We start from the raw sequence: 115,343 nt of genomic DNA, 5'->3' as shown, positions 1-115,343 counted from the left end.
GCGTACAGCGTGCAGAAGGCTGCCGCCAACAGCGAAGACGATGTGCGGAGCTGGCTGCCGCCAACGATCCGCGGCTTGAACGGATTCAGCGCTACCGGTGTTGCGCTTGGCGAGCTTACCCTGTCAGCGTTCCAGGAAGCCACAGAGGACGCAGCCGGAAGCTTCAGCTTCACGGTCCCGTTGAGTAAGGGAGATGCCAGGACGGACAGCATGGCCAGCGGAACGATTACGCTGCCGGAGCCGGACAGGGTTCCGCCGGTGATTACGCTGACCGGCGATGCGGCAGTTCATCTGCCGGCCGGCTCCGAATATACCGATGCCGGAGCCACAGCCTACGATGATCAGGACGGCGACATTACAGACCGCATCATCACAACGGTCAGCAGCGAAGTGTATGGTTCGGCTGCGCTCAATACAGCACAGGCGGACATTTACACCTTCCACTATAATGTCAGCGATGCGGCGGGCAACGCGGCTGCCGAAGTCACGCGGACCGTTACCGTAGGCGGAGATCAGCAACCGCCTGAACCGACGCCTACGCCAGCGCCTGAACCGACGCCTACGCCAGCGCCTGAACCGACGTCTACGCCAGCGCCTGAACCGACGCCGGAACCAACGCCTGAACCGACGCCAACAGCAACTCCGGCACCAACGGCGCCGCCGGTGCCTACAGCCGCTCCAACGGCATCGCCGGCACCGACACCGGCGCCGCAGACCACCCGGATGCTTGAGCGGGAAGATTTCGCCGCTCCGGTTGAAGGGACAATAACGGTTCAGCTTGACGAAGCAACGTATTCCGTATGGCTTCCGGAGGGAGCAGCAGCAATCGGCGGCGGGAACACACTGCGTCTCGCTTGGAGCACGGTTGCTGTAGACCTGACTCCAGAGGCGCTGAGGAGCATCCTGGAGTCAGCCGGAGGAGGACAGGCGGAGAAGGTGCGGATCAGGCTCACTGCTGTAAAGGCACCTAAAGCCGCTGTGGAACAGCTGATCAATAACCCGGCTGCCAACGGCTCCGTGCAGCTGTCTGCCGCAAGTGACGTGGTCAGCTTCAGCCTGGAGGCTGTTGCTGCGGACGGCACTGCCGTGCCGGTAACCACTTTGGATGAACCGCTGATGCTTGCCTTCTCTGTCGATCCCAATGCAGATCCCGGCCTGCTCGGCATCTACTATATTGCCGGGGATGGCATCCTTGAATTTGTCGGCGGAGCCTTGAAGGACGGCAAATGGACGGCCGGGATCAGGCATTTCAGCCAGTATGCGGTCCTGGAATATGACAGGGTGTTCGAAGATGTCAGTACAGACCTGTGGGCCAGCGGCGCAATTAAGACACTGGCTGCCAAGCATATTATAGAAGGCATTTCCGCTGCGGAGTTCAATCCGCACGGGGAAGTGACAAGAGCGCAATTCGCGGCGATGCTTGCCCGCACGCTGGGGCTGGAGGCGGACAGTCCTTCAACCTTTAGGGATGTGGACTCCGGAGCCTGGTATGCGGACGCCGTTGCAGCCGTGAGCGAAGCCGGCATCGTGCTCGGACGCAGCCCGGATACGTTCGTTCCGGACCGCAGCATCACCCGTGAGGAAATGGCGGTAATGGCCGTCCGGGCGTATGAATATTTGCAGGGCAGCAAGGCAGAGGCGGCTTCCGCCGCCCCGTTCAGCGATTATTCCCGAATCCATGGCTGGGCGCAGGACGCAGTAAGCACCGCCAAGCAGGCGGGTCTTCTTCAGGGACGCGGCAATCAGCAATTCGCGCCGCAGGAGCGGATGACACGCGCCGAAAGTGCGCAAGTTCTCTTCAATCTGCTGGCCTATTTGTAAGGCTGATTCACTGGACCTGGCAGGCTGCGTTGTCAGCGGACTGCCGGGATCACTACCGGGGCAGGGAGGTAAAGTGGAATGAAGTGAAGTGGAAAAAGTAAACCTAAATGGACTAAAAAGCTTGCGGCAGAGGGAATAGCGGGAAAAAGTAAACTTGATTTTGGCGTATTCCCCTGAAAGGGGGAGAATCGGATGATTCAGGTATCCTTTTTCCCACTAACGCTTGCGAAAAAGGAGATGTGGGGAGAAGGAAGTTCACTTTTTCCACTTGGGTGAATTTCCTTCCGGGTTTCAGCAGGCAGCCTTGCCCCTGAAATCCCAAACAGCTGCGCTGCCCAGTGAAGGACGGCATAGCCGGTTTGTTCAAAGATAATAATTTATATGTTGCACGCTATACATTAGCCTTATCTTTCTCGCTGAAACGGATACCGTCTTTATAAGGCCGGCGAAGCCGTTTCCACTTGAAAGATAAGAATTTATATATTTTGGGGGAATCGAAGCTTATCCGTTATTTCACGGCTGTGCTGTATATGAAAGAATGGATCGGGATTTCGGCCAAGCAAACTGCGCGATTGCGTTGTCCGCAGCGGGCAGGCAGAGAGTATCAAAGGCAGAAGTGCCTTTGATTTCGCGCGAAGCCGGCTGGACGGTGGAATCAGCGCGAAATGATTCTTCTCCTCCCCACTGAAATGGCAGCATTCTTATTATAGGGCGCAGATAGGCGTCTTTCTTGAAAGAATTTATATGTTTCACACTATCAATTATCCTTCTATTTTTGGAGAAACGGGTGCCGCCTCTTTCAGAGGCCGGCGAAGCCGTTTCTTCTCAAAAGATAGGAATTTATATGTTTTGGGGTCCCCGCAAAGTACCTGAGTCATCATCGAAGCCAAGGCCCCGCTTTGTGGGGTTATTTTACTAACAAGTTCAATGGATTCAGCCTTTTTTCTCCGTTTGCCTGCCGTATTTTCCGGGCGGGAGGCCCGTGATGTTCTTGAAGGTGCGGATGAAATTGGCGTAATCGTTGAAGCCGGACAGATAGCAGGTATCGGATACGGAGGTTCCGGCGGATAAGAGCTGCTTGGCGAGTGCGATTTTTTTCAGCAGGACGTACCGGTAGATTGTTCCGCCTGTCTGCTGCTTGAACATATGGCTGAGATAATATTTATCGACATTCAGCTCCCCGGCAATCTGCTCCAGCGGCAGACTCAGATGCAGATGGTTGTCGATGTAGCTCATGGCTGATTCGATGTGTGAGGAAATAATGCTGGGCACGGAGGAACGGGTACGGCTGTACAGCTCATTAACGAGCACCAGAATCTGGATCAGATACGTCAGGGCCAGAACCTCGCTGCCGTATTTCGGGTGCTTAAGCGCATCGATCAGGCGTGCGGACAGCTCCATATACGCTGTAAGCATCGGTTCCCCCATTTGCGCAAGGTTATGTTCTCCGGGCCGGCGGTTCTGGAAGCAGGCGAGCAGATTGGTGCCTGCGGTGCAGAAGGGGTACACCAGCGGGGCTCTGAAATGAATCGTTAACCGTTCGTAAGGCTCCGGGGACAGGTTGATGATTTTATGAATCTCATGGCTGTTGAACAGGAGTACATCGCCCCGTTGCAGAGGATAGCTGTACTGGTCCACGAATCCGTTCACCTTGCCGCCCAGGAACAGGAAGATTTCGTAGTGGTCATGGATATGAAAATCTCTGGTGGGGGAGATCGGCGAATTGCCGATACCCGCCAGAATATCGCCATCGAACACTTGATAATATTGGGCATGCTTGATACCCATCGCCACCCTTCAGATTCGTCGCAATAAACGCAATAAATCATCATTAATCGCAAAGACATTGCAATAATATAACAGTAAACTATAGAAGAGGATTGCGCAATCAAGCAAGTATACGGCAGTTCAGGGGAGTCAGGCCTGGTGCCGGACAGGCGTAAACGAAAGGACGAAATGAGAGATGAACGTTGCGGAACAGCGTAAGTATTGGCTGGATACCTTGCTGCTGATTGGACATCCGGTACTGGATGCACTCAGCCGGAGAAAATTGAAAGAACGGCTGCCTGTGGAGTTTCACCGCGACCGGAGCGGGTTTGCCCATCTGGAAGCCTTTGCCAGACTGGCCTGCGGAATGGCCCCGTGGCTGGAGCTGGAGGGGCTGGAAGGTGAAGAAGAGCAGCTTAGAGCCCGCTATGCCGGGCTGATGCGGGAAGCCATCGCTGCCGCTGCCGATCCGGCTTCGCCCGACTATATGGATTTCAAGACCGAAGGCCAGCCGCTGGTCGATGCGGCATTTCTGGCCCATGCGCTGGTGCGTGCGCCGAAGCAGCTTGCCGGGCGGCTGAGTGAGCGGGTCAAAGGCAATGTAATCACTGCGCTGAAGCAGACGCGCCGGACTGCGCCCGGCGGCAGCAACTGGCTGCTGTTCAGCGCAATGGTCGAAGCGGCTTTGTATATTCTCGGGGAACCCGAATATGACCGGATGCGCGTCGGGTACGCGGTCCATATGTTCATGGACTGGTACAAGGGAGACGGTGTTTACGGGGACGGCAAGGAGTTTCACTGGGATTATTACAACAGCTATGTCATCCAGCCGATGCTGGTTGATGTAATAACACTCTTTGCCCAGGAGTCGGAGCAATACGCAGCATGGAGGCCGGTGATTGTGGAGAGGGCCCGGAGGTACGCAACCGTGCTGGAACGGATGATTGCGCCGGACGGAACTTATCCGTTCACCGGACGCTCCATCGTGTACCGGTTTGGCGCTTTTCAGCTGCTGTCGCAGGCGGCGCTTCAGCATTTTCTGGAGGAATCGCTTCCTTCCGCACAGGTACGCTGCGCCCTGACAGCTGTAATCACACGGACTATGGGGTTTCCCGGCAATTTCGATAAGGACGGTTGGCTGCGGCCGGGGGTGTACGGCTGCCAGCCGGAGCTTGCGGAAGGCTATATCAATACGGGCAGCCTCTATTTGTGCAGCGCCGTATTTCTGCCGCTTGGGCTGCCTCCTTCCGATCCTTTTTGGGCCGGAGAAGACTTGAAATGGACTTCGCAAAGAATTGCGGCCGGTGACAATGTGATGAGGGATCATGCCTTAGGACATTAGGCTGGTCCCATGCTCCGGCTGGCCGATAGGAGAGGAATGCATGACGAAACAGGAGCTACTTGCAATAGTGAGGGAAATGAAGCCCGCTGGCTCATACCTGTATTACCCGGATGGAGATTCGGCGGCTTTTTGGACCAGGGCGTCATCGTCCGGGCATTTAAAACCGGACATCGGCGAAATCCGTGCAGAGGGGCAAAGACTGGACGGGCAGGCTGTACCGGAGCTGTCTGAAGGGCTGTTTTCCCTGTTTGCCCGCACGGGTTCGAGACTTGAGTATGAACGGGTCTATTTTGAGCGGAGAAGGCGGCTGAACACGTATGTGTTTCTGGCCTTGCTGGAGCCGGGGGATTGCCAGCCTCTGGAGAAGCTGGAGGAAATGCTATGGGCGGTCTGTGAAGAGTACACCTGGTGCCTGCCTGCCCATTTGCCTCCGGAGCATCAGGCCGCCGATATTGACCGTTATATTGATCTGTTCTCTTCCGAAACCGGGTTTGCGCTGAGCGAGATTTCACTGCTGCTGGGTGAACGTCTCCCGCCGCGGCTTCGCTCGCGGATACGGCAGGAGGCGGAGCGCAGGCTGTTCCGGCCTTTTTTGGAAAAGGGTCCTTACGAATGGGAGACTGCCCGGCATAACTGGGCGGCTGTCTGTGCAGGCTCAATCGGTGCAGCTGCCTTGCTGTCTGTGGACGATCCCGTGAGCCTGACGGAAATTCTATACAGGACAGAACGGAGTATGCGCTGTTATCTGGAGGGCTTCGGAGAAGACGGAGCCTGCCTGGAGGGTCTTGGCTACTGGAACTACGGCTTTGGCTATTTTACCTATTACAGTGACTTGCTCCGTTCCCGGAGCGGGGGGAAGCTGGATGCGTTCAGCAATGAGAAGGTGCGGCAGATTGCCCGGTTCCAGCAGAAATGCTTCATCGATGGCGGCCTTGCCGCCAATTTCTCGGATTCGCTGCCCCGGGGATATGTGCATATGGGCTTATCCCATTATCTGGCGGAGGTCTGCCCCGGGGAGGTTGAGCGGCCCCCGTCTGCACTCCGTGCCCCGTACACGGAGGATCACTGCAGCCGGTTTGCTCCTGCTGTGCGGAATCTGCTCTGGGCGAAGCCCGGCACAGAGCAGGCGGCTTGGCCCGCTGCCAGCAGCTATCTTCCCGATGCCGCCTGGCTTCTGTCGCGGCATGTGTCCGGGGCGGGCACGTTCGGGTTCGCCGCCAAAGGCGGCCACAATGCCGAGCCGCATAACCATAACGATCTGGGACAGTTCATATTGACCGGCCGGGGAGAGGTCTTCCTGGCCGATCTCGGCAGCGGAGAATACACGGCCGGTTATTTCGGCGCAGGCCGGTACCGGTATGACTGCAACGGCTCGCAGGGACATTCGGTGCCGGTCATTGACGGCCTGAATCAATCGGCGGGGCGGCAGTTCAGCTCCGCGGTGCTGCACGCCTCAGCGGGGGATACGGATGAACTGACCCTGGACCTTACGCTGGCCTACCGGACAGCGGGGCTCAAGTCGCTCATTCGCTCGTTCGTCTGGCGCAAAGAGCGGCACCCCCGCCTGGAACTATGGGATGAATACCGGTACGGGGGGATACCGGCGAGCTGGACCGAACGGTTTGTCACCTGGCGCAAGCCGGAGATTCTCCGTCCCGGTGCTGTGCTGCTGCCGGGAAGTGCAGGCGGCGGAGCCGAGGTGTCTTATGATTCCGGGGCGGTAGAGCCGGAGATCACTCCACATCTGTACCGGGATCATTTTGGCCGGGAGCAGGTCTGGCACAGTCTGGACTTTCATGCCCTTCAGCCCGGCAGCGGGGGCCGGTTCGCTTTTACTTTTCAATTTTTATAGAGGACAGACACAAATTCTTACAAAGGCGGAGTGCTGAGATGAATATGACAGCAAAACAAACGTGGGTAGATGAGGCCTGGAGCAAGGCGCTGGAGAAGACAAGAAGCAACAGCCGCAGAATCGGCGCCGGGTTCCCCCATGCCAGCCAGGGCGGCAGGTACGTGCTTGAGGCTCCGAACTGGTGGACGGCCGGCTTCTGGCCCGGCATGCTCTGGCAGTTCTACGCGGAGAGCGGGGACGAGAGCCTGAAGGCGGTTGCCGGGCAATGCGAGCAGCGGCTTGATGAGGTGCTCGACGGCTATGTGAAGCTGGATCATGACCTGGGCTTCATGTGGCTGCTCACGAGCGTAGCGAACTATAAGCTGACGGGGGCGGAAGCCTCGCGGATCAGGGCGCTTAAGGCGGCGAATTATCTGGCGGCCCGCTTCAATCTGAAAGGCCGCTATATCCGGGCCTGGAATCCCTGGAGTGAAGGCGAGAACAACAGCGGAATCGCGATTATCGATTGCTGCATGAATACGAGCCTGCTCTTCTGGGCTTCCGGGGCGACAGGCGATCCGCGCTACCGCCATATCGCGGAGGCGCATATGGACACGGTGCTGGAGCATTTCATCCGGCCGGATGGCTCGGTCTATCATATCGTCAATTTCGACCCGGAAACGGGCGGGGTATCGGAGAAGCTTGGCGGACAGGGCTATTCGCCGGAATCGGCCTGGTCGCGCGGCACAGCCTGGGCCGTTTACGGCTTGGCGCTGGCCTATCATCATACCGGCAAACGGGACTACCTGCATGCGGCCCAGCAAGTCGCGAATTTCTTCCTGACCCGCCTGCCTGAGGATCACGTCCCGCATTGGGATTTCCGTGCGCCCGGCGGAGCCGGAGACCTCCGGGATTCGTCCGCCGGTGCTTGTGCGGCGAGCGGGCTGCTGCTCCTGTCCGGCCAGGTGGGCATTTCGGAGTCCCATGTATACCGGAACAGCGCCATAAAAATGCTGGAGTCCCTTTACCGGAATTATGGAACCTGGGAGAATGCGGAGGAGGAAGGGCTGCTGCTGCACGGCACGAGCCACTACCCGGAGAAGCGGAATATGGATGTTCCGCTGATTTACGGAGATTTCTTCTACGTGGAGGGCTTGGCGCGATTGAAGGAAGCCGGCCCCTTCTACTGGGAATAGGGGAGGGCATAAGGATGTATAGCGGGAATGAAGCCGCAGCTTCACGGATTCAAGACAATCCGCTTGTGACCCGGCAGGATCTGGTGCTGGCCCTTGAGCAGCTTACGGCTCCGCTCCGTCCGCTGTATAGTCCGGGCGGAGCACGGCTGAAGACGGGGAAGACCGGGGCCGGCTATCCCGCTGCGGTTGCGGAAATGGAAGGCTTCTCACGGGTGCTGTGGGGATTGGTGCCGCTGCTCATGGGAGGCGGGAACAGCGGACTCTGGGACTTGGTGCTGGACGGCATCCGGCATGGAACCGATCCTTCCCATGCAGAATATTGGGGGGAAGCAGGGGATTACGACCAGCGTCTGGTGGAAATGGCGGTTTTCGGCTTCGCCCTGGCTGCCATCCCGGAACGCATCTGGACCCCGCTCGCTCCGGAGGAGCAGGAGCATCTGTACCGCTGGCTGGATCAGATCAACCTCCATCCCTGCTATGACTGCAACTGGCTGTTCTTCAACGTGCTGGTGAATGCCGGATTCCGCAGGCTGGGCCTTCCTTACGATGCAGAGCAGCTGGAGAATAATTTGCGGCGTATGGACGATTTCTATTTGGGGGATGGCTGGTACAGCGACGGCATCGACGGCCACAGCGATTATTACGTGCCCTTCGCCATCCACTATTACGGGCTGCTGTACGCGAAGCTGATGGAGCGGGAAGACCCGGAACGTTCCCACCTGTTCAAGGAAAGGGCCAGGCTGTTCGCTGCCGGATTTATCGCCTGGTTCGCCCCGGACGGCTCTGCGCTGCCCTATGGGCGCAGTCTCGCTTACCGCTTCGCCCAGTCGGCCTTCTGGAGCGCCTATGCCTACGCCGGGGTGGAGGGATTCCCTGCCGGAGTCATTAAAGGGCTGGTGCTGCGCAACCTGCGCTGGTGGTTCGGCCAGCCCATCTTTGACGAAGATGGCGTGCTGACCATCGGCTATGCCTATCCGAATCTGGTCATGGCAGAGAACTACAACGCTCCGGGATCTCCGTACTGGGCCTTGAAGACCTTCCTGCCGCTGGCCTTCGGCGGGGAGCATCCATTCTGGAAGGAAGCCGAGCTGCCGCTGCCGGATATCCCTGCCATTACGGTCCAGCAGCCGGCGCATCTGGTCATCGTCCGCGAACCCGGCTCCGGTCACGTGGCGGCTTTCAACAGCGGCCATTTGCACAGCAATGAACATACCCATACCTCGGCTAAGTACGAGAAGTTCGTGTATTCGACAGGCTTTGGGTTTAGTGTGCCCCGCGCCGAATGGGGCTTAGCCCAAGGAGCCTATGATTCGATGCTTGCCCTGAGCGAGGGCGGAGACAATCTGTACCGGGTCAGACGGCGGAACCTGGAGTCGGAAATCATGGACAATGTGCTCCGTGCGGTATGGAGGCCCTGGGCTGATGTCGAGGTCCGTTCATGGATAGTCGCCGGGCTGCCCTGGCATATCCGGATTCACCGGATCGGGACCGGCCGGGCATTGGACGCTGCGGAAGGCGGCTTCGCACTCGGCCGGGAAACGGAGCCGGATCAGCTGGCCGGCATGGCAGGCGCTGCGGTGACTACAGCTTGGGGAACCAGCGGAATTAAGGGGTTGCTGGGGTACGTGAAGGCAGAGCTGGTCCGGCCCAATGCCAACACGAACCTGCTTCGTCCCCGGACGGTATTGCCGACACTGACGGCGTCACTTGCGCCAGGAATACACTGGCTGGCATCGGCTGTATACGGTTATCCGTCAAATGCTGCCAAGTGCCGCCTGTCTGAACAAGCCGCCGGGATTCTCAAGCAATCGCCTGAGCATAATTTGCATGTTGCGTTCGGTGAGCAAACGGTAACCGTCCTCACGAATACCGGCAGGGAAATCGTCATAAGGCTGGCATAGATGGAACGATATTTCAGCCTCCATTCCAATTCTCAACAGAAGTCCGCCGGCCGCTAGGGTTTACGGATTTCTTTTTTTTTCTATAGTTGATGAAAAGTAAGATGAAACATGTAAAATAAACAGGATGTATACCGGCAGTTATCGGGAAGTATGACAGCAATTCGTGCAATGCAGTTAAAGGGCGGGGAGCGGGAAAATGAATACGGCAGAGTTTCAACAATATGTAAGTGAATTCAGTAAAATCAAAGGGTTTGATACGAGTACAATTGAGCAGAGAACGCTGTATCTGATGACCGAGGTTGGGGAATTGGCGAAAGAGGTGCTTTCGGTCTCCTTCCAGCCCGATGCGGAGAAGCAGGAAAACTTGGGGCACGAGATGTATGATGTGGTCTGGAATATCTTTGATCTGGCCAACAAGCTGGGCATTGATCTTGAGCAAGCGTTCAGGAGCAAGATGGAAATCAATGATAAGAGGACCTGGAGCTAGTACAAACTGTACCCGCTGCTGCTGCTGGAGACAAGCAGTGTTCAAATTTAACTGCGCATGCTTAAATCTGCATGCGCAGTTATAATTTCAGCATAGGATCTATAATTATTGGCTGCATTCTTTACTTTACCGTCCGCGGTCACAAAGATCGTTGAACGTTTTTTTTGAAAGATAAGAATTTCTATGTTTCACGCTGTACATTAGCCTTATCTTTCCCGCTGAAACATACCGTGGAGTACAATGAAGTGAAGTGGAATTAGTAAACCTAAAGGGACTGAAAAGCTTGAGGCAGAGGCAATAGTGGGAAAAAGAACACTTAATTTAGGCATATTTCCCTGAAAGAAAGAAAATTGGATGAATTAGTTATCCTTTTTCCCACTAACGCTGGTGAAAAAGGGGATGTGGGGAGATTTAGGTTTACTTTTTCCACTTAGGCTTACCTCCGTGTTGCAGCAAGAGGGTCTGAAGGGACAGTGGAAAGCATCGGTTCACCCGACCCGGTTGGGGGAATGGAAGGGACCCCGGCAGCCCCGAACCTGAATCCCCAAACGGCTGCGCTGTCCAGTGAAGGACGGCGCAGCCGTTTTGTTCAAATATTACGCCAGAATTTATATGCTCGGCACATCAAATTATCCTTCTATTTCTCGCTGAAACACGCCGTCCTTTTAAAGGACGGCGCAGCCGTTTCTGCTTGTGTGAGTTTGGAGTCTGGCAGATGCCCGGAATGAAAGGGCTGTTCAATATATACGGTAGTTGCCGCTTAATGCCAGCAAGCTGAAGAAATACAGGCAGTTATCGTAATACCTGCGGACACCGGTGCGAAGCGGCGTATGCCAGAGCTGCTTGACGAATGCTTCTGCATCCGGCCCGTCGGCAGCCAGCGAGGCCATGGCAAGGGTTGCCAGAAGTCCGACCGGATGCAAGGCCGGTTCCTCCAAAGGCCGGCCTTCAATGGTGTAGCGCCGGTAATCCGCAACTTCAATGTCCCGGAAGAATGCCTGGAGCCGGTTCGACTGCTCCACCTGCCAGGGATCGCTGCGGAACCATTCATAGTCAAGAACTATGTTGGCCGCAACACGGTAAGCATCACTGAAGAAGTGGCGGAAGTCTCCATGCGGCTGAGGGGCTGCCGGGGTTCCGTCATAGTTCGCATATTCCGGCGCCAGCCCGGTTTCCGGATGGCAAGCCTTGTGCAGATAAGCTCTGCTGGCTGCCGCAGCTTCTGTCCAGAAGGCCCGGTCCTGTTCATCCGCCTGCAGAGCGAACAAATGATAGAAATGAGGCAGATGGTAGGAAGGATCACTGAAGGAAGACTCGGGAATGAATTTGATCAGCCGGGTCGCCGGGTCCCACACCGGATTGCCTTCGCCTTCCTCCCCTTGATGCACGCAGGCACGGAGAATAATTCTGGCCTGCTCGGAATAATCGGACGGCTCCGGGCCGTCCCCCCAGCGGTTGGCGGCGAAGAACAGCGCCATCGCAAAGAATTCCTCTCCGTCCGGGGCCGGACCGGATGACAGGCGTGTGCCGTCCGGCTTGCAGTGCCAGGCAAAAAAATCCTTGTAACGGCCTTCCGTATGCTGCATATACATCTTGGCGAACCTCCACAGCCGGTCGAATTCCTCCTTTTTGTCCATCTGAACGGCCATCATCATCCCGTAGGACATGCCTTCTGTCCGCACATCCGAATTGCCGGTATCCACGATATAGCCCTTATCATCATCCAGGGGATGGTAGATCCGCACATCCGCTGTGCCGTAGAACAATTCATTCCAGGTATGATCAAGCTTTTGCCGGATCTCATCCTCCGGGTAGCCAAGCTCTCTGAACAAGTTGCTGTATTCCCGCGTATAAAAGGAACCCTCTTTGGAGATTTTCATCACATGCCTCCATTAAATGTGTAAATGTGGTTTTGTCCAAAGTATAGCATAGCGGGAGATATACAAATTAAAGCGTTTTCCCTGGAAAATACAGATATTGTTAGGACGGCGGGAAAAGGCATTGTCCAGTTCATGCTGTTAAAAACCGATAAATGAAATGGTTTAAAGTTGTATAGAAAGACTGCGCTGTAAGCCCGGGCCGCCGAATTTCGGCGGCTTTGTTGCGTATATCGGAGGGATTCGATAGAATAACACTGATTGATAATAATTCTCAATTGACATCGTATTTTCTAGTGAAGGAGTTGACACCCGTATGCGGCATTCAGGATTTCCTGTTCTCAAGAACATGTATAAATATTCGGCAGCCTCGCAGGCCGAGGACTGCAGATTTCACCAGAGCACTTACCGTTTATTATTTATAGCTGCGCAATCCGTTACCCTGACGATCAATGAAAACTCGCATACGCTGTGCGGCTTCGGCTGCATATCCCTGCCGCCAAATACAACACTTCTGCTGCACAGGAAGGTAAACGGAGGCCTTCAACCGATTGCTGAGCAGCTTCAAATGTATGTCTGTGACTATGAATGGACAGGCGAGGAATCCTCCCATGATTCTCCGCTCACGCCTGTGCTGGCTGAACAGAACCCGCCTATCCTGCTTGAGCAGGCCTCCGCACTGTTTGATTTATACGAAAACCGGCTGTATAACAGCCTATCGCAGCGGCTTCCGGTCCAGGCCCGATTTCTGACCCTGTTCGCTGATGCATGGTGGGCGCTCGAACAGCCCGCTTCCCTTTCCTTTACCAAACCGCTCGACGGTATCGACCGGGTGATTTCTTATCTGCACACTCACTATGACCGCAAAATCCAGAGAGAGGACGCTGTAGCTATGTCCGGTTTAAGCTTGCGGCAATTCACGTTAAGCTTCAAGCAACGCACAGGCTCTACATTTACCGGTTATCTAAATCGCATACGCGTCGACAAGGTTAAGGCTATTCTGCTGCAATCCCGAAAATCGCTGAACGAGGTTGCCCGCCAAGTCGGCTATACGGATGAATTTTACTTAAGCCGGAAATTCAAGCAGGTCACCGGTATGTCTCCGACTGTATATTTGCGCAAACCTTCAAAGATTGCGTCCCTGGATCATGCGTGTACCCTGGATTTGCTCTCGCTTGGTGTCACTCCCTGTACGGCAATCACGGATATCTGGGTGAACCGCAGGTTCCGATTGTCACAGGCCTCCAATTCGTTTCAACCGATCTATTGGCAGACCACACCTGCCGAGCGGCTTCAGATTCTCCGGCGCGTGAAGCCTGATATCATTCTGTATCCCCTTTTGGAAGACGATGAGTACAGCCAGCTTGAACAATTTCGCCAGCTGGGCTTGGTCATACAGATCCCATGGCGCGGGGTCAGTTGGAAGCAGCATTTTATGCATGTTGCCCAAATAACGGGTATGGAGCAGCAGGCACGCAGCTGGCTGGGTTACTTCGATCACAAAGCCGGACAGGCCCGGGAAATCCTGCATCGAACCCTCAATCCTCAAGCAACGATTGCAATGATCAACGTACGCAGTGACCGTCTACTCATTTATGCCAATGGCTACATGGGGGCTGATTTGCTCTATGACATTTTGCAGCTCACACCTCCTCAGGCTGTTAAGGCTATGCGGGTCCAAGGGTTAGAGCATCCGGAGTTTTCCATCCCGCAATTGTCTGCCTACGATGCCGATCATTATTTCGTATCCATTGAGAATAATCCGGCGGCAAGGCAGCGTGCAGCGGCCATGATGAACAGCCCGGAATGGCTGGCCCGGACAGCTGTGAAGCGGAAATGTGTGTACCCGGTGGACATGACCAAATGGTACGGCTACGGACCGGCTGCCCTGGACGCGCAGCTGGATGAAATCATGCATGATCTTTTGCCCAATTGTCCAAAGAAACATGAATCAATCTGACATGTACATGCTCTGCCGAACTTGCTATAGTTGTCAATGATAATGAGAATCATTACATATAGGGGGCGATATGCTTGGGCAGGAAGAGAATAACACCGGTTTGTTTCATGGCAGCCATCATGCTTACGGGTATGGTCGCATGCAGCAATAGCCCGTCAGCAAACAAGGATACGGAGGCTGATGCGAAGACGGCGGCAGCTACCCGCGTATACGAACATATGGCTGGCAGCTCGGAGATTCCGGTCAAGGCAGAGCGTGTAGTGACAGACTGGTATTATGGACAACTCGTTGCCCTTGGGCTCAAGCCTGTGGGGACGGATGACTATGTGCTGAAGAATCATCCCTTCATTGAGCAGGCCGGTACGGAGAGCATCGGCCAATCTATGGAGAAGATCATCGAGCTTCAGCCTGATCTGATCATTTCCTGGGGTTCGGCAAAATATGAGGACTTCTCCAAGATTGCGCCTACGGTTCCGTTGGAACTAAGCGGCGGCCCTAAAGAATCCGTACGCATTTTCGGGGATATTCTCGGACGGGAGACGGAAGCGGAACAATGGATCACTCAATTTGATGCCAAGGTCCGGAATGCCCGGCAGAAGGTTGCGGACAACATTAGTCCGGATGAAACCTTCACCATTTTCAATATATGGAAAAACACATTGCGCGTATATGGTTTTGTGAATATGGGGGGCTACGCCCTGTATGAAGCTCTGGAGGTAAAGCCAGCTCCCAAAGTCGACGAGCTGTTCCGCAATTCCGAGGAATGGTACCGTGAAATCTCGTTCGAGGTTATACCGGAATTCGCAGGCGATCATATCATCCTGACCAGCTATGATCCGGACGGCACTTCAACTGTCCTCAAGGATCTTGAAGCCAGTGCCGTATGGCAGAGCCTCGATGCAGTCAAGAACGGACGCGTACACACGATTGACTATAACTACTTATATAATGATGACCCTGTTGCCATTGAAAATCAGGTTGAAATACTGGCCGACGCTATTGTAGAAGGACGTTAGACCCGACAGATAACCGCCGCACTTATATGAACGAGTGCAGCCGAAAAAGCCGCCCAAGCCGTGCAGCATCATGCACGGTTTTTTGGCGCGGGAATAAGGGGCCGGGAACACCGCTCCAAAGGCAGTTGAAAAACCGTCCCTCACAATCGGATTTTGCCTTATGGGCCCAAGGCGCGCTCTTTATAATGAAGATATGAAAGCGGGCCGGACGGCCGGCCAAGGAAGGAAGAGAAGAGAGATGAAACTTCGGATTAAGGAGAGACAGGACGGGTTGCCGGAGCTGCAGGCAAAAACCGGCGGCCTGGGGAAGGCGCTGCGAAGGGATTGGTTTCTGTATGCTATCCTCGTGCCTTTTGTATTATGGTATTTGCTGTTTGCCTTCAAGCCAATGTACGGCCTGCAGATCGCCTTCAAGGACTACAGTGTCTTTCAGGGGATAGCGGGCAGTCCATGGGCCGGGTTCAGTCATTTTGAAACCTTCCTGCAGAGCGATTACTTCCTGCGGGTGCTGAAGAATACGCTGCTGATCAGCTTGTACAGCCTGTTATTCGCGTTTCCCGCGCCGATTATTCTGGCTCTTCTGCTCAATGAAGTGAAGAATGCCGTGTTTAAGAAAACGGTGCAAACCATTACGTACCTGCCCCATTTTATCTCAGTCGTCGTCGTGTGCGGCATCGTCACCAATTTGCTGGCGCCCGGCAATGGTATCGTCAACCTCCTGCTGGAGAAGATGGGCATGGAGAAAATCTATTTCCTCGCCGTGCCGGAGTACTTCCGTACCATCTTTGTCTCCATGGGCATCTGGCAGGAAATGGGCTTCTCGGCCATTATCTACATTGCGGCGCTGGCGGGCATCAACACGGATCTGTATGAGGCCGCTGTGGTCGACGGAGCCAACAAATGGAAGCGCATTCTATACGTGACCCTGCCGGGGATTCTGCCCACGATCATGATTATGCTGATTCTGAAAATCGGCAGTCTGCTGGAGGTTGGCTATGAAGCGATTATTCTGCTCTATCAGCCTGCGACCTACGAGACAGCGGACGTCATCAACAGCTATGTGTACCGGGAAGGGATCTTGAACGGCCGTTACGATATGGCGACGGCGATAGGCTTGTTCAACTCGGTTATTGGGCTGCTGCTCATTGTGATCTCCAATAGGCTTAGTAAAAAATACACCGGAAACGGTCTCTGGTAGGTGAAAAAGTCATGACGGAAAGTCGCGGCGAAAAGCTGTTTTACCGCTTCAATTATCTGTTCCTTGCGGTTCTGATGCTGGTTATCATATTCCCGGTGCTCTATGTGCTGTCCGCTTCCTTCAGTTCGCCGGACGCGGTCGTATCCGGCCGGGTGGTCCTGTTCCCCGTCGATCCGACGCTGGATGCCTACAAGGCGGTCTTCCGGGAGTCCACCATCTGGCTCGGATACGCCAATACGATATTCTACACCGTGGCAGGCACCGCCGTCAGCATGGCGCTGACCATCTGCGGCGCATACAGCCTGTCCAAACGCAGGCTCAAGGGCCGGAAGGCGATCAACCTGATGATTTCCTTTACGCTCGTCTTTAATGCAGGCATCATTCCGATGTATATGAACTTCCGCAGTCTGAATCTGCTGGATACGCGGACGGCCATTATCTTTGGCTTCGCCATTTCAACCTTCAATGTCATCATTCTGCGCACCTTCTTTCAATCCGTTCCCGAGGAGCTGGAGGAAGCGGCCCGCATCGACGGGGCGAGCGAAGCCACTATTCTGTTCAAAATCATGCTTCCCTTGTCCAAGGCCGCCTTGGCTACGGTAACGCTCTTCTATGCGGTAGGCCGCTGGAACGGATACTTCTGGGCGATGGTGCTGCTGCGCAGCGAAGACAAGGTGCCGCTGCAGGTGCTGCTGAACCGGCTGGTGGTACAGATGAAGCCGAGTGATTCCATGATGGTCACAGACAACTCCTATCTGATCGCAGAGACAGTCATCTACGCCACGATCGTGGTTGCTGTCCTGCCGATGATGCTCTTCTATCCGTTCATTCAAAAGTATTTTGTGCACGGGGTCATGATCGGCTCGATCAAGGGCTGAGTTCAGAAGCGGTGCCGCCAGGGAAGCCTTGAACGAGAGGCATACCTGTTTGCATAGAAAAGGGATACAATATAATAATACAAAAGGGAGGATTATTGTACATGAGAAACATGAAAAGCTTGCTTCTGGCACCGGCGCTTATTGCCGCTCTGCTGTCGGGCTGCGGCGGCAACAACGAGGGGGCTTCTCCATCCCCGTCAGCGAACGATCCGGGCACACCGTCTGCTTCCGCATTACCTGAGGCAACGTCGACAGCAAATGTGGAACCGCTTAACCTTAATTTCTACTATTATAGCCAGGCCGTTCAGATTAACGGAGATATGCCGATCTTCAAGGAAGCAGCCAAGACCACCGGCGTCACGCTGAAGAATGTCGCCCCGACCGGCGGCGACGACGCCCAGGCCTGGAACCTGCTGCTCGCATCGGGTGAACTGCCCGATATCGTATCTTACCAGCTGTCCGGACTCAACAATATCGCCGTCCAAGGCGCGCTTGCGCCGCTGGATGACCTGCTGGCCGAGAATGCGCCGAACTTCAAAGCGTTCCTGGATGAGAACAAAGCGATCAAGAGCGCCATTACCGCCTCGGACGGCAAAATTTACGTCGTGCCCTTCGTCTCCGACGGAGAAGCCCAGGAAGGCTGGTTTATCCGCCAGGATTGGCTCGACAAGCTGGGCCTGGAAGTTCCGACTACCGTTCAGGAATACTATGAAGTGCTGAAGGCCTTCCGTGAACAAGACCCTAACGGAAACGGCAAGAAGGACGAAGTGCCATTCTTCTCCCGCAATGCCACTTCCGGCTTCGCCTCCCTGTTTCCTCTGTGGGATGCATCGCTCACCTTCAAGCTGAAGGATGGCAAGATTGTATACGGACCGAACGAGCCGGAATACAAAACGGCCTTGATTGAAACTGCCAAGTGGTACAAGGAGGGGCTCATTGACCGGGAAATCTTCACCCGCGGAAATACGGCGCGCGATATTCTCTTTGCCAATGACACCGGCGGTTCCGTACATGACTGGTTCGCCAGCACAGCCAATTTCAACGACAAGATGAAGCCGACTATTCCGGATTTCTCTCTGCGCCCCATCGCGCCGCCGGCCAGCATTTCCGGCAAGGTGTTTGAAGTGACCAAGCGTAATCCTCTGGGCAACAATGCCGGCTGGGCGATTTCCGCGAATGCCAAGGACCCGGCTGCAGTACTGCGCTACATGGATTTCTGGTGGACAGAAGAAGGCCGCCGGCTGCATAATTTCGGTATCGAAGGCGAAACGTACACCATGGTGGACGGCAAGCCGATCTTTACCGAAACGGTATTGAATGAGCCGGCTGTAGTCGATTATCTGATCAAGACCACCGGAGCCCAGCTGACCATCGGCGGGCATCAGGACTTTGCCTATGAAGAGCAATGGACGAACAAGATCGCCCTGGAGGGCGTCAAGCTGTATGTGGACAATAATTATTTCGCCGAAGACTATCAGGTTCCGCAGCTGAGCTTCACTCTTGACGAAGACAAGCGGATCAAGGAGCTGTTCCCGCCAATCGAAACCTATGTGATGGAAAGCTCGCAGAAGTGGTTTATGGGCGGCGAGGCTGTGGAAGGCAACTATGAAAAATTTGTACAGCAATTGAAGCAGCTGAAGCTGGATGAAGTACTGGAAATCTACAATACGGCTTACGGGCGTTACCGGCAGCAACAATAATAATAACCACCAAGAACCCGTTTCTGCCTCCTCCATTCGGGGGAGGCTTTTGAAGGAGGAGGCACCTATGATCAAGCGGACGTTTACCATGGTCGTGATTGATGATATCCGCGCAGTTGTCAACGGGATTTCCAGGGATATGGACTGGAGCGAGCTGGGCATCGAGATAGTTGGCACTGCGTGCAGCGGTGAGGAAGGTCTGGCTCTGGTCAAGGAAAAGCTGCCCGACATCATCGTAACGGATATCCGCATGCCCAAGCTGAGCGGCATCGAGATGATGCGCGAGCTGCTGCCGCAGCTCCCGCAGACCAAATTTATTTTTATCAGCGGCTATTCCGATTTTGACCATGCGCAGGACGCGCTTCGTCTGGGCGCCTTCGATTATGTCCTCAAGCCCTTTACTCCCAGTCAGCTGGCCGGAGTGGTAAGGAAAGCTGCAGAGAAGCTGGACCTTGAGTGCCAGCACAATGAACGGCTGAGCGATATGCAGCAAAAGCTGAGGGAGAGCATGCCGCTGCTGCGGCAGGAGTACCTCAGCCTGCTGGTCCGCTTCCCGGCCCGGCAGGAGACGCTGCGAAAGCGCTGGGAATTTCTGAAGATCGACATGCAGCCCTCGCCGCTTGCCGCCGTCGTGCTTGAGATTGACCGTTTCGTGCAGAAGAGCGAGGAGATTCCCGTGAACGAGGCGGAGCTGCTGCGGTTTGCCGTGCAAAACATCGTGGAGGAGACGGTGCAGCGGGTGGCCAGGGGAATTGTGTTCCGCGACTCTGTTCACCGTTTTGTGCTCCTAGTCAATCCGGCCGGCGGGGCAAGCGCGCTCAGCATCGCCGAGGAATGCCGGGAGAACGCGGAGCGGTACTCCAAATGTACCGTATCGGCCGGCGTGAGCCGGACGGTCCAGGAGCTGGGCGAGCTTCCCGTTGCCTATCAGCAAGCGGTGGAGGCACTGACCTACACCTTCTACACCGGAGGCAACAGCGTGTTCTTCTGGGAGCATATCCGCCAGCGCCCGGAGGTGCTTCCGCGGCCTGACGCGGAGCTGGAGAAGGAGCTGGTCTATGCGCTCCGTTCCGGCAACGCCGAGCAGGCCGAGAAATCGCTGCTGGCGCTGCTGGAGAACGCCGAGATGATCGAGGGGCTGCCTTCGCCGGACAGCTCTAAGGCAATGTGCGTGGAACTGGCCGCGCTGATCCGCAACGCCGTGCCGGAGCTGACGGAGGGGCCGGAGCTGGCAGAGCTGATGAAGGCGCTGACCTCGCCCCTGGCGGTCCTGAGCGATCTGCGCGAATCTCTGAAGAAGCTGTGCCAGCTGAGCTGCTCACAGGTTCAGTCCCGCCTGCAGTCCAGCGCACAGGATGCCATTCAGGCGGCCATCCGCTACATCCGCGACAACCTGCACCTCAATCTGATGGTAGGCGATTATGCCGCCCGCGTCCATCTGAGCACCAGCTATTTCTCCAACCTGTTCAAGAAGGTGACGGGGTCGTCCGTCGCAGCCTTCGTCATCCAGGCGAAGATGGAACGGGCCAAGCTGCTGCTGGCGGGAGACCAGTCCATTGCAGAAATCGCTGAAAGTCTCGGCTATGAGGAGCGCTCCTATTTCAGCGATGTGTTCAAGAAGACGACCGGCCGGACGCCGACGGAATTCCGCGCAAGCCACGGCCACCGGCCGGAGAGCGGATGAGCAGGCCCGGCATGCGGACGCTGCTGCATAATTCCACCTTCAAAACGAGACTCTGGATCGGCATCGTGGCCATCGTGATTCTGGCCACATGGATCACGGGCCTGTCCTCCCAATATCTGGCTTCCCGGCTTCTGGAGCGCAAGACGGCGGAGCTTAGCCAGATGATGATCGGCAAATCGGCACAGGCGCTGGAGGAGAAGCTGCGCAAGGTCCGGCTGTCTGTTCTAACCTTTATGATGAGCCCGCCCTTTGAGGATATTCTGCGCGCCTCGCCCGGCACGGACGACAGCTATTATTCCCACTTTGCATTGAACAATGCCCTGCAGGTGCCGCTGGTCCAGATGCAGCTGATCGAGCCTTCCATCGAGTCGGCTCTTGTGTCCGCGCCCATTGGTGAATTTTATTCCGTCACCGGCGCGAAGCGGACGCACACCGCCTTTGAGGATACCCCGTTATACCGGACGATGCAGGAGAAGACGCTGCCCCTCTGGTATCCGGCCCACAGCGACCAGATATTCGAGAGCGGCAGCAATGTTCTCAGCCTGCTGATCGAGCCGATCTCCGCTTACCGGGGTACCGATGTGAAGGTGGTGGTCAATGTGAGCGAATCCGCTATCAAGGAGTATGCCGAGACCAATGTGGTCGGCGACAGCGGAAGCATCGTGGTCATCGGCGCGGCGGGAAATCCGGTAATGGACGGGGATTCGCCCTTTGTGGCTCCGACGCGGGAAGCGGCGTTCCAGAGTGAGGTTGACGCGGGACGCAATCATTTTGAATACACCTTTGACGGGAAGGATTATCTGGTCAACTGGGCCAAGGTGACGTTTCCGGACAATTGGATGATCTTCTATTTCCAGCCGAGAGATGTGCTGCTGAAGGATATCCGGTATATCCGGTGGGCGACGCTGGTTATCGTCTGCGCCCTGATTCCGCTGGCGCTGATTCTGTCCAAATGGATTACCGGTCTGCTGATCCGCCCGCTGTACCGGCTGCAGCGTCTGATGGCCAGGGCGGGGGACAGCGATCTGTCCGTACGCTTCTCCAGCGATTACCGGGACGAGGTTGCACAGGTGGGCGAGCGCTTCAACACCATGCTGGAAAAAATTGAAGTGCTTATCCAGGATGTCACCGATGCGGAGAAGCAGAAGCGCATGTCGGAGGTCAAGGCGCTGCAGGCCCAGATCGACCCCCATTTTCTCTACAACACCTTGAACACGATCCTCTGGAAATCGGAATCCCGCAAGCAGGAGGATGTAAAGGAGATGATCGTCTCCCTGTCCCAGCTCTTCCGGCTTGGACTTAACAACGGCCATGATCTGACCACGGTGGCCAAGGAGGTGGACCATGCCAGCCGCTATTTAAGCCTGCAGCAGCAGTGCTACGAGGACCTGTTCACCTATGAGATCACGGTGGAGGAAGGGCTGGAAGAACAGCCCCTGCTGAAAATCCTGCTCCAGCCCCTGGTGGAGAATTCCATTCTTCACGGGTTCCAGAGCGAGGACTATACCGGCAGGATCATGATCCGCGTGTACCGGGAAGGGACATTCATCGTCTGCCGGGTGGAGGACAACGGCAAGGGCTTCGACAAGGAGACCGTGGAAGCGGGACTTGTCTCTGCAGGCAGGCAGGAGAAGGGCGGCTATGCTCTGAGAAATGTCTACACCCGGCTCCGCCTGCATTACGGGGAGAAAGCGGTTATGGAGCTGGAAAGCGAGCCTTACAGGCTTACTGCCGTTACCCTCCGTTTCCCGGGCGGCAACGACGACAGATAACAAATTATAAGGAGGGATTGTATTGAAACCGGAACGTCTTATCTATACCTTTGTCAGCTATGCGGCCCATTACGATACAGACTGGGGAAAGGGAGTGGCTCTGGATGGCATTGAGCTGACCGCGAAGCTTGCGCATAAGTATGCCATTCCGGTGACCTGGATCGTCAACCGGGGCTCCATTCCGGTCCTGCGCGAGCGGATCGGGGAGTGGCACGCCGCCTATGGCGACGATGTCATTCTGCAATGCCCCTTTTTCGAAGAGGAGGCCGGCTCGTCCAAGGATGTGCTGAAGCGGCGGCTGGAGGAGGATTGGTCGCTGCTGCAATCGGCATTCCCGTGGGCATCAACCAAGGTTGCCGCAAGGGGGAAGATTTACAATGAAGTGATTGAAGTGCTGGAGGAGCTGGAATTTGAAGGAATGTGGGGATACTGCTATGAGCAATTCTGGTGGGACGGCATCACCCATAAGGGGATTCCCTGGGGGTCCTGGTATGTGGACAGCAGCAGATTCAAGGTACCGCATCCCGGCCGGGGCAAGGTGGTCGCCTGTGAGTGGACCGCACGTGATCTTAACCCCACCTACCATACGGGCAGTCCGGTCATCTATTCCACAGACCCCAACGATGTGCTCCGCGCCGGTCTGTGCACGGGGGAGAATATCGGCTACTGGAAGCATCTGTTTGATGAATACTTATTCAATACGGACCACAATGGACAGGTGTTTTTTCTTCAGCAGCAGGAAGGCCATGAGATGGAATTCACTGACAGATTCACCGTTTTTCCTGCTTCCCATGTGGAGGAATGCGCGGGGATGCTGGACCTTTTTTTCGAATATATTACCGGCTATCCCATCACGCTGACGACTTTGCCCCATGCTGTACGGCTCTATAAAGAACAGAATGAATATACGGCACCGTCCTATATGCTGACCCATGATTATCCGATGCGGCCTGAGATCAATGAATATACAATGACTCTGGGCGGAGTGGGCTTCGGCCCTTGGCCGGAAACCTTTCTCTATTACGACAAAGAGTGCCAGCTCTCCTTCGTAGAGGGAGAATGCAGGCCCCGGCTTCTGCGCAATTATACCGGCAAGCAGAATATGAACGGCGATTTCACGGAAGCTGTTCCGCCGGTGTTTGTGACGAAGTACCTCAAGACGGATGCGGAGCTTGAACTGGAATTCGAGATCGGCAGCGGGAATACAATACCGTTCGGCTTAGCCTATTGGGAGGATCTGGCCGGCTATGAGGTCAGCGCTTGTACAGAAGGCACCGAAATCAAGCTGATCAAGGATAAGCTGGCCTTCCTCAGATTCAATTTAACCGGTGGCCCAAGAACAATCGGACTCACGCTCCGCAGGGAGCCTCAGGCCTGACTTATTGATTTCATTATAGAAATAACCAGAGAGCACAGCCCATTTTAGGAGGTTAGGAAAGCCATGCATAATGTTCCGGTTGAACTCGATGACGAGAGGCGGCAATTTTTTGAACAGGCATTAAGCTTTGTGGTGGACAGAATTGACGGCAGCCTGCCCGTTTTTACGGAATTGTTCCCTGCATCCTCAAGCAATGATTTGATTTATCCTGCGATCGGGAATACAGACTGGACGGCCAGCTTCTGGACCGGCATGGTCTGGCTGGCTTATGAATTGACGGGAGACAGCAAGTACCGGCAGGCGGCAGAAAGACAGCTTGTCAGCTACCGCAGGCGGGTGGAGGAGCGGATCGCGGTCGACACGCATGATCTGGGCTTTTTGTACAGCCTGTCCGCTGTGGCCGCTTACCGGATTACCGGTAATCCGGAGGCCAGGGGAATGGCTCTGGAAGCAGCCGGACTGCTGGCGGGCCGTTACTTTCCGGAAGCGGGCATCATTCAAGCCTGGGGAGATCTGAATGATCCGGAGCAGCGCGGCAGAATGATTATTGACTGCCTGCTGAATCTCCCGCTGCTCCACTGGGCCGCGGAAGAAACCGGGGACAGCCGCTATACAGCGATGGCCCACAGGCACGCGGTGCAATCGGCCCGGTATCTGATCCGCCCTGATCATACTTCCTATCACACCTATTATATGGACCCGGAGACGGGCGAGCCGCTGTACGGCAACACCCACCAGGGATATGCCGATGATTCCTGCTGGGCCAGAGGGCAAGCTTGGGGGATTTACGGTTTTGCGCTTAGCTGCGTGTATACGGGCGATCAAGCGTTTCTCCGCGCATCCCGGCAGCTGGCCGACTATTTTCTGGCTAAACGCCCTGCGGACGGCATCGTCTATTGGGATTTGATATTCACGGACGGCGACGCTCAGGAGAAGGACAGCTCGGCTGCCGCGATTGCGGTCTGCGGCCTTCTGGAGCTGTCTGACCAACTGCCGGCGGAAGATCCGGGCAAAAACGGATACCGGGAAGCCGCTTTGGAGATGCTGCATACCCTCGCAGAACGGTATTCGACGAAGGACCACCCCCATTCAAACGGTATTTTGAAGCATGGTGTCTATAACAAGCCGCGGGGATGGGGGATTGACGAGTGCACAATTTGGGGCGACTACTTTTACTGTGAGGCCCTGACGCGGGTGCTTAAAGGCTGGAGGCGCTATTGGTAGCCGCAAGCTATCGGTGAAACACTGTCATCTCATAAAATAATATTATATGCAATGGAGGATTACTGTGAAGCCTTCCAATACAGCCGTCAGCGCAACGATTGAGCGTGTAACCGGCAAATTGGCCGAACGCCCCAAGCTCGCGGAGCTTTTCAAAAAATGTTATCCGAACACCCTGGAAACCACGGTGCAATGGCTTGAGGACGGCACGCCCTTTGTGATTACGGGGGATATTCCGGCGATGTGGCTCAGGGATTCCTCGGCTCAGCTCAGACATTATATCGGCGCTGCCGCAGGGGATGCGCAGCTTGGCGGATTGATTAAGGGCGTGATCCGCAAGCAGATGTTCTACATTAACATGGACCCTTATGCCAACGCGTTCAACCGTAAGCCGGACAGTCAGGGCCATACAGAGGATCTCACCGAGCACAACCCTTGGGTATGGGAACGCAAATATGAAATCGACTCGCTGTGTTATCCGGTGCAGCTGGCCTATCTGTTCTGGAGGGCTACAGGAGAGAGTGATTTCATGGATCAGGAATTCAAGAACGCGATCCTGAATATATTGGCTTTATGGAAAAAAGAGCAGCACCACGCGCACTCCCCCTATACCTTCCAGCGGACGGACTGCCCGGACACCGACACGCTCACCATGACGGGCGCGGGACTCCGGCGGCGTATACCGGAATGACCTGGAGCGGATTCCGTCCCAGCGACGATGCCTGCGCCTACGGTTATCTGGTACCGGCGAACATGTTCGCCGCCGTAGTGCTTCGTTACATCGCCGAGATCTGCGATGAAGTGCTGCATGACGGGGACCTTCGCTTCCAGGCGCAAGCACTGCTGGAAGAGATTGAGGAGGGCATCCGGACCTGCGCTGTCGTCGAGCATCCTAAATACGGCAGGATTTATGCCTATGAAACGGACGGACTCGGCCACTGCAACCTGATGGACGACGCGAATGTACCAAGTCTGCTGTCGCTGCCTTATCCCGGCTACTGCACGGCCGATGATCCGCTCTACGTCAACACGAGACGGTTTATCCTGAGTGGGGATAATCCCTATTATTATGCCGGTGATCAAGCGCGGGGCGTCGGCAGCCCGCATACGCCGGTGAATTATATCTGGCACATCGCCCTGGCGATGCAGGGGCTGACGTCCAATGATCCGGCCGAGCTGGAGCAGGTGCTGGATATGCTGGAGACCACCGATGCCGGAACGGGATTTATGCATGAGGGCTTTGATGTCAATCATCCGGAGAACTTCACCCGCCCCTGGTTTGCCTGGGCCAATTCCATCTGCAGTGAATTGATTATGAAGGTTGCAGACGGCGAAATCCCGCTGCGGACCTAAGTTTATATATGCCGGATGATCCGCTTATGTATAGAAAAGGCACCGTTGAACCCGCAGCGGACTTCGTTCAAATCGTCAACCGCTGATTTTGGTTTTGCGCCAAAAAGGTAATTGAATGTATAGGAATGAACCGGAGAATTTGGAAAAGCTGATGGAACGCAAGGAGGTTCATAGGGAACGGAAGCGAAGTGGAAAAAGTAACACTAATGGGCTGGAATTCTGGATTGAAAGGGTTTTAGTGGGATTTTGTACACTTAATGGAGGCCCGTTCCCCCCAAATGGCTGATTTCAGCCGGATTAGTTGTACTTTTTCCCACTGGGGATGATCTAGAACCCGAATGCGCTGGATTAGTTGTACTTTTTCCCACTAGGGATGATCCAGTATCCGAATGCGCTGCCTTAGTTATCCTTTTTACCACTAAGATGGCTGCCCTTTGGATGAATGGTTCAAGTTCATCTTAATGCAGGCGTATTCCCTGTAAGGGAGAGAAACGGATCGGTTAGGTTTCCTTTTTCCCGCTAAGAGACTGCGACGAAATAAAGTACCGCTACATTGTTGACAAAACTCCCAAAACCGTGGAGATTTTGTCAACAAAAGCGGGTACTAATTTCCCCGCAGCTCCTAACGCAAGCGAAAAAGGAAAAGTAGGGGATTAAGTATCCTTTTTCCACTTGGGCTTAGGCCGCCGGGTCTCAGCAGAAAGGTCTGGAGGGATCGGGGAGGAAGAGCTTCAGCCGGCCGGGGGAACCGGAGAGCCGGGGAACCGCAGCCGGCCTTACACCTGAAATGCAAACGGCTGCGCTGCCCGATGAAGGACGGCATAGCCGTTTTGTTCTTGCGCCAGTATGGCGCTGCCTTGAAATATAAGAATTTATATGCTGGCCCACTAAATTATCCTTCTATTTCCCGCTGAAACACCCCGTCCCTTATAAGGACGGCGTAGCCGTTTCTGCTTGTGAGAGAATAGGGCATGCCGTTCCCTTCTGCCTGATTAGGGCACGGCACCGGCTTCACTTCAAGGCTTCGGCCAGAAGGATGAGCACCAGTCCCTGACCATAGAGGGTTGGTATGCAGGGAATTTCATTGTAGGCTTCTATAGTGGGCATCACCGGGGTGCCGCCGGAAACGCCGCCGACCTCCCCATCCGATTGGATCGTATCCAGCACCGCATCAAGGGCTGCACCGGCAGGGTTTAGAAACGCTTCGCCCAGCAGACCCATCCGCACAGCCTTGAATATCCCTGCTGCGATTCCGGCACTCCCCGAGGTTTCGAAATAGAAGTCCGGCCGATCCAAGACGGTATGCCAGAGTCCGCCCGGGCTCTGGTAACCGGTCACCGCTGTCATCATGCGGCGGTATCTCTCCGCAATTGAGGCAGGCACCGGCAGCAATCCGTCCAGCTCCGTCAGAATCATGGGTGCTGCAAGGGCAATCCAGGCGTTGGCTCTTGTCCATCTGGCGGCTGACATGTGGTCCCCGGTGATGCAGTTCCAGCCGTGAAACAGCACACCGCTCTGTTCATCCTCAAGCAGTCTCAGGTGAAGCTCCAGCTGGTTGACGGCTTCCCGGGCATAATCGCGTTCCCCGGTCAGCCGGGCCAGCCGGGCCAGAAACAGCACCGCCATAAACACGGTGTCCGCCCAGACCTGCTCCGGGAAGCTTGCCTTCTCCGTAACGGTATGCTCGAAAGCCCCTTCACGGGTCCTGGGCGCTTCATGCAGCATCCATTGACCGGTACGGACCGCAGTCTCCTTAAAGATGGGATTGCCTGTAGCGTTGTATAAAGCGGGAAAGATGGCAAACGGAGCCATGGAGTTAATAACCTTTACATGCCCGGACTGGTGCAGATGCTCCAGTGCCCATTCCGACAGCCGGCTCATAATCTCTCCGCCGCCATCCTGCCGGTAATATTCCAGGATGGCGGCTGCGCCTACGCCGGGAACCCAGTCCCAATGCGCCATGTCCATTCCCCAATTGCCGGAATGCTCCCGGAGCATATAGGAGTAAACTTTGCGGGCCGCGTGCTGAAGCGTTTGGGGTGAAGGCAATGTTGTCATATTCTGATAATCCTCCTGTAATCTTTCGTGGAGCTTAGGCCCCTGGCTGTTACCTGTAAATTACGCTTCAGAAGCATAAGCACGAAGATTTAGTGATATTAACGAGTATAAGCGGCCTGCCCTCTTGATTTCTTGGTCGATCCTTTCGGATTTATTGGAGGATTGTATACTTGTGCTGATGAAGCAAGGAAGCTTGGCATGAATGAGGCTTAAATATAAATATGGTCTTCCTTGCTTGACGGAGCAGGGTTCCCCTTCCGGCTGGAAGCTGAATCCATGCTGCCCCGACTGCTCCAGCAGAATAACCTTCTGTCCGCAGCGGGCGGCAGAGATTGCCGCCGCCGTCCCCGCGGGGCCGCCCCCTGTAACGGCGACATCCGCCTCGTCGTATACCTCTGCGGCAGGCTGCAGATGCAGCAGTTCTTTTTTTACATTAATCATCCTTTCTATATACAGCTTATCTTTATAATAGATATAAGGAGCAAGGGATTTTAGTTGAACTTTGGGCGGTTTTGGGGGGGGGGTATTTAAGGATGGCTATTAGAGAATAGGATTGCCAAGTAAAGGGGGAAGCAACGTGCCGAGGAAAAAAGCGGTTACGCTGCGGGATCCGGCGGACCGCCTGGGATTGGGCGTGTACACAGTATCCAAAACGCTGCGCGGGCTGCCGGGCATGTCCGAAGCGACCCGCAGGCTGGTATTCGCCACTGCCCGCGAAATGAATTATGCGACCAAAGCGCAGGAAGCGGGACTTGCCGCCGAATCCATTGCCTATGCGGCGGGCAAGCCGCGCCGGTTCGTCATGCTGATGCCTGCCGAATTCATGTGACAAGCTTCGGCCTCGAACAAGTATCCAATCGCCCGGCCCTGGTAACGGCGCCGGCGGACGGACTGACCCACCCGGGACTGCCATATAAAAGCAAAAGGGAGTGATCCAGAGCCATTTCATGGCTTTGGATCACTCCCCTTTTTGGAATATAATTTATCCTGAATTTCTCTGGATCTGTTCAATTCACTTTCGAAATTCAGGTTTATATGTTTTGGGGTCCCCGCAAAAGTCCTGAGTCATCGTCGAAGCCAAGGCCCCACTACCCTGGAAATAACTTTACGGATGAGGATAAGCGCTTAAAGGCCGCAAGAAATTAAACACAACAAAATCAACCTCCATTTCCATAATCTGTGGTTCCGCGTCAGCGGCATGGATGGCTTTGTAGGGTTATTTTTAGAAATTGAAATTCTTACTGCAAAGCTTTCCGGAAATCGCTGATTTCCTTCAGGTTCAAGTGCTGATTGGTATAGGCAACCGAGGTGCCAAGCACGAAGACAGTGGCTCCGTACTTTTGGCAGAGCAGGGCATTGACTGTGCTGATATTGCCGTCGACGACAATATCTTTATCCCCGCCGATGATTTCGCGGATGCTGCGGATTTTGGGTGCGGCGTTGTCCAGGAACTTTTGTCCGGCAAAGCCCGGCTCCACAGTCATTACGAGCACGTAGTCCAGGTAATCCCTGATATTATCCAGAAATTGAACCGGAGCATGGGGGTTGAGGGCAATGCCGGCTTTTTTGCCCGCCGCATGAATCTGCCGCAAATATTTGACCGGATGATTTGTAGCCTCGATATGAAAGGATACATGAGTGCAATGCGTGGCCAGCACCTCGGGCAGCGCGGCATCCAGGTTGCTGACCATTAAATGGACTTCAACGGGGATGCTGGAAACCTCGGCTATCCGTTTGATCTGGCCGTAGCCGAGGGTAATGTTATTCACGAAATTTCCGTCCATAATATCTGCATGAATGAATTCGGCGCCGGACTGCTTGGCCTCCTGCAGCGCTTCGCCCAAGTATAAGGGGTCGGCGCACATAATGGATAAGGACAGCTTGCTTGTCATTGTAAGTAACCCTCCTGTTCGGCCCGGGCACAGGCAGCGGAAACCTCATCACGCCAAGGGAGGGATGCGATGGCTCCCCGGCGGGTGACGGAGATGCCCGCAGCAATATTGGCGTACTGAACGGCCCGGGGCAGATTGGAATGAAGTGTCAAAGCGTAGGTCAGGGCAGCCATGAAGCAATCGCCTGCCGCTGTCGTATCCAGCACCTGGCCGGCGGGATAAGCAGGGAATTGCAGGAACTCTGCCCCGTCATACAGCAGAGCGCCCCGGCTCCCGCGTTTGAGCAGCACGTTGCCGCAGCCGCTCTCGTACAGCTTGCGGCAGGCCTCGCGGGCATCGGCTTCCTTTATAATTTCAATGCCCGTCAGCTGCGCGGCTTCTGTCTCATTCGGACTGAGAATATAGGCATTGCGAAAGGTGCTGAGAGCTATATCCCTTGCGGGGCCTGCGTCGACGATGGCGCACAGCTCCAGCTGTCCCGCCTGGTGCATCAGCTCTTCTATTAAGGACAGGCTGCATTCCAGTTCAAGGGACAAATACTGGAACCGGGGAAGAAGGGCGGTCAGCCTGGCGATGTCGCTGCGGTTGAAGGAATCATTGGCGCCCATATAGGAAAGAATCGTATTGCTCCCGTTATCATCAATAAGCACGTACGCAGTGCCGGTGCCAAGCTGTTCATCATACAGGATCAGCTCAGTGGATAATTGCTCCCGTTCATACGCCAGTGCAATGGCCCGGCCTCCGGCATCCATGCCGAGCTTGCAGCAGAACTGCACATCAGCCCCAAGCCGGGAGAGGGCAATGGCCCGGTTGGAGCCTTTGCCGCCAATTCCGGTGAACTGGTCCCGGATAATCAGGGATTCGCCGCTGCGGGGGTTGCGGGGGACATGCATCATAATATCGGTATTTGAACTGCCAACCACCAGTATGCGTTTGGCTCGTTCCATGGTCTTCCCCTCCTGTGGTCTATACTTCTTCCAAAGCCTGAATATATGAAAGCTTCTTTTCATATTCCACCAGCCGTTTGACCGCCCCGTATACATTGGCTGCGCTGACCACAAAGCTGTCCAGCTTGGTGTAGTCTTCATTGATGCATTCGAATATGCCGTCTTGATCGAAGCTGCGGACAGCATCCCTTGTGATCTGCGCGGCAATCAGGCCTTCCCGTTGGGCAAGGCACCAGATGACCCAACCGGACGCGGTTGCCCAGTAAGCTCCGTTCTGATACTCCCCGGGCTGGACCTCAATCAACAGCCGCTCCCAATATTCGCCCCGCGGCAAATGGCGGATCTGTCCCTTATAGGCGTACTTGCGCCAATTCTGCTGAAGATAATCCAGGATGCTCTCCTGATACAGCGCTGCCGGAAAGCCAATGTACAAGAGATAAGCATTACCCCATATATCCACCTGGCGGCAATCTGCGCCTGCCGCGACAAAGGCGCCATGCTCCGGGGCGTACAGCCTTCCGATATTCTGTTCAATGGCATGTGCAAGCCGCTGGTATTTCGCTGCCCCTTCCGCATTGCCGAAGCGGCTGTACAGCCCGCCCATATACTTGCAGCTGCGCCAGAAGAGCAGAGATTCCATAAACAGCTCGCCGGTCTTGCCGATGGTATCGGTAAATCCATAGGGTGAATGGGGATCGTCCGGGTTATTATAGACTAGACCGTTTTCGCTGAGCGGAATAATGTCCAGTCCCCGGCTGAGCGGGCTCTCCCACTGCCGGAACAGGGTTGCTGCGGCTTCCGCAGCCAGGCGTTCCAGATAATGATATACCGCATATACAAGGAAGGGGGTGTTGTCCAAATTCGCCCGGCCCACCGGACTGCCGGCTTCCCCTGCCGAATATACCGGAGTGCCGTCGGCATAAATCCGGTCCGGCATCCAGCCATCTTCGCGCCGGCCCTTCACAATATAAATGATAGCCCTTTCAATATCCTGGTCTTCAATATATTCACCGGCATATTCCACCATATAAGCAAAGTCACGTACCCACAAGGCGTTGTAGCTGGCCACTCCATCCGGCGTAAAAAGAGGAGTGCCGTCCTGTGCCGGAGTAAGGCAGCCTTTGAGCAGCCGCTGCGTTATTTGCCCCAAATGCTCCAGTGTTTCGGTGGTATTCATAAGTGTCACCTTCCTGTGTAAGCGATTTTGTGTTCATTGTAACATAAATCAAATAGTTTTCAATAATATATTGATAAAATAGTTTAATAAAATATATTTACAAAAGTTTGGACCCTTGCTATACTGGGTTTATCAAGCGCTTGCATAAAAAGAGGGTGGACGTATTGGAGAAAAATAATACTAGGATTTTGAAGCTGGCGAACAAATATCTTGTGCTGCAATGCATTACTACCTATGAGCCAATTACGGTGGAAGACATTGTGAAGAAAACGAATCTGAGCAGGCCCACCGTCATCAATTCGGTGAAGGAGCTTACGGAAGAAAACGTGGTTATGAAGGGGGGGCGTGCCGAATCCACGGGCGGCAGAACGGCCGTGCTGCTGACTACCAATGCGGATGCTTATTATGCTGTGGGTGCAGATTTTGAATTCCCGCAGGTAAGAATGGCCATCGCCAATTTAAAAGGAACGATTCTTGCCTCCAGGCAATTTGATTATCCGCTGGAGATTTCGGCGGAAGAAATTATCCGCGATTTGCCGGAGCGGATTCATTCCTTCATTCAAGAATCAGCGGTGGATACCGCCAAGATTGAAGGCGTTGGCCTGGGAATCCCCGGCGTTGTCGATGTCAACAGCGGAAGCTCGAAATATATCGAAAGAATTAGCGGCTGGCGGAACATCGATATTAAGAAAGCCCTGGAGGACAAACTGGGATTTCCCGTATATATCCGCAATGATGTTCATTTAATGGGTTTGGTGGAAAAGCGGTTCTATATGACGGGACAGGATGAAGATTTCATCTATATCGGCCTGCGTTCGGGGATAGGCAGCGCGATTTTTATTGACAACGATATATATGAAGGCAATAACGGCAATGCTGGCTTTATTGGACACATGATTCTTGATATTAACGGTCCCAAGGGCTTCGGCGGTCCCAAGGGCTGCCTTAACGTATTTGCCGGAGAGCTGTCGCTGATTCAAAAATACAGGGAATCCAAGGGGCTGCCGGAGAATCCGCTTACCGGTGAAAGCAGGGGAATCAGGCTGGAGAATCTGGTGCAGCTTGCCGGGGAGGGTGACCGTGTCTGCGCCGATATTCTGGAGGAAGCGGGGAAATATATCGGAACGGCGATTGCCAATATGGTGGAGATATTTGAGATTCCCAAAATTGTCATCGGCGGCTGCTCCAATATTGAGGGCTCGGGACTGTTCCAGGCCGTTCAGAATACGGCCATGGAGTATTTGAAATATCATATAGACAATCCGGTAATCACAGCAGGAAGGCTGCTGGAGGAGGAATATCCGCTGGGCGGCTGCTATCTTGTATTTGATCATATTTTTCATAAGCCCCAGCTGAACCTGCAAATTTGACATCAGGACCGAGGCGGAATGAAGGAGGAATCACACATGGCGAACAGCAGAACCGTTATCGGCATCCGTCCCGTCGTGGATGGAAGGGTGGCAGGGGTCAGAGAAGTACTGGAAGGGCAGACAATGGAGATGGCCCGGGCCGTGGCTGCATTGATCCGCGGGAATCTGCACTATTCCGACGGCACAGCCGTAGAGTGCATAATCGCAGACGGGTGTATAGCCAGTGCGGCCGAAGCACAGCAGACGGAGGACCGCTTCCGCATGGCGAATGTAGGTGCGACCATTTCGGTAACGCCTTGCTGGGCCTATGGAAGTGAAACGATAGATATGGTGCCTGAGCGCCCCAAAGCGATATGGGGCTTCAACGGCTCGGAACGTTCAGGTGCCGTTTATCTGGCGGCAGCGATTTCCGCACACGCCCAGAAGGGGCTTCCGGTATTCGGAATCTACGGGCGCGATGTTCAGGACAAAGAAGACTCCGGCATTCCGGAGGATGTGAAGCAGAAGCTGCTGCAGTTCACGCGCTGCTCCCTGGCAGTCACCGAAATGAAAGGCAAGGCCTATTTATCGCTTGGCTCAGTAAGCATGGGAATTGCCGGCTCCATCGTCAATGAGGATTTCTTCCAAAGCTATCTGGGTATGCGCAATGAATACGTGGATATGAGCGAGATCAGCCGGAGAATACAATTGAATATCTTTGACCCGGAGGAATATGAACGCGCGCTTGCCTGGACACGGGAGAATTGCCGGGAAGGCGAGGATTACAATGAACCGGACGCACAGTTCCCGCGCGCGAAGAAGGATGAGGTCTGGGATTACGTTGTCAAAATGACGTTGATTATCCGCGATCTGATGATTGGCAATCCGGCGCTCGCGAAGCTCGGCTTCCCGGAGGAAGCAATCGGACACGGGTCGATTGCTTCGGGCTTCCAGGGCCAGCGCCACTGGAATGATTATCTGCCCAACGGCGATTTCTCTGAAGCCATACTGAACAGCTCCTTTGACTGGAACGGAATCAGACAAGCCTTCATCGTGGCAACCGAAAATGATAGCCTGAATGCCGTTTCCATGCTGTTCAGCCATCTGCTGACCCATACGGCCCAGGCCTTTGTAGATATCCGCACCTTCTGGAGTGCGGATGCCATCGAGAGGGTAACAGGAACCAGACCGCAAGGAGACGCCGGCGGCGGCGTCATTCATCTCAAAAACTCAGGCTCCGTGGCATTGGACAGCAGCGGCGAGCAGCAAAGGGCCGGCCGGCCTGCAATGAAGCCGTTCTGGGAAATTCAAGAGGATGAGCTGCTGCGGTGCCTGAAGGCAACCACTTGGCATCCCGCGCACCGGGGATACTTCCGCGGCGGCGGCTATTCCAGCCGGCTGCTGTCCAAGGGAGGCATGCCAATCACGCTGTCCCGGATCAATCTGGTGAAGGGCCTGGGGCCTGTAATGCAGATTGCCCAGGGCTATACAATAGACTTGCCTGCAGACATGCACCGGGCACTGGATGAGCGGACCGACCCGGCCTGGCCCACAGCCTGGTTCGTCCCGGAATTGACCGGCAAAGGAGCGTTTCGCGATGTGTACACCGTCATGAATGCATGGGGGGCGAATCATGCGTCGTTCTGCTATGGGCATATCGGCAGTGATTTGATTACGCTTTCATCCATGCTGCGGATTCCGGTAAGCATGCATAATGTGCCGGAGGAACAGTTGTTCCGGCCAAGCGCCTGGCAGGCCTTTGGCATTGAAGACAGCTCCACGGGTATGGATTACAGAGCCTGCGCTAATTATGGGCCTCTGTACGGCAGGTAAGCTTAACGCAAGTTGTGCCTGGCCCGGGGGCGCTTGGCCGGCGCTTCCGGATCTTCACATACAACAAGCTGCACACAAAAAGGGAGGGTATTTCAACATGAGAAAGATTGCCTCGGTATTATTGTCGGTTGCGCTGGTGTCAGCGGCGCTGGCGGGTTGCGGAGATAAAAATACGGCTTCAAACGGCACAGGCGGCGAAGGAAGCGGCTCCACCGAAAAAGTCACTCTGCAGCTTCTGTCCCTGAAGCAGGAGCAAGCCGGTCAGGACGCGTTCAACCAAATCATCGCAAAGTTCGAAGATGAGAACCCCGACATCACCATTGATCTGCAATCCATGAGCTCCGACCAGCTGAAGACGACACTAAGAGCAAGAATCGCCTCCAATGAAATGCCGGATCTGGTTACCTGGATGAAGGAAATTGAGCCGGAGTACCTGTTGGATTTAACGGGTGAGAGCTTTCTGTCCAACCTGAATAATGAGAGCGTTTCCGCTGCAAATACGATCTATGACGGCAAAGTATATGCAATGCCCATAGATAACGGCTACATTGGCTTCTACTACAACAAAGCCGTGCTGGCCGACAACGGGCTTGAGATTCCCAAAACCTTGTCCGAGCTGAAGGCTGTCTCTGAAGCGCTCAAAGCAAAAGGCATTCCGGCCTTTGCCACAGGAGCGAAGGACTTATCGGTAGCCTACATGCCGCTGATTGCCCTGTTTTCTGAAACGGTGTTCGGACAGAATCCGGACTGGTCCCAGCAGAGAGACGAAGGAAGTGTCAAGATCGCCACAGATGCCAACTGGAAGCTGGCTTTTGATCTGCACAAAGATTATGTATACGGTTTCAGTGATACCTCGAATGCCTTCAACATCAGCTATGATGACGCCAATGCCATGCTTGCACAGGGAAAGGCGGCGTTCTACGGCAACGGATCATGGGCGCTTGAACCGATCCGCCAGGTGGGACCGGATGCCGATATCGGCCTGATGGCCTTCCCTGTCTCGGAGAACCCGGAAGATGCCAAGCTGCTGGTATTCCCCGACACTTCACTGTCGGTTGCCAAAGACAGCAAGCACACGGCCGAAGCCAAGAAATTCCTGGAGTTCATGACTACGGAGACAGCCGGAACCATCTGGTCGGAAACTGTCAAGGTTTCCTCCAGTGTAAATGGTGTGAACGTGGATTATGATCCGATTGCAGCGGATATCAATGAGTATATCTCCAGCGGACAATTCACGCCATACGGAGACAGAGTTCTGAGATCGGTATTTACCGACAAGCTCTGGGAGGATTTCTCGAAATACATGCTGGGCAAAACCGACTGGAGCAAGCTTTCCGCCGATTTGGACACCGCTTGGGATAAAGCCCGGGAAATTGAGCAAAACAATTAAATCAAACTTTTAAACTGTACGGATATTCCAGGGTGCACTGTCTGTGGAGTATCCGTCTTCTCAAATTTGCTGTCGTCCGGTTCATGCTTGCTGAAAAAGGAGGGAAGAAAGCAATGAGAACCAAAAGAAAAAACTTCTTTTTCTTCTTGATCCTGCTGCCGGCATTAACGCTGTTTACCGTCTTCTTTATTATTCCTGTCGTCCAGAGTCTGCTGCTGTCATTTACCGATGCTTACGGCATGAGGACAAGCAATAATTTTGTGGGACTGCAGAATTACCGCGAGGCGATTATGGACAGCAGCTTCCGGCAGACGATTTATGCCACGCTGATCTTTACGGCCACAGCCGTTGTTTTCGGCAATCTCTTATCGCTGGGTCTGGCGCTGCTGCTGGATACCAAGCTGAAGGGACGGAATTTTCTCCGCTCACTGTTTTTCATTCCCAATATTATGAGCCTCTTGGTAGTAGGGTATGTGTGGTCATTCGTGTACAGCGATGCGATTCCCGATTTGATCTCCTTTCTGCAGCTTCCCGGCGCCTGGCGCGGCTCGATTCTCGGGAATTCCAATATCGTCCTGTTTGCTCTGGCGCTGGCCGCCATATGGAACAGCGCAGGGTATTATATGATTATTTATTTGGCGGCCCTGCAGGGAATCCCGGATGAGCTGATGGAAGCGGCCAAGATTGACGGAGCCAAGCCCCGGGATATTTTATTCAGAATCAAGCTGCCGCTGATCTCCCCCATTATCGTCATGTGTCTGATTCTTTCCACGGCTGCGCATATCAAGGTGTTCGAGCTTCCATTCACCATGACCTCGGGCGGTCCGGCGGGTGCCTCCATGACGATGGTGCTGAAAATTTACAATACGGCCTTTAACGCCAATCAAACCGGGCTTGCTACGGCACAATCGACTATTTTCTTCATTCTGATTGCGGTGATTACGCTGGTTCTGACCAGAATCATGAAATCAAGGGAGGAGAAGATCTGATGAAGGCTCCCGCACAGCATAGAAGGGTTACACCGCGCAAGATCATGTTAAATGTGCTGGTCTGGTTCTTTGGACTTTTGTTTTTTGCTCCAATTTATATCGTTGTGCTGAACTCCTTCAAGACCAAGCCGGAAATGCTGATATCAACCGTTGCGCTGCCCTCCAAAGTGAATTTTTCCAACTACGCGACGATTGTGACCAATAATGACTTTCTCTCCTCGCTGTGGTTCAGCGTTCTGGTTGTCGCCTGCACGACGGCCCTTACCGTCCTGGTATCCGCATTGGCAGGGTATTCGCTCGCCCGCTGGAAAAGCAAGTTCTCCGGAGGCGTGATGCTGGTTTTCCTGACCACCCTGTTTGTTCCGTTCCAGGTGTATATGGTGGCTCTGATTGTGATTGCCCGCCAGCTTCACTTCACGGGAAGTCCGGCGGGTCTGGTGCTGATCTATATTGCCCTGGGGATGCCGGTGCCGATCTTTCTCTACAGAAGCTACGTGCACACCATGTCCACGGAGATCGAGGAAGCGGCGGCCATCGACGGCTGCGGCAATCTGCAAATGTTCTTCCGGGTTGTCTTTCCGCTGATGAAGCCGATCACGGCAACCGTTGCCGTGCTGAACGCGCTGTGGGCCTGGGGCGAGTTTCTGGTCGCTTTTCTCGTATACGGCAACCATAAGCCCATGACGATTCCACTGTCCCAGCAATATTTTTACGGCAGCTACAATCAGCAATGGAACCTTATCATGGCGGGGTTTGTCATCTCTACGATACCGATTGTGATCTTTTATATTCTCATGCAAAAGCATATTGTAAAAGGCATCGCCGCAGGTGCGGTGAAGGGCTGAATGACTGGAACAGGAGGCGGGGAGACACATGTACAGTTCGATTGCCGGCAAGGTCGCCAGTACGGTGGCCGGTCTGAAAAGAGTAAAGCCGGAGCTGGTTCCTCTATTCGAGCAATGCTACAGCAATACTCTGGAGACGACCATTGAACGCCTGGGCGACAGCACGACCTTCATGATCACCGGGGATATACCCGCGATGTGGTTAAGGGACTCTTCGGCCCAGGTCAGGCCTTATATACAGCTGGCGGCGCAGGATGCCGAGCTGGCAGGCATGATCAGAGGACTGATTATGCGTCAGGCCGGGTATCTGCTGCTGGACCCGTATGCGAATGCTTTTAATAAAGAGGGAAACGGTGCCGGACATCAGCAGGATATCACCCGCATGGGACCGTGGATCTGGGAGCGCAAATATGAGCTGGATTCCTTATGCTATCCGGTTCAGCTGCTGCAGGATTACTGGTCGGCTACGGGTGACGACAGTATTTTTGATGAGACCATCCACAGCATGCTGCAGGCCATTGTGGCCACGATGAGGACCGAGCAGCACCACGACGAGCAGTCTGAATACTCCTTCGAACGGCTGGAAGTGACGCTGCCTTCGGATACACTCCCCTTTGACGGACGCGGCACACGGACCAATTTTACCGGCATGGTCTGGTCGGGCTTCCGGCCAAGCGATGATGCCTGCCAATTTGGCTATTTGATTCCGGCCAATATGTTTGCGGCGGTGATTCTGAAGCATGTGGCGCATTATGCCGATCTTTTTTATAAGGATGGAGAGCTGGCGGCGGCAGCCGGCAAGCTGGGCCGCGAGATTGAGTTCGGCATTGAAAATTACGGCGTATACAGACATCCGGTCTTTGGAGAAATCTACGCTTATGAAACGGACGGCTACGGCAACTACAATCTGATGGATGACGCGAACGTGCCCAGCCTGCTGTCCATCCCTTATCTTGGCTACCGTGATCTTCATGACCCGATGTATCAGCGAACGCGGTCTTTCGTGCTCAGTACGGAGAATCCTTACTACTTCGCCGGGAGATATGCCCGGGGAATCGGCAGTCCGCATACGCCGTACGGTTATATCTGGCATATCGGCCTGATTATGCAGGGATTGACGGCCAATGACCTGGAGGAAAAAGAGGAGCTGCTCCGCCAGCTGGCCGCAACCACCGGAGGGACGCAGCTGATGCATGAGAGCTTTGACCCCGACCGGCCGGAAGAGTATACGCGGGAGTGGTTCGGCTGGGCCAACAGTCTGTTCGGGCTATTTGTGACGGAATGGCTGGAATCGCTCTAAGGTAAGAGCACCGTTCACCCGCAAAAGAAAGCGCCAGCCGCTCATTGCACCGTAAAGGTGATGGGGGTTGGCGCTTTCAGTTATGCTGCGGGCTATGCGCAGGTCAGCCGATCCAGATCCGCTGTGAGCTGTGGTCTCCGGAGTTTCTGCCGATCATAATGTCAAATTCCCCCGGCTCGAAGACAAGCTGGCCGTCCATGCCGTAGAACATCAGCATATCCCTTGTGATTCCGAAGGAGACCTTCTGTTTCTCATGCGCGGCCAGGGACAGCTGGCGGAAGCCCTTCAGCTCTTTGGCCGGACGCACGACACTGGCGCTGACATCGCGGATATAGAGCTGGACGGTTTCTTTGCCGGCGATGTCCGAAGTGTTCTCTACCTCAATGGAAGCGGTAATCCGGTCAGCGGCTTCAGCGGCTTCAACCGCAAAGCTGCTGTAGGCAAAACGGGAATAGCTCAGGCCGTAGCCGAAGCAGAACAGCGGCTCATTGGGACAGTCCAGATACCGGGTTACATAACGGACCTGCGGATACTGTGGATCATAGGGGCGTCCCGTCTGATAGGCATTGTAATATACCGGAATTTGCCCCACCGTATAGGGAAAGCTCATGGACAGACGCCCGGAGGGATTGTAGTCCCCGAACAGCACATCGGCGAGCGAATTCCCGGACTCTGTACCCAGAAACCAGGCCTGCACCAGGGCGTCGCTGGCCTCAAGGACAGGCTTCAGCTCCAGCGGACGGCCGCTGAATACAATGGTGATAACTTTTTTGCCGGTATCCTTCAGGCGCCATATCAGCTTCTCCTGATTGGGCGACAGGCGCAGGCCGGCCTTGCTGCCGCCTTCCCCGGTGTCCTGTTGATTCTCGCCGACGGCGGCAAGAATGACATCGCAATCCTTCAAGCGGTTATACGCTTCTTCCGTTTCATCCCCGACATCAAAGATCCCCTCCAGCATGCTGCCCAGCTCGCCGGTCATGGCCGTGAGAATGTCTCCGGCAGAGGTTTTTTGCGAAATTCCGGTGTAGAGCGATACGGCGGAATCCTTTTCCGTCCCGGCCCAGCCGCCCAGCACCTGAGCAGAGGCTGCGAAGGGACCGGCCAGGCCGATCTTCAGCCCGCGCTTAAGCGGCAAGGCTTCATTGTCATTCTTGAGCAGCACAACCGAGCCGGCCCCCAGCTCCCGCGCAGCCTGCAGATGCTCTGTGTCCGGTTCAGCCGCCTCGTCCGCCAGCGGATCGGCATCCTTGAACGGATTGTCGAACAGGCCCAGCGCGTCCTTGAGCTCCAGCACCCGGACGACCGCTTCGTCGATCACAGCCTCATTCAGCTTGCCCTGCTCGACCAGTTCGGCGCCATGGCCCAGATAGTGGGTGGACATCATTTCCATATCCAGCCCGGCCGCCAGACTTTTCTCCGCGGCCTCACGGCCATCCTGCGCAGCGCCATGGGGAATCTGCTCATTGACGGAATTGAAGTCGGCGATGGTCACGCCGCCGAAGCCCCATTCCTCCCGCAGGATTCCGCGGAGAAGCGGCTTATTGCCGCTTGCCGGGATGCGGTCTACCGTATTGAAGGCCGCCATCACCATGGCTACCCCGGCATCTACGGCTGCTTTGTAAGCAGGCAGATAAAATTCACGCAATACACCGGAGGACATATCCACCGTGTTGTATTCGCGTCCGCCTTCGGGCGCACCATAGCCGGCGAAATGCTTCACACAGGCCGCGATGCGGCCTTTTTCCTTCAGGTCCTTGCCCTGATAGCCGCGGACCATGCTCTCGGCAACCCGGGCATTGAGATAAGGGTCCTCGCCGGAGGTTTCCATGACGCGTCCCCAGCGCGGATCGCGTACGAGATCGGTCATGGGCGAGAAGGTAACGTGAATGCCTGCCGCCGCGCTCTCCTTGGCGGCAAGCTCGGCGAATCTTTCACAGGCCGCCAGGTCAAAGCTGCAGCCCATCGCCAGCGGTATCGGCAGAATGGTCCGGTAGCCGTGAATGACATCCGCCATGAAGAGCAGAGGGATCTTCTGGCGGCTCATTTGCAGGTGCCGGGTCTGCAGCTCGATTACATTCCTGGCCCCAATGCCGTTCAGTACGCTTCCAATGCTTTTAATTACCTCCGGTTCTATGCTTAGTTCCTTGAACGGACCCGTTAAATCCACGGTATCGTCCAGACCCCAATAGTGAGGACCCAGCTGGGTTAATTGGGCGAGCTTCTCGTCCAGCGTCATATCATTCACAAGAGCTTGGATAAACGGTTTCGTCATGGTTAACTCCTTCTTCCAGGGCGCACGGAAAGTTATTGTTATAGATAGATGTGCAGCTCCGGTGTGCGGGACGGGCCTGAGCCGATGTGATAAACCAGGGTCAGGATGCGGCCGAAGCAATCATAAGTGAAGCGCAGTCCGCCCAGACTGGCAGGCAGCGCCGGATCAATGACAAGGCTGCCCTGCCGTGAAGCGGATGCGGGAGCCCCGAAACGGGCTGGTTCAGATGCGTTTGAGTAGCCTGGACACATGGTATGAAGTGTAAAGGGAATTCATAAGCAGATGTCATATATAAGGGTGACATTTTCCGCAAAAAATTTAATAGAAACGTTTCCATATTTGTTACTCTTCGATATTAGTCTCCAGATAAAAAATTGTCAATAATCTTTAAAGTAATGGATATTTCAGAAAAAATCGCCCAAAAAATGTAATATTAGTACTTGAAATTAAAAAATAATTTCGATTGACAGCGTATACATTTCAGGAGTATGCTCTTCGCAAGGGGAGTTCCAAAAAAACTATGGAAACGTTTCTATATTGTTAGTCACGCTGTTTATCGTTAAAACTGGAGGTGGGCTCATTGGCAAGATTTATGCATGCAGGCGGGAATATTGTCCGGGAAGTGATCAAGAACAAGGTTCTTTTTTTCATGCTGCTGCCTGTAATTCTGTATTTTGTAATCTTCCACTATGCGGTAATGCCAGGCGCTTATGTCGCATTTGTAGACTACAATCTCAACAAGGGGATTTTCGGAAGCCAGTTCATCGGCCTGAAAAATTTCGAATTCCTGGTTCAAAACGGCGATCTTTGGAATATTACGAAAAATACGCTGCTCTACAATCTCGTCTTTCTCGCCTTGGGAAATATCATTCAAATTGTATTTGCCATTATGCTGTCCGAAATCTCGGGCAAATGGTTCAAAAAGGTGTCCCAGTCCGTCATTCTCCTTCCCAACTTCATTTCCATGGTTATCGTCGGCGTGTTTGCCTACAATATCTTCAATTTCAACTCGGGCTTTATCAACACACTGTTTGCCGGTGCCGGGCTGGACCGTTATGAGTTCTATTCCGATCCGGGGATTTGGAAGTATATCATTGTGGCCTTCAAGATCTGGGCCGGAACCGGATACGGGATGATTGTCTATCTGGCGGCCATCACTGGAATTAATCATGATTTGTACGAGGCTGCGTATATGGATGGGGCCACTACCTGGCAGCGGATCCGCTACATGACCCTGCCGATTCTGAAGCCAACCTTCATTCTGCTGCTGCTGTTCGGGATGGGGGGGATTCTCAAAGGCTCCTTCGACCTGTTCTATAATCTGATCGGCACCAACTCCGTACTGTATCCGCAGACGGATATCATTGATACGTATGTCTTCCGTTCCCTGGTGGGGCAGTTCAACTTCTCGATGGGAGCGGCCGTAGGCTTCTACCAATCCTTATTCGGCCTGATTCTGGTGCTGGCAGTCAACTTTATCGTACGCAAGGTCGAACCGGACAGCGCGTTGTTTTAACAATTCTACTTGGTCCAGATATGAAACAGGGGTGATGACAGTGAAAAAGTCAACCATAAAACAGGACTCCGGCAGTATCCTCATTAAAGGGGTCAGCTATGTAAGCATTACAATCTTTGCGCTGATTTGCTTATTTCCTTTTGCGCTAATGATCTCGTCCTCGTTCATGAACGAGCAGGAAATTGTCCGCGAGGGCTACAAGCTGCTGCCGAAGGAATTTTCCTTTAAGGCTTACGAGATGCTGCTGGGCAACTCTACCCAGCTGGTGAATGCGTACCAGGTCACTATTTTTATCACCGTAGTGGGTACGGTCCTTGGACTGTTTATGATGTCGATGGCCGGCTTCGTGCTCAACCGCAAGGATTTCAAATACCGCAATTTCTTTTCTTTTCTGATTTACTTCACGACGCTCTTCAGCGGCGGCTTGATTCCAGCCTATATTCTGATGGTCAAGCACCTTCATCTCAAGGACAGCCTGTTCGCCATGATTCTGCCGGGTGTGGTGGGCGCCTGGTCCATCTTCCTGATGCGCAATTTCATGAAGGCGATTCCTGATTCCTTATATGAATCCGCTACCATCGACGGTGCCGGCGACTTCCGCATCTATTGGCGGATCTTTATTCCGCTGGCGGTTCCCTCCCTGGCGACCATTGGACTATTCTCGGCGCTGGGCTTTTGGAATGAATGGTATAACGGGATGCTGTATATCGACACTCCGGCGAAATATCCGCTTCAATACTTCCTGCAGCGAATGGTCAACCAGACGAACCTTGGTGCTCTCATCAACTCGGGGGCGGTCATCAATACAGCCGATCTGCCGACGCAATCCATCAAGATGGCTACAGCCGTGCTGGCCACCGGGCCGATTATTCTCCTCTATCCGTTTGTTCAGCGTTATTTCGTAACAGGCCTTACCATCGGGGCTGTAAAGGGTTAATGGACGCCTGCTTGTCGAAGGGCGTTTATTATAAATGACAGATTTCATAATATAGAAGAGAAAAGGGAGGCTTACCTAATGAAAGGCAAAAAGATTGTGTCTTCTTTAATCGCTGTCCTCATGCTTGCCGGGGTATTAACAGCCTGCACATCCAACAGCAATGAGTCCGGCAATGCTCCGGCAGCTTCGGGAGCACCGGAAAGCTCGGCTGACACAGGAGGCGCGGATACTTCCAAGGAGGCCAAGCTGGTGTACTACCTGTGGGGCAGCGAAGGGGTGGCCAACAAGGCGATTCTCGCCGAGATCAACAAGAAGCTGAAGGCGGATCTCAATGCAACCATTGAAGTGAAGTATATCGACTGGCCGGATACGGCGACCAAGTACCCGTTGTTATTCGCTTCCGGTGAAAAGTTTGATATGTCGCATGCCTCTCCCGGAGCGCCGGTCTCTTACTTTACACTGGCCAGTGAAGGCGCTCTGGTGGACATTACTGAGATGCTGGACAAGGTTGCTCCCAAGCTGAAGGCGGAAATCCCGGACAGTGTCTGGGAGAATACCAAGTACAAGGGCAAAATTTATGGCGTTCCGAGTCTTTACAGCGAATATACGCCTACCGGATATGCCTACCGTTCGGACCTGCTGAAGAAATATGGTATGGATAAAATCACCTCTCTGGACGAAATGGTCGAATATATGGATAATGTCGTCGAGAATGAATCGTTCCCGCCGATTAACGGGAAGGCTGAAGATGCGGCGAATATGTTCAGAATGCTGGTGGACACCACGGATATGTGGCTTAATGCACCGGGGATTTCTTTAAATGAACTGAATCTGGTGACCAAAAGTCCCGAGGATTATAAAACCGTCTTTCATCCGGCCTTCACCCAGGAGTTCGAGGATTGGGCTGTGAAGATGCGCGAATGGGCGGATAAAGGCTATTGGAGCAAGGACGTGCTGTCTGCAACCCTCGGCGGCAAGGATAACTTCCGGGCGGCCAATTCTGCGGGCTATCTGACGCATGCCCAGGACTGGATCGGCCAATATGGTGCGGATTTGAAGGCACAGCCGGATTCAGACCCTTACTTCTTCACCTTCGCTGAAGCCAATAAGAAGATCAAACGCAAGATGGGCGTGGACAACTCCACCGTAATCAGCACCAACTCGGCCAATCCGGAACGCGCACTGATGGTGATTGAGAAGTTCATGACCGATCAAAGCTACTACAACCTTATTCAATACGGAATTGAAGGCAAGCAATATGTCATTGAAGACGGTGTGAAGAAGAATCCTCCGGGCTACAATGAAAAAACGGATGCCGGCGGCTTCTCGGCCTGGTCCCTCAGAAATGACAAATTCGTGGTTCCAAGCGATACCGAAAATCCGATCCGCAACTCCTTGTTCGCGGAATGGGACAAAGTCGCCATCGATGATCCGTACAACGGCTTCAGCTTTGATCCATCGAATGTGACTACGGAAATTGCCGCCATCTCCAATGTCAATTCACAGCTGGGCATTCAGCTGATGCTTGGCAAAACAAGCAAGGACCCCAAAGCGGCGGTTGCGGATTACCGCGAGCAGCTGCAAAAAGCAGGAGTTGACAAGGTCATTGCCGAAGTAGAGAAGCAATTGGCAGAATTTGTTCCTGTCAACTAGGAGCTGCCTTCAGGCCCGGCGATTGCGGGACAATGCCGGATTGCCCTCCCGGGAATCCGGTTGGACGGCACGCTCTAAAGGAATGTTAACAGTCGTAAGGGAGCTATAACCGCTATAGCTCCCTTGCCCCTAAATGGAGGAGTATAGTGGACGTGAATATCAAGGATATCGCGCGGATTTCCGGTGTTGGCATCTCGACGGTTTCCAGGGTGATCAACAACAAGGGACTGGTGAGCAAGGCCACACGGGAGAAGGTTCTAAGTGTGGTCAAGGAATACAATTACATTCCCAATTCCAACGCGCAGAATTTGAAAACTACGCAATCCAAGAACATTGCACTCATGGTCAAGGGGATTACCAATCCCTTCTTCTCCAATATGATCAAAGAAATTGAACGGCAGGTTAATCTGCGGGGGTACCCGTTTCTGATCCAGCAGGTGGAGGATGGAACGGATGAAATCAATGCAGCAATCCAGCTGGTGAAGGAGAAGAATCTGGTCGGGATTATCTTCATGGGCGGAACCTATAACCATTCTGAGGAGAAATTCAAACAGCTGACGGTTCCTTTTGTGCTGACAACCATCACTTCAACGCAGCAGGTGGACCCGGACATCTTCTCCAGTGTCATTATCAATGAATTGAAGGAGGCCTATAAGGCCACCAAATATCTGATCTCACTCGGGCATACGAATATCGGTTTCCTGGCCAAGTCTCCATTATTGGATGAAACGACAGGCAACCGCCGGTGCCTGGGCTACAAAAAAGCGCTCGAGGAGCATGGTTTGCCCTTCGATGCCGGGCTGGTTGAGGATTGTGAGTACAGTCCCAGCTCGGGGTTTGCTGCCGCGCGAAGACTGCTCAACAAGAACAAGGGGCTGACGGCTATTTTTGCCGCCTCGGACACGATTGCGATCGGCGCAGCCAAAGCCGTGCTTACCGCAGGGCTGTCTATCCCGGATGATATTTCGGTCATTGGTTTTGACGGAATCGAGATGGCTGAATATTACCACCCCTCCCTCGATACGATCAGCCAGCCGGGTACGGAAATGGCCTTATCCAGCGTGGGTGTACTGTTCGACCTTATTTCCGGACGGTCCAGCAACCAGCATATTGTCTACGATGCGGTATTGCTCAAACGCGGCTCCTGCAAGATGATCAAAGCTCGTTAAGAGCCGACTATAAACCCTCATTGGAGTGATATCCGGAATGCAAAAACCATTAAGAATAGGTACGATCGTCCGCGGCGGGGAAGCCGCCGCCGTCATTCCGCAGATTGTGCAGCATGGCTTCGAATCGTTCAACCTGAACTTTTGGCAGACCACCGGCGAAACCGATCTGGCCGAAACGGCGGAGAGGCTGCGGGAGCTGGCCGCGGAGCATGATTTTGTCATCTCCTCCGTGGGCATCTATGGCAATCCGCTCGCAGGCAAGGACGGCGGCAACGATGCGCTCGCCAGCTGGGAGCGGCTGATTGATCATGCCCACTTATTCGGCACCGATATTGTAGGCGGGTTCACCGGGCGGCTGCCGGGCTTGTCCATCGACGAGTCCCTGCCGAAATTTACGGAGGTATTCGGAGAGCTGGCGAAGCGGGCGGCGGACCGCGGCCTGCGGATTGCCTTTGAGAATTGCGCCATGGGCGGGAACTGGCAGACCGGCGAGTGGAACATCGCCCACAATCCTTCAGCCTGGGAGAAGATGTTCAATGCCGTTCCGGCCGACAATCTCGGGCTGGAATGGGAGCCCTGCCACCAGCTGATTGCGCTGATTGATCCGCTTCCGCAGCTGCGCAAATGGATGGACAAGGTGTTCCATGTGCACGGCAAGGATGCCACCATCGCCTGGGATATCGTGAAGGAATACGGCATCCATGGTCCGAAGCCATATGTATGGGACCGGACCCCCGGCTTCGGGGATACCAACTGGGCCGATGTAATCACGATCCTGCGCCAGGCCGGCTACAAGGGCACGATCGATATCGAGGGCTGGCATGATCCCGTATACCGGGACGAGCTGGAAATGACCGGCCAGGTCCATGCGCTGAATTATTTGAAGTACTGCCGCGGCGGCAGCTTCGTGCCTAATCCGGTGTAATGGTGGACGGGAAACTGATATTATATTCAAAGGAGCAGGCATAGCGCTGCTCCTTTTTGTGTGGCTTAGGACATATCCTCAGCTTAAATCCTCCCCTTATTCTAATCGCATTTCTTTATTGGAACATCTAAACTTTAAATTAAAAATTAATATGATTGACTTTTATATAATTGTGCGACTATATTAATCATATTAATAAATTCTTATGAGAATAGTGTGATTTGAAGACGGGAGGCGATATCCATACCGGGTTGGATTATATCACTTTACTGTGATGCATAAAAGCGTTAATTCATTTGAGTATCTCCGTGGGACACATGAGCTTTGCAGGCATGGGAAAGGGAGGAACGGATGAGCGAATATCCGTCAAAATTCAGGAGCAATTCTAGGCTGCTGCCAGCGCGAAAGTCTGGCGAAGCGGCGAAGCTTAAGCGTCTTGCCGTCGGGGCGGCGTTTCCAATTTTGTTTCTCATTATTTGGGAGATTCTCGGACGGATGGAATGGATCTCGGTTCTGCTGTTTCCGCCTCCTTCCAGGATTGCGCTTTCCTTTTACAGGCTGACTGAATCGGGCAAGCTGTACTATCATTTTCGAATCAGTGCCCTTAGATGGGCCGGCGGCTTTGCATTGGGCGGCAGTTTGGGGCTTATTACCGGTCTCCTGGTAGGACTTTACCGCCAAACAGAGCGGATGCTTAATCCGATGCTGCAAATGCTACGGATGATTCCGCAATTGGCGATTACGCCCATTTTTGTCCTGTGGTTTGGCTTTGGCGAGCTGTCGAAGGTTTTGCTGGTCGGGACAGGCGCGTTCTTTCCGCTATACCTGAACACCTTTCTGGGTGTTCGCAATGCGGATAACCGGTTGTTTGAGGTCTCGAAGGTGCTGGCGTTCTCCCGGCCTCAACAGCTGCTCAGGCTGGTCATTCCCGCCGCAATGCCGAGTATTCTGATGGGATTGCGTCTATCGCTGGGCGTCGCCTGGCTGAGTCTGGTTGTGGCAGAACTGGTCGGGCCCACTTCGGGGATTGGTTTTCTAATGATTGACGCCCGGACTTTTACCAATACACCTGTTGTATTTGTAGGCATCGTCATTTTTGCGCTTGTCGGGCTGGGCACCGATTCGCTCGTGAGGCTGATGGAGCGCAGGCTGCTGCGCTGGCGCGGCAACGAGCATTAATTTGAATTTCATTTATCCGGGACATTTCCCTAAAGGAGCTTATCGTATGAAAATCTTAAACAGAAACAGACAGCGCTTTCTACCCCTTGTTGCCGGTATTGCCATGCTGCTGCTGGTACAGGCCTGCGGAAATTCAGGCAATCTTAACAGCCCGGCAGGCAATGGGCAGGCGGTTTCGTCAGCTGCCCCTTCCGCAACGGCAGCTCCTGAGAACGCAGCGGCTGCCGAGACTCTCAAGGCGCCCGCCGAGCTGAGGATCGGATACATTGGAAATAACAAGAAGAATCTCCCCGGAGGCGCGGAGGGTTGGGGCTTCAGCAACGGCATCATAACCGATGGGCTGGCCGGGCTGGGTGTTGCCAATATTACATTCGTAGGTTTTAACGGCGGCTCCGACCTGAATGAGGCGTTGATCGGCGGACGTCTGGACATCGGCATCTACGGAGATACTCCGGCAATATCGGCCCGTTCCCGCGGCGCCAAAACGAAGCTGGTCGGCCAGCCCTCGAACAGTATCATTATTTATTTGATAGGCAAGAAAGACGGCGTAAGTTCGGTGGCTGAACTGAAGGGCAAAAAGGTAGCCACGCAGAAGGGTTCCGTATTGCACCGTTATACAGCCGGCATTCTGGCCAAGGAAGGCATCTTTGAACCGGACAAACTGCTTCAGCTGAACGCTTCTGATGTGGAATCGGCGCTGGCCCGGGGAGATATTGATGCCGGTTCGCTAAACGGCGGCACTGCGCTCAGCGTAATTGCCAAGGGCTATCCGGAGCTTGATAATTCCTCCAATAATCCCTCCCTGTCCGGCTCGCTCGTTACGGTGGCAAGTGAAGAATATTTAAGCGAATTTCCGGAATTTCCGAAGGTGTGGACCGAATTGCGCGCCAAGGCTTTGGCGGATTTGAAAACACAGCCGGATGCATATTATGATTTTCTGTCTGAAATAAACGGCTTCGAGCCGGAGATTGTCAAACAGACGGACCCGATTGAAAATATTGCCGAGTCGTCCTATACAGACGCGAGTCTGCAGCAGCTTGAAGATGTTAAAAAGTTTCTGCTCGACGAAAAGCTGATTGAGGAGGATTTTGATATTAAGGAATGGATCGCACAGTCAAGCTGACCGTGCCACCGGACAGCCAATGACACGGCGGCTGCCCTGCCCGTAATTAGATGCGGAGGGCAGCTGTTCCCATGCAAGGGGAAGGGGGAAGAATGGCATGAGTGTTGAAGGCAGCCGGGCAGGAACGCCGCAGAAGAAGGCAATCTTACTCCGGACTTCACCGGCCCGGAAAAGGAGAATATCCAGGCGAGACAACCGTACCAGACTAAACGATTATATGGCAGGGGCAATTGTGCCGGTCAGCCTTGTGGTCTTGTGGCAGGCGGCCTGCTCTGCAGGGCTTGTCTCCGGGGAGCTGCTGCCAAGCCCCGTTGCGATTATCAACGCCTTTTTGGGTCTGCTGGGCTCGGGAGAATTTTACAGTGATCTGCAGACAAGCCTTGTCCGGGTCCTGTCCGGATTTCTCATAGGCGGTGTTCTCGGCCTGCTGTTCGGAATTGCAGCGGGAATGTTTCGGCCGTTCGAGCATGCGCTGGACCCGACAGTACAGATGATCCGGATGATCCCGCATCTGGCGGTTGCGCCGCTTATTCTGATTTGGTTTGGCTTTGGTGAAACGTCGAAGATATTAATTATTGCCAAAGGCACTTTTTTTCCTCTTTACATTAATACCTTTCTTGGTATCCGCAGTGCCGACTCCAAGCTGCTTGAGGTGTCCCGCATTTTGCAATTCAGCCGTTTTAAGCAAATCTCATTGTTGATCCTGCCCGCTTCGCTGCCTCACATTCTACTGGGGATACGAATTGCTTTCGGACTGGCATGGATTGGCTTGTTTATCGCCGAAATGATTGGCTCCAACGCGGGTATCGGTTTTATCATTCTGCGGGCGCAGCAAACAATGGATGCTCCATTGCTCTTTGCCGGTGTACTTTTATTTGCCCTTGTGGGCCTGCTGACTGACTTGCTGGTCCGAATGATGGAAATAAAATGGCTTAAGTGGCGTGATAGCTATCAAGGCTGAACGCCGCATGAGCCGGCCGTAGCGAAATTAACAGAGGGGGGAATTGTCATTGGGAAGGACTGATGAATACGATGTTGACTTGCTGGCGGACGTATTGGTCCTTGGCGGTGGTCCCGCCGGGGCTTGGGCGGCAGTGACTGCGGCGGCGAAGGGCGCGCGCGTGGTATTGGCCGACAAAGGCTATTGCGGTTCTAGCGGGGCTGCGGCGGCATCGGGCTCGGGTATTATTTATACCGAGCCTGAACAGCGCGTGCGTGAAGAGGCCGTGAACAGCCGCTATGAAATGGGCGGGGGATTGTCCAATCGTGAGTGGTCGATGCATATTCTGGAGCAAACCTATCAGAACATGCACAAATTGCACCATTGGGGTTATCCCTTTCCACTCGAAGAAGATTTCAGGCCTTATCTGAAAAGTGTGCAGGGACCCGAGTATATGCGGCTGATGCGCAAGCGGGTCAAGCTGGCGGGAGTGACTATACTGGATCACAGTCCGGCACTTGAGCTTCTGGCAGATGGAGAAGGGGTAGCAGGTGCCGAAGGCTCCCGCAGACAAGCAGGCGGGCGATGGCGGGTACGTGCTGAAGCAGTTGTAATCGCTACCGGAGGATGTGCATTTTTAAGCAAGGCGCTTGGCACCAATGTGTTGACCGGCGACGGCTATCTGTTGGCCGCCGAAGCCGGGGCTGAGCTGTCCGGCATGGAGTTCTCCAATGCGTATTACATCTCTCCGACCTTCTCGTCGGTTACAAAAGGCTCCTTCTACCGCTATGCAACGTTTTACTATGAAGACGGGAGCATAATTGAAGGCGCAGATGCCATGCGCGGCAAGGCTGCCATTGCCAAAGCATTGATGAGCCAGCCGGTGTACTGCCGGCTGGACCGGACGCCGGAACGGCTGCGGCCGCTGCTTCCCTGGTCGCAGAGCAATTTCTTCATGCAGTTTGAACGTGCCGGAATTGATCCGTTCACCGAACGGTTTCCAATAACGATGCGTTTTGAAGGAACCGTCCGCGGCACGGGTGGACTCAATCTGGTCAATTCGTCCTGCGCTACCAGAGTACCGGGGCTGTATGCAGCCGGAGATGCTGCAACAAGGGAACTGTTCTGCGGGGCCGTCAGCGGCGGAGGCAGCCATAACTCGGCGTGGGCAATGTCTTCGGGCGTGTTTGCCGGCCAAGGCGCTGCGGATTATGCTCTCAAGGCGGCGGGAAGCGCCGCACGCCGCGTATTGAAGGGGCTCTCTTCCACCGCCGCTGCTTCTCCGGTTACAAATACCGTTTCAGCCCAAATCCCGGCTTTGGGGGAGGACCGGTGGGGGGATTACACACTGGCTGTCCAGCAGGAGGTTACGCCCTTTGAGCGGAATCTGTTCCGTTCCGGGGAGAAGCTGCGCGGCTCTCTTGGACGACTGGACCGGCTTTGGCAGGAGATCCGCAGCGAGGCGGCACCTTCTGCGGATCTCCACCCGCAGACGCGGCAGATTGCGGCGATGACGGCCACGGCCCGCTGGATGTATGCATCAGCACTGGCCCGGACAGAATCGCGGGGCATGCACCGGCGCGAGGATTGTCCGCAAACGGACAGCGCCCAGCAGCGGCGGCTGCTGAGCGGCGGTCTCGATAAGGTGTGGGTCAAACCGGAGGATGCGGCAAGCGAAGGAGGTGCGGGCTGTGATTGAGCTAGTAAGTGAAACACGGTGTATCAGCTGCAGCTTATGTATCTCGGTATGTCCTACCAATGTATTCGACAAAGGCGATAACGGCGTCCCGGTTATTGCCCGCAAGTCCGATTGCCAGACCTGCTTTATGTGTGAGGTGTACTGTCCCGCCGATGCGCTTTATGTGGCCACTCAGCCGGATCAGGATGTAACGGTAAGTGAAGAGGCCTTGGCGGAGTCGGGGCAACTCGGCAGCTACCGGAAAACCATTGGCTGGGGCAAGGGCAGAACGCCTATTGCCAGTTCTCCGCAGATTTACGAGCTGTCCAAGCAGATGCTTCCGGACAGGAAATAAGCTGCCGGCGTTATTTTTTTGACGCCAATCTCTTATTTTGAACATCGGCCGCTTTAAACCGTTGACATCCCGGTGAGCGGGTGGTAGGATGAAATCTGCATAATTTAAATGCTAACTAAATAACTTGGTTTTGTTGGTGATCTTGTTGACATTGACCATTCACATGGAGATGTATGTTTCATTCTCTGGACTTCCGTGATTTTGTACGGGCCAAAGGGAAGAGATATGCATCTCTTTGCTGTTTGTGGGGGATTTAATCCGGATTAAGCCGGCTTTTACGGGGAAAGGGGACTGGTGACTGTGGCAAAGAGCGAAAATACATTGATGCAGCTGACAACGGATGTCCTAGTCATTGGAGGAGGTCCCGCGGGTGCATGGGCGGCCTGGAGTGCCGCCAAGAACGGAGCCAAGGTGGTGCTGGTGGATAAAGGCTATCTGGGTTCCAGCGGTGCAACCGCGCCCGGCGGCACCAATCTGCTGTATCTTCCGCCGGACCGGGAGCTCAGGGAACAGGCAGTGCTGCAAAGAATGAAGTCGGGCGGAGAGCTCTCGGAAGCGCCATGGATTCACCGGGTTCTGGATCAGGTCTATATCAATCTGGAGCTTGTTGAGCAGTGGGGATATCCTTTCATCAAGGATGAGCAAGGGATTCCGCAGCGGGGGCATCTGCAGGGACCGGAATATATGGGATTGATGCGCAAAGTTGTGAAGAAGGCTGGTGTAAAGGTGCTGGACCATGCTCCGGCACTGGAACTGCTTGTCGATGGACACGGCGTTGGCGGAGCCAGAGGTGTAATGCGGCAGGAGGACAAGGATTGGGAGGTCCGGGCGAATGCAGTGGTCATAGCTACAGGAGGCTGCGCCTTCCTAAGCAAGGGTCTCGGGTGCAATGTGCTGACCGGCGACGGATATCTGCTGGGCGGCGAAGTCGGCGCCGAGCTGTCCGGCATGGAATTCTCGCGGAAATATGCGCCCAGTCCGGCCTTTAGCACCAATACACGCTCCCGGCTGCTCGGTTGGGCGACCTATTATGACCAGAACGGCAATGAACTGAAGGGAACACAGAACGGCGATTTCCTGGCAAAGCATCTGTTAAAAGAGCCGCTCTATGCCATTATGAATAAGGCGGATACACCGGAGAAGCAGGCGATTCTGCGTTCTTCTCACGCCATCTTCTTTCTTCCCTATGACCGGGCCGGCATCGATGTGTTCACCGAACCGTTCCCGCTGACACTGCGTTACGAGGGAACGGTTCGGGGGACAGGCGGGTTGCGCATTGTCACTGACGATTGCGGAACGACAGTTGCCGGCTTGTACGCAGCGGGAGATGCAGCTACCCGGGAACGGATTACGGGTGCGGCTTCCGGCGGCGGAGCGTTCAACGCTTCCTGGGCCATCTGTTCGGGAACATGGTCGGGTGCCGGAGCGGCTGCCTATGCCTTATCGCATCAGAAAGAGGCTGCCGGACGTGATCTGCGCCCTGCAGGACAGTATGGACTGAAGAGTCAAGCAGGCGGTTCCCTTCAGCATACAACGGCTGACTCCAAAGTATTTACCCGGGAGCTGGTCAAGGCTGTGCAGGATCAGGTGCTGCCGCTTGAGATTAATTACTTCCGTACAGAGCCGGGGGTGAGCGCGGCACTTGAAAAGCTGCAGGCGTTATGGCCTAGAGTAAACGAACAGGCTCCGGTGAATGTGCACGAACGGGTGCATGCGCGCGAAGCGGCAGCAATGGCGGCGACGGCGCGCTGGATATATACTGCCGCGCTGGCCAGGAAGGAGAACAGGGGGGCGGGACTGCATATTCTGGCCGAATATCCCGAGTTGGACCCTAACCAGCACCATCGCCTGCTGGTCTCGGGACTGGAGCAAATTCGAGTGCGGCCCGACCGCTCCTTCCTGACGGAAAGGACAGGAGCGGCTGGGCCGCAGAAGGAATTGGAGGCGACAAACGGATGATTGAATTAGTCAGTACAGAGCGCTGCATTGGCTGCAGCTTATGTGTAAAGGTCTGTCCTACGAATGTATTTGACCGCACGGATCATGCCCCGATAATTGCCCGTCAGGAGGATTGCCAGACCTGCTTTATTTGTGAGGCTTATTGTCCCGCAGATGCCCTGTATGTTTCACCTTATGCAGATGAAAAGCTGCAGGCGAATGAACAGGAGCTTGCGGAGCAGGGAGTGCTTGGCAGCTGGCGGGCGGCTTTGGGCTGGGGCCCGGGGCGGACGAAGCTGGCGGCGCGCGACCAGACGCAGTTCATTGACCGGATTCTTCCTCCACGTCCGGTCAGAGCTGCAGGAATTTCGGATGTAAAGACCCCAACTACAGGTTAGGCCTATTCTTAATCCGTATGCTTCCGGATGAGAGGCGGCTTTGATAAAGATTGTACCAACTCTGATGCCATTAATGCACATTGGTCTCCCGTGCGCAAAACAAGGTTGCAAAAGCTGCTTATAGCAGCGCTTATTATATATGGAAGGGATTGATTTAAATGAGCAGCAATGCAAGTGAACTAGACATACACGTTAAGGCGGGCTACAATCCGGAGGTGGCCGCCGGCCGGACTCCCGATTATCCGGTAAGCCCTATAATATTGAACCGCTGGTCGCCACGCTCTTATGCCGACCGGCCGCTTACAGATGAGCAGCTGTTCACAGTGCTGGAAGCGGCCCGTTGGTCTCCGTCCGGCGGGAATCAGCAGCCCTGGCGCTTTTATATTGCGCGCACAGAAGCTGAACTTGCTGAATTCCGTAAGTTTATCAAACCTCGCAACCGTCTGTGGTCGGACAAAGCTCCGGTACTGCTGCTGATCGCTTCCGAGAAATTTCGGGAGAACGGCGCGCCCAATGGTGTACATGCCTTCGATACCGGTGCGGCCTGGGCTGCGCTTGCATTTCAGGCTGGCCTGCTGGGCTTGTCAACCAGGGCAATTGGCGGCTTCGATCAGGAGCTGGCCAGGGAGGTGCTGCAAACCCCGGAGCATATCGCTCTGCATGTGGTAATTGCGCTTGGCTATCGGGGAGATGCGGAGACGCTTGAGGAGACTTTCCGTGAGGCTGAGAAGCCCAATGGCAGAAGACCTTTGGCGGAGAGTATTCTGCCGGTCAACGTAAACGGCAGCAGAACGGAAATTCAAGAGGAGTGAAGCAAATGGAACGCAATTTCGAGGTGACGGAGGTTTGGTCGAAGACCATCAGGGTTGGCTTACCGGGTAGTGCAAATCACCGTCCACGACGGGCGGATCGCCCAAATTGACCGGAAAGAACGAAGCCGCTACGACTATACGAGGTGACGCAGCCTCCCGCGAGAAGACAGCGGGGGCCCGCTCCGGCGGAGGCGCCTGCAACGCTTCCGGATCAATACAGCATCGGCGGCGCGGACGGCAAACATGGCTTGAACGAGTATCTCCAGACGCATGTAGTCTATCTGCCCCTTCAGATACCGCAGCTGAAAAAAGCATTTAGCCCAATTCCTTCGCATTCAATCTGAATGCTTTGGGGGTGCTGGAAGTATACTTTTTGAAGATTCTGTTAAAATATTTTTCGTCCTTATAGCCAACCATCTCGGCGATGGTATCCACTTTTAACTGCGGATTAAGAAGCAGGACCTTCGCTTTTTCAATCCGGATCCGATTGCGGAATTCGGTCAGACCCTCATGAAACACCTGTTTGAATTTTCGGGAAATATGCTCACGGCTCAATTGGAACTGATCGGCGATATCCTGCAGAGATAAATCATACTTGTAATTATCCTCAATGTATTGGGCAATGGCATAAATCGTATGCTGGGTCTGCTGCTGGAAATTATCGAACCGGGTAACCAGATAAGCAATGTCCTGCAATAATCCGTGATGCCACGCCAGAAAGTCGGGGGTGCCGGAATAATTAAGCGGAAGGGAAGGAGAGACGTATGATTGGACATGGTCCTGGCTGTTAATTCCCGAATACTGCTCAAGCCACCCTGCTTTAAGCAAAGAATATTCTTTGAACCAAGTATCGTATTGTTCCAGGGTCAGCTGCTCCATTTGCTTGATACCGCTGAACCATTCTTCCAGAAAGCCTTGGATTTGCTCTTGATTTCCGCTTCTGATTGCCAACAGCAGCTTGTCTTCGACCGGTTTCATCTGCAAGGCGGTATTTCGGGCGGGGGCATAGGCGGGGATTTCCATATGCACGCGGTTCTTTCCATTCAACAGGTTGCGTTGACGCAGGATTTTGCAGGCCTGCAGATAAGCGTTGCGGATTCCCCCCGGGAACGGGAACGCTGAACTGACGGAAAAGTCGGAACGGAATCCAAAGCTCTGGAACAGCTCTTCGTTGATTTGCCGGATGACATCTGCGGGTCTGTCCAGCTTCGACCAGAACAGCAATACCAGTTCATTGGAGCTGTGCCAATTCTGAAAAGCGGTACCACACTTGGCGGCGGCCATCATCAGATGGGAAATTTTCAGCAGGGCAGAGAAAATCCGAGTGGGGTTTTTGGAGGCGGCTTGGATATTGCTTGGAAGCATAAAGTTGACCACGCCGACTCTGCAGATGGCCGCTTCTGAAATTTCGGGAAGCTGATCGGTAATATAGGGGTTTTTGCTGTTGAACAAGCCGGGGTCCAGCAGTGCATTGGAGAGAAACTTATATACATATTCCGACTTGAACTCAATCATTTCTGCCTGGTTCTTCCGGTTGCTTATGCGCATTTCTTCTTCCCTGTTCCAGGTGAGAATCGCCTTGTCAATCGCCGCATTCAATTGTCTCTGCTTCACGGGCTTAAGTAAATAATCCAATCCGCCGGACAGTATGGTCTGCCGCATATACTCGAAATCATTATGACCGCTGACAACAATGATTTTGCTATGAGGATGATGGGAGTATAGCCAGTCCAGCAAGAAAACCCCATTGCGGAGCGGCATAATCATATCCGTAATGACAATCTGCGGCTGTTCTGCCGAGATCTTTTCTATAGCCTGCAGGCCGTCTTCGGCTTCGAGCACCTCCTCGATCCCCAGCCTCTTCCAATCCGCTAATAAATAAATGGCCTCCCGGACATATTGTTCATCATCTACTATGATCGCTTTCAATATCCAAACCTCCCGGATTTTGATGTAATGAAATCTTCAAAAGGACATACAAGCCATGGGGTTCCCTTGGAATCAGTGAAAGGGTTGATTCGCTGCCAAAATATATCCGGAGTCTTGACACCACATTGATCAGACCGATGCTGGATGAGCCATGGCTGTCCGGTTGCTGCTCCTCATCCAGCTTCTCCTGCAGCCGGATTCTTTGTTCCTCCGGGATGCCAATCCCGTTATCCTCTACCGAAATCATCAGAAATCTATTTTCGATGCAGCTGCTTATGCTGATAAATCCCTGGCCTGGACGGGTGAAGCCATGTTTGAAATAATTTTCGACAACCGGCTGGATAATCATTTTGGGCACATTCAGCCGGGCTGTGGAATCAGCAATATGAAACTCGAACTGCAGCTTGTCCTTGAACCGGTTGCTTTGCAGATTGAGGTAATCCTCAACATATTCCATTTCCTTGCCCAGTGTGACAACCGTCTCTGAAGTGCCCATGTTGTAATGCATCATTTGGGCCAGTGAGGCCAGAAGCTCATATACCTTGGGAACACCAGCTTTCAGAGCCAGGGAACCTATGGTCTGCAGGACATTATTGAGAAAGTGGGGATTGATCTGCGATTGCAGCACCTTAAGCTCAGCGGTCTTGTTAATGAGTTTAAGCTTGTATTCTCTGTTAATAAATTCATTAATCGTCTGCATCATATTGGCGAAATTATCGGCCAGCACGCCAATCTCATCCTCGCGTTCAATATTCAATTCTTCGTTAAAATGGCCGGCTCGCACCCGGTTGATGTGGTGGGCAAGCCTTCGAATGGGGTTGGTGAAATGGACCGAAATCCATAAGGTAGCGATGACGATGACGACAAGACAGGCAAGGGCAATCAGGGACTGAATGAATACAAGCTGACGCGCGTCGCTGAATAGCTCGCTGAATGGGATAAGCTTAGCCAAAGTCCACTCTGATCCGTCCAATGTTATGGATTGATAGATAACTATGCCTTTAAAAGCATTGTTGCTGAACTCAAATGTCCCCGATGGACCTGCCGCGTTGTCAATTTCCGCCTTCCAAAGAGAGCTGAGTGTTTGTCCCGAGAGACTGGAAGAATCGGAGGAAAAAATGATTTTACCGTTGTGATCATACAGATACAAATCCTCGTTTCCGGCGGCAAACAGCTGTCTGCACAGCGAATAGATTTGGCTGATCCCGACGTCAACAGATAAATTCCCCATCGATTCTCCGCTGGGATAATGAATTAATTGCCGGTGTGCCGAAATTACATACTTGTTCGAATAATTCGTGTAAGCCTGCCTGATATTGTAGTTGTCTATAATATGGGTCGGCTCAACAGTGTAGTTTTCCCTTTTCTGAACTTCCTGTTCAATAATGTCATCCTCCAGATTCATACCCGTTGTTGCACGGATAAAGGAACTATTCACGTACAGATACGAGTGCTCGTTAATTGAATTAAAATAATAGACTTGCAGGGTTTCATCAACCATCTTGGATAAATTTGATAATCCTGCATAAAGAGTCATTTCACTTGCGTAATCCGAAAGGCCCTTTTCGACAATGTTGTAGAGAAAGGTATTATTGTACAGCGCAAGCGTCATTTGCCGGACATTCTCCATATAGTTGGTGATATTGGTTCCTCCCTGATACAGAAGCTGCAAATTCTCATCCAGGACACGGTCCTTCAGAGATTCTGTCGTGTAGAAATAAATCACAACCGTAGAAATGACACTCGGAATTACCGTGGAGATAAGCAGCAGCAGGATCAGCTTGTTTTGTATGCTTTTTGACAGGAATCTCATGAAGTCACCCCGATCACATATGTCACATTTAATAACGCTAATTCGGAAATATCAATATTGTCCCCCATTTATATCACTATTGTGAGTAGGTAATCTCATGCTTTTCCCTATAATAAACGGTAACACAACAGAAAGGAAGACATGGATGAAACAAAAAGTGACAAAAAGTTTACGCGAAGATGTTATATTTATAGCCCCCACATTTTTATTCTATGTTTTCGTTGTTGTAATTCCTTTTATCTTCGGAATTTATTATTCCATGACAGATTGGAACGGTATTTCCGCTTCTTCCAACTGGACCGGCCTTGATAATTTCAAGAATATCTTTATGCATGATGTGGATTTTGCCCAATCGTTCTGGTTTACGTCCAGAGTCTCTGTCGTTATCGTGGTTCTGTCCAACCTGCTGGGCTTTGCGCTTGCCTACATGCTGACGAAACCGCTGCGGTCAAGAAATGCGCTTCGGACCCTGTTCTTTATTCCCAATGTTCTTGGAGGTGTGTTGTTGGGCTTTATCTGGCAGTTTATCTTCACCAGGGGCTTTGCCACTATAGGGGAACTTACAGGAATCGGATTTTTTGAACTCTCCTGGCTGGGGACGTCTAACACCTCCTTCTGGGCGATTGTCATCGTGAAGGTCTGGCAGGAGGCTGGTTATGTAATGGTTATTTATATTGCCGGTCTCATGAATGTGCCTAGTGAGCTGAAAGAAGCGATAGATATCGACGGAGCGGACAGCTGGCAGAAACTGCGCCACCTGACTCTTCCGCTCATTATGCCGGCGATTACAGTTTGCCTGTTCTGGTCGATCTCCGTAGCCTTCAAAATGTTCGATGTCAATTACTCCTTAACGAGTGGGGGGCCATTTCGTTCTACTGAATCCATTGCCATGAATATTTACTTTGAAGCCTTCCAGTATAACCGTTTTGGTCTCGGTACAGCCAAGGCTCTGATTTATTTTGTTGCCATACTTGTTATCACATCTGTGCAAGTGTACATTACGAAGCGGAAAGAGGTGGAAGCATGAGTAAGGTACTTCGTCCTCGTTCCAAGCTTCTGGCTTTGGAGATCCTTTTGATAGCACTGGTCATTCTGTTTTTACTTCCGTTCTACATTGTGTTTTCCAACTCTTTCAAGTCCATGTCCGATATTTTGCTCGACTCTATGGGACTCCCCCCTTTCCTCGATTTCAACAACTATATCCGCGCCTGGGAGAAGCTGAACTTTACACTGGTGCTAAAAAACACGCTGATCATAACCGCTGTGAGCAACCTCTTCCTGCTGGTATTCGCATCCATGGCAGCTTACCGGATTGCGCGTTCGGATAACCGGTTCACCCGGGGGATCTTCTCGCTGTTTGTTGCTTCCATGGTTATTCCTTTTCAAGCCATCATGATTCCGCTCGTTAAGGTTTTGAATACTGCGGGTATCGTCAACACTTTAACAGGAGTGATCGTCAGTTATGTGGGCCTGGGTGTGAGCATGACCTTGTTTCTTTACCATGGCTTTGTTAAATCGGTTCCCCGGGAAATTGAAGAAGCCGCCACGGTGGATGGCTGTAATCCGTATGGAGTGTTCTGGCGGATCGTATTTCCTTTATTGAAGCCCATGACGGTAACGACCCTGATGCTGAATACACTCTGGATCTGGAATGACTTTATGCTGCCGCTGATCATTCTGCAGAAGACCTCGCTTCATACGATCCAATTGGCGATCAACTCGTTATTTGGCGAATATCTGAAGCAGTGGGATATGGCTCTTGCGGCTTTGGTAATGGGTATTGCTCCGATGATTATTTTTTTCCTCTTTCTGCAGCGTTACGTTATTGAAGGCATAAGCGCTGGTGCGGTCAAGGGTTAATGGACGGTTATTCACTATATGGATTAACCGCTTATTATACAAAAAGCTCAACATACAGGAGGCGAATCAAGTGAAAAACAAAAAGTTGGGGCTGTTAAGTGCATGTCTGATGTTCGGTGTGTTGGCGGGCTGTGGCGGAGGGAATTCAGAAGCAAATACTGCGGGTTCCGTTCCGGAAGCTGCAGAAGAACCGGTAACGTTAACGATTTACCAGTCCAAGGTGGAGATTGTGGATGCGCTTGAGAAGCTGAAAGGAGAGTTCGAAGCCGAAAATCCTTCGATCAAGCTCGACATTCAATCCACCATAGGCAGCGATTATAGTGTCGCCTTGAAGGCTAAATTTGCCGCCAGTGAAGCCCCTGACATTTTCAACAATACGGGAGAAAGCGAGATGATCAGCTGGATAGATTATCTGGAGGATTTGTCCGACCAGCCTTGGGTTGAGCATGTGCAGGAATTTGCCAAAGCACCGATTACGAAGGACGGAAAGCTGTATGGAATGCCTGTGAATCTGGAGGCGCAGGGCTTCATTTATAACAAGGATTTGTTCGCAAAGGCCGGGATTACGGTGCTCCCCAAAACCTTGACCGGATTCAAAGTGATGATCGACCAATTAAACGCCGCAGGAATCGTGCCGTTTGTAAATAACTACAGCACTACCTATACCCTTGGCCGGTTTGTATTTAATAACCCCATGGCCAAGCAGGAGGATCCGAACGCCTTTATTCAGGCATTAAATGACGGTACCGCCAGTATTGAAGGGAATCAGGTTTTTGAAGACTGGCTGGATTTGTTCGATCTGAATCTCGCTAACGGAAATGACAATCCGCTGGCGACAGATTACAATACACAGCTTAATATGCTCGCCACGGCGAAAGGCGCCATGACCACACTTGGCAACTGGGGACAGCCGGCATTGGACAGTCTTGATCCCAATCTTAACTTTGGCATTCTCCCGATGCCTATCAATGATGATGCCGAGCTGAATGACAGATTGTTCGTTGGGGTTCCCAACTACTGGGTGATTAACAGCAAGTCTGAAGTCAAAGAGCAGGCAAAGATATTCTTGAACTGGCTCGTCTCATCGGAAACAGGGCAAAGGTACATCACCCAGGAGTTTAAGTTCATTCCTGCGATGGATAACATAGAGGCTTCAGCCGAGGATATCGGTTCGATCAGCGCAGATGCCCTGGAGTTCATTAAACAAGACAAGGTTCTCGGATGGTACTGGCCTAAGTATGTGGAAGGAACGACTAATGAGCTGGGAACCATCATGCAGAAATATGCGGCTGGAGAAGTGGCAAGAGAAGAAGTGCTTGGACTGCTGCAAGCCGCTTATAAGAAGATGAACTAATTTGCAATATGCGTTTCGAAGCGGAGACGGATGCATTCCCGGCTCGGAACCATTCGATTAGACAGGAGGGTAAGCTTATGGAATTAACCATTGGATTGCAGCTGTTTTCCGTAAGAGAGGAACTGAAAAAAGATTTTCACGGGACGCTGCGGAAGCTTGCTGAAATTGGCTATAAGAATCTGGAGATTGCTATTCATAATTCCAGTGAAGGCTTGCAGGCAGGCGGTGGATTGCCTCCGGGTGAAGCGCGGAGAGTCATCGAGGATCTGGGCATGAAGATTGTATCCACTCATATTTTCCCTATTGATAGTGTGGCCTGGGAGGATTTGATCGCCTTCAATCAAGAAGTTGGCAGTACATCCATTGTGTGTCCGATCAGCTTCTTTACATCAAAGGCAGACGTGCTGCAGTTCTGTCTCGATATGAACCGTTATGGCGAGCAGGCCCAAAAAATCGGAATCGATTTCTACTATCATAATCACTTTCATGAATTCCAGAAGATTGACGATCAGCCGATCATGGACATGATCCTTGAGCATACGGATAAGGATCTGGTTAAGATCGAATTCGATACTTACTGGGCTTTGCGTGGCGGTGCGGATCCGGTGGCCTATCTGCAGAAGCTAGGAACCCGCTGCGACAAAATTCATCAGAAGGACTTGCCGGCAACGGTGCTCCCTGCAAATCTTCTGGAGACGATTGACAATACGGAGCTGTTAACGCACCCGCAATTTATGGCTTTGCGCAATCCGGCTTATTTTACGGAAATTGGTGACGGAATGATGGATATCCCCGGAATTTTGGCTGCAGTCCGCGAAATCGGTGCGGCGCAGTATATTTTTGTAGAGCAGGATCTGACGGCAATCAATGAACTGGACAGCGTGGAGCGGAGCTACAGAAATCTGAAAGAACTGATGAAATAGCTGATGTCTATGTACTTATATCTTAATTTAGCGGAGGTTCGAAGCAATGGATATTCAAGTGAGAATAGGTATTATAGGTACTGGGGGCATCGCTAATGCAAAACATATGCCGAGCCTTGCCAGGCTGCCGCAGACAGAGATGGTAGCGTTCTGTGACATCATAGAAGAAAGGGCCCGCAATGCCGCCGCTCAATTCGGCTCGTTTGCTCCGGATGTCTACACAGATTACCGGGAGCTGTTGAAGGACCCGTCCATTGATGTTGTACACATCTGTACACCCAATTCTTCCCATGCGGAAATTACGGTTGCCGCTCTTGAGGCTGGCAAGCATGTCATGTGCGAGAAGCCGATGGCGATCACCACAGGCGATGCGAGACTAATGCTGGAAGCAGCCAAACGCACAGGCAAAAAATTGACGATTGGCTACAATTACCGCTACCGTCCGGACAGCCTTCATTTGAAGAAATTGATCGAACAGGGTGAGCTGGGTGAAATCTATTACGGAAAAGCGCTCGCCATGCGCAGAAGAGGAGTACCTACCTGGGGAGTGTTCCTCGATAAGGAGCTGCAGGGAGGAGGACCATTGATTGATATCGGAACACATGCCCTGGATATGACTTTATGGATGATGAACAACTATAAACCGGTCAGTGTGAGCGGATCTGTATTTCATAAGCTGGGATCACGGGAAAATGCGGCCAATCTGTGGGGCCCTTGGGACCCCGGAAAATTCACGGTAGAGGATTCCGCATTCGGATTTATTAAGATGGAGAACGGGGCAACCATTTCCCTGGAATGCAGCTGGGCGCTGAATACACTGGAAGCGCGGGAAGCCAAAACGCTGCTCTGCGGTACCGAAGGCGGGGCGGACATGCACGACGGCTTGCGGATTAACGGGGAAAAGTTCAGCAAGCTATATGAAACCCGTGTGGCAGCCGGCGGGGACAGCGTGGCCTTTTTCGATGGCCAAAGGAGTGAAAGTCCGGCGGATTTGGAAGCGAGATTGTGGATCGAATGTATTTTAAACGATACAGAGCCCTTCGTGAAGCCGGAGGAAGCGCTGGTTGTGTCTCGGATTCTGGAGGCGATTTATCAATCGGCCGCATCGGGTGAAACGGTGTATTTCACCCATGACAGCTAACCTGTAGCAGTTAGTGTGCAGGGAGTCTGACAGTCTATCGAAGAACTGCAAGGAGGGGCGGATTAATGAAGCTTGGTGTGTTTATTGCAGCCGCGATAGAAAGACAGGCACGGTTCGTCGATGAGCTAACCTTCGGGCAGCTGCCGGATCATGCGATCAGGGCTGCGAAAACCATATTGCTGGACTCTATTGGCTGCATGGCAGCCGGAAGCAACCAGCTCAAAACTTCGTATATTAACGGGATTTCACGCCATGGCAACAGCAAAATCATCGGCACGAGCGAGAGCTGTTCCCCTGAATGGGCTGCTTTCATGAACGGCTGCAATCTGGTTGCCACCGAGCTGGATGAGGGGAACCAATATGCCAAAGGACATCCTGCGGCCCATTTTCTGCCGGCGCTGCTGGCTGAAGCGCAAATCCTGGGCTGCAGCGGCAAAGAATTTCTGACCGCGTTCGTAGCTGCGTATGAAATTGCTGTACGCTGGGGAAGCGCTGTTACCCTTGCTCCTTCTGTACATCCCCATGGGAATTGGGGAACTGCCAGTGCTGCTGCTGCGGTTGCCAAGCTGCGGGGAGCCGGCAGTGAGAAGCTCCAAGAGATTATCTATGTATCAAGTTCTCTTCCGATGACTTCGGCCTGGAATTCGGCCTTGAACGGAGCCAACGTCAGGAACGCTTATATCGGGGCAAGCAATATGCTCGGGTGGATGGCTCCCGCCATGGCGGAGCTCGGAATTGCAAGTGATTCATCCGTACTTTCCCAGCTGTACGGTGAAATTTTGGGCAGAGAACTCAAGGTGCCGCTGCTGCAGGAGGGGCTTGGCGAACAGTTCTATATTGAATCCAATTATATGAAAATACACGCCTGCTGCCGTTTTGGACATGGTGCAATCGATGCCGTTATCGCTATGAGAGAGGATGGCATTAAGCTCGGGTCGGTGGAGCGCGTGAGTGTCGAAACCTACGGTGCGGCTTCCAGACTGGTGAATCCGTTGCCGGTTAATCCTCTGGCCGCCAAATTCTCGATTCCCTTTTCTCTGGCTATACTCCTGAGCAGGGGTTCTATAGGCGAGGATCAATTCACACCAGAGACGGTTGCTGATCCGGAGATCCGTCAAAGGGCTGCTCGTGTGGCAGTATCCGAGGATCCGCTATTGACTGCGTTGCTCCCGGATGAAAGGGCAACAAGAGTTACGCTCTATCTGCCGGATGGAACCAGCCGCACTAAGGAGATCCGTGCCGCGCTAGGTGAATTCAGCAATCCGCTGGAGGCAGAGCAGCTTGCGCAGAAATTCCATACCCTTTCTTCTCCAGTATGGGACAGGGAGCGGCGTGAACGCATTCATGCTGTGGCTATGAATATCGAACAGATTGAGGATATCGGCAGATTTACAGATTTGCTGGTGAATGAAACGGGGTGAATGTGTTGAAGGAACTGGTGAAGCGTGTTACGGGTTTATCCTGGGAGCAGTTGGAGAAGCGCACGGCTGATGCCGCAAAGCTGACGCTTATTGATACGCTTGGGGCACAAATATTCGGCAATCTGGAGCAGGAGAACATTTCCTATGCGGAACGCGTTTCCGCCGAAGAGGCCGGGAAATATGCGGTACTGGGCACACATTATCTGTTAACCGCCCGGGAAGCAGCCTTTGTCAACGGCTGTGGAGCCGTTGCCACGGAAATGGACGAGGGAAACCAGTGGAGCAAGGGCCATCCGGCAGCTCATGTTATTCCCACGCTGTTGACCTATGTACAAGGGATGAAGAATTGCACAGGCCGTGAATTTCTGCTTGCGTTAATTGGCGGATATGAAGCCTCCTCACGGTTTGGCCGGGCGACGACGCTGCTTCCCGAAGCTCATGCCCATGGTACTTGGGGGGTGATGGGCTCCGCCGCAAGCGCCATGCTGCTGGCCGGAACAGAAGAGTCACGGTTTTTTGAAGGGGTGAAGCTGGGAGCCTCCTTTGCACTGCCTACATTATGGTCGGCTGCACTGGAGGGCTCGCTGGTCCGCAATGCGTATATGGGCCATACCGTGCAGTCGGGAGTGCGGATTCCTCTGCTGCTCAATTCCGGATTCCGGTCGCCTAACGGAACTGTTGAATATATTTTTGGACGGGTTTTGGGGACAGCGTTCGATTTTGCCGTACTGAATGAGCCGGAGGGCTGGGATATTGAGCGCAATTATTTTAAACCGTATGCCTTTTGCCGGTACGCCCATGCGCCTATTGATGCCTTTGGTGCACTTCTTGACGAGCACGGGCTTGAAGCTGGAGATATCGCCAAAGTGGAGGTACTAACCTATAATCGTGCCGCCACCTTGGATAACAAGGCACCGCAGAATGTCCTCTCTGCCAAGTTCTCCATCCCTTATGCGCTGGCTGTCCGCATCTGTACGGGGAATGCAGACCAGAATTCGTTTACAGATCCGCTGCTGGAGAACCGGGACATTCGCAGGTTTGCCGAATGCGTTGAGGTCCGCGGATCTGAAGAACTGGAGGCTGTGTACCCTTCGGCAATGCCGGCGATTGTTAGAATTACCCAAAGTAATGGTCAGCTTCATGAAAGCCGTTGTGATATGGCGGCCGGTGGGCCGGGCGTCCCGCTTACACGGAGGCAGATTGAGGATAAGTTCCGGGCTCTGAGCCGTAAGGCGCTGGTTCCGGAGCGGCAGGAGGCTATCCTGCAGTATATCTGGGATTTGGAGAACCGGAATCATCTGTCAGAGCTGATCGAACTGTGCAGAGGCATGGAGGACAGCCATAAGTGACCCACAAGAATTATCCATGGCATGTCCTCACAGTGACCAGTCTGGGTGTTCTGCTTGTCACGCTCAATTTAAGTACGCTGACTGTCGCACTGCCGGAATTGACTGCTTATTTTGGAGCAAGCCCACTGGAGTCTAACTGGATTCTGTTATCCTACATGCTGTTTAACGCAATATTTATATTGATTTTCGGGAAGATGGCCGATATTTACGGGCGGAGGACGCTTTACTTAACAGGGCTTACCGGATTTACAATTGTCAGCCTCTTGTGCGGTTTCGCCACTAATGTCTGGGTGCTTATTATGCTCAGAGTGCTGCAGGCAGCCGGAGGAGCGATTGTGATTACGAATACTACACCGCTGCTTACAGATGCTTTTGCCGAGGAGAAGCTGGGAACCGCCCTAAGCTTCAATGTTCTTAATTCCTCGGCAGCCCAGCTTCTTGGACCTGTGATTGGAGGATTCGTCGTCTATGCTCTCGATTGGCGCTGGGTATTCTGGTTCAATGTGCCGGTTGGCATTGCCGGTATCCTATGGGCCGTGTTTGTTTTGCGGCCGGTACCCGGGCGGGCCAAGGGCGAGAAGATAGACTTTATCGGCAATGCTTGCATTCTGTTTGGCTTGGGCGGCATTATTTATGCATTTTCTGAAGGGGGAGTCAACGGCTGGAGCAGCCCCTCTGTACTAATTGGCGTGCTGTTGTTTATCGGCTTTGGCATCTGCTTTGTCTGGTGGGAACGGCGTGTCAAGCATCCATCCGTAGATTTTTCACTTTTCCGGGACCGGGCCTTTGCAATGGCGAATCTGGCTAACTTTCTGAATTCCCTGGCCCGCTCATCGGTGGCGCTGCTGATAGCGCTGTTCTTCCAGGTCATGTACAAGGAGAATACGTTTAGCGCGGGGCTTCAAGTTCTTCCTGTCACGGTCGGGATGATTGCAGCTTCGCTGCTGGTAGGATTTCTAACTGCTAAATACAGCACTTTATCGCTGTCCACCTTTGGACTGGTGTTATCCGCCGGTGGAATGCTCCTGCTCGCGCTGTTCACGGGGGCTGATGCCGCCACCTTTGGAATAAGCCTTGGACAATTCCTGGTAGGCTTCGGTTCAGGGATATTTATGACCCCCAATACGAAGTCCATTATGCTGACAGTGCCACCGGAAAAGCGGGGGATGGCCAATGGGCTTCGATCCATGCTGCAGAATATGGGAGTCGTTATCTCAACCGCGTTGTCATTGATGCTGGTAACAAGTGTGCTGCCCGAATCTTTGAAAGAGGCGGTGTATGCGGGTGCTAACGCCGAGGTCCTGCCCGGGGATTTGCCGCAAATCGCGGGCGGCTTTCAGCTGGCATTCACAGTTATGGCCGTGCTCACAGGGCTTGCGATTGCCGCATCCTATCTTCGTGTTGGAAGGCAAAGCGGCGTCAACAATACATTAAGGAGGTCGCTCAAATGAATGTAGAAGAGCTGTGGCAAGATTTATTGCTTGGAACCGATCAGGAAGTCATTGCCAAAGGCGGATTCGGCAAACCCCGGGGGCTTGGCAGCCGGCCTGCACTGCTGGTGATCGATCCTCAGCCGAATTATATGGGTGAGAGGAACAAAGCAACCGTTGATCAGTTGGCGGAGTTCCCTACCGGAGTAGGTGAGAAAGCCTGGACTGCCTTGGAGAATTCTAAGCCAATCCTTCAATTATTCCGTGAGCTGAAGCTGCCGGTAATCTTCTCCAGGCAGGTTGCCAATTATATGCAGTTCGACAGCTTTGCCGGCAAATCCACCCGGGACCGTTCCAATTATGTTGCCGGACATCCTTATACTGAGCTGGTGGCTGAAGTGGACTTACAGCCGGCCGATATTGTAATCGAAAAAGCCTATGCCAGTGTGTTCCAGGGAACTCCAATCGTTAACTATCTCACCCGGCTGCAGGTGGACACGCTGCTTGTATGTGGAGGAGTGACTTCGGGCTGCGTCAGAGGTGCGGTAGTGGATGCGGCTTCGCTCGGCTACAAAATTGGTCTGCTGCATGAATGTGTGTTCGACCGGATGGAGCTGTCGCACAGGGTTAGCATCATGGATATGTGGATGAAATATGCGGATATGCTGTCGGTTAATCAGGCACTTGACTATATTCATAACGGGAGGTAATTTCTGATGGATACGATCATATATGGTGGAGAAGCAGTTATTCCGTATATCGGTGTTAAAAAAGTGGACATTGGCATCAAAAACGGCCGGATTTCTGCCTTGGGCGAGGGATTAAGCGCTCCTGGAGCCAAGCGAATAGATGCCAGCGGAAAAATGATTTTTCCCGGTGCGATTGACGGACACAGCCACTACGGGGTATACGGCGGACTGGCTCAGGATTACCGTGCGACCTCAAGGTCCTCTGCGGTTGGGGGAGTGACTACGGTCATTAACTTTATGCGAAGCGGACGCTCCTATCTGGAGCAGCTGCCGGAGGAGGTGGCAATTGCCGAGCAGGAGAGCGTCATCGATTTTTGCTTCCATCTGGGAGTCATGACCAGCCAGCAGGTGCAGGAAATGAGGGCATATGTGGAGGAACTGGGAGCATTGTCTTTTAAGCTCTACCTCGGCTATAAAGGCATGGAGAAAACCAGATACGGGACAGACCGTTCGCTGGATGATGAACTGCTGCTTGATATCTATGAGCAGATGAACGCGATTTCCCCGGACCTGATTCTGTGTATCCATTGTGAGAATGTAGAGATGGGCCGTAACTTCTACAGTAAATATGTTAATGATCCAGAGCGAAACCAGCTGGTGTATTTCGATAAATTCAACCCTGATATTGTCGAGACGGAGTCCGTCATCCGCGTCAGCTACCTGGCCAAGCAATATCAAGCCAAAATCAGTATTGTACATTGTAGTGCGGGTACAAGTGTGCAGGCGCTCCGGGAGATGCCATGGTTCACCCCTGAGCTGATACATGTGGAGACCTGTCCGCATTATTTGCTGGAAACTGTGGACAATGCGAAAGGGCTGGGCGCAATTGTGAAGCCGCCGCTGCGGTACAGACACGATAATGAAGCCTTATGGCAGGGAATCAAGGATGGCATTGTTACTTTTACCGGTACAGACCACGTCTCGATAACCTGGGCCGACAAGTTTAAAAAGGGCGGGGGAATTGACGATGTCCAGCTGGGCTTCGGCGGAGCCGAGTTCATGTTCCCGCAGATGCTGAGCGAAGGCCACCATAAGAGGGGGCTGTCCCTGCAGAAGATTGCTGAGATCACTTCGGCCAACACGGCCAAAACCTATGGCCTGTTCCCGCAAAAGGGAATGATTGATATCGGCAGCGATGCCGATTTGGTGATCGTTGATCTGGAGAAGACAGCTACAATCACGCCTGAGACGATTGCGATTAATTCAGATTATTCCATCTACGAAGGCCGTGAGGTCAAAGGCTGGCCGGTCATGACCCTCCGCAGAGGAGAAATCATCGCGGAGAACGGCCAAGCGGTCGAACCTGCGGGCGGCGGCAAATACCTGAAAAGAAAAGCTAAAGGAGCCGTGTGAATTCCGCTTAACGCTGCATATACTATCGCGGCATTGACTATTATAAGCTGCGCGATGTTGCAAAAGCCGTCGATTTCAATATCGTTTGGAATGCCGCAACGAATGCGATTAATATTGATACTGCCAACAGCTATACCGAAGGCTTCAAATAATTGTGGAATCCATCTTCGGATACGATGCCGGGATTCCTGTGCTGCAGGACCTGTCCTTCGCTATCCGGCCGAATACAATTACGGCCCTCGTTGTGCCGTCAGGCAGCGGCAAGAGCACCGTTACCCGCCTTGCTTGCAAGATTCCGGGAGCTTCAGGGCGGCTCCATCCGGATTGGCAATCAGTCCATCCGGGAAGCCGGCCCGGAGCGGCTGCTGGCCGAAATTTCGATGGTGTTCCAGGATGTCTATTTGTTCCAGGACACCATCGGCAGTAATATCCGCACCGGGAACATGAAGACGAGCCAGGCAGAGATCATCGAGGCGGCCAAGCGTGCCTGCTGCCACGAATTCATCTCCGCGCTGCCGCAAGGCTATGACACCCCGGCAGGCGAAGGCGGCTCCACCTTGTCTGGCGGCGAGAAGCAGCGGGTTTCGACTGCCCGCGCGCTGCTGAAGGATGCCTCAATCGTGCTGCTGGACGAAGCTACGGCTTCATTGGACCCGGAAAATGAGACCGCGGTGCAGCAGGCGATCAATGAGCTGGTGGCGAATAAAACCGTCATTCTGATTGCCCACCGCCTGAAGACGATCTGCAATGCCGATAAAATCCTTGTCCTCGACCAAGGCAGGCTGGTTGAATGGAGCTGTGCATGGGTTCCGAAGGAACCCATGCACAGCTCCTGTCCAATCGCGGATTGTATGAGAAGCTGTGGCATACCCAGCAGGGGGCGGATGGATGGAGAGTGAAGCAGCTTATGGAGGCAAGCTGCACCAGCTTCATATATGCCGATCATCCCGGATATGCCGATCATCCCGGAATACTCAGAACAACATTCATCTTTACCCTCGGGTGATGGAAGGGGCTGTCCCAAACATAGGGAAGCGTACAATATTCCCTTACCAATCCGGATCAGGCAGTGAAGCTGCTGGAAGGGCGGCCTGAAACCGCCCATGAAGAAGCTGAGTATTACAGAACGGAAGCTAAGTGGAAAAAGTAAAACTAATCCATCTGAATTATGGATTTAAAGGATATTAGTGGGATTTTGTAAACTTAATTTTCGCTTTTTGCTCTTTACGGCTGTTTCGGGGCAGAATTAGTGGTACTTTTTCCCACTAAGAGTTCATAGTGGTCAAATAAGTCCGGATAGTGATACTTTTTCCCACTAAGGCTGTCGAAGGGGCAACTCCTTCCCGGGATGAACGAATCCGACCTGCCCTTTTTCATCTCCTGGGAGGTGCTTGCCGGAATCATTGTCTCTCTGCTGTCGCCTTCCACCGGCGTAGTGAATTCGGCGCTCCAGGCTATGGGCGTGGAGCCGGTATATTTCATGGCAAGCACCTTTTGGTGGCCCGTGGTGTTCATTGTATCGACGATCTGGCAGAGCGCGGGCTGGGGCATGATGATCTATATGGCCGCCATCTCTTCCATTGATCCCGGAATATAAGAAGCGTCCAAGATTGGCGGAGCCACCAAGCTGTGCCAGATCTGGCATATCACCCTGCCGGGCATACGCTGTACGATCGCTGTGCTTCTGGTGCTGCAGATGGGAAAGATGATGGATGTGGGCGCCTTTGTAACCGTGTTTCCGCTTCTGAACATTCTGGCCATGTCGCTGAGCAGCAGCCGGGCGATTATTTCGGGCGGGGTAGTGCTCTGGCCGGTGGAATTCAATGTACAGGCCTACAAGCGTTCATAGACGGTCAGCGTGCGGCCGGCAGTCCGGCTGCCAAGGATGATCCCTTTGCCCTGCAGCTGGACCAGAATCCCGTGCTGAAGGAAATGTATCTGGATGCGGAGGCGGAAGACGGCTACCAGCGGGATCAAAGCGTGTTCGGCGACGGAATCAGCATCGAGGACACGATGGGGGTAATGGTCCGGTACAGCAATAAGGCGATTCTGACCTATTCGCTGAACGCCTACATGCCGTGGGAGGGCTGCCGGATCGCCTTTAACGGCTCCAGGGGAAGGATTGAAATGAGCATTGTGGAGAAATCCTATGTCAACGCCGGAGGTGACCGGGCGCTGGAGGGGGCTGTGGAAGGCAAGCATATTGTGGTGCATCCCTTGTTTGCTGCGCCTTATGAGGTCCGGGTGCAGCTTAAATCTTGCTTTTACTTCTGATGCGGGCGTTCTTTGCGGGGGCTGTGCGGCAAGCATGCCTCTTCCGCAGTGCCGCCCGGATTTTGCTGTTCTGCCCCTCCCAAACGAATGAAGTATTCTTCGTGGCCGGGTACCCGGCCAGACGCCCCGTGACTGCACCGGACGCCAGGGCATAAGATCAGGAATGGGCTGAATTGAGCGGGTTCCGGTTGGTCTTGTCGATGGAAATCAGGTGCTTGAACATGAGCATAAGCTTCAGCTTCAGGAGGTCGCTCACTTTTTTGAAGTCCAGGCCGAGCAGCTCGCCCGTCTTTTCAAGCCGGTATTGCAGGGTATTCCGGTGAATGAACAGCTGCTTGGCCGCTTCGTTAATCTGGCCTTCATTGGCGAAAAAAGCCTCCAGCGTCGTGAAGAAGTCGGCGATATATTCGTCGTCTTTTTGCATCAGGGGCTGCAGCAGATTCTGGCAGTACTTCTTCATCGCCTCGTCCGGAATATGGGAGAATAAATAGGAGAATTCCAGATCCGAGAATAAAATCACCGCATTGTCATCCCCAAGATGACAGCTGATCCGCTCCGCCTCTGTGCACTCCCCGTAAGCCTCTCTTAGCTCGCTGATTTCCGATTTGAGTTTGCTCACATAACACCGTGCCTGCAGCCTGCCGCCCGTATTCAGAATTTCACTGAAGGCCTTGACCAGCAGCTCGATGAACACCCCGTTGCCCGCCACATTGTCCTTGACCCTCAGAATGAACAGGAGCTTGTCCCCGATCTCCACAAAATGTGATTGCAGCGTGCCCAGAATCGGGTGATAGCTGATTTCCCGGCACAGCTCCCGGAGCATGGGCTGGACCGGGAGCGGCAGATCGTATCCGGGCCGGGCGAGAGGAACCATCAGGGCGGAGAGATACTGGCCTGTCAGCAAAGGAGAACCGAGCGCATGCGCTTGTTCCACGAAGCTTTCTTGGGACAGATGCCCTTTCAGGTAGCGCTGCGTAATGACACTCCACTGGTAGCCGGTCACCGTATGCTGTCCGTCCTGCAAATGGTCCATATGATAGCACAGCACCTCCGCAGCCTGATGATACAGGCCTTCCTCGTCGGAATGAATCGACCCCTCCTTCGGAATGACCAGCAGAAATCCGTAGCATTCCTTGTCCTTCATTAATGGAATCCGGCAGAACCAGCCCAGCTCCGTGCGTCCCTTGTAATATTTGGGGCTCCACGGCCACGCCTTGGTCAGCTCTACCTCAGGCCAATCGGAGCAATTGAACAGAATTTGTCCCCTTGCACTGAACACCACAATTGAATGGTCGAGAATATCAGAGATCGTCTGGAACGGATTGGAGAAATCCCGGGTTTGCAGGCTGAAGCGGACGAGCTGCTTCTGTTTTTCCAGCGCGTCGTGGAGCTTGCGGGTGCTTTTTTCATATTCGGCATTGAAGAGGGCGTTCATCTGGTCGGAAAAGGCAAATTCATAGGGCAGCTCCAGCACGGGAAACTCCAGGCGGTTGGCTTCGTCGAGGACAAACTGGGGGATTTGCGACCAATATCTTCCGAGCTTGATGCCGATCCCCGCGGAGCCGCGCTCATTCAGCTTTTTGAGGATCTGCAGCAATTCGCCGGGGGCATCCTTGATCGCGTAGGCGGTGGTGAGCAGCAGCTCGCCGGATTTGATCCAATTTGCCACGTCCGGAGCGTCCATCGTGTTGATGGCTTTGATAATGCGCGTTCTTCCCTTTTCTCCGGCAACCAGCTTGGCTTTGGAAAACGGATGGATGGATAATGCTTCCTCTAATGTTAAATTCATTGTGTCCTCCTGTGTAAATATGACATGTACATCACATAATTCATTGTTTTTTCTACAACAAAAGGAGTGCCGTTTCTGGATTTTTACAAAGAGGCGTTAGTTTTGTTGACTTCATGCTACTTTAAATTTAAATTATAATCAACTTAACGTTATTAATATTCACATTGCGAAGTACAGAGAGTGTTCAGTGTGCTGCCAGGTTCCAGGATCATGATATTGACTTTGAGGAGGCGTCAGCGTGTCTTATATTACAGTCTCGAATCTCAGCAAGCGGTTTGTCACCCGGGGGCAGTGGACTCAAGCCTTGAGTAATATTGATCTGGACATTGAGCAGGGATCTTTTGTCAGCTTCATCGGTCCGAGCGGATGCGGCAAATCGACGTTGCTGCGGATTATCGGCGGACTGATGGATTCGGAGGAAGGCGATATTGAGGTCGGCGGGCGGACGCCTCTGGAGATGCAGGCGGACAAGCAGTTCGGATTTGTGCCGCAGGCTCCGGCGCTGTTTCCCTGGCGGACGGTGCTGCAAAACATGAATATTCCCTTCGAGGTCAACCGCAGGAGCAAGACGGACCGCGCGGAGGAAAAGGGAGAGCCGATTGAGCTTTTGCAGGCCGTGGGACTGGGGGATTTCATTCACGCCTACCCGAAGGAGCTCTCCGGGGGGATGAAGCAGCGGGTGGGAATCGTCAGGGCCTTCGCCTCCGGTGCCCCGATTCTGCTGATGGACGAGCCGTTCTCTGCCCTGGATGAGATTACGCGGGAAAAGCTGATGTACCAGCTGGTGAAGATCTGGGACAAGCACAACAAGACGGTTATCTTTGTCACCCACAACATTCAGGAAGCCGTGTACCTGTCGGACAAGGTAGTGATTATGTCGAGCCGCCCGGGGCGCATATCGAAGGCGGTAGATATTCATCTGCCCCGGCCGCGGGCGGAGGGAATTATCGAAACCCCGGAATTCCATCAATATGTGCTGCAGTTGCGGGAATGCCTGCGGGAAAGGTGGTAGAGACGGATGAGTAACTTTATTTCAGACACGGGCAGCCGCCCGGTTCTGGAGAAAGGCAAAAAGGGGAGCGTCACAATGGACCCGCAGCAATATGCGCTTGCATCCAGAAATTCCAGACTCAAAGAGATGGCCGGCAACGTAATTACGCCGCTTCTGACGTTTATTATACTGTTCAGCCTGTGGGAGCTGGTGATCCGGGCCTTTGATGTGAAAATGATTATTTTGCCCGCGCCTTCCGGCATTTTCGCCGAATTATTCGGTTCATTCTCCTTTTACCTGCCGCATTTATGGCTGACATTCTGTGAATCGGTTCTTGGCTTCACGATCGGGGTAGGGGTTGCGCTCATTGGCGGCATTCTGATGTCCCAGTCCCGGTTCCTGGAGAAATCACTGCTGCCGGTAGCCGTACTCGCCAATGTAACGCCGGTCGTTGCGATTGCCCCCTTGTTCATTATCTGGTTCGGCTTCGGCGCCTTGCCCAAGGTGCTGATTTCGGCGATCTGTTCGTTTTTCCCCATGCTGATCAATTCGATTGCGGGCTTCCGCTCGATTGATGATAACAACTATGAATATCTGCAGTCGCTGCATGCCAGCAAATTCGAGATTTTCCTGAAGCTCCGGCTGCCGAACAGCCTCCCGTATATCTTCACCGCCGCCAGAACATGCATGAGCATGAGTGTAATTGGTGCGGTCGTGGGGGAGATGAGCGGTGCAAGCGAAGGTATTGGCAACGTCATTACCGTATCCGGGAACTACATGCAGATGGAGCGGATGTTTGCAGCCATTATGCTGCTCGCGCTGATGGGCATCCTGCTGACGAGCCTGGTGAAGGTTGTGGAGCGCAGGTTTCTGCATTGGCACAGCATGGATAAGTGACGGAGCGGCAAGAGAGAGCGGGTACCGCCCTCCGGTATCCCTAGAAGCTGGGGTGAGTTGTCAGCCGGCAAGCGTGAATGTCGCGCGGAGAACATGAATGAGGTTGCGTGGTGATTCCTCGATGAATAAAGCGCGGGGCCGTTATCTACAGAAACATGCGGTTCCTGACGCAGGGGATAACTTGCCTAAATAATGTAAAAATAAGTATACAATGGGAGGTTTTGGTTGTGAAGTGGAGTAAAAAAATTGCGTTGCCGATAGTGTTATGCATGATGATGGTTATGGCCGCTTGCGGGAACAACGAATCCGCAGGACCGGCAAGCCCGCCCGGACCGGCTGCCAGCGCCGGTGCCAGTGCGGCACCATCGCCCGAAGCCTCCGCGCCTGCCGGCGAAGCTGCCATCGATTGGGATGCGAGGATCGCTGCCAACAAGGCGGCAGGCGAGATTAATTTTATGACCAGCTTCAACTACTCGGCATCGGTGGCGAATGTCAATGCCTGGGTTGCGGAGGAGCAGGGCTTCTTCAAGGAGCTGGGGCTTGATGTGAAGATACAGCCGGGGCTGGATGCGGACGGAATGAAGCTGCTGGCTGCGGGCAGACTGCAGATCGCCCATGCCGGCTCCGGCAGCGTCGTGGTGCAGGCCGTGGCGAACGGCGCTGACATTAAGGGAGTCTCCGTAATGGCTCCGGTCGGATTGGGTGCAATTATGGTGCCGGAGGATTCGGATATTCAGGATGTGAAGGACCTGGAAGGCAAGACCATAGGCTATAAAGGCGCAATGAGCGCCAACTTCCTGGCGATGTTCCAGCAGGGCGGTGCGGATATTTCCAAGATCAAGCAGGTATCCGTCGGTTTCGACCCTACGATTCTAAATACAGGCGACGTGGATGCCATTACTGTATTCAAGTCGAACGAGCCCGCCACGATGGAGCGCCAGGGCTTCAAGGTACGGCTGCTGAATCCTGAGGATTACGGCGTGAAGTCCTCCTTCGGTGTCATGGCAGCCAATTCCGGTTTTGCCGCGAAGAATCCAGGTGCTGTGGAGGATTTCCTGAGAGCGATCATGAAGGCCCATGAATGGATTCTGGCCAATCCGGAAGCGACCATTCAGCTTCTGGAAAAGAAGGCGGAAGGCAACTTCAGCCTTGAAGTGGAGACGAACCGCCTGAAGGTCGAAACCGGGCTCGCTGCTGCCTCCAAGTATGAGGGACACGGGATTGGCTGGTTTACGCCGGAGCAGTGGCAATCGGAGATTGACATTTTGACGAGTACCGGAGTGCTGACCCAGACCGCCCTGACTGCGGATCAGGTGTCCGACAGCTCCTATATTTCCAAGGTGTATGACGGCGATCAACTGATCTGGCCGGAGTAATGTTCACTCTCTGTAAGTGGAAAAAGTAAAACTAATTCGCTGAAATCCGCGCGATGATAAGGCTGTAGTGGTGTTGTACACCTAATTGACGCTCATTGATCTCATACCGCTGCTTTCAGCCGGATTAGTGTCACTAATTCCCGCTAAGGAAGGCTGCCCTTTATATCAATTCTTCAAGTTCATCTTATTAGATCATAGACTGGCAACCCAAAGGAGGAACAGGCATGCTGCAGACGAAGCAAAAGGCGCTGAAATCATTTTATTATCCGGTTATGAAGGTGGAGGCTCTACAGGATGGCCCGCAATCCTTCAAGTTAATGGGCCAGAATATTGTGCTCTGGCTGGATGACCAGAACAAGCCTGCCGCGGCAATTGACCGCTGCTGTCACCGTACCTCGAAGCTGTCCAAGGGCTGGCTCCGTGAGGGCTGCATCGTCTGCCCTTATCATGGCTGGACCTTCAACCGGGACGGAAAATGCACCTGGTTTCCGCAATCGGAGCTGGAGGACCCGCCGAAGGTATACAAGATTCAGGGCTACCGCTGCGAGGAACGGTATGGATACGTCTGGGTCGCGCTGGAGGAGCCGGTTACGGGCATTCCGGTGTTCCGGTACTCGGACAACCCGGAATTCCGTAAGGTGGAGGAATTTTATGAAGTGATTCATTGTGCCGCTCTGCGGCTGATGGAGAACTCCTTCGATGTGGCCCACGTCAATTTTGTGCACAAAAATACGTTCGGGGATATCGACAATCCGATCCCGCCCCGGGTCAGCATTACTCCGAAGGAATGGGGCTTCGAAGCAAACATGGAAATTCCCGTGCACAATAAGCTGAACCAGAAGGTCGGAGCCTTGAATATGGAGGAAGAGCGGACGGTCCGCAAGCAGCTGAGCGAATGGTTCATGCCTTTTATCCGCCAGACGAATATTACGTATCCTACGGGATTGATTCATTCCATTGTGACCTGCGCAACGCCGATCGACGATGCCACCTGCCAGCTGGTGCAGTTCGTCTACCGGAATGACCGGGAACAGGACGTTCCGGCTTCAAGCATCATCGCTTTTGACAGAACGGTGGTCGATGAGGATATGGAGGTGCTGGAAACGACGGAAATCAACGTGTCGATTGATCTTACGAAGAAGCTGGAGAACCATATGCTCTCGGACCAGCCCGGAATTATGATGCGCAAAATGCTGCTGGGGCTGCTGAATGAGCGCGGTGAGCTGGAAGCCAATGAATGACTGCCGCAGGGATCTTCTGACAAACTTACAGCGAGGTGAACAGGCATGACCAAGAAAATTCATTTTGGCTGGTTCACGGAATACGGTCCCATCGGGTGGGACCATCCGGATGCGCAGGGGGACTGGCGCCAGCCGGAGCCGTATCAGCAAATGGCGCAGCTGTGCGAGAAGGGCTGCTTCGATTTCGCCCTGTTCGCAGACCATCTGGGCATAACCTCTTCCTTTCAGGGCTCGATGGAGAATTATGTGAAATATGGCCTGAATGGAGTGAACCATGATTCGACGCTGCTCTGTACAATGGTCGCTGCCGCTACGAAGCATCTCGGCGTTGGCACCACCGTTTCCACGATGCTTACCCCGCCGTACAGCCTGGCCCGCCAGACTGCGTCGCTGGATCATCTGTCCAAAGGGCGGGTGGCCTGGAATATCGTGACGACCGGGAATACGGCAGGCTTCCTGAATTTCGGCGCGGAGCAGCCGGAGCATGATACCCGCTATGACATTGCTGAGGAATATTTGGAGCTGTGCTGCCAGTTGTGGAGCAGCTGGGAGCCGGATTCGATCATTATGGATAAAAAAACCGGCGTCTTCGCCGACCCGGACAAGGTGCACCGGATCAATTTTGAAGGCAAATATTACAAAAGCCAGGGGCCGCTGAATGTTACGCCTTCGCCGCAAGGCCGGCCCACGCTCATCCAGGCGGGTTCCTCGGAACGGGGCAAGGATTTTGCGGCAAAATGGGCGGATGCCGTCATCGTCGGCATGCACTATCTGGAGGATATGAAGGCTTACTATGAGGATATGAAGGCGCGTGTGGTCAAATTCGGCCGCGACCCGGAGCAATTCAAGGTATTCTTCATTGTAAAGCCTGTTCTCGGACAGACGGAGGAGCTGGTGAACCGGAAGCTTGACGCGCTGGACCATCCGCCGGAGTCGGCCATTCATGCCGCATTGTCCGCCCTGTCCTCCAGAATGAACTATGACCTGTCGCAGTTCAACATCGATGAGCCGCTGCCTCCAATGGATGAGAAGCAGATCCAGGGCGGTCAAACCACCCTGTCCCGGTTCTATACCTCCGGCCGCCGTCCAACGCTGCGGGAGGTGGCTGCCGAAGAGGCGGCAGGGAACAAGGGCGGAATTGCCGGTACCCCGGAGCAGGTGGCGGACCGGCTGCAGCATATTATGGAGACGGTTGGCGGCGACGGCTTTGTCGTCCGTGTGGATACCCACGACTATGCGTATATGAAGGAATTCGTGGATACCGTCGTCCCTATTCTGCAGCAGAGAGACCTGATGCGCAAGGAGTATACGGGGAACACGCTGCGGGAGAATCTGCTGGAGTTTTGACCGGCCGGAGGCGGAAAAGGCTGCATTGGCTGAATCCGGATTGAAGCACGGGAATACCGGGACGCATTCATCCATCCATCTATACAACTACATCAACAACTAAACCAAAACATCCATTTTGAGGGGAAGGACATGAACAAACTCGGAAACAGCAAGAATTACTGGCAGGTGTCAGGAGAACGGGCGGATCTTCGCCGTCCGCGCAGACCGGCTCAGCCGGTAGCGGTTGCTTCCAAGCCGCAGGAGATCATAATTGATCTGGAAGACACGGCAATTATTGTGGTGGATATGCAGAACGATTTCTGCACCCCGGGCGGATGGCTGGATTCGATTGGTGTGGATACAGCGCCGCTGCTGGGTCCGGTCGGTCCGCTGAATGCTCTGCTTCCGGCTCTGCGGCAAGCGGAGGTTCCCGTCATCTGGCTCAACTGGGGCAACCGGGAGGACCGGTTGAATCTGCCCCCGTCCTTGCTCCATGTCTACAATCCGGACGGCCAGAGCAACGGAATCGGCGCTCCGATGCCGGGGAACGGCTCCCGGGTACTGGAGAAGGGGAGCTGGGGCGCTGCTCTTATCGAAGGCCTATCCTGCGAGCAGGGGGACATTCATATCGATAAGTTCCGCATGAGCGGCTTCTGGGATACTCCCCTGGACAGCATTCTGCGCAATCTCGGCATCCGCACAGTGCTGTTCGCGGGCGTCAATCTGGATCAATGCGTGATGCATACGCTGCAGGATGCCGCCTGCCTCGGCTATGATGCGGTTTTGTTGGAAGACTGCTGCGCCACAAGCTCGCCGGGCTACTGCACGGAAGCCGCTTTGTATAACATCAGGCAGTGCTACGGATTTGTGGCGGATTCGGCCTCGCTGCTGCGGGAGATGAACAGTCATACCGCGGGATAAAGTGCACCTGTACGCGTTTAACACGGAAATTCTGTTATGCATTACCCCGGCAAAAACGCCGCGGTCAATCCACGAAATAAAGGGCTGCAGGCATACCGGGCTGTGCGGCCAGGAAGGGAGGCTGACGCTTTGCTTGATGACAAATGGAATTCCATCTTCAGCCGGATTGCGGCCGGGCCGCAAGGCGATGGAATATTGAACGGAATGAGCTTCGTTGCGAAAGACGTATTCGGGATTGCCGGCTACACCAACGGTGCGGGCAATCCTGATTGGCTGAAGACAAGCCGGCCTTCAGAACGGCATTCGGAGGCAGTCCGGAGGCTGCTTGCCGCCGGAGCAGGGCTGGAAGGAACCACGCATACCGATGAGCTGATGTTCAGCCTGAACGGCGAGAACTACCATTACGGAACTCCGGTGAATCCGAAGACCCCGGACCGCATTCCGGGAGGCTCCTCCAGCGGCTCGGCGGTCGCGGTTGCGGCAGGGCTGGCGGACTTCGCCATCGGCACGGATACCGCAGGCTCTGTCCGGGTGCCTTCCTCCTATTGCGGAATTTACGGCATGCGGCCGACGCATGGAGCGGTATCGCTGGAAGGCGTCATTCCGCTTGCCCCCGGCTTCGATACGGCAGGCTGGATGGCGCGGGACGCGGAAACCCTGCTTAAGGTCGGGAGTGCGCTGCTTCCCGCAGCCGAGCAGCCAACAAGCAGGCTGGGCGGCTTCGGCTTCAATCATATTCTGATTGGGGACGATGCCTGGTCCCTGGCCAGGCCGGAGGTGCGGCAGGCCCTCCTTCCCACCCTCAATCTGATCAGGGAAACAACGATCCGTCAGACGGAGCTTATGGTTGCTCCTGAAGGCCTTCCGTCCTGGATGGCCGTCTTCCGGACGATTCAGGGCTATGAAATCTGGCGTGAGCACGGCAGGTGGATAGAAGAGACGCGTCCGGGCTTCGGACCGGATATAGCGGAGCGGTTCGCCTGGGCCGCTACCGTCCGGGAAGAGGACTTCCTGAAGCAGCTGGAGCTTCGCAGGCACATCCGTGAGTACATGTCCGGGCTGCTTGGCAGGGACGGCCTGCTTGTCATCCCGACCACACCCGGAGAAGCTCCGCTGCTGCGCTCATCCGGGAGTGAGCTTGAGGAGAGGCGGGTCCGTACGATGAGGCTGAACTGCATCGCCGGTCTCGCCGGACTGCCTCAGCTCACAATGCCGGCGGCAACACTGAACGGCTGCCCGCTGGGCCTGTCCGTGATATCCGGCCCCCATCAGGATCTGCGCCTGCTGGCTTGGGCGAAGCAATTCGCTCTGAGCGCGGCAGTTCAATAAGCGGTTCAATACATTGAATATATTTGAGGTGAACAGTCATGTATCTAAGAAATCAAGGTGCCGCTTGGGAGGAACGTTTCCTGCCCCGTCTGACCAGCAAGCAGGTTCTGGAGCTGCCTAAAGACCATGCGCTTGTCATTCTTCCGATTGGGGCGGTCGAGCAGCATGGTCCTCATCTGCCGGTCTATACGGATACGCTGATTGGAGAAGCCACATTGACGCAGGCGCTGGAAAAGATCGGCCCGGACAAGCAGATCTGGCTGCTTCCTCCGGTTCCGTACGGCAAGAGCAATGAGCATATCGGGCTTCCGGGGACGATCTCGCTGTCGGCCCCGACGCTGCATGGGGTTGTTATGGACATTGCCGAGAGCCTGAAGGCGAGCGGGTTCCGCAGGCTGCTGCTGTTCAACACGCATGGGGGGAATGTGGATCTGCTCAATACGGCAGCCCGCGAGATCCGGATTAAGACGGGATTAATTGTCTTCTATCTGTTCCCGGGCAACCTGGATGTTGCCGGGGATCTGATGGGAGCCGAAGAGCTGGAATACGGCATTCACGGAGGCGATTACGAGACCTCCATTGTGATGTCCGTCAAGCCGGCTTGGGTGCAGGAGGAGTATCTGGTGAACGAAACGCCGAATATGTCGCAGTTTAAGTTTCTGACGCTGGAGGGCAAGATCCGCTTCGCGTGGAAGATGTCCGATATCTCCGCCAGCGGAATCGCGGGAGACGCTACAGCGGCGACGCCGGAGAAGGGGCACATTATCCAGGAGCGTATAACGGATATCCTCGGTGAAGCGCTGGCGGAGCTGTGCGAATTTGAAATGGACAACGTGAAGCCGGATAAAGGATAAGGATACAGAGAGACTGAGGAGAGACGGTGAAGGCCCCATGAGACTTGTCACATTAAAAAACGGCAAACAGGAGCTGGCGGCCATCGCTGCGCAAGACCGCTTCGTCCTTGTGGATGAAATCAGCCGTTTCAGAGGGCAGCTCTGGAGCAGCAGCACCCTGGAGCTGCTGCAGAACGGACAGTTCGACGAACTGAAGCAATGGTATGCGGAAGGAGGCGAGGAACGGCTTACAGAGCTTCCGGCCATCGCCGCCCCCGAGGCGGAGTTCGCCCCGTTGTACCGCCATCCCCGCAAAATCTGGGGAATCGGGATGAACTATACGCAGAAGGCGATGGATCTGAACTCGGTACCGCCGGAGGCCGAGCCGGTCTGCTTCATGAAGCCGGACACGAGCTTGATCGGTCCGGGAGATAATATCGTGCTGCCGTCTGAATCGGAGAGTGTGACAGCTGAGGCTGAGCTGGGAATTGTTATAGGCAAGGTGTGCAAAGATATCCGGGAGGAGCAGGCATCACAGGTAGTAGCGGGCTTTACGCCGACGCTGGATATGACCTGTCAGGATATCCATGCCCGCAATCCAAGATTTCTGCAGCGCTCCAAGGCATTCGATACGTTCTTCAGCCTCGGCCCGGAGCTGGTGACGGCAGATGAAATTCCCGATCTGCGGGCGGTCGCGCTGGAAACGGTGCTTAACGGCAAAGTCATTCACCGCAATACGGTTGACCACATGATGTATAACCCGTGGTTCATCGTATCGTATTTCTCCCGGATGATGACCCTGCTTCCAGGGGATATCATCATGACAGGAACTCCCGGCTCAACTCCGCTCAGCAAGGGTGACCGGGCCGAATGCCGGGTCAGCGGGTTCAGGCCTCTGGTCAACCCGGTAGCCGGAATTTATTAATCATAAAGCGAGGGTGATAGAATATGAGCATTCCAGGTCTAGTGGCAGGCAACTTCGAGGATTGTCCCGTGCATAAAATTACCGCCAAGGATACGAACAAATTCGTACTGCTGTGCGACCGTACGCAGCTGCCGTTCACCTCGTTTATCGAGATTTTTGAAGAGGGCGGCCGGACGCCTTCCAACGAGCACAAAGAGGCATACGAATATTTCTATGTGCTCAAAGGGGAAGGGCTGGCGCTTGTGGGCGGGTATGAAACGAAGATCCGCCAGGGTTCTTTTATCATCGTGCCGCCGGGCAATCACCACGACATCATCAATACCGGCAAAGGCCGTATGTACTGCCTGACAACGATGGTGCCGGACGAGCACTTCTCCGACATGATCAAAGCCGGACCGGAAGCGAGGCTGGATGAAGAGGACCTCGCTTTTCTGAGCAAGGCTGCAATGGGATAATAATCAGTCCTGATACTCAAGAAGCCCTTGATATCAGGACTTTTTTTAAAGATCAGAATTTATCCTGAATTTCGAAAGCAAGCATCTACAAATCATCTAAAAGGCTCTACACGAAGGGACTTTTTGTGAAAAACAACTTGCACCAAATGGTGAAGGGAAAAGAGGGTTTATCCCTTGTCCTATCTGGACTTGTTCAGTTCATTTTCGGAATTCAGGTTTATAGGTTTTGGGGGAAGCGAAGCTTATCCGTTATTTCACGGCTGCGCGGTAAATGAATGGATCGGGACTTCGGCCAAGCAAACTGCGCTAATGCGTTGGCCGCAGCGGGCAGGCAGAGGGAATCAGAGGCAGAAGTGCCTTTGAATTCGCCCGAAGCCGGCTGGAGGAGGGAATCAAAGGCAGAAATACCTTTGAATTCACCCGAAGCCGGCTGGACGGTGGAATCAGCGCGAAATGATTCTTCTCCTCCCCACTGAAATGGCAGCATTCTTATATAGGACGGCGAAGCCGTTTCCACTTGTCTTTTAGGAAATTCTGCTTCTCGTCAATTGTGGATAAGGCAGGTATGAAGTGGGGGGATTATAATGCGTCTTAATCGTGCTGAATCGTGCAGAGTCTGTAGAGTTTGCTGAGCCGTGCGGAGTCTGCGGGTTCCATGTTTTGCAGGAGGAAGCACGGAATAGAGCGGGTCCAACCGAGGCCGTTACCGGGACAGGGACGTGATGTGGAATGGAGTGAATAAAGTGGAATTCGTAAGAATTAGTACACTTATACGGACGGAAAAGTCTTAAAGGAATAGTGGAAAAAAGTCGGCTCCATCTAAAAATTAGGGGCCGGCACTTAGTGCGGACAAATCGGAGGGTCAGAGGAATTCTGGAGAAACGATAGTGTCCGCTTTTAAAGACCGGTTTCAACCTGCAGTCTTATTTCAATCAGGAAACCGGGTTTTAGCAGCGGCCGGAAGAACCCTCTGAACCCGCAGCGGAATTCATTCACATCGTCAACCGCTGATTTTGGCTTTGAGCCAAAAAGGCAATTGAATGTATATGAATTGAACCGGAGAACCTGAACAAGCTGATGGAATGCAAGGAGGTTCATTGGGAACGGAAGCGAAGTGTAAAAAGTAACACTAATGGTCTGGAATTCTGGCTTCAACGGGCTTTAGTGGGAATTTGTACACTTAATGGAGGCCCACTCCCCCCAAATGGCTGATTTCAGCCGGATTAGTTGTACTTTTTCCCACTGGGGATGATCTAGAACCCGAATGCGCTGCTTTAGTTGTACTTTTTCCCACTAGGGATGATCCAGTATCCGAATGCGCTGCCTTAGTTATACTTTTTCCCAATAAGGCTGGTTGCTCTTTTTATGAATGTTTCAAGTTCATCATAATGTAGGCGTATTCCCCGTAAGGGGGCGAAACGAATCGGTTAGGTCTCCTTTTTCCCGCTAAGAGACTGCGACGAAATAAAGTACCGCTACATTGTTGACAAAACTCCCAAAACCGTGGAGATTTTGTTAACAAAAGCGGGTACTCATTTCCCCGCAGCTCCTAACGCAAGCGAAAAAGGGAATGTGGGGATTAAGATTACTTTTCCCACTTGGGCGTAGCCGCCGGGTCTCAGCAGGAAGGTGTGGAGAAATCGGGGAGGAAGAGCTTCAGCCGGCCAGGGGAACCGGAGAGCCCGGGAACCGCAGCCAGCCTTACACCTGAAATGGACGGCTAGCCGTTACGTTCTTGGGGATGCCGTGATTAGACTTATTCTCCGATCCGGCTAAAAATCGTATGAATATGAAAATCCGCAAGCCTAGAAATTCAGTCTATAGAAGTTTTGCATAAGCTGGAGGATAACGATTTCGGCTAAATCATCAGGAGAGTCACGTTTACCGTTTTTGATCCACTGGACCAGCACCCCGATAGAAGAACCCACATTCGCTGCCAATATATATTCTACATACTTTACAGGTATCTCATCGAGGACATAAGCATTGTCATCATAATATTTTTTTAAAATATCGGCATAAGAATCATTCAAAATGTCTATTCTGTTCACCTTGATTAACAATTCAATAACAACGGAGTTTGCAGACCAATACGTAAAAAATGGTTTAGTGGAGGCTGGGCCAGGCGGCACGGCATTTTTGTTTTGATAGTCAAAGAGAAATTCTTTTAATTCCATACATTTTTGGTCACATTTAAATCTTAAAACATCCTCCTTATGGTCGAAGTTCCTATAGAACGTTGATCTTCCTATATTAGCGCGGTTTACAATATCAGTAATACTAATCTCTTCATAATTCTTTTGTATAATCAGGTCTCCTAAGGCTTCAAAGATCCATTCGCTCGATTGAAAGGACCTTTTATCATTGCTTATATGATACATATATATCCCTCCTGTTTCATATCTCCGGATAAGATTGACTTCGTATAGGTATAATTATAGAATACAAAACTATACGATACAATTGTGCCGTAAATTTGGCCGAAAATCAGCATAAGCTCCTTTTTTAGGATGCTTATATGATCTGGAGGGAAATGTAATGAAAGAAATTACCAATAATCAGTCTTCAGTCCAAAAGAGAACGCATAGCAGCTTAAGATTCTGGATTCCATTTGTATTAGTGGTATTGATATCTGTTTTATTTTTTTCTACTGGAGAAAATACAGCAGCAGGCTGGGGAATATTACTGGCTATGGCTGTTGTTATGATTTTTTTGAAAAAGCTGCTTGCAGATATGAAGCTCATTTATTGGGCCGCGTGTTGGATTTTGATATCCGCTGTTTTGTTTATAACTGCTGTATTTACGGAACCCATTCCTGTCAACCGGCCGGCTGTAAGCTCTGCGGCGGAAATGATGCCAACCGAAGTTGTCTTCACTCAAGACGGTTTGGTTTCAGGACTGTACAACAACGATAAATCTGTCAAAGTATTTGCGGGAATCCCCTATGCCGCCCCGCCGGTAGGTGAGTTAAGATGGAAAGCTCCACAACCGGTCCAGCCTTGGAATGGAGTACGCCAATTGAACCATTTCTCAGATGCTGCCATGCAGAATAAATTGCCGGCGGTGTTGACAAATTTTATAAATCTGCGGCTTGGCACAGGGGCGTTGCTGGACAATTTCAGCATAAAAAATAACGAAAGAATCAGTGAGGATTGTTTATACTTAAATGTTTGGACCAGCGCAAAATCAAGTCATGAGAAGCGGCCTGTCATCGTGTATATACATGGCGGTTCATTTAAAAACGGTTCCGGATCTATGGATTTGTACAATGGTGAAAATATGGCGGAAAAAGGAGCGGTATTTGTAAATATAAATTACCGGCTTGGTATTTTTGGGTTCATGGCGAATCCGGAGCTGACCAAAGAGTCGGGATACAATGCCTCAGGAAATTATGGGATTTTAGATCAAATTGCCGCGCTGGAGTGGGTTAAGCATAATATTTCGGAATTTGGCGGCGATCCGGACAATGTGACAATAGCCGGCGAGTCGGCAGGTGCAGGGTCTGTTAACATTCTCACGGCGTCACCGCTTGCAAAGGGCTTATTCGAAAAGGCTATTGGTGAAAGCGGGGCTTTTTTCAATATGGAGGGTAAGGAATCAGGCGGAATCTATATGCAGACTCTGGCTCAGGCAGAGAAGGAGGGAGCCGAATTTCAAAAATCTCTGAATAAAGCTTCCTTAGCTGATTTGCGTAAAATGTCCGCACCTGAATTGCTTAAAGCTGCTGCAAGCGAGACAATAACCCCGATTGTAGACGGATATGTATTGCCTGATACCGTTTATAATATTTTTGAAGCCGGCAGGCAAAATGATGTACCTGCTCTTGTTGGCAGTAATGCTGACGAAGGAACGCTTCTAACCTTGCCCTGGCCAGTCTATTCGGTTATGGATGCCAATGAGTTCAAGTCTGCAATCGGGGAAAGATTTGGAGACCTGGCAGATGAAGTTTTAAAGCTCTATCCTTCAGATAGTGACAGCGATGCCCAAAAAGCCCAATTGGACATATCAACCGATAAATTGTTTACTTGGCAAATGAATACTTGGGCAAAACTGCAGAGTAAAACAGGGGAATCCGAAATTTATTCCTATTATTTTGACAAAGTGCAGCCAGGACCGGCCAGATTCAGAGAATTGGGAGCCTACCACTCCGCAGAGATTGCATATGCTTACAACAATTTGGATAAAATAGCTCTTCCCTATACAAATGCGGATAAATCGCTGTCGGATATAATGTCTTCATACTGGATTAATTTTGCTGAGACAGGCGATCCCAACGGTGAATCCTTACCTCTATGGACGCCATATCATACTGAAACGGATCAGACCATGGTATTAGGAGATAAACCGGGAATGACAGAAACTCCACGTAAAGCATATTTGGAATTTTTTGATTTATATGAAGCTGGGTTAAGATCAAAGTGAAGTTCAGCGCTGTCCGGGTTATGTCTATGGATCATTGGGCTAATTCCTTCATGGTATTAATAAAGGAAGTGAAGGCTTGCCAGCTCGGCTCGAACGAACAAGAAAAGGCCGCAACCGCCGCCAGGTCGGTGAATAATGATAGAAGCATTCTTCGATATATAGGGTGTAGAAATGATCCTCCGGGAATTGCATTCCTTTGGTGATCCGCTCCAGATGATTCATGGCCATCGGCTGCTGGCCGCTGATCAGCCGGCTGAGTGTTCCCGAATTAATCCCGGAATGTGCGGCAAATTGACTAACGGACATCCCCTGCTGCGACAAATGCATAGCTAAATGATCGCGAATCGTAGCTGTAGCAGATACCATAGTTACACCACCCAAATGAATTCCATTTAATAGAATTTTATTTTATAGATGTAATAATATGTTACAGCATTCCATGGGTCAATAGGGCAGGTGGGGAGAATCGGTGAACAAGGAATTAGGGCTTATTAAATGTTGTGGTGTCTGAACTATGTAGTTGGGAAAGAGGCTGATTTTGCTGATTCGGTAATAGAATTAAAAACAACGTTCCCGGAATATTGGGAACGTTGTTTGGGTTATACTTTAGTGATAATAGTAGTGAAAAGAGTGCTTAACCCCCGCCCGTACCGTGACCCATAGTCTGAATTAACATTTGAGTATTTACGACCTCTACTGGTTTAACAGTTTCCGCAAATACAAAGGTTACTATAGCCAAGCTACACGAAGCTAGCAGCATGATAAGCTTTTTTTTCATTTAGATCCTGCACCTCTCTAATCAGAAGTTTATATTTCTGCTTCTCTGCTTTATTTGCTAAATGGCGGTGTTGTTCAAATAGATCAACACATTTGATAATGATAGTCTCGTTATTGATTTTAGCAGATGATTCCAAACTCTGCAGGATCAAGCTAATCCCTTCATTACGCTTGTTATGTAAGTAATAGATTGCTAATTCGGCAAGAAAACGTGCGTATTGGTCTTTCATAATCTGCTGATTGTATTCACCAAATTCAGTAGAGTACGTCCGATAAGGGATATAGTAAGCAAAACGTTTGAGAATATAATCGATATTCCAATCATACTGGTTAGCAGATATTAAAATATTATATAGAGCTACGAATATCTCATCTTTTCTGGACGAGATGTATTCTACATATGCAGCAAGAGTTTCATGTTGACCTGACCTTACTTGATATAATAAGGTGTTTGCCGTGCCCCATTCCTTGAATTGTTCTACAGTTCGCTGCACCTCTTCATCTACTTTAACTTCTTTTATCCAACTTTCATCCATATAAAGAGTCACAAATTTGAGTGCCGAAATGTAATCATGATGCTCCTCACTGATACTTGCACGCATCAGATGAGAGTACAAGATATAGAAGCAAAGAGGCTTCTCGGGAACTTTCTCATCATTGAACTTCCGGTTGAAGTGGCTCTTGAGATTATATCGAAGAGTAGCTAGATGAAGCATTTCCTGTGCGAGTTTATCCACTTTGTTCCATTGATGCAGTGAATAATAAGCATTTATCAGATGCTTCAACCCATCCAACTGATCCGCCTCATCCAGCTTATCCAAATAGCATTCGAAGAGCAGAGCCGCCTGCAAATTGAGCGTCTGGTCGTCGCCCAGGCTAATCCGGAATAGACGGAACTGGCATACCGCCAGCCGCTCGGAATTCTGATATTTCTCACTGGCGCTGACATTTTTATATAATAACGCCGCTGCCTGCCACAGGCCCTGTTGGAACAATCCCTCGGCCACTTCGAACAGCATGGGGGCATAGGACAGATTCTCCAGCAGATTCTGGACTACCCGTTCGATGCAGTCGAGGCGGCCGAGGTCTGCCGCACGTAGAAGAAACGGCCGCAGGCGCCGCCAGGATGGCGGTGAGTGATGAAAGCATTCATCCACATAAAGGCTGTAGAAATGATCCTCGGGCAATTGCATCCCCCGCGTAATGCGCTCCAGATGATTCATGGCAATCGGCTGCTGTCCGTTAAGCAAGCGGCTGAGCGTTCCTGAATTAATGCCGCATTGTCCGGCGAATTGATTAATGGACATCCCCTGCTGCGACAAATACATCGCTAAGTGATCGCGAATCGTGGCGGTAATCGGCGCCATGGAAACACCACCTGACTGAATTCCAGTAATTAGAATTTTGTTTTATAGATGTAATAATATGTGACAATATACCACCGGTCAATAGTGCATATTAGAAGAAATAGTGAACATGATAGGAAGCCCGGCAGGAGCTGGGATTCCTGTCCTAAATGGCTGAGGGAGTATGCAGGCTAGCAGCTGCGGAAGTGAAAACAGGAAATAAAAGCAGAATAATTTCTCTTTTTCCACAGGAACTTTACAATTATCTTGTTACTAAACCGAAAAGTGATTGATTATGAATGTGATGAACAAGGGGGAATAAGGGCTTGAAATCAATCATACAATTACTGCATTTTGGCTATCATCAGGCGATGAGCTGCATCTTTCCTGTGGCGATCTTTGGGACGCTGGCTCTTTCCGGCGCAATAGAGCTGCCCTTCGTCTACCGCTATGATGCCATTCTTATTATCTTGCTTACCGTACAGTATCTCATGTACCGCAGCGGATTAGAGACCTGGGATGAAATCAAAGTGATCTGTGTATTTCACGTAATCGGCCTGCTGCTGGAAATATATAAGGTCAGGATGGGATCGTGGTCCTACCCTGAGCCAGGTTTAACGAAGGTACTCGGCGTCCCCTTGTACAGCGGATTCATGTATGCAAGTGTCGCAAGCTTTATGTGCCAGATCTGGCGCAGGCTGAAGATGGATATGACCGGCTGGCCGCGGCTTGTTTATGCAGGGCTGCTCGGCGGAGCCATTTATCTGAACTTTTTCACACATCATTTCATTCCTGATTTCCGCTGGTGGCTGACGGCGCTTGTGCTCGTTGTCTTTTGGAGAACCCGGATTATTTACCGGGTCCGGGCCGCTGCCTACCGGATGCCGTTGACACTGGCTTTTGTTATCGTAGGCTTTTTTATCTGGCTGGCCGAGAATGTCGCCACATTTTTCAATGCCTGGAAATATCCCGACCAGTACGAAGCCTGGAGGCTGGTCAGCTTCAGCAAAATCAGCTCGTGGTTCCTGCTGGTCATCATCAGCGTCATTATTGTTGCCCAGCTTAAACATGTCAAAGCCAGCCGGACAACGTAAAATTCAGCTGAAGGCTGACCGCCGTGCTTGAACGAAGAGGCATTGTAGCCGTATCCAAGCTGTATAAGGCATACCCGGACGAAAAGTTCGGGTGTGTGTTTGCAAGCTAATTCCAGAAGGCCAAGGCCCGTTGCGTCCATTCCTGGGGGCGGTGAGCGCCAAGCTCTCCATGCTTATAGCCTGTCAGCAGCTCCACTGTACAATGAGGCGCCGTCTCCCGGAGCAAAAAGGCAGAGTCGCGCATAGACTTTGCCCGGCAGGTTAAAATTCCACTCTTTTTAAATAAAATTATGGGGAATTAATCCACTCATTTAGCAAGTCTGGGAATATGTTATTCTATATTAAGAGAAAGGAGGGAATCCTATGGGAACTTTTGTTGATGGAAGAACGTCGCAGAATGCCAGCTATGCAAATTCGATAGCCATTCCTATTTTGGCCATTAATACTCCTCAGCTTTTTGGGCAGGTGGGACTGGTTACGCAAGGAGTGACTGCTAACCCGCGTGTTATCCTGAAAGGGACAATATCTGTACAAGTACCTTTAGCTTTAGTGGGTGTTACTGTAACCATTGTAAGAGGCACCCTGCCAACAGATCCAGTTGTATACTCGGCTACTTCCACATTCAACCTCAGTGTGCTGGCCCCTCAGGTTATCGCCTTTTCAGCGGATGATTTTTTACCGCCAGTGACACCGCAAATCACTTATACGGCCTTTGTGGCTTCGAACTTGCTTGGAACGATCCGTGTGGGCCCGGAAAGCTTCGATGCAATCATTGTTTCTGACTAACCGGAGCATGGACAGGTTCAACCGCATTAATTGAAATGAACGCACCCGCCGGAATGCAAACCGGATAAACCACGGTTTATCCGGTTTACAGCCAGGGGTGCGTTTTTTATGGCGCCGGGGAACTTCCCTTGCTCAATACAGCCGGGGCGGGACAGCCTCTATAGATAACACAGAATAAATTGTTCGATCCAATACATAAATCCGTGATCCTTCCGGACCATGCGCGGATTTTATATTCTGTTTTTTTTATAGAATATTAAAGAAATTACAATGAATCTAATGATTTTAGACTGGATTAAGACAGCTGGTTCTGATAATTTAAGCCAATAAGAGCATTCCGTACGCCCACACAATTGTTAGCGCTATCATTATTGCTGGACAAGCCTTTATACTTAGATTATAAATGGAATAATAAATACGAAAGCGGACAAAGTGTTTGCCTGTTGTCCGCTTTCGTGCGGGTGAAGCATAAGGGGAGGTTGAGTTCATTGCCCGAATACAGAAGAACGATCTTTATAAGGTTTATCCTGTCCTATACGATTCTGTCTGTGGTTCTCATCGGGATTATGGGGGGCTATTGGTATACCCAGGCCAATGGAATGATGGAGGAGGAGATTGTGAAGGACAACCAAAACCGCCTGGACTCCGCCAAGGATTATATTGAACAGACCGTGCTGAAGAAGTATGAAGACAATCTGCAGAGCAAGGCGCTTTCCATACGCTTCATTCAGAATAACTTCAATTTGAATTTGCTGTTGAACAAGAGCTGGGAGGGCAACCTCAGCCGTATTGCCTCCTTGCGGCAGGATCTTGATTTTTACAGAATCGAGAATGAAGGGCTGGTCAATGTCACCGTTTATTTCCCGGCCAATAATTATGTCGTTGATGCCAGTAATTTTTATATGATGACTGAGAATGCGGAGGAAGCCGCGTTCATTCTGAAGCTGAATGAGGTGCAGCCCAAGGAATGGCTGTTCCGCACCCTGGCCGATGGAAGCGAGGTTATGACCTATGTGATTAAGCTGCCTTACGAAACTCCCGGAGTTCCGACGAAGGGATATTTTTACATTGATGTAGGAATGGGTTATCTCCAGTCTGCGGCTGCCACAATGCTCAGCTCTGCGGCTGACCGGCTGTATATCTTCGACCGGTCCGGCCGGACGATGCTTCATACGGGGGAGTACGATGAGGCTCTGGGCGGATTGTTGAAGGAAACGATACAGCATCCCCGGAACGCGGAGCAGATTATCGAAGACACGGAAGGCAAGGCCGTCCTGTCCTATCTGGAGCCGGTCCATTCCGCGCATGAGTGGACTTATGCCATGTACCGGCCGATGAACTCGTTTGTGCTGTCCTCCGAACGGCTGAAGAACGGGCTGTTTGCCAGCTGCGGGGCAGTGGTGCTGTTTGGTCTGCTGATGTCCTTTTTCTTCTCCAAGCAGCTGTATCTTCCTGTGAAAAAGCTGGTCATGCAAATCAAGGATTTACATTCCTCGTCGCCTGCCACGTGGGTGAATGAGTATGTATTCATTGGCAGCGCCTTTCATCTGATGGAGGAAAAAATCATAACCCTGGAAATGCAGGCGCGCAAAAACGATTTGAAGAATCTGCTGCTTGGAGCAAGCCTGGGATTGGAAAATAAGGACTTTGTCCAGCCGGGCTACAGCTATTGCACCGCTCATCTGGATAATCCGGAGGAGGGCAGCGAATGCCTGAAAATGCGCTATGAAACGATGGAACGGACGTTGCACAGCGTTTTTGTTCTTTTGAATGAAAAGGAAGCGGCGGTTATTTATTATATTCCTCCAAACGTCACGGATGCGGAAGCGATTATTATGGCCGATTTGCGGCAACTGCAGGAGTCGGCAGGGACAGGGCCAAGGTTCGGCGGGGCGATTGGGAGCATCGCGGCAATCCCGGAAGAGCTGGCTGATTCGTATCAGATGGCCAAGCAGGCAGCCCGCTACCATTTTTTATATGGAAGGGATTCGATTGTGGCCTATTCCAGGATACTGGAGATGAATGCGGCACCGTACCTGTTTCAATACGAGCATTTCAAGCATGCCCTGCAAGCAGGGAACCAGGATGCTATTAATGATTTCATTAATCATTTTCTGGGGGTCCTTCAGGAGGGCAATATGCAGATTGAGGCTGTGGAGCTGGCCCTGCTTCAGTTAATTACGCAGCTGTACCAATCGGTGATTGAGCTTAAGCTCCAGCACTTTCTGCCGCACTCGAATATCTTTGAAGAATTGAAAAAGGACACCCTCGCCGATACCGTTGAAGGGATACGGATGCTGTCGATGCAGATTGCCGAGCATTTGCGTTATTCGGGCAACCATGCGCACGCGGACATTATCCGCACCCTGAAAGCCTATATTGCCGGGCATTTGCATGAGGATATATCCCTGCAGATTCTGTCCAAGGAAGTATCGCTGGCGCCCGCATACATTTCTACGCTCTTCAGTGAGGGAACGAAGGAGGCCTTTACCGAATATGTGACCCGGCTGCGCCTGGAAAAAGCCGCCGATCTGCTGCGCAGCCAGCCGCGCCTCTCTGTGTCGGCCATCGCGTCGCAGGTCGGGTACCGCAATCCCCAGTATTTTCACAGCAAATTCAAGACACGCTACGGGGTAACTCCCGTTCAATACCGGAATTCGCAGCTGGCGGCACTGGATACACTGTTTCTGGATCAGGAATAGCAGAAGGATTGGCGAAACCAACAGGTTCATAGGGCTGCTGCCTGGGGCATGTACGGCGGGCTACCCAGGCAGCGGTCTTTTTGTATGGCCAAATGGGGCAGAAGTGAAAGGATTTATAAGAATTCTAATGAACTTGCAATGGAAAAAGCGTTTTCAAAATTCTAAAGTAGAACTGTGGCTGGCGACAGCAAGTCCATGGTATTGCGATGAAGGAAAGGAGCGGTCAACATGAACCCGGTGAATCATCCGGAAATGGGCGGCAGAAAAAAAACATACAGGGCGGTGCCGCCGAAAATTACTGCAGCCTGGAGGGAGTACAAAAAATGCAGATACCTGTTTCTGCTTCTCGCCCCGGTGATGATTTGGTACGCTGTTTTTGCCTACGCCCCAATGTACGGCATTCAGCTGGCCTTCAAGGATTTCAGGATTATGGATGGCATCTGGGGCAGTCCCTGGGTGGGGTTCAAGCATTTCGAGTTTCTGTTTTTTCAATCCCCCGATTTTTTGCGGATCCTGAAGAATACGGTTACGATCAGCTTTCTGCATATCCTGTTCGGCTTCCCGGCACCGGTCATTCTGGCGCTGCTGATCAATGAAATCCGGTCAGTAGCCTTCAAAAGGGTTGCGCAGTCGCTGACATATCTGCCGCACTTTTTTTCCTGGGTCATCCTCTCGGGAATTCTGATCACCCTGCTGTCCCCGTCGACCGGTGTGGTGAATTATCTGCTGCAGCTTGTCGGGCTGGAGCCGGTATATTTTCTGGGCAACCCCAATTATTTCCGTTTTACGCTGGTAACCTCGGCAATCTGGAAGGAAGTGGGCTGGGGAACGATAATTTATCTGGCCGCACTCGCCGGAGTACAGCCCGATATGTATGAAGCAGCCGTTATGGACGGAGCCAGCCGCTGGAAGCAGACAATCAGCATTACGCTGCCGACGATCCTGCCGGTGATTATCCTGATGTTCATTCTGCGGATCGGCAGTGTGCTGGATGCAGGATTTGATCAAATCCTTAACCTGTATTCCCCTGCAACCTATAGTGTGGCGGATATTCTGGATACCTATGTGTACAGGGTGGGCTTGCAGAATTTCCAGTTCAGCCTGACAACGGCCGTCGGCTTGTTCAAGAATGTGATCGCCTTCGCCCTGGTGCTGACGACGAATTTTATTTCCAAAAAGCTTGGACAGCAAGGACTCTTTTAAAAAGATAAGACTTTATATGTTACACACTATCAATTAGCCTTATCTTTCTTGCTGAAACGGATACCGTCCTTATAAGGACGGCGAAGCCGTTTTCACTTGACAGAAAACGCGGATGGGAGGACACGGCAGTGAAGCAAAGCTTGGGCAGTAAGCTCTTTCAGGCCTGTTTGATTACTTTTATGACCCTTTTATGCATTATCATGCTGTATCCGTTCGTACATATGCTCTCCATCTCTTTCAGCACTCCGGCGGAGGCCTTGAGACTTGGCATACATCTGTACCCGCAGAAGGTCTCGTTGTTTGCCTGGGAGAAGGTGCTGGGCAATCCGGATGTCTGGACGGGCTTCGGGAACACCGTATTCCGTACCGCAGTCGGAACCGTGTGCTCGGTCCTGTTCATGTCGCTGGGGGCTTATCCGCTCTCGCGCAAATATTTGCCGCACCGGAATGTGTATACGATGATTATTGTGTTCACGATGTTTTTCAGCGGCGGGATGATTCCCTCCTATTTCCTGATCAAGTCCCTGGGGCTGCTGGATTCGCGTCTGGTATATATTATTCCCGGTCTGGTCAGCACCTTCTCCATGCTGATTCTGCGCAATTTCTTTCAGAATATCCCTGACGAGCTGGAGGACTCGGCCAAAATTGACGGTGCCAATGACCTGCGCATTCTGTTCCAGCTGGTGCTTCCGTTATCGCTGCCCGTCATCGCCACCCTGTCGCTGTGGTCGGCGGTGGGGCATTGGAATGCCTGGTTTGACGCCGTTCTCTACATTCAGGACCCCTCCAAGCAGGTGCTGCAAACCTTCCTGAGAAGGGTGGTCATCACCGGAGAGAATCTGTCCCTCTTTGCTGCGGATGTGAAGGGCTCTGAGCTGGGCTATGCCGAGCCGATCAAAGCGGCTACGCTGATGTTCACGGCGCTGCCGATCATTATTGTCTATCCGTTCCTGCAAAAGTATTTTGTAAAAGGAACCATGGTGGGCTCGCTCAAGGGCTGACAGATGTTTGCTCAAGCCGTCTATCGCGGCGGCTTGGTTCAATCATATAATTGCTGAAGATCAAAAGGGAGGAAATTAGAAATGAAACAAAAGAAGTTCATAAGCGGCATGCTGGGGGCAGCGGTGTCGGCGGCATTGATTGTAAGCGGTTGCAGTAACGGCGGGAACAACAATGCGGCAACCGGAAACAATGCGGGGGAAGCCTCCAGTGCCGGCAATGCTGCGCCCATTGAAATATCGATCGCCAATAACTGGAACATCCCCAAGGCCGATAACAATTACGTACAGAAATTTCTGGAAGCGAAATTCAACGTGAAATTCAAGAATATCACCTTTGAGACGGCAACCTGGAAGGAACAATTCAATGTCATGCTGGCATCCGGCCAAATCCCTGACATTATATCGGTGGACGGCACTGTCGGCGATGTGGTGCAATGGGCGGATCAGGGCATCCTCGCCAGCATTTCCCGGGAGGAAATCAAGCAATATATGCCTAAATATACGGCGGATGTGGAGAGCATCGATCCGAATGCCTGGGACCCGGGCACGTATAACGGTAAAAACTGGGGTGTGCCCAAGGTATGGGGGGAAGGCGCGACAGGCTTCATTCCGGCCTTCAACGGGCAATGGCTGAAGGCGGTCGGCTACAGTGAGCCGCCGAAGGATCTTGCGGAGCTTGAAGATGTTCTGACCAAATTCACGAACAATGATCCCGACGGCAACGGCAAAAAGGATACGTATGGCCTGACCGGACGGGGCAAGGACGCCCAGGCGCAGCTGTTCAACACCATTTTTGCAGCCTATGGCGTGGCTCCTTACCAGTTCAAGCTGGATGCGGATGGCAAAGTCGCTTATGGCGCGATTACAGAGGAAGCGCGCAATGCGCTGAAGCTGCTGAATAAATGGTATACTGCAGGCATTATCGATCCCGAGTTTATTACGGATGGCAACGGCGAAATTCAAACCAAGTTTGTCAGCCTGCGCACAGGCGTTATTGAAACCGGAATGTGGCATCATCTCTACGATGACGGTTACTTTGGCCTGATCTCCAAGGATAAAGGAATTGAACTTGTTCCGGGAGCCGCCTTCACCGGACCGGAAGGCAAGAAATATGCCATGGCCAACGGGGCCTTGCAGCCGCCGCTGTTATTCGGTGCGCAGCTGGAGAAGGATGAGGCGAAACGGATCAAAATTCTGCAGATTCTGGAATATGTCACTACCGATGATGAGGGCTATCTGACCACAGTGTTCGGTGAGAAAGGCAACTCTTATAATCTCGAAGGCGATCTGGCGGTAGTTACGGAAGCGGCAACGGGAACAGAATTAATGAATGAGCTGGGTACGGGCTTCTACAATCCGTTTGGCGCCAAGGTTAATTCGATGCTGAAGCACCACTATTCCCCGGAAAAGCTGGCTTTCAAAGAGAAGGTGACGAACATCGAGGGCTTAACCGTCCTGACCGATCTGATGCAATCGACAGTTATGACAACGAAAGCGCAATATGAGGCAATCCTGAATACACTTCAGGCCCAGTATTATATCAAGGCTATTTCCGGTGAGGCCAATACGGACAAGGATTTTGACGACTTCAAGGCACAATGGCTCAATTCCGGCGGACAGGCAGAGCTTGATGAGGCCCAAAAGATTCATGACGAACGGAGTAAGCAGTAAATAGAAGGCGTATTCTGTGTTGAGGGAGGACCGGCTGGCCTGCGGGCATGGGGACATGTCTGCCTGCGGCCGGTCCTATCACGTTCTGGAGGCGCATAAATATGCAGGTACCAGCAAGATTGACCGTATATCCGGCACCGGCAGATGCGCAGGAAATCCGGACTTCCCGATCCCCCATGTTAGTAAAGTCAGCGTATATCCTGTCTCTTAGAGAGCCTTCCATTCTATATGTAAGAAGTATAGAGCCGAACCAAAGAACTGCAGAAGGCAGGAGTGGCGGAGATGAAGTTTGGAATGGGCGAAGAAGAAGGATAACGGCCGCCTGAAAGCTTTCCGTAGGAAAGCCCACTTCGGAAGAAGCATCGCCAGTCTGCGGATATCCGCCGCAAAGAGCGGAATTAATCAAAAAATTGCAAATTCAATTTATATAGCTATACACATGATATGGAAAAATATAGTTGACAGCCCATACTGCTTGGCATATTATATTCATTAATTAATTCCGATGAGAATACAAGGTAATTATTTAAGCTGACTAGTTAACTAGAAGCCGAGCCGGTCTTTGCATGCAAAGGTCTGCGCTGGGCTTTTCGCATTCACTCAGCTTTAGCCTTCGTTGTGAATGCATTCACAATAAAGGCCGTGTGTGGCCGACTAGATGACTGGAGGCCGGATTCAGAGGGAGCATTTCCCCTATGAATCCGGCATTTTTGCTTGAAGGGAGGTATGAACCGGGGAAGCAATACGGGACAGAGTTAAATCGTGAAGCTCGCCCACACTGTATTTGATACAGCAGCAGTCTTCTAATCCTGCGCAGAAATGCCGTTATGGGAGCGCAAATTAGTCAATTTACATTGTGGGAGCTGAACAGAAGGAGGAAACAGGATGAGTGTTAATCTGAAGGTAGCGGAAGCGCCGATCCGTGAACAAAGGCTGGGGTCCATATCGGGGTACAGCGGGAATCTGAAGGAAGCGGTCCGTTTATCGGGCTGCGGGGGGCTGGGCAATAAGGACCGGTGCTTCAACCAGGCCAGCCTGTGCAATGCCGCCTGCGCCCAGGGGATGGTATCCGGCATCATTGATTCGGCGCTGGTCAACCATGGCCCTGTAGGCTGTACCGTCGACGCCATAGGAGCCAATATTACCCGTAAATATTCGGGGAAGATGCTTGGCTTCGAGGAGAGGAATACTCATTTTGTCGGCACGGATATGACTGAGCAGGATACTGTATTTGGCGCGCTGGGGAAGCTCCGGGAGGTGGTGCGCGAGACTTACCGCCGCTATAAGCCGTCGGCGATATTTGTCTCGACCTCCTGCGTGTCGGGGGTGATCGGTGAGGATGTAGAGAGTGTGATCAAGGAGCTGAAGGAGGAGATTCCGATCCCGGTTACTCCCGTTTTTTGCGAAGGCTTCAAGAGCAAGATCTGGGCGACCGGCTTTGATATGGCCTTTCACGCGATCTTAACGGGAATTGTCCAGCCGCCCAAGGAGAAGAACAACATCGTCAATTTCATAAATTTCTTCGGCAGTGAAAAGAAGCAAATTACCGAGCTGTTTGCCCGCCTGGGTGTAGAGCCGTTATTCCTGCCGAATGGGGCAACGATTGAGCAGCTGTCCAGGCTGTCCGAATCCGCGGCGACGGTCAGCATCTGCGGGACGCTGGGAACCTATCTCGGCAATGGCCTGCAGCAGGAATATGGTGTTCCCTATGTGCAGTCGCTGCGGCCGCATGGGATCAGCGGATTCGATGAATGGCTGCGCACGCTCGGAGGCGTGCTGGGCAAGGAAGCCGAGGTGGAGCAGTATCTTGAAGAGGAGCGGGCGAGAGTCCTGCCGGAGCTGAACAAGGTCAAGGCCAAGCTCAAAGGCTTGCGTGCCGTCATCGGAATGGGGCCAGGGTATACATTTAATTTTATCCGGGTGCTGCAGGAGCTGGGACTTGAGATTGTCTGGGCTTCCGCCTGGCATTTGGACCCGGGCTATGACGGCGGGCAGCCGGTGGAGGAGCTTGAGTACCTGGCTGCCGCCGGTACCGGGAATGTGCCGCTGAGCGTGAGCGACCAGCAGAATTATGAGCTGATGAATATTTTGCAGACGCTGAAGCCGGATATTTACTTCTCCAGACATTCCGGCACTACGGTATGGGCGCTGAAGCAGGGGACCGCATCCGTGTGCGTCATGGACGAATATACCTCCTTCGGGTATGGAGGCACACTGGATTTCGCCTATCTGATCCATGATGCCGTGACCAACCGCAGTCTGGCGAACAAGCTCTCCAAGCGGACGAAGCTGCCGTATACGGAATGGTGGTACCAGCAGCATCCGAATCTATTTTTGGCCGAAGGAGCGGGTGCGCGTGGTTAAGCTGATTGACCAGCCCCGGTATGTATGCGCGCTGGGTGCGATGCAGACGGTGAATGCGATTGAACGGGCGGTGCCTGTTCTTCATTCCGGCCCCGGCTGCGGGGCGAAGCTGTCCCGGGCCCTTACGAATTCCAATGACGGTCAGGGCTCAGGCTATATTTCCTATCATATCTATCCCTCTTCCAATCTGAGTGAGCGGGAAGTCGTATTTGGGGGCAGTGAGCGGCTGAGAGAGACGATTGTCAATTCGCTGAAGGTGATCGACGCGGATTTGTTCATCGTCCTTACGGGCTGCACCTCGGAGATCATCGGCGATGATGTCGGGGAGGTGGTCCGCGGGTTCGCGGCTGCCGGGAAACCGGTATTATACGCGGAGACTGCCGGATTCAAGGGAAGTAATCTGCTGGGGCATGAACTGGTGATCAATGCGATTATTGACCAGTATTTGCAGCCTGCTCCTGTGCAGGAGAAGCTGGTCAACCTTTGGGCCACTGTTCCTGCACATGATCCCTTCTGGTATGGCAATCTGAAGCAGCTGGAGTATTTGCTGTCGGAGATCGGTCTGGTTCCCAATACCATTTTTGGTCCGGGGCGGGGAGTGAAGGCTATTGACAAGGTTCCCCAGGCTTCCTTTAACCTGCTCGTTTCTCCATGGGTAGGGCTTGGCAATATGGAAAAGCTGGAGAAAAAGCTCGGCACCCCTTACCTGCAGTATCCGGTACTGCCGATCGGACCGAGTGAGACCTCCCTTTTCCTGCGGACGGTTGGCGAATATGCGGGGATTGATCCGGCTGTTGTGGAAGAGGTCATCCGCAGACATGAAGACGAGTATTACTATTATATTGAAAAAGCGGCGGACACCTTTCTGGAGACCCGTTCCATCGGCAGACGGTTCGTGACGGTTGCCGACAGCTTCTATGCGCTTGCCGTCTCGCGGTTCCTGGTCAACGATATGGGGCTGTTCCCGGAGAAGCAATTTGTAATGGATGGCATTCCCAAAAAATATGAAAAGCGCGTCCGCCGGCTGTTCACTGAGTATGAGCAGGGAATTTCGGCCGAGGTGGAGTTTACTTCGGACGGGGAAGGTGTGCACGAGCAGATACGGGCAACCAATTATTTCGGGCGTCCGCTGATCATCGGCACGATCTGGGAGAAGGTGCTGGCGAAGGAACTGAACGGCCATTATCTCGGTGTATCCATGCCCGCCGGGCAGCGTTTGATTCTTGACAGGTCATATGCTGGATATCAGGGGGCACTGCGGCTGCTGGAGGACATTTACTCCGTCGTGCTGGAGACCGCGATCTGACCGGAGTTAACCTTGCTCTGCCTTGCGGGGAGAAGCGGATCAATCCATTGAAGGCTTGGTCAGGAAAGAAGGTGATATTTGGCAGCTGTTCAGACTTGGTGTGAATGCGGAAGAGATTCACGTGTATGCTGACTGGTAAACCAGAGGCTGTGCATTCCTGCCCGGGATCGGGAGGACGCACAGTCTTTTTGCTGTTCTTCAGGCGGCACAGGCTGTGCACAGGCATCGGCTGCGTCCGGAAGCGATCCAGTCCGGCAGGAAAAGGCAGATGCCTTGCAGAGTCCGGCAGGAAATGCATGAAGAGTCCAGACAGTAATTAGGATTTCACTTACAGCTTACCGGAACATTATAGAGCGCTGTGCTTCTGAGGCGGATGTCTTGGGAGTAACAAATTAATTGGCTTATCATTAAACTTCAGGGAGTGAGAATGAATGATCCATATCCGAACACCAAAACGCTATTATACCGAAGAGGGCGCCATACGCATTGCCGGGTCCGCCATCGCGGAGCTGGGCACCCATGCGCTGATTATTGGAGGGAAAACGGCCTTGGAGGTAACCGTCCGGGAGCTGCTGCCAAGCCTGGACGCCGCGGGCGTATCTTTTGTCATCGAAAGCTACGACGGGGAATGCACCGCCGGTGCCATTGCTGCCTTCGCGTTAAGGGCTGAAGAGCTTGAAGCCGGGGTGATTGTCGGTGTCGGCGGCGGGCGGATTCTTGATCTGGCCAAAGCCGTTGCGGAAGAGCGGGAAATTCCTGCCGCAACCATTCCTACCGTTGCGGCGACCTGTGCCGCCTGGTCTGCACTAAGCATAATTTATGAGGAGTCCGGCCGCTATGCGGGGCCGCGGCCGCTGAAGAACGCGCCGGAGCTGGCCATCGCCGATTTGTCTCTGCTTGCCGCCGCTCCTGCCCGGTATTTGAAATCCGGAATTGCCGATACGCTGGTGAAATGGTATGAGAATGCGCCGCATGCGGCGGCTGCGGAGGAGGACCTCTCACTCGGCATCGCCCTGCGTGTGTCTGCTCTGGCCCTGGAGGTGCTGGAGGAGCATGCCGTCCAGGCCGCAAAGGATGCGGGCTCGGGGCGGGTGACCCCGGCCTTCCGCAAGACGGTTGACGCGGTTATCCTTCTTGCCGGCCTGACCGGAAGCGTCACCCAAGGGAATCATCATGCGGCGGTTGCCCACGCGGTGCATAACAGCCTGACCTCACTGCCCGAAACCCATGGCTCGCTCCATGGAGAGAAGGTCGGCTTCGGCCTGCTGGTCCAGTTCGTGCTGGAAGGCAAGCCGGAGCAGCAGATCCATGAATTGATACTTCTGCTCCGGGTGCTGGAGCTTCCGGTTACCTTGAAGCAATTGGGGATTACTGCTCAGCCTGCGGATGTTGCGAAAGAGATTGCCCAGGGCGTGAATCTTGGTTCTGCCCTGCTCAGCTTCGCAGTGAATGCCAAGCTGCTTCAGGAAGCGGTTATTACCGCGGACCGGCACGGGAATGCCCAGTTGAACGGCGTGCCGGCAATTACCGCCGGCGGGTTGAAATGATAACAGCCCATGTCCGAAAGCCCGTATGTCCATAATAAGTCTTCATGTCCGAGAGCCCGTATGCCCACAAGCCTACATGTCCACAAGCCCGACCCGAGGCTTCCATCACAATGCCCTCACTCCGGACAATGTTATTTCAGGATAGAATCCACTGAAAATGACGCTTTTCAGCAGTAAGTCAAAAATCAATTGCAGGAAATACAGCAGAATTCGGTTCGCTGCAGAACCATGATAAATCTATCCTGCAAATTCATTTCTCTGCTCATATTTGCATCCTCTTGGGTGCCGCGCAGCGGCATGGATGTCTATTGCAGAAAGTGCAATCCTTCCAAAAAGGAATTCCTCCGCCCTATAGTAAGCTGACCATGAACACTACAGATTCCAGTTCAGTTTATGGGAGTAGACAGTTAGAGGAGCAAACAATTTATATACGGACTTCAGAGAAAAGAACCTGACGAAGCATATCCACCACACGCTTATTCTGCGCGGGGGTGCCGATGGTAATCCTCAGCCAGGCCGGCATGCCGTATTCCGAGCCCGCACGAATGGAGATGCCCAGCCGGAGGGCCCGGGCTGCAACGGAGCGGCTGTCTGCTTCCACATTGACCATAATGAAGTTGGTTTCGGTCTTGATATACTCCAGCTTCAGCTCATCGAACTGTTGGCAGTAGAAGTCCTGCCCCAGTCTGTTGTTCTCCAGAACGGCAGCTGTGAACTCCTTGTCATCCAGTGCCGCTTCAGCGGCGATCTGGGCCAGCCCATTGACATTGATCGGCAGCCGGACCCGGTTCAGAAGGCCGATCAGGTCCGGATGGGCAATGCCGTATCCAATTCTCATGGCGGCCAGTCCATACACCTTGGAAAAGGTGCGGAGAATAATGAGATTGGAGTAGAGCGCAAGATAATTGGCCGATTCCGGATAAGCGGCATCCTGGACGTATTCATAATAGGCTTCGTCAAGCACGACTACCGTATCTTCCGGCACTGTTTTCATGAAATTCTGCAAGGAGGCCCCGCTAAAGATGGTTCCTGTGGGATTGTTGGGATTGCACAGCCAAATGACCTTGGCCTTGCTGCTGATGGCTGCGGAAACCGCAGTTAAGTCAATGGCATGCTGCGTCAGCGGCACACTGATAAGGTCTGCGCCTGCGGCCAGACTGGCGATCCGGTACCAGCCAAAGGTCGGCTCAGGGATAATGCTGGCTTGTCCCGGTTCAAGGAAGGCCTGGGCAATCAGCGACACAATCTCGAAGGACCCGTTGCCAAAGATCAGCTGCTCCTCCGGCAGATTGAGGCGGCGGGCCAGCTTGCCTCTAAGCGACATGCAGGTGCTGTCCGCATAGCGGTACAGCTGACCAGCGGCATTCCGCACCGCTTCCCCGGCCAGCGGCGAGGCCCCCAGGCAATTCTCGTTCCCGGACAGTTTGATGATCTCGGTCAATCCAAGCTCACGCTGAATCTCTTCCAGTGATTTGGCGGGGCGATATGACGGGAGATGATCGAGTTCCTTGCGGTAAGACGGCTTGCCCATTCTGATATTCCTCCTTTTAAATATAAAGACTCATACATTAGAATCAAATGCTTATTATTCCGATTGGATAAATGGTTTATATGAAAACTATAATTTTCCATATGCTTGGTGTCAATGTATAAAAGCACATAAGAAACGATGGGGAAATCCTGTCTGGCCAAGAAGGAAAGGAAGGGAGTGACGGAAATGGAGACAGGTATGGACAGCCATAAGCTGCGGCAGGCAATATATGCGAAGGCCATGGAGCTTAAGCAGGAGATTATAGCCTTGCGCCGGGAGATTCACCGGAATCCTGAATTGGCTTTGGAAGAATATGAAACCGCTTCGCTCGCAGCCAAAACACTTAGAGAACTGGATATTGAGGTTACCGAAGGTATAGGCACTACAGGAGTGGTTGGATTGCTAAGAGGGGGGAGGGAAGGGAGGACAGCAGCTCTTCGGGCCGACATGGATGCGCTCCCGATCAATGAAGACAATGACCATGAATACCGCTCTGTTAAAAAGAATGTCATGCATGCCTGCGGGCATGATGCCCATACTGCCATGCTGCTGGGAGCAGCCAAAATATTGGCCGGACTCAGAGGCTCGCTTGCAGGAAACGTGAAATTTATCTTTCAGCCCAGTGAGGAGAGCTCCCTCGGGGGAGCGCCGGATATGATCAAGGAAGGAGTCCTGCACAATCCGGATGTGGCTGCGGTATTTGGCATGCATGCAGCCCCTCATTTGGAGGCGGGAACCATCGGATACCGTGAAGGCCCTTTTTATGCCGCGGCCGGCGGCTTCAGAATTGAAATTCTCGGGAACGGCGGTCACGGGGCCGAGCCGCATCATGCGGTGGACCCCATTCTTGCGGCGGCAGAGCTCATTCAGGCGCTGCAATCCATAGCCTCGTCAAAAGTGGACCCGCTGGAGCCTTTCGTGCTCACCGTGTGCACCATTCATGGCGGACAGGCGCTGAATGTAATCGCAGACACGCTCGTGCTGGGCGGTACTGTCAGAGCCTTCAGCCTGGAGCTGCTTCACAGGGCCGGCGGCTGGATTGAAAAGCTGGCCAAGTCCGTGACGGAGGCGCACGGAGCCGGTTACAGGCTTACCTTCACGACCGGCGGCGGACCGCTGATTAACGATCCCGAATTAACGGCAGAGTCTGCGCTTGCGCTTACATATTTCCTGGGGAATGACAGGGTGAAGGAAGTACCCCGCTTGCTGCTTGGAGAGGATTTTGCTTATTATTCGCATATCGTCCCCTCCGTTTTCTTCTCGCTCGGAACGGCGCTTCAGGGAGCAGCCAACTATCCGCTTCACCATCCCAAATTCGATCTGGATGAGAATGCACTGCCGGTTGGAGCCGCTGTGTTTGCCTTTCTGGCTGTTTCCTATTTAAGTGAGGGCTAATTAATGACCAGAGAGGCGACTCAAAAAGCATACTTTGCTGGTTGGAATAATGTGAAATAAATCATATCATAACATGTTAGCTTTGATATAAAATCACTCTAGTAAATCAATATAATTGTTTATTAATTAGCAAACGGAAGGTTATGCAAATGAATTTAGACTGGGATTTCATTGTTCGAAGCCTGCCTCTGTATGGCGCTGCCATGTGGCTGACAGTGAAATTGGCTGTAATCGCCATATTGCTCTCAACACTGCTTGGCCTGTTATTCAGTCTGGTGCTGTTTAATAAGGTCAGGGGCATCAGCGGACTTATTCTCGCCTATGTTGAATTGTCCAGGAATACTCCGCTGCTGGTCCAGCTGTTTTTCCTCTATTATGGCCTGCCGAAAATAGGTCTGCACCTGAGCGAGTTCACTTGTGCGATTGTTGGCTTAACCTTTCTGGGGGGCAGCTACATGACGGAAGCCTTCAGAAGCGGAATCGAGGCAGTAGGCAAATCCCAGCTTGAATCGGGCCTCAGCATCGGACTGGGCAAGCTGCAACTGGCGAGATACATCATCCTTCCGCAGGCACTTGCAATCGGCATTCCTTCGCTGGGAGCCAATGCGATTTTTCTGCTGAAGGAAACTTCAATTGTGGGAGCAATCGCCCTGATGGATTTGATGAATGTGGCCAAGGATTTGATTGGCATGCATTACAAGACTGCAGAGTCCCTTCTGCTTTTGGTTCTGGCCTATCTGGTGCTGGTTCTGCCTTTATCTGTGCTGCTGAGCTGGCTGGAAAGGAAGGTGAGATATGCGGAATTCGGGGATTGAGGTGCTGTTCGAAGGATCGAACCTGGAACGTTTGCTGGGAGGGCTGCTGGTTACCATAGAAATTGCTTTGGCTTCTATTGTTATCGGAACTATTCTGGGGATCGTCATGGGACTGCTAAGAACGCTGAAGTCCACACCCCTGCGCTTTATCCTGAGGCTCTACCTCGAAGCCTTCAGGATTATTCCCATCCTGGTCTGGCTGTATGTCGTGCATTTCAGCTTCTCTCCATTGCTTCATATTGACATCAGCGGTAAGGCTGCAGCGATATTTGTATTTAGCCTTTGGGGGGCGGCAGAGACCGGAGATCTTGTCCGCGGCGGACTGGAGTCAATGCCGAAGCATCAGGTGGAATCCGGCAGGGCGCTGGGCCTGAGCAATGGACAGCTCTACCGGCATGTGCTGATTCCGCAGGCGGTACGGCGTATGCTGCCAGGCTCCATTAATTTAGCAACGCGCATGGTGAAGACAACCTCGCTTGTCGTTTTGATCGGCGTGATCGAAGTCGTGAAGATTGGACAGCAGATTATTGAGCTGGGTGTAATCAAGGCGCCAAATGCATCATTTTGGGTATATGGCTTCATATTCATTCTATATTTCCTGGTATGCTATCCGTTATCCAGACTTTCCAAGAGATTTGAACGCAGATGGCAAATATAACGGTAGGAAAGGAACAGCTGCAATGGCAAATAGCGGGGATACCTTGCTGGAGATAAGGGGAATCAGCAAGTTTTTTGGCGGCAGGCAGGTTTTGGACGGCATTGAGCTGCAGGTCCGGCAAGGAGAGGTGATTGTAGTCCTCGGACCCTCCGGCTGCGGGAAGAGCACCTTCCTGCGGTGTCTTAACGGCTTGGAGCCCATTCAGGGTGGAGCCATACAATACCGCGGACAGAACCTTGCCGGTGCTGATGTGAATTGGCGGGAGGTTCGCCAGCATATCGGAATGGTGTTTCAGAATTATGACTTATTCCCGCACATGACAGTCGCGGATAACATTCTGCTGGGTCCGCTGAAGGTGCAGCGAAGAGAGCGTGCGGAGGCACTGGAGCAGGCAGAACAACTGCTTGAACGGGTCGGGCTGCTTGACCGCAAGCATGACTATCCGCGGCAGCTTTCGGGAGGCCAGAAGCAGCGGATTGCTATTGTAAGAGCGCTATGCATGAATCCGGATATTATTTTATTTGATGAAGTGACCGCCTCGCTGGACCCGGAAATGGTGCGTGAGGTGCTTGATGTAATACTGGGGCTTGCCAAACAGGGCATGACCATGATTATTGTGACGCATGAAATGGGGTTCGCCCAATCGGTAGGCGACCGCATCGTCTTTATGGATCAAGGCAGAATATGTGAGATTGCAGCTCCCGGGCAATTCTTCACCAAGCCGGCGACAGAACGTGCACAGCACTTTCTAAATATATTTCATTACAATAAACTGTAGAAACTGGGGATGAAGAGAGATGGGAAAGGGCAGAAAATTATTGACGGGGCTGGCAGCGGCAGGGCTGTTATTATTGGGCATGACCGCATGCACGAATTCTGGTAACAATGGAGAATCGAGCGCCGGTTCATCCAACTTTGCCACGATTGAGCAGCTGAAGAAAAAAGACAGCATCCGCATCGGCGTGTTTGCAGACAAGCCGCCTTTTGGCTATGTGGATTCCGAAGGCAAGAATCAGGGATTTGATGTTTATATTGCCAAGCGCTTTGCAAAGGATCTGCTTGGAGATGAATCCAAAGCTGAATTTGTTCTGGTCGATGCTGCAAGCCGCGTGGCGTATCTGGAATCGAATAAAGTGGATATCATCATGGCTAACTTTACGGTGACGGATGAGAGAAAAGAGAAGGTGGACTTTGCCAGCCCATATATGAAGCTCTCCTTCGGAATTGTATCTCCGGACAGCGCGCCGATTACTTCAATCGACCAATTAAAAGCAAAGGGGCAGAAGCTGATCGTAGCCAAAGGAACAACGGCTGAAACTTATTTTACCAAGGAGTATCCGGAGATCGAGCTGCTGAAATTTGACCAGTACACGGAAATATTCTCCGCACTCAAGGACGGACGGGGGGCCGCGATTGCAAATGACAATACAGAGCTTATCGCATGGGCAAAATCCAATCCCGGCTTTACGGTCAGTATTCCGGCTTTTGGGGGTCAGGATACGATTGCACCGGCAGTAGCCAAGGGCAATACTGAACTGCTTAACTGGATCAATACTGAACTGGATTCCCTGGGCAAGGAGCAGTTCATTCATCAGGCCTATAAAGAAACATTGAACGAGGTTTATGGGGAAGGCTATACCGATGAGCTTGTGGTAGAAGGCGGAAAATTCGAGTAGTTATAATAAATGAAGTTTGGCGAAAGGCACCTGCAAAGGTGTCTTTGCTGCCAAACGGCTCTGGTGACAGCAGGGGGGCTCCCGTCAAAAAAACCTATTGCAAAATACATAATGCCGAGTATAATACTAGGTATATAAATAAAAAAGGCATGCAGTTAGTCTGCTCTGCCCAAACTTATAGTTTATTCGTTTTAGTGAATTTTGCCGATTCACTATGCAAGCTCAGGACAGGATCAATTACTTGGTCATTTCCATTCTTTCACGCATCATTGTCATACACATGGTCATCATTTCATCACAGTTTTGCATTTTGCTCATCATCATGTCCATGTTCATGTCCATCATTCCCATTTCAGACATTTTCTCCATACACATCTTCATGGAGTTCATTTTCGCCATCATGTCTTCCATGCACATGTTCATCATCATTTCCATACACATTTTTTCCATCGTCATCATCTCTCCTATTCTATGAATGATTTACTAGCTTCTTTAACGTACTACATTTTTGCCTCACAATCAACTTATTAAGGTTAATAAATTTAGAATTTGCCATTTTGTTCTGTAAAAGCAAAAAAAGAGAGGGTCCGAAATAGACGGACCTTCTCTTTTTTTTGCTGGGCACCATCTGAAATATGATATTTTGTTTTAATTAAATATAAAATAAAAAAAGGAAGGGGATTTGAATGCAAGAGTAAACATATAATGTGAAATAAAATGTGGAATAAAAAAATATTGATATATACGCTTAAAATTAAAAAACTATTCAAAAATCTCTGGAAAAATAAGGGTTGACGAAATGATCTGGATTATGTAATTTTATAATATGATTAAATGATTTAATTTATACTGAAATTTGTAAGCGATACCAATGAGGAAGAGGTGAAGGTGCGGCGGTAAAGTTGAATCCAGTAGTTCAAAAGGAGAGTGGAAAGGTGTTCAAGGCAAGTAGAAGATGGTATACCCCGCTTTTGTTGGCCCTGTTTCTGATGCTTACCTCCGTAATTCCCGCATCTGCAGCAACCTGGAGTCTGACCGGAGATACCAATGTGCATGATCCTGCCTACATCAAGGAGGGCAATACGCACTGGGTATTCAGTACCGGATCGGGTCTGCAGGTTCTATATTCAACGAATGGCACCAATTACGTCCGTTCACTTCCGATCTTCACCGCAAAGCCTTCATGGTGGAGCAGCTATGTGCCGGGTCAAGTGGGGCTGGATGTATGGGCGCCTGACATCTTTTATTACAACGGAACTTATTATCTCTATTACTCGATTTCCACCTTCGGCTCCAGAGTTTCGGCGATTGGACTGGTGACTACAAATTCGATATCCGGCGGCGTATGGACGGACAAAGGTGTAGTGATCAGCTCCACAGAAGCCTCTAACTACAATGCGATCGATTCGAACATTTCCCAGGATGCGAACGGCAATCTGTGGATGGTCTTCGGTTCCTGGAGCAACGGAATTTACATTACGTCCATCAGCAAGTCCACGATGAAGCCGACAGGCAATTCCTACCGGATTGCGACCAAGTCCGGCGGAATCGAAGGCGCGAGTCTAGTCTATAACAGCAGCACAGGCTATTACTACCTGTTCGTGTCCATTGGCAGTTGCTGCCAGGGGGTGAACAGCACTTACAAGATAGCCGTCGGACGTTCGACCAGCGTAACAGGGCCGTATTATGCGAAGGACGGGACGGACATGAAGGACGGAGGAGCGACTGTACTGGACAGCGGGAATGATTACTGGAAGGGGCCGGGAGGCCAGGATGTTAGCGGTACGAGCGTCATTGCCCGTCATGCTTACAGTGTCGCCGAGAATGGGGCGCCCAAGCTGCTGATCAGCGATCTGTATTGGGATTCCAGCGGCTGGCCGTATTATAATTAAGTAACGCTCAGGCGCTTTTACCGGCGCCGGCAAAATAACATCCGCAGCCTGAACGGCTGCGGATGTTTTGATTGTTCAGGAAATTATGAATTTCTTTTACTGGGGATAAGTTACAATGCGTGGCGGCCGTGCTAAACCTGCGGGTTCAATGTTTTGCAGGAGGAAGCGCGGAATAGAGCGGTCCAACCGAGGCCGCTACCGGGGCAGGCGTGAAGTGGAATGGAGTAAAGTTATGATGAACGAAAGGCAGCCCCTGTTCGCACATCGTAGGTTAAAATGGAAGTGAAAACCACCATTTCAGAGCTACATGCGAAAGGAGCTGTTACTATGAAGAATACCATAAAATACGTCGGTTTGGATGTGTCTAAAGAAAAAATTGCGGTGGCAATCGCAGACGAGGGCCGAGAACCTGCCCGTT

General features: G+C 52.7%; 91 protein-coding genes and 3 pseudogenes (1 of these 94 running past the window's edge). 77 read left to right on the top strand and 17 right to left on the bottom strand.

Features of this window, described 5'->3' with window-relative positions; genetic code table 11:
- On the top strand, positions 1-1,821 hold the final stretch of the coding sequence (locus HYD27_RS00465; RefSeq protein WP_219210281.1) for an S-layer homology domain-containing protein. 4,623 nt of this gene lie to the left of the window's left edge; the window shows 1,821 of its 6,444 coding nt (coding positions 4,624-6,444); the start codon falls outside the window, past its left edge; it ends in the stop codon at positions 1,819-1,821.
- 933 nt (positions 1,822-2,754) lie between these two features.
- On the opposite strand, the gene HYD27_RS00460 is transcribed toward HYD27_RS00465, so the two are convergent.
- Positions 2,755-3,609 (bottom strand): helix-turn-helix domain-containing protein, encoded by an 855-nt coding sequence (locus tag HYD27_RS00460; protein WP_219210279.1) that lies wholly within the window; start codon positions 3,607-3,609, stop codon positions 2,755-2,757.
- Between the two features lie 175 nt (positions 3,610-3,784).
- On the opposite strand from HYD27_RS00460, the gene HYD27_RS00455 reads away from it, so the two are divergent.
- The 5 genes from HYD27_RS00455 to HYD27_RS00435 all read left to right on the top strand — a co-directional run bounded on the left by HYD27_RS00455 (position 3,785) and on the right by HYD27_RS00435 (position 10,345).
- Complete coding sequence (locus HYD27_RS00455; protein WP_219210277.1) at positions 3,785-4,930, top strand: DUF2264 domain-containing protein; 1,146 nt, start codon at positions 3,785-3,787, stop codon at positions 4,928-4,930.
- Positions 4,931-4,970: 40 nt separating this feature from the next.
- On the top strand, positions 4,971-6,782 hold the full coding sequence (locus HYD27_RS00450) for a heparinase II/III family protein (RefSeq protein ID WP_219210275.1): 1,812 nt from the start codon (positions 4,971-4,973) through the stop codon (positions 6,780-6,782).
- Between the two features lie 38 nt (positions 6,783-6,820).
- Positions 6,821-7,957: a glycoside hydrolase family 88 protein gene (locus tag HYD27_RS00445; protein WP_219210274.1), complete on the top strand. Its 1,137-nt coding sequence runs from the start codon at positions 6,821-6,823 to the stop codon at positions 7,955-7,957.
- Positions 7,958-7,971: 14 nt separating this feature from the next.
- Complete coding sequence (locus tag HYD27_RS00440) at positions 7,972-9,858, top strand: DUF2264 domain-containing protein (protein WP_219210273.1); 1,887 nt, start codon at positions 7,972-7,974, stop codon at positions 9,856-9,858.
- A gap of 196 nt (positions 9,859-10,054) precedes the next feature.
- Entirely contained in the window at positions 10,055-10,345 is a 291-nt protein-coding gene (locus tag HYD27_RS00435; RefSeq protein WP_219210272.1) for a MazG nucleotide pyrophosphohydrolase domain-containing protein, read from the top strand.
- 737 nt (positions 10,346-11,082) lie between these two features.
- On the opposite strand, the gene HYD27_RS00430 is transcribed toward HYD27_RS00435, so the two are convergent.
- Positions 11,083-12,225 carry a family 8 glycosyl hydrolase gene (locus HYD27_RS00430; protein ID WP_219210271.1) on the bottom strand — a complete coding sequence of 381 codons (1,143 nt, stop codon included), beginning with the start codon at positions 12,223-12,225 and terminating at the stop codon, positions 11,083-11,085.
- A 313-nt stretch (positions 12,226-12,538) separates the two neighbouring features.
- Here HYD27_RS00430 and HYD27_RS00425 point away from each other — a divergent pair, with 313 nt between their 5' ends.
- The 10 genes and pseudogenes from HYD27_RS00425 to HYD27_RS32830 all read left to right on the top strand — a co-directional run bounded on the left by HYD27_RS00425 (position 12,539) and on the right by HYD27_RS32830 (position 26,382).
- Entirely contained in the window at positions 12,539-14,182 is a 1,644-nt protein-coding gene (locus tag HYD27_RS00425; RefSeq protein WP_219210270.1) for a helix-turn-helix domain-containing protein, read from the top strand.
- 74 nt (positions 14,183-14,256) lie between these two features.
- The gene (locus tag HYD27_RS00420) at positions 14,257-15,198 is read left to right on the top strand and encodes an ABC transporter substrate-binding protein (protein ID WP_219210267.1); all 942 of its coding nucleotides are present in this window, start codon (positions 14,257-14,259) and stop codon (positions 15,196-15,198) included.
- A 238-nt stretch (positions 15,199-15,436) separates the two neighbouring features.
- Positions 15,437-16,396: an ABC transporter permease gene (locus HYD27_RS00415; protein WP_219210264.1), complete on the top strand. Its 960-nt coding sequence runs from the start codon at positions 15,437-15,439 to the stop codon at positions 16,394-16,396.
- Positions 16,397-16,407: 11 nt separating this feature from the next.
- Complete coding sequence (locus HYD27_RS00410) at positions 16,408-17,274, top strand: carbohydrate ABC transporter permease (RefSeq protein ID WP_219210262.1); 867 nt, start codon at positions 16,408-16,410, stop codon at positions 17,272-17,274.
- Between the two features lie 101 nt (positions 17,275-17,375).
- Entirely contained in the window at positions 17,376-18,974 is a 1,599-nt protein-coding gene (locus tag HYD27_RS00405; RefSeq protein ID WP_219210260.1) for an extracellular solute-binding protein, read from the top strand.
- A 67-nt stretch (positions 18,975-19,041) separates the two neighbouring features.
- Positions 19,042-20,658, top strand: a complete 1,617-nt coding sequence (locus tag HYD27_RS00400; protein ID WP_219210258.1) for a response regulator — start codon at positions 19,042-19,044, stop codon at positions 20,656-20,658.
- An 11-nt stretch (positions 20,659-20,669) separates the two neighbouring features.
- Positions 20,670-22,430 (top strand): sensor histidine kinase, encoded by a 1,761-nt coding sequence (locus HYD27_RS00395; RefSeq protein ID WP_219210256.1) that lies wholly within the window; start codon positions 20,670-20,672, stop codon positions 22,428-22,430.
- Between the two features lie 22 nt (positions 22,431-22,452).
- Complete coding sequence (locus HYD27_RS00390; RefSeq protein ID WP_219210254.1) at positions 22,453-23,808, top strand: hypothetical protein; 1,356 nt, start codon at positions 22,453-22,455, stop codon at positions 23,806-23,808.
- 63 nt (positions 23,809-23,871) lie between these two features.
- Positions 23,872-25,032 carry a glycoside hydrolase family 88 protein gene (locus HYD27_RS00385; protein WP_219210252.1) on the top strand — a complete coding sequence of 387 codons (1,161 nt, stop codon included), beginning with the start codon at positions 23,872-23,874 and terminating at the stop codon, positions 25,030-25,032.
- Between the two features lie 46 nt (positions 25,033-25,078).
- Positions 25,079-26,382 (top strand): annotated as a pseudogene (locus HYD27_RS32830) (glycoside hydrolase family 125 protein).
- Between the two features lie 1,011 nt (positions 26,383-27,393).
- Here HYD27_RS32830 and HYD27_RS00375 read toward each other — a convergent pair.
- The gene (locus HYD27_RS00375; protein ID WP_219210249.1) at positions 27,394-28,440 is read right to left on the bottom strand and encodes a glycoside hydrolase family 88/105 protein; all 1,047 of its coding nucleotides are present in this window, start codon (positions 28,438-28,440) and stop codon (positions 27,394-27,396) included.
- Positions 28,441-28,500: 60 nt separating this feature from the next.
- Positions 28,501-28,881, bottom strand: a complete 381-nt coding sequence (locus tag HYD27_RS00370) for an FAD-dependent oxidoreductase (RefSeq protein ID WP_219210247.1) — start codon at positions 28,879-28,881, stop codon at positions 28,501-28,503.
- 136 nt (positions 28,882-29,017) lie between these two features.
- Between HYD27_RS00370 and HYD27_RS00365 the strand changes: the two genes are divergently transcribed.
- The gene (locus HYD27_RS00365; protein WP_219210245.1) at positions 29,018-29,269 is read left to right on the top strand and encodes a LacI family DNA-binding transcriptional regulator; all 252 of its coding nucleotides are present in this window, start codon (positions 29,018-29,020) and stop codon (positions 29,267-29,269) included.
- Positions 29,270-29,678: 409 nt separating this feature from the next.
- Here HYD27_RS00365 and HYD27_RS00360 read toward each other — a convergent pair whose 3' ends face one another.
- The 3 genes from HYD27_RS00360 to HYD27_RS00350 are packed head-to-tail and all read right to left on the bottom strand — an operon-like array spanning position 29,679 to position 32,456.
- The gene (locus HYD27_RS00360; RefSeq protein ID WP_219210243.1) at positions 29,679-30,332 is read right to left on the bottom strand and encodes a ribulose-phosphate 3-epimerase; all 654 of its coding nucleotides are present in this window, start codon (positions 30,330-30,332) and stop codon (positions 29,679-29,681) included.
- On the bottom strand, positions 30,329-31,279 hold the full coding sequence (locus HYD27_RS00355) for a ribokinase (protein WP_219210240.1): 951 nt from the start codon (positions 31,277-31,279) through the stop codon (positions 30,329-30,331). Before HYD27_RS00355 ends, HYD27_RS00360 begins: the two co-directional genes overlap by 4 nt.
- A gap of 19 nt (positions 31,280-31,298) precedes the next feature.
- Complete coding sequence (locus tag HYD27_RS00350) at positions 31,299-32,456, bottom strand: glucosidase family protein (protein ID WP_219210239.1); 1,158 nt, start codon at positions 32,454-32,456, stop codon at positions 31,299-31,301.
- Between the two features lie 164 nt (positions 32,457-32,620).
- Between HYD27_RS00350 and HYD27_RS00345 the strand changes: the two genes are divergently transcribed.
- From HYD27_RS00345 to HYD27_RS00320, 6 genes are all read left to right on the top strand, one after another.
- A complete protein-coding gene (locus HYD27_RS00345) occupies positions 32,621-33,826 on the top strand; it encodes an ROK family transcriptional regulator (protein ID WP_219210237.1) in 1,206 nt (401 codons plus the stop codon).
- Between the two features lie 36 nt (positions 33,827-33,862).
- Complete coding sequence (locus HYD27_RS00340; protein ID WP_228744840.1) at positions 33,863-35,638, top strand: L-fucose isomerase; 1,776 nt, start codon at positions 33,863-33,865, stop codon at positions 35,636-35,638.
- Between the two features lie 97 nt (positions 35,639-35,735).
- Positions 35,736-37,028: an ABC transporter substrate-binding protein gene (locus HYD27_RS00335; RefSeq protein WP_219210233.1), complete on the top strand. Its 1,293-nt coding sequence runs from the start codon at positions 35,736-35,738 to the stop codon at positions 37,026-37,028.
- Between the two features lie 113 nt (positions 37,029-37,141).
- A complete protein-coding gene (locus HYD27_RS00330; protein WP_219210230.1) occupies positions 37,142-38,017 on the top strand; it encodes a carbohydrate ABC transporter permease in 876 nt (291 codons plus the stop codon).
- A complete protein-coding gene (locus HYD27_RS00325) occupies positions 38,017-38,862 on the top strand; it encodes a carbohydrate ABC transporter permease (RefSeq protein WP_219210229.1) in 846 nt (281 codons plus the stop codon). Before HYD27_RS00330 ends, HYD27_RS00325 begins: the two co-directional genes overlap by 1 nt.
- Positions 38,863-38,890: 28 nt before the next feature.
- A complete protein-coding gene (locus HYD27_RS00320) occupies positions 38,891-40,162 on the top strand; it encodes a glycoside hydrolase family 125 protein (RefSeq protein ID WP_219210228.1) in 1,272 nt (423 codons plus the stop codon).
- Positions 40,163-40,265: 103 nt separating this feature from the next.
- Here HYD27_RS00320 and bglX read toward each other — a convergent pair whose 3' ends face one another.
- Positions 40,266-42,434 (bottom strand): beta-glucosidase BglX, encoded by a 2,169-nt coding sequence (bglX, locus tag HYD27_RS00315; protein ID WP_219210227.1) that lies wholly within the window; start codon positions 42,432-42,434, stop codon positions 40,266-40,268.
- A gap of 38 nt (positions 42,435-42,472) precedes the next feature.
- Positions 42,473-42,685 (bottom strand): hypothetical protein, encoded by a 213-nt coding sequence (locus HYD27_RS32825; protein WP_375373878.1) that lies wholly within the window; start codon positions 42,683-42,685, stop codon positions 42,473-42,475.
- Between the two features lie 320 nt (positions 42,686-43,005).
- Here HYD27_RS32825 and HYD27_RS00310 point away from each other — a divergent pair, with 320 nt between their 5' ends.
- The 14 genes from HYD27_RS00310 (at position 43,006) to HYD27_RS32820 (ending at position 57,204) form a co-directional block, all read left to right on the top strand.
- Positions 43,006-43,950: an ABC transporter permease gene (locus tag HYD27_RS00310; RefSeq protein WP_375373877.1), complete on the top strand. Its 945-nt coding sequence runs from the start codon at positions 43,006-43,008 to the stop codon at positions 43,948-43,950.
- Between the two features lie 40 nt (positions 43,951-43,990).
- Positions 43,991-44,887, top strand: coding sequence for a carbohydrate ABC transporter permease (locus HYD27_RS00305; RefSeq protein WP_309241990.1), 897 nt, complete (start codon positions 43,991-43,993; stop codon positions 44,885-44,887).
- Between the two features lie 78 nt (positions 44,888-44,965).
- A complete protein-coding gene (locus HYD27_RS00300) occupies positions 44,966-46,540 on the top strand; it encodes a DUF3502 domain-containing protein (protein ID WP_219210225.1) in 1,575 nt (524 codons plus the stop codon).
- 152 nt (positions 46,541-46,692) lie between these two features.
- The gene (locus HYD27_RS00295) at positions 46,693-47,709 is read left to right on the top strand and encodes a LacI family DNA-binding transcriptional regulator (protein ID WP_219210224.1); all 1,017 of its coding nucleotides are present in this window, start codon (positions 46,693-46,695) and stop codon (positions 47,707-47,709) included.
- A gap of 37 nt (positions 47,710-47,746) precedes the next feature.
- Positions 47,747-48,634, top strand: coding sequence for a sugar phosphate isomerase/epimerase family protein (locus HYD27_RS00290; protein WP_219210223.1), 888 nt, complete (start codon positions 47,747-47,749; stop codon positions 48,632-48,634).
- Positions 48,635-48,985: 351 nt separating this feature from the next.
- Positions 48,986-49,813, top strand: a complete 828-nt coding sequence (locus HYD27_RS00285) for an ABC transporter permease (protein ID WP_219210222.1) — start codon at positions 48,986-48,988, stop codon at positions 49,811-49,813.
- Between the two features lie 46 nt (positions 49,814-49,859).
- Positions 49,860-50,936, top strand: coding sequence for an ABC transporter substrate-binding protein (locus HYD27_RS00280; protein ID WP_219210221.1), 1,077 nt, complete (start codon positions 49,860-49,862; stop codon positions 50,934-50,936).
- A 97-nt stretch (positions 50,937-51,033) separates the two neighbouring features.
- Complete coding sequence (locus HYD27_RS00275; protein ID WP_219210220.1) at positions 51,034-51,897, top strand: ABC transporter permease; 864 nt, start codon at positions 51,034-51,036, stop codon at positions 51,895-51,897.
- Between the two features lie 43 nt (positions 51,898-51,940).
- On the top strand, positions 51,941-53,575 hold the full coding sequence (locus HYD27_RS00270) for an FAD-dependent oxidoreductase (RefSeq protein WP_375373876.1): 1,635 nt from the start codon (positions 51,941-51,943) through the stop codon (positions 53,573-53,575).
- Positions 53,568-53,909 (top strand): 4Fe-4S binding protein, encoded by a 342-nt coding sequence (locus HYD27_RS00265; protein ID WP_219210218.1) that lies wholly within the window; start codon positions 53,568-53,570, stop codon positions 53,907-53,909. Before HYD27_RS00270 ends, HYD27_RS00265 begins: the two co-directional genes overlap by 8 nt.
- Positions 53,910-54,233: 324 nt before the next feature.
- Complete coding sequence (locus tag HYD27_RS00260) at positions 54,234-55,868, top strand: FAD-dependent oxidoreductase (protein WP_219211042.1); 1,635 nt, start codon at positions 54,234-54,236, stop codon at positions 55,866-55,868.
- The gene (locus HYD27_RS00255) at positions 55,865-56,245 is read left to right on the top strand and encodes a 4Fe-4S dicluster domain-containing protein (protein ID WP_219210216.1); all 381 of its coding nucleotides are present in this window, start codon (positions 55,865-55,867) and stop codon (positions 56,243-56,245) included. Before HYD27_RS00260 ends, HYD27_RS00255 begins: the two co-directional genes overlap by 4 nt.
- 158 nt (positions 56,246-56,403) lie before the next feature.
- On the top strand, positions 56,404-57,057 hold the full coding sequence (locus HYD27_RS00250; protein ID WP_219210207.1) for a nitroreductase family protein: 654 nt from the start codon (positions 56,404-56,406) through the stop codon (positions 57,055-57,057).
- Between the two features lie 69 nt (positions 57,058-57,126).
- Positions 57,127-57,204: a DUF2292 domain-containing protein gene (locus HYD27_RS32820; protein ID WP_375373883.1), complete on the top strand. Its 78-nt coding sequence runs from the start codon at positions 57,127-57,129 to the stop codon at positions 57,202-57,204.
- Positions 57,205-57,372: 168 nt separating this feature from the next.
- On the opposite strand, the gene HYD27_RS00240 is transcribed toward HYD27_RS32820, so the two are convergent.
- Positions 57,373-58,986, bottom strand: coding sequence for a response regulator (locus HYD27_RS00240; protein WP_219210199.1), 1,614 nt, complete (start codon positions 58,984-58,986; stop codon positions 57,373-57,375).
- The gene (locus HYD27_RS00235) at positions 58,964-60,799 is read right to left on the bottom strand and encodes a sensor histidine kinase (protein ID WP_219210197.1); all 1,836 of its coding nucleotides are present in this window, start codon (positions 60,797-60,799) and stop codon (positions 58,964-58,966) included. Before HYD27_RS00235 ends, HYD27_RS00240 begins: the two co-directional genes overlap by 23 nt.
- Before the next feature lie 145 nt (positions 60,800-60,944).
- Here HYD27_RS00235 and HYD27_RS00230 point away from each other — a divergent pair, with 145 nt between their 5' ends.
- From HYD27_RS00230 to HYD27_RS00165, 14 genes and pseudogenes are all read left to right on the top strand, one after another.
- Complete coding sequence (locus HYD27_RS00230; RefSeq protein WP_219210195.1) at positions 60,945-61,826, top strand: carbohydrate ABC transporter permease; 882 nt, start codon at positions 60,945-60,947, stop codon at positions 61,824-61,826.
- Positions 61,823-62,659, top strand: a complete 837-nt coding sequence (locus tag HYD27_RS00225) for a carbohydrate ABC transporter permease (RefSeq protein WP_219210194.1) — start codon at positions 61,823-61,825, stop codon at positions 62,657-62,659. The genes HYD27_RS00230 and HYD27_RS00225 overlap by 4 nt, the downstream gene beginning before the upstream one ends.
- A gap of 70 nt (positions 62,660-62,729) precedes the next feature.
- Positions 62,730-64,013 carry an ABC transporter substrate-binding protein gene (locus tag HYD27_RS00220; RefSeq protein WP_309241989.1) on the top strand — a complete coding sequence of 428 codons (1,284 nt, stop codon included), beginning with the start codon at positions 62,730-62,732 and terminating at the stop codon, positions 64,011-64,013.
- A gap of 77 nt (positions 64,014-64,090) precedes the next feature.
- Positions 64,091-64,936: a sugar phosphate isomerase/epimerase family protein gene (locus tag HYD27_RS00215; RefSeq protein ID WP_219210192.1), complete on the top strand. Its 846-nt coding sequence runs from the start codon at positions 64,091-64,093 to the stop codon at positions 64,934-64,936.
- A gap of 46 nt (positions 64,937-64,982) precedes the next feature.
- Complete coding sequence (locus tag HYD27_RS00210; protein WP_219210190.1) at positions 64,983-66,077, top strand: Gfo/Idh/MocA family protein; 1,095 nt, start codon at positions 64,983-64,985, stop codon at positions 66,075-66,077.
- A gap of 65 nt (positions 66,078-66,142) precedes the next feature.
- Positions 66,143-67,498 carry an MmgE/PrpD family protein gene (locus HYD27_RS00205; RefSeq protein ID WP_219210188.1) on the top strand — a complete coding sequence of 452 codons (1,356 nt, stop codon included), beginning with the start codon at positions 66,143-66,145 and terminating at the stop codon, positions 67,496-67,498.
- Positions 67,495-68,847, top strand: coding sequence for an MmgE/PrpD family protein (locus HYD27_RS00200; RefSeq protein WP_219210186.1), 1,353 nt, complete (start codon positions 67,495-67,497; stop codon positions 68,845-68,847). Before HYD27_RS00205 ends, HYD27_RS00200 begins: the two co-directional genes overlap by 4 nt.
- Positions 68,844-70,298, top strand: a complete 1,455-nt coding sequence (locus HYD27_RS00195) for an MFS transporter (protein WP_219210184.1) — start codon at positions 68,844-68,846, stop codon at positions 70,296-70,298. The genes HYD27_RS00200 and HYD27_RS00195 overlap by 4 nt, the downstream gene beginning before the upstream one ends.
- Complete coding sequence (locus tag HYD27_RS00190; RefSeq protein WP_219210182.1) at positions 70,295-70,987, top strand: isochorismatase family protein; 693 nt, start codon at positions 70,295-70,297, stop codon at positions 70,985-70,987. Before HYD27_RS00195 ends, HYD27_RS00190 begins: the two co-directional genes overlap by 4 nt.
- A 6-nt stretch (positions 70,988-70,993) precedes the next feature.
- Positions 70,994-72,379 carry a dihydroorotase gene (locus HYD27_RS00185; RefSeq protein ID WP_219210180.1) on the top strand — a complete coding sequence of 462 codons (1,386 nt, stop codon included), beginning with the start codon at positions 70,994-70,996 and terminating at the stop codon, positions 72,377-72,379.
- A gap of 166 nt (positions 72,380-72,545) precedes the next feature.
- Positions 72,546-73,280: pseudogene (locus HYD27_RS00180) on the top strand (ABC transporter ATP-binding protein); the annotation flags it as partial.
- A gap of 447 nt (positions 73,281-73,727) precedes the next feature.
- A complete protein-coding gene (locus tag HYD27_RS00175) occupies positions 73,728-73,976 on the top strand; it encodes a hypothetical protein (RefSeq protein WP_219210178.1) in 249 nt (82 codons plus the stop codon).
- A gap of 99 nt (positions 73,977-74,075) precedes the next feature.
- Entirely contained in the window at positions 74,076-74,228 is a 153-nt protein-coding gene (locus HYD27_RS00170; RefSeq protein WP_219210176.1) for a hypothetical protein, read from the top strand.
- An 8-nt stretch (positions 74,229-74,236) separates the two neighbouring features.
- A pseudogene (locus HYD27_RS00165) lies at positions 74,237-74,629 on the top strand (gfo/Idh/MocA family oxidoreductase); the annotation flags it as partial.
- Positions 74,630-74,810: 181 nt separating this feature from the next.
- On the opposite strand, the gene HYD27_RS00160 reads toward HYD27_RS00165, so the two are convergent.
- On the bottom strand, positions 74,811-76,442 hold the full coding sequence (locus HYD27_RS00160; RefSeq protein ID WP_219210175.1) for a PucR family transcriptional regulator: 1,632 nt from the start codon (positions 76,440-76,442) through the stop codon (positions 74,811-74,813).
- A gap of 238 nt (positions 76,443-76,680) precedes the next feature.
- Between HYD27_RS00160 and HYD27_RS00155 the strand changes: the two genes are divergently transcribed.
- From HYD27_RS00155 to HYD27_RS00110, 10 genes are all read left to right on the top strand, one after another.
- Positions 76,681-77,454, top strand: a complete 774-nt coding sequence (locus HYD27_RS00155) for an ABC transporter ATP-binding protein (protein ID WP_219210173.1) — start codon at positions 76,681-76,683, stop codon at positions 77,452-77,454.
- Positions 77,455-77,460: 6 nt separating this feature from the next.
- Positions 77,461-78,330, top strand: a complete 870-nt coding sequence (locus HYD27_RS00150; RefSeq protein WP_219210171.1) for an ABC transporter permease — start codon at positions 77,461-77,463, stop codon at positions 78,328-78,330.
- A 227-nt stretch (positions 78,331-78,557) separates the two neighbouring features.
- Positions 78,558-79,706, top strand: coding sequence for an ABC transporter substrate-binding protein (locus HYD27_RS00145; protein ID WP_219210169.1), 1,149 nt, complete (start codon positions 78,558-78,560; stop codon positions 79,704-79,706).
- A gap of 224 nt (positions 79,707-79,930) precedes the next feature.
- Positions 79,931-80,947: an aromatic ring-hydroxylating oxygenase subunit alpha gene (locus HYD27_RS00140; RefSeq protein WP_219210167.1), complete on the top strand. Its 1,017-nt coding sequence runs from the start codon at positions 79,931-79,933 to the stop codon at positions 80,945-80,947.
- 45 nt (positions 80,948-80,992) lie between these two features.
- Positions 80,993-82,294, top strand: a complete 1,302-nt coding sequence (locus HYD27_RS00135; RefSeq protein WP_219210165.1) for an NtaA/DmoA family FMN-dependent monooxygenase — start codon at positions 80,993-80,995, stop codon at positions 82,292-82,294.
- 132 nt (positions 82,295-82,426) lie between these two features.
- On the top strand, positions 82,427-83,197 hold the full coding sequence (locus HYD27_RS00130; RefSeq protein ID WP_219210164.1) for a cysteine hydrolase family protein: 771 nt from the start codon (positions 82,427-82,429) through the stop codon (positions 83,195-83,197).
- 129 nt (positions 83,198-83,326) lie between these two features.
- Positions 83,327-84,526 (top strand): amidase, encoded by a 1,200-nt coding sequence (locus HYD27_RS00125; RefSeq protein ID WP_228744837.1) that lies wholly within the window; start codon positions 83,327-83,329, stop codon positions 84,524-84,526.
- 38 nt (positions 84,527-84,564) lie between these two features.
- On the top strand, positions 84,565-85,380 hold the full coding sequence (locus tag HYD27_RS00120; RefSeq protein WP_219210162.1) for a creatininase family protein: 816 nt from the start codon (positions 84,565-84,567) through the stop codon (positions 85,378-85,380).
- A gap of 37 nt (positions 85,381-85,417) precedes the next feature.
- A complete protein-coding gene (locus tag HYD27_RS00115; RefSeq protein WP_219210161.1) occupies positions 85,418-86,284 on the top strand; it encodes a fumarylacetoacetate hydrolase family protein in 867 nt (288 codons plus the stop codon).
- Positions 86,285-86,307: 23 nt separating this feature from the next.
- Positions 86,308-86,739 carry a cupin domain-containing protein gene (locus tag HYD27_RS00110; protein ID WP_219210160.1) on the top strand — a complete coding sequence of 144 codons (432 nt, stop codon included), beginning with the start codon at positions 86,308-86,310 and terminating at the stop codon, positions 86,737-86,739.
- A gap of 1,805 nt (positions 86,740-88,544) precedes the next feature.
- Here the strand turns inward: HYD27_RS00110 and HYD27_RS00105 are convergent.
- Positions 88,545-89,120, bottom strand: a complete 576-nt coding sequence (locus tag HYD27_RS00105; RefSeq protein ID WP_219210159.1) for a TetR/AcrR family transcriptional regulator — start codon at positions 89,118-89,120, stop codon at positions 88,545-88,547.
- A gap of 157 nt (positions 89,121-89,277) precedes the next feature.
- Here HYD27_RS00105 and HYD27_RS00100 point away from each other — a divergent pair, with 157 nt between their 5' ends.
- Positions 89,278-91,161: a carboxylesterase/lipase family protein gene (locus HYD27_RS00100; RefSeq protein ID WP_219210158.1), complete on the top strand. Its 1,884-nt coding sequence runs from the start codon at positions 89,278-89,280 to the stop codon at positions 91,159-91,161.
- Positions 91,162-91,209: 48 nt separating this feature from the next.
- On the opposite strand, the gene HYD27_RS00095 is transcribed toward HYD27_RS00100, so the two are convergent.
- A complete protein-coding gene (locus tag HYD27_RS00095) occupies positions 91,210-91,527 on the bottom strand; it encodes a helix-turn-helix domain-containing protein (RefSeq protein ID WP_228744836.1) in 318 nt (105 codons plus the stop codon).
- 374 nt (positions 91,528-91,901) lie between these two features.
- Positions 91,902-93,305 (bottom strand): helix-turn-helix domain-containing protein, encoded by a 1,404-nt coding sequence (locus tag HYD27_RS00090; RefSeq protein ID WP_219210149.1) that lies wholly within the window; start codon positions 93,303-93,305, stop codon positions 91,902-91,904.
- 305 nt (positions 93,306-93,610) lie between these two features.
- Between HYD27_RS00090 and HYD27_RS00085 the strand changes: the two genes are divergently transcribed.
- The 9 genes from HYD27_RS00085 (at position 93,611) to HYD27_RS00045 (ending at position 106,958) form a co-directional block, all read left to right on the top strand.
- The gene (locus HYD27_RS00085) at positions 93,611-94,378 is read left to right on the top strand and encodes a DUF817 domain-containing protein (RefSeq protein ID WP_219210147.1); all 768 of its coding nucleotides are present in this window, start codon (positions 93,611-93,613) and stop codon (positions 94,376-94,378) included.
- A 363-nt stretch (positions 94,379-94,741) separates the two neighbouring features.
- Positions 94,742-95,164, top strand: coding sequence for a hypothetical protein (locus HYD27_RS00080; protein ID WP_219210145.1), 423 nt, complete (start codon positions 94,742-94,744; stop codon positions 95,162-95,164).
- Positions 95,165-95,652: 488 nt separating this feature from the next.
- The gene (locus tag HYD27_RS00075; RefSeq protein ID WP_219210144.1) at positions 95,653-97,866 is read left to right on the top strand and encodes a helix-turn-helix domain-containing protein; all 2,214 of its coding nucleotides are present in this window, start codon (positions 95,653-95,655) and stop codon (positions 97,864-97,866) included.
- Positions 97,867-98,094: 228 nt separating this feature from the next.
- Complete coding sequence (locus tag HYD27_RS00070) at positions 98,095-99,069, top strand: ABC transporter permease (RefSeq protein ID WP_228744835.1); 975 nt, start codon at positions 98,095-98,097, stop codon at positions 99,067-99,069.
- Between the two features lie 128 nt (positions 99,070-99,197).
- On the top strand, positions 99,198-100,070 hold the full coding sequence (locus HYD27_RS00065; protein ID WP_309241988.1) for a carbohydrate ABC transporter permease: 873 nt from the start codon (positions 99,198-99,200) through the stop codon (positions 100,068-100,070).
- Positions 100,071-100,151: 81 nt separating this feature from the next.
- Positions 100,152-101,741, top strand: a complete 1,590-nt coding sequence (locus tag HYD27_RS00060; protein ID WP_219210142.1) for an extracellular solute-binding protein — start codon at positions 100,152-100,154, stop codon at positions 101,739-101,741.
- Positions 101,742-102,626: 885 nt separating this feature from the next.
- The gene (locus HYD27_RS00055; protein WP_219210139.1) at positions 102,627-104,105 is read left to right on the top strand and encodes a nitrogenase component 1; all 1,479 of its coding nucleotides are present in this window, start codon (positions 102,627-102,629) and stop codon (positions 104,103-104,105) included.
- Positions 104,098-105,411: a nitrogenase component 1 gene (locus HYD27_RS00050; protein WP_219210138.1), complete on the top strand. Its 1,314-nt coding sequence runs from the start codon at positions 104,098-104,100 to the stop codon at positions 105,409-105,411. The genes HYD27_RS00055 and HYD27_RS00050 overlap by 8 nt, the downstream gene beginning before the upstream one ends.
- A gap of 431 nt (positions 105,412-105,842) precedes the next feature.
- Positions 105,843-106,958 (top strand): iron-containing alcohol dehydrogenase family protein, encoded by a 1,116-nt coding sequence (locus tag HYD27_RS00045; RefSeq protein WP_219210135.1) that lies wholly within the window; start codon positions 105,843-105,845, stop codon positions 106,956-106,958.
- Positions 106,959-107,382: 424 nt separating this feature from the next.
- Here HYD27_RS00045 and hisC read toward each other — a convergent pair whose 3' ends face one another.
- The gene (gene hisC / locus HYD27_RS00040) at positions 107,383-108,489 is read right to left on the bottom strand and encodes a histidinol-phosphate transaminase (RefSeq protein WP_219210133.1); all 1,107 of its coding nucleotides are present in this window, start codon (positions 108,487-108,489) and stop codon (positions 107,383-107,385) included.
- A gap of 186 nt (positions 108,490-108,675) precedes the next feature.
- Here hisC and HYD27_RS00035 point away from each other — a divergent pair, with 186 nt between their 5' ends.
- The 5 genes from HYD27_RS00035 to HYD27_RS00015 all read left to right on the top strand — a co-directional run bounded on the left by HYD27_RS00035 (position 108,676) and on the right by HYD27_RS00015 (position 113,033).
- Positions 108,676-109,884, top strand: a complete 1,209-nt coding sequence (locus tag HYD27_RS00035; protein WP_219210122.1) for a M20 metallopeptidase family protein — start codon at positions 108,676-108,678, stop codon at positions 109,882-109,884.
- 149 nt (positions 109,885-110,033) lie between these two features.
- Positions 110,034-110,699 (top strand): amino acid ABC transporter permease, encoded by a 666-nt coding sequence (locus HYD27_RS00030; RefSeq protein ID WP_219210120.1) that lies wholly within the window; start codon positions 110,034-110,036, stop codon positions 110,697-110,699.
- Complete coding sequence (locus HYD27_RS00025) at positions 110,680-111,357, top strand: amino acid ABC transporter permease (protein WP_219210119.1); 678 nt, start codon at positions 110,680-110,682, stop codon at positions 111,355-111,357. The genes HYD27_RS00030 and HYD27_RS00025 overlap by 20 nt, the downstream gene beginning before the upstream one ends.
- Positions 111,358-111,379: 22 nt before the next feature.
- Entirely contained in the window at positions 111,380-112,135 is a 756-nt protein-coding gene (locus tag HYD27_RS00020) for an amino acid ABC transporter ATP-binding protein (RefSeq protein WP_304623559.1), read from the top strand.
- Positions 112,136-112,154: 19 nt separating this feature from the next.
- Positions 112,155-113,033, top strand: a complete 879-nt coding sequence (locus HYD27_RS00015) for a cysteine ABC transporter substrate-binding protein (protein WP_219210117.1) — start codon at positions 112,155-112,157, stop codon at positions 113,031-113,033.
- Between the two features lie 237 nt (positions 113,034-113,270).
- On the opposite strand, the gene HYD27_RS00010 is transcribed toward HYD27_RS00015, so the two are convergent.
- Positions 113,271-113,483: a hypothetical protein gene (locus HYD27_RS00010; RefSeq protein ID WP_219210114.1), complete on the bottom strand. Its 213-nt coding sequence runs from the start codon at positions 113,481-113,483 to the stop codon at positions 113,271-113,273.
- A gap of 539 nt (positions 113,484-114,022) precedes the next feature.
- Here HYD27_RS00010 and HYD27_RS00005 point away from each other — a divergent pair.
- Entirely contained in the window at positions 114,023-114,925 is a 903-nt protein-coding gene (locus tag HYD27_RS00005) for a family 43 glycosylhydrolase (RefSeq protein WP_219211030.1), read from the top strand.
- Positions 114,926-115,343: the final 418 nt, after the last annotated feature.

Origin of the sequence: Paenibacillus sp. S150 (assembly GCF_019352175.1) — a bacterium.
GTDB lineage: Bacteria > Bacillota > Bacilli > Paenibacillales > Paenibacillaceae > Paenibacillus_AQ.
This window is presented reverse-complemented; position numbering and strand designations above follow the sequence as displayed.

What these genes read in the sequence shown, in the direction of transcription:
- HYD27_RS00115 (WP_219210161.1), top strand. Translation starts at nt 85,418, where the DNA reads ATGAGACTTGTCACATTAAAAAACGGCAAACAGGAGCTGGCGGCCATC.
- HYD27_RS00425 (WP_219210270.1), top strand. Translation starts at nt 12,539, where the DNA reads ATGCGGCATTCAGGATTTCCTGTTCTCAAGAACATGTATAAATATTCG.
- HYD27_RS00005 (WP_219211030.1), top strand. Translation starts at nt 114,023, where the DNA reads ATGCTTACCTCCGTAATTCCCGCATCTGCAGCAACCTGGAGTCTGACC.
- HYD27_RS00110 (WP_219210160.1), top strand. Translation starts at nt 86,308, where the DNA reads ATGAGCATTCCAGGTCTAGTGGCAGGCAACTTCGAGGATTGTCCCGTG.
- HYD27_RS00225 (WP_219210194.1), top strand. Translation starts at nt 61,823, where the DNA reads ATGAGTAAGGTACTTCGTCCTCGTTCCAAGCTTCTGGCTTTGGAGATC.
- HYD27_RS00080 (WP_219210145.1), top strand. Translation starts at nt 94,742, where the DNA reads ATGGGAACTTTTGTTGATGGAAGAACGTCGCAGAATGCCAGCTATGCA.
- hisC (WP_219210133.1), bottom strand. Translation starts at nt 108,489, where the DNA reads ATGGGCAAGCCGTCTTACCGCAAGGAACTCGATCATCTCCCGTCATAT.
- HYD27_RS00445 (WP_219210274.1), top strand. Translation starts at nt 6,821, where the DNA reads ATGAATATGACAGCAAAACAAACGTGGGTAGATGAGGCCTGGAGCAAG.
- HYD27_RS00260 (WP_219211042.1), top strand. Translation starts at nt 54,234, where the DNA reads ATGCAGCTGACAACGGATGTCCTAGTCATTGGAGGAGGTCCCGCGGGT.
- HYD27_RS00460 (WP_219210279.1), bottom strand. Translation starts at nt 3,609, where the DNA reads ATGGGTATCAAGCATGCCCAATATTATCAAGTGTTCGATGGCGATATT.
- HYD27_RS00045 (WP_219210135.1), top strand. Translation starts at nt 105,843, where the DNA reads ATGATCCATATCCGAACACCAAAACGCTATTATACCGAAGAGGGCGCC.
- HYD27_RS00320 (WP_219210228.1), top strand. Translation starts at nt 38,891, where the DNA reads ATGTACAGTTCGATTGCCGGCAAGGTCGCCAGTACGGTGGCCGGTCTG.
- HYD27_RS00140 (WP_219210167.1), top strand. Translation starts at nt 79,931, where the DNA reads ATGCTGCAGACGAAGCAAAAGGCGCTGAAATCATTTTATTATCCGGTT.
- HYD27_RS00100 (WP_219210158.1), top strand. Translation starts at nt 89,278, where the DNA reads ATGAAAGAAATTACCAATAATCAGTCTTCAGTCCAAAAGAGAACGCAT.
- HYD27_RS00455 (WP_219210277.1), top strand. Translation starts at nt 3,785, where the DNA reads ATGAACGTTGCGGAACAGCGTAAGTATTGGCTGGATACCTTGCTGCTG.
- HYD27_RS00035 (WP_219210122.1), top strand. Translation starts at nt 108,676, where the DNA reads ATGGAGACAGGTATGGACAGCCATAAGCTGCGGCAGGCAATATATGCG.
- HYD27_RS00370 (WP_219210247.1), bottom strand. Translation starts at nt 28,881, where the DNA reads ATGATTAATGTAAAAAAAGAACTGCTGCATCTGCAGCCTGCCGCAGAG.
- HYD27_RS00430 (WP_219210271.1), bottom strand. Translation starts at nt 12,225, where the DNA reads ATGAAAATCTCCAAAGAGGGTTCCTTTTATACGCGGGAATACAGCAAC.
- HYD27_RS00130 (WP_219210164.1), top strand. Translation starts at nt 82,427, where the DNA reads ATGAACAAACTCGGAAACAGCAAGAATTACTGGCAGGTGTCAGGAGAA.
- HYD27_RS00015 (WP_219210117.1), top strand. Translation starts at nt 112,155, where the DNA reads ATGGGAAAGGGCAGAAAATTATTGACGGGGCTGGCAGCGGCAGGGCTG.
- HYD27_RS00325 (WP_219210229.1), top strand. Translation starts at nt 38,017, where the DNA reads ATGAAGGCTCCCGCACAGCATAGAAGGGTTACACCGCGCAAGATCATG.
- HYD27_RS00400 (WP_219210258.1), top strand. Translation starts at nt 19,042, where the DNA reads ATGATCAAGCGGACGTTTACCATGGTCGTGATTGATGATATCCGCGCA.
- HYD27_RS00255 (WP_219210216.1), top strand. Translation starts at nt 55,865, where the DNA reads ATGATTGAATTAGTCAGTACAGAGCGCTGCATTGGCTGCAGCTTATGT.
- HYD27_RS00450 (WP_219210275.1), top strand. Translation starts at nt 4,971, where the DNA reads ATGACGAAACAGGAGCTACTTGCAATAGTGAGGGAAATGAAGCCCGCT.
- HYD27_RS00150 (WP_219210171.1), top strand. Translation starts at nt 77,461, where the DNA reads ATGAGTAACTTTATTTCAGACACGGGCAGCCGCCCGGTTCTGGAGAAA.
- HYD27_RS00025 (WP_219210119.1), top strand. Translation starts at nt 110,680, where the DNA reads ATGCGGAATTCGGGGATTGAGGTGCTGTTCGAAGGATCGAACCTGGAA.
- HYD27_RS00275 (WP_219210220.1), top strand. Translation starts at nt 51,034, where the DNA reads ATGAGTGTTGAAGGCAGCCGGGCAGGAACGCCGCAGAAGAAGGCAATC.
- HYD27_RS00340 (WP_228744840.1), top strand. Translation starts at nt 33,863, where the DNA reads ATGGCGAACAGCAGAACCGTTATCGGCATCCGTCCCGTCGTGGATGGA.
- HYD27_RS00175 (WP_219210178.1), top strand. Translation starts at nt 73,728, where the DNA reads ATGAACGAATCCGACCTGCCCTTTTTCATCTCCTGGGAGGTGCTTGCC.
- HYD27_RS00235 (WP_219210197.1), bottom strand. Translation starts at nt 60,799, where the DNA reads ATGAGATTCCTGTCAAAAAGCATACAAAACAAGCTGATCCTGCTGCTG.
- HYD27_RS00010 (WP_219210114.1), bottom strand. Translation starts at nt 113,483, where the DNA reads ATGGAAAAAATGTGTATGGAAATGATGATGAACATGTGCATGGAAGAC.
- HYD27_RS00250 (WP_219210207.1), top strand. Translation starts at nt 56,404, where the DNA reads ATGAGCAGCAATGCAAGTGAACTAGACATACACGTTAAGGCGGGCTAC.
- HYD27_RS00160 (WP_219210175.1), bottom strand. Translation starts at nt 76,442, where the DNA reads ATGAATTTAACATTAGAGGAAGCATTATCCATCCATCCGTTTTCCAAA.
- HYD27_RS00135 (WP_219210165.1), top strand. Translation starts at nt 80,993, where the DNA reads ATGACCAAGAAAATTCATTTTGGCTGGTTCACGGAATACGGTCCCATC.
- HYD27_RS00360 (WP_219210243.1), bottom strand. Translation starts at nt 30,332, where the DNA reads ATGACAAGCAAGCTGTCCTTATCCATTATGTGCGCCGACCCCTTATAC.
- HYD27_RS00185 (WP_219210180.1), top strand. Translation starts at nt 70,994, where the DNA reads ATGGATACGATCATATATGGTGGAGAAGCAGTTATTCCGTATATCGGT.
- HYD27_RS00215 (WP_219210192.1), top strand. Translation starts at nt 64,091, where the DNA reads ATGGAATTAACCATTGGATTGCAGCTGTTTTCCGTAAGAGAGGAACTG.
- HYD27_RS00300 (WP_219210225.1), top strand. Translation starts at nt 44,966, where the DNA reads ATGAAAGGCAAAAAGATTGTGTCTTCTTTAATCGCTGTCCTCATGCTT.
- HYD27_RS00060 (WP_219210142.1), top strand. Translation starts at nt 100,152, where the DNA reads ATGAAACAAAAGAAGTTCATAAGCGGCATGCTGGGGGCAGCGGTGTCG.
- HYD27_RS00095 (WP_228744836.1), bottom strand. Translation starts at nt 91,527, where the DNA reads ATGGTATCTGCTACAGCTACGATTCGCGATCATTTAGCTATGCATTTG.
- HYD27_RS00330 (WP_219210230.1), top strand. Translation starts at nt 37,142, where the DNA reads ATGAGAACCAAAAGAAAAAACTTCTTTTTCTTCTTGATCCTGCTGCCG.
- HYD27_RS00230 (WP_219210195.1), top strand. Translation starts at nt 60,945, where the DNA reads ATGAAACAAAAAGTGACAAAAAGTTTACGCGAAGATGTTATATTTATA.
- HYD27_RS00290 (WP_219210223.1), top strand. Translation starts at nt 47,747, where the DNA reads ATGCAAAAACCATTAAGAATAGGTACGATCGTCCGCGGCGGGGAAGCC.
- HYD27_RS00280 (WP_219210221.1), top strand. Translation starts at nt 49,860, where the DNA reads ATGAAAATCTTAAACAGAAACAGACAGCGCTTTCTACCCCTTGTTGCC.
- HYD27_RS00210 (WP_219210190.1), top strand. Translation starts at nt 64,983, where the DNA reads ATGGATATTCAAGTGAGAATAGGTATTATAGGTACTGGGGGCATCGCT.
- HYD27_RS00020 (WP_304623559.1), top strand. Translation starts at nt 111,380, where the DNA reads ATGGCAAATAGCGGGGATACCTTGCTGGAGATAAGGGGAATCAGCAAG.
- HYD27_RS00385 (WP_219210252.1), top strand. Translation starts at nt 23,872, where the DNA reads ATGCATAATGTTCCGGTTGAACTCGATGACGAGAGGCGGCAATTTTTT.
- HYD27_RS00285 (WP_219210222.1), top strand. Translation starts at nt 48,986, where the DNA reads ATGAGCGAATATCCGTCAAAATTCAGGAGCAATTCTAGGCTGCTGCCA.
- HYD27_RS00350 (WP_219210239.1), bottom strand. Translation starts at nt 32,456, where the DNA reads ATGAATACCACCGAAACACTGGAGCATTTGGGGCAAATAACGCAGCGG.
- HYD27_RS00435 (WP_219210272.1), top strand. Translation starts at nt 10,055, where the DNA reads ATGAATACGGCAGAGTTTCAACAATATGTAAGTGAATTCAGTAAAATC.
- HYD27_RS00410 (WP_219210262.1), top strand. Translation starts at nt 16,408, where the DNA reads ATGACGGAAAGTCGCGGCGAAAAGCTGTTTTACCGCTTCAATTATCTG.
- HYD27_RS00405 (WP_219210260.1), top strand. Translation starts at nt 17,376, where the DNA reads ATGAGAAACATGAAAAGCTTGCTTCTGGCACCGGCGCTTATTGCCGCT.
- HYD27_RS00030 (WP_219210120.1), top strand. Translation starts at nt 110,034, where the DNA reads ATGAATTTAGACTGGGATTTCATTGTTCGAAGCCTGCCTCTGTATGGC.
- HYD27_RS00375 (WP_219210249.1), bottom strand. Translation starts at nt 28,440, where the DNA reads ATGACAACATTGCCTTCACCCCAAACGCTTCAGCACGCGGCCCGCAAA.
- bglX (WP_219210227.1), bottom strand. Translation starts at nt 42,434, where the DNA reads ATGACGAAACCGTTTATCCAAGCTCTTGTGAATGATATGACGCTGGAC.
- HYD27_RS00190 (WP_219210182.1), top strand. Translation starts at nt 70,295, where the DNA reads ATGAATGTAGAAGAGCTGTGGCAAGATTTATTGCTTGGAACCGATCAG.
- HYD27_RS00055 (WP_219210139.1), top strand. Translation starts at nt 102,627, where the DNA reads ATGAGTGTTAATCTGAAGGTAGCGGAAGCGCCGATCCGTGAACAAAGG.
- HYD27_RS00335 (WP_219210233.1), top strand. Translation starts at nt 35,736, where the DNA reads ATGAGAAAGATTGCCTCGGTATTATTGTCGGTTGCGCTGGTGTCAGCG.
- HYD27_RS00170 (WP_219210176.1), top strand. Translation starts at nt 74,076, where the DNA reads ATGGGAAAGATGATGGATGTGGGCGCCTTTGTAACCGTGTTTCCGCTT.
- HYD27_RS00440 (WP_219210273.1), top strand. Translation starts at nt 7,972, where the DNA reads ATGTATAGCGGGAATGAAGCCGCAGCTTCACGGATTCAAGACAATCCG.
- HYD27_RS32825 (WP_375373878.1), bottom strand. Translation starts at nt 42,685, where the DNA reads ATGTGTCCAGGCTACTCAAACGCATCTGAACCAGCCCGTTTCGGGGCT.
- HYD27_RS00355 (WP_219210240.1), bottom strand. Translation starts at nt 31,279, where the DNA reads ATGGAACGAGCCAAACGCATACTGGTGGTTGGCAGTTCAAATACCGAT.
- HYD27_RS00205 (WP_219210188.1), top strand. Translation starts at nt 66,143, where the DNA reads ATGAAGCTTGGTGTGTTTATTGCAGCCGCGATAGAAAGACAGGCACGG.
- HYD27_RS00395 (WP_219210256.1), top strand. Translation starts at nt 20,670, where the DNA reads ATGCGGACGCTGCTGCATAATTCCACCTTCAAAACGAGACTCTGGATC.
- HYD27_RS00090 (WP_219210149.1), bottom strand. Translation starts at nt 93,305, where the DNA reads ATGGCGCCGATTACCGCCACGATTCGCGATCACTTAGCGATGTATTTG.
- HYD27_RS00070 (WP_228744835.1), top strand. Translation starts at nt 98,095, where the DNA reads ATGAACCCGGTGAATCATCCGGAAATGGGCGGCAGAAAAAAAACATAC.
- HYD27_RS00105 (WP_219210159.1), bottom strand. Translation starts at nt 89,120, where the DNA reads ATGTATCATATAAGCAATGATAAAAGGTCCTTTCAATCGAGCGAATGG.
- HYD27_RS00415 (WP_219210264.1), top strand. Translation starts at nt 15,437, where the DNA reads ATGAAACTTCGGATTAAGGAGAGACAGGACGGGTTGCCGGAGCTGCAG.
- HYD27_RS00120 (WP_219210162.1), top strand. Translation starts at nt 84,565, where the DNA reads ATGTATCTAAGAAATCAAGGTGCCGCTTGGGAGGAACGTTTCCTGCCC.